The following is a 115,343-nucleotide window of genomic DNA, read 5'->3' as shown; positions in this document are numbered from 1 at the left end:
GCAGCATCTGATCCAGCGTCGAAAGGTCCACGATTTTATTGGTGGCCGTCTCGGTAGCACCCACGGTGCGGCCGTCTGCCACCCGCCCCTCGAAGATGGTGCCAGCCATAGCCTTAGCGCGCAGTTGCGACAGCGCCGATGAACTGTCCATACGTGCCACGAGGTTCTTGTTCTTCTTTGAACCGCGGCCGTTGCGGTCAGCGAAGCTTTGCCCCGCGGCGACCGGCGTCACGTTGAGTTCGATTTCAAGGGTCGTACCGAACTTATCGAGAGCCTCCTCCTTCTCGGCCAACCCCGTGGCCGCGGCCTGGAACAGCGCCGCGGTCTGGGTCTGGCCATCGGACTGCATCACTGGCTTCTTGGGTAGGTACAGCATCCCATACAGCGCCATCGGGTTGGACTCGTCGACGGCCACGAAGATGGTGTCGCCGAACACCTCCGACGACTGCCAGCCACTGACGGTGGGCAAATACGCCGTACGGTCGCCGCGAATCGACTCGACGAGGTATTGCTTGAAATGACCGAGGTTCTCCTTCTTGGTGCCCTTGAAGTCGCTCTGCGTCTGCTCATGCGCTTCCTTCATCCCGATGGCCTCCCAGTTCTCGAGTGGCGGCGCCGACGGATCGTAGCGGACGATGTCGATGAACTGGCGCAGCGTCGGGTGGATGGTCGCAGTGATGCGGTAGCGGCCAGGTGAACCCTTCAGGCTCAGCGTGACACCGTTGATGATGTGGCGCTTGGCCGCTTCGTGCTGGAATTCGAACTCATTGTTGATGTAGGCCTTCTGGGCGTCGGTATCGGTCTGGTAGCGGACGATTTTTAGTCCGCCGTGGCCCAGATCCGGCTTGATGGCGGAGTTCTGGATCATCTTCCTCTGGGGGATGGCGGGCAGGCTCATTTGGGCTCCTAGTTGGCGGTCGTGGTCGGTGAGATAAGGGCGGTCGGGATGTCAGGCAGGGTGGGGGCGCGCCCTGCGCTTATGGGGATGTCACCGGCTCGGCGAAGCTGCGACGGGATCTCCACGAACTCGAGGCCGAGGTTGAGCACCTCGTTAGCCGTGCGGATCTCGTCGGGAATGACGAAAGCCGCGAGGACACCCTTGACGGGAACCTTGAAGTCCTTCTCCAGCCGGGTCAGCGCGAGGTAGGTCAAGGCCTGCCCGAGTCCGCTGTAGTCGGCCACAATCTTGAACTCCCAGATGCGGAGCATGTCGGAGCGGTCGATCGTGCGCATGTCAGCGCGGGCGCGGGCGTTAGCGAAGGCCCACTCGGTCTTCAGCAACTTCTCGTCCGGCCGAAAATCGGCCAGGCGCTTGGCGTACTCGTTGCGAATGGCGCACTCATGAGCGAGAGTCTCTTGCGTCAGCCATGTCATATCTGCCATAGATATCTCCTTCTCTTGAAGAGAAGATACCACAGCGTGACGATATCTACATCGATCCGCAAGATTCCGAATGGGCGGGGATCCGGTTTTCGAAGCGGAAAACATGCATCTGAGGCGACGACCCGGCCGACCCGAACAGAATCCCGCACGCAATCCGACGTCCCGAGAAAGGGCCTATCAACGAGAAGTGATCCGGGGGGATCCCTGGTTCCTGATTGAAGGCAGGAGTTGGATGACTCGCACACACGGTCGATAAGGTGACTGGAAAAGTGACCGCGACACCGATGGGTACCACGCCAGGTCGCGCGAGGCGCCGACAACTCCCTGAAATACACCTGGGCGCCCGTGAGACCGGCCGACTGGCGGTCGGCCGTTGCGTCTGCCGGGGTCGGGCCTCCCAGTAACCTTGTCTCCGATCACCGTTCCGTGACCGTGGCCGGTAAGCCCCCGCTCGACAAGCTGGCCGAACTGGCCGCTGGAGATCCTGCGCGCAGGATCATCGCCGAGCAACAGATCGCCCGCGCCCGATGCCTGGTTGACCACGCGACATCGGGCGATCTCACCACTGACCTCGACCCGACAACAACCACCAGGTTCCGTGGCTGCGCAAGTTCGACCACGGCCTGCCCGCGCCCGAGCATGCATGGCAAGACCAACTCCTCGACTGCGTAATGAAGATGGAGCCCGCCGCATTCGAGTGACTCTCACCGCGGCTGCTCCGAGAAGCCGGATTCATCAACACACGGGTGACCGGGAAGACCTGCGACGGCGACATCAATGGCGTCGGCGTCTACCGACTCTCGCTGGTGTCGTTCCCTTTGTTCTTCCAGTGCAAGCGGTACGTCGGATCAGTCGGAGCTGGAACTGTGCGCGACTTTCGCGGCGCGATGATGGGCCGAGGAGACAAGGATCTACTCATCACGACCGGGACGGTTACAGCAGAGGCCAAGGCCGAGACCACGCGTGACGGCGCCCCGTCGCTCGACCTCATCGACTCTGCACACTGCTGAAGGACTTCGATATGGGAGTCATCAAGAAGATCCGACAGGTCGAGGACATCACAGTGGACCCCACGTTTTTCGCTGAGATCTGACCCGGACACCGAACCGCCGAGGAGTGCTAAGCCACGTTCCGGTAGGACTTCGCCAAGTTCCAGCCATATGTCCCGAACAACAAGAAACCCGCAAGTCAGACACATACTCTAACTTGCGGGTTTACTGTGGAGCTAAGGGGACTCGAACCCCTGACCCCCACACTGCCAGTGTGGTGCGCTACCAGCTGCGCCATAGCCCCGTGTTCAGTTGTTTCAGCGGCTCTCGCTGCTGCCTGAATGAAGTTACACCATGCGTCTGAGAGAGAACAAATCGGCTGGTAGACGGCGAAAATGTGGGGTTACGGGCGGGGGTGCAGTGGCCGGTGGGGCGGGAAGGATCGGCTGGTCAGGGGTAGAATGTGCCGAACCTCACGCGGGGGCTCAGGGGGCCAGGTTCACTACCCAGTTCTCGTCCTGCCAGTCGATCTTGGTGGTGCCGTCGTAGATCGCGGGGGTGGCGGCCTTGTTGCCGGTGCGGGCGTCGAGGTCGGCGAGGTTCTTCGCGGCGGCGGTCTTGGCTGCGTCGGACTGGGTGCCGTTGTTGATGCAGGCGGCGACGGATTCGGGGGCGCCGGATTCGGTGGCGATGGTGGCCAGGGCGGGGTTGCTCAGGTCGGAGCCGCCTTCGGAGGGCTGCTTGTTCGTGAACAGGGTTTCGTGGAACTTGCTGTAGATGGGCCCTGAACCCGTTTGGGCGACACAGAGATTCGCGGCCGTCGCGCGAGTGGAGTAGTCCTTGCTCTTGGACTGGGGGTCGAGGAAGGTGACGAGGTGGTAGTTCACCGCGAGCTTTCCTTCGTCGATCTTCTGGGCCAGTTCCTGGCCGTAGGCGGTTTCCATCGCGCCGCAGGCGGGGCAGATGGGGTCTTCGAAGATGTCGATGGTCTCGGTGGCGTCGGGGCGGCCGAGTCGGATGACGCCCTCGGGGCTGGTGGTGACCTGCACGGCGGCCTCGCGGACGGGGCCGTAGCCCTCGTTGCGGACGGCGGGCGGCGGTTCCGCGCTCCACTTGTAGGCAGCGAACACGATCAACCCGATGACGACGACCGCCACCGCGGCCAGCGCGTAGGTGGTGTTGCTGGAAACGGGGCGCGGATTGTGCGAAGAACCGGCTGTGCTCACCCGTCCACTCTGCCTCGAGTCGCCGGCGGCGCGCCGCGCGGGCACAACGAAATGGCGCTGACCTGCTATTGCGGCTTGTGGTAATCGCTGGGTCGACCGGCGGGAACCATGCCGTCACGCACCACCGGCTTACCCTCGGGGCTGCCGTCGCAGGCGCATTGCGGGTCGATGCGGTCGCCCGCGTGGTCGGGGTGCTCCGGATCTTCGGGGTGCGTGATCTGTGCGGGCTCGGGAGTGAATACCCACACGGCCGCCGACACCGCCAGCACCGCACCGGTCACGGCCATACCCACCCCGAACGACGTGCGTTCGGCCAACCAGCCGATCACGATCGGACCGAGCACGGTGCCCAGATCGGCCGACATCTGGAACGCGGCCAGCACCGGACCGCCGCGGGCCCGCGACCCGATCACATCGGCCAGCGCGGCTTGCTGCACCGGGCTGAACATCCCCGAACCCAGACCCGCGATGAACGACGCCGCGAAGAACCACGGCAGTGTCGGCGCGAAACCGAGCGCACCGGTGCCGAGCGCGCAGATGACGGACCCGGCGATCAGGAACGGTTTCCGGCCGAGCCGGTCGGAGAGCCTGCCCGACGCGAACAACACGGCCGCGTTGCCCGCGGCGAACACCGTCAGCGCGACACCCGCCATGCCGACTTCCTGATGCAGCGTTTCCACGACGAGCAACGGAACGAATGCCATCCGCACACCGAACACCGCGATACCACCGGCGAAACTCGACAGCAGCACCGCCCGATAAGCAGGCTCGGCCCACCCTTGACGGAAGGTGAATTCGACCGGCTTCGCGCCGTTTTCGGGCGCGAGCACCGGCGATTCGCGCAGCCCGGCGAACACGATCACACACACCACGAGCAGCGCGGCCATGTAGATGACGAACGGCGCGCGCAGCCCGAATCCGGCCAGACTGCTGCCGACCAGCGGCCCGAGCAACGACCCGATCAGAAAACTGGTCGAGTAGACCCCCGAAACCCGGCCGCGCGCGGCGGGCGGTGACACCCGGATGATCAGCGCCATCGACGACACCGTGAACATCGTGGACCCGATGCCACCGAGCGAACGCAGCACCAGCAGTTGCCAATACGTCTGCGCGAGCGCACATGCCCCGGTCGACAGCGCCACGATCACGATGCCCGCCAGATACACCCGTCGCTCGCCCAGCTTCTGCACGAGCCGACCGCTGGCGGGCGCGAAGAGCAACCGCATCAACGCGAACGCGCTCACGATCGCCGACGCCGCCGCGATACCCACCCCGAATTCGCGGGCGTACTGCGGCAGCACGGGCGCGACGAGACCGAACCCGAGCGCGATCACGAAGGCTGCCGCGATCAGTACCCAGATCTCGGCGGGTAGCCGGACTTTGGCCGGAGCGCTCACTCGGTCAGCGCCTGGTTCACCATCTCCTCGGCCGCGGCCTGTACCTGGGTGAGATGCTCGGGGCCGAGGAAGGACTCGGCGTAGATCTTGTATTTGTCCTCGGTGCCCGAGGGACGTGCGGCGAACCAGGCGTTCTCCGTGGTCACCTTCAGTCCGCCCAGCGGCGCTCCGTTGCCGCGCGCGGTGGTGAGGATGCCGGTGATCTCCTCGCCCGCGATCTCGGTGCCGGTGACGGCCTCGGGAGTCAGGCGCGCGAGCTTGGTCTTCTGCGCGCTGGTGGCGGCGGCATCGATCCGCGCGTAGGCGGGGCTGCCGTATTGGCGTTCCAGTTCGCCGTACCTGGCAGAGGGAGTCTGGCCGGTGACGGCGGCGATCTCGGCGGCGAGCAGGGCCAGCAGGATGCCGTCCTTGTCGGTGGTCCAGACGGTGCCGTCCATCCGCAGGAACGACGCGCCCGCGCTCTCCTCACCACCGAATGCCAAACTGCCACTGAACAATCCGGGCACGAACCACTTGAACCCGACCGGGACCTCGTACACGTCCCGCCCGAGCACGCCGACCACGCGGTCGACCATGGAGGAGGTGACGACGGTCTTGCCGATCTTGGTGAGCGCGTCCCACCACATCCGGTTCGCGACCAGGTATTCGATCGCGACGGCCAGGAAATGGTTGGGGTTCATCAGGCCACCGTCAGGGGTGACGATACCGTGCCGGTCGGCGTCGGCGTCGTTGCCGGTGGAGATGTCGTAGTCGTCCTTGATGCCGACCAGGGCCGCCATGGCATGGCGTGAGGACGGGTCCATCCGGATCTGGCCGTCGCTGTCGAGGGTCATGAAACGCCAGGTGGGGTCGACGAACGGGTTGACCACTTCGAGCTCGAGGTCGAAACGCTGGCCGATCTCCTCCCAGTAGTCCACGCTCGCGCCGCCCATCGGGTCGGCGCCCATCCGGATGCCCGCGCCCCGAATCGCGTCCAGGTTCAACGCGTTCGGCAGGTCGCCGACGTACTGGTCGAGGTAGTCGTAGCGCTGGACGTGGGTGTTCATCGCCTGATCGAGCGAGACTCGTTTGACCCCGGCCAGACCGCCGCGCAGCAGTTCGTTGGCGCGGGCGGCGATGGCGTCGGTGGCTTTGGTGTCGGCGGGGCCGCCGTGCGGTGGGTTGTATTTGAAGCCGCCGTCGCGCGGTGGATTGTGCGAGGGGGTGACCACGATGCCGTCGGCCTGATGCTTGGTACCGCCACGATTGTGGTTCAGGACAGCGTGGCTCAGCGCGGGCGTGGGTGTGTAGCGGCCGCGGGCGTCGATCACCGCTGTGACGTCGTTGCCCGCCAGGACCTCGAGCGCGGTGGTCCAGGCGGGTTCGGACAGGGCATGGGTGTCGCGCGCGAGGTAGACCGGGCCGGTGATGTCACGGGTGGCGCGGTATTCGACGATCGCCTGCGTCATCGCCATGATGTGGGCCTCGTTGAACGCGCCGTCCTCGCTGGACCCACGGTGACCCGAGGTGCCGAACACCACCTGCTGGCTCGGCTCGTCCGGATCGGGGACGAGGCTGTAGTACGCGGTGACCAGGTGAGCGATATCCACCAGGTCGGTCGGGCGGGCGGGCCGTCCGGCGCGATCGTGGGCCATGGTGGGTGTTCCCTTCCGTGTCGGCTGCGCGCGGCTGGTCATGAGAATCATGCGCACAACCACTGGGTCAGGGACGCGGCGGCATACACCGCGGCCAGGCTCGCCGCGACGCTGATCGCGACATTGCCCACGGCGTACACGTAAGCGCCCTCGGTTACCAGACGGACCGTCTCGTAGCCGAACGTGCTGAACGTGGTCAGCGCACCACAGAAGCCGGTTGCCGCGAATGCCAGCAGCGCACTGCCCACACTCGCGCCGATCAGACCCCCGAGCAACGCCGAACCGACAATGTTAACGGTTAGCGTCCCCCAGGGCAGCCCAGTCGGAAACCACGCCGACATCTGCCGGTCGATCAGGTACCGGGCGGGTGCCCCGAGCATGCCACCGACCATCACCAGCGCCACCGTCATGCCGCGCCTCCCCCTGTGGGAGCCCACATCTCGACCATCGGATGGCCCCCTTCCGTCGTCGAATTCATGTGAACCCCCGCCGCGCGACCCAGCGGGTCGCGCTCATGGCGACTGCCACGGCACCGAGCGCCGCGAGCACCGACAGGCCGAGATAGGCGACCGCCGTGCCCGTCGCACCGGTGCCGATGAGTCTACGAATCTCGAGGCTATAGGTGGAGAAAGTCGTGAAGCCCCCCAGCACACCGATTCCCAGGAACGGCCGCACGAGTTTCGGTGCTTCCCACAGTTCGGTGACCACGACCATCAGCACCCCGATCGCGAAGCAGCCGAGCACATTCACCGTGAACGTCGACCACGGGAACCGGCCCGGGAGCACCGGCCACCAGTACGCGACGCCGAAACGGGCGGTGGCACCGAGCCCGCCACCCACCGAGATCGCCGCGAGGACGGCCGGATCGAGCGCCGGGGGCCGCGATGCCATGCGTTGCCCTCCCGTCGGCCGATCCGTGTGGTGGTCGTCGCTCATGGTATCGAGACCCACCGACATCCGGGCGAGCGGTGCGCTCGTGGCAAACTTTCAGCAGCCCGTACCGGCGAACGACGATGGCCCGAACCGATTGTCGGTTCGGGCCATCGCCGTTCAGTTCTGCGGGATCAGTGCGCCAGCACCGGTTCACCTTCGGCCGGGGCGGGCACCGTGTTCGGCATGATCGCCGCGATCACGATCGCGCCGAGCACGAAAGTGGCCGTCGCCCACCAGAAGCTGGTGGTGTAGCTCTCGATCGCGCCCTGCGCCATCGTGAGCGGGCCCGGCTGGTGCGAGGAAACGTAGTCGGTCATCGCCGAGGCCGCGATGGTGCTGAGCAGCGCGGTACCGATGGACCCACCGACCTGCTGGCTGGTGTTGACCATCGCCGAGGCGACGCCGGCGTCCTCGTGCTGCACGCCCGCCGTCGCACCCTGGAACGCGACCGACATCGCACCACCGAGGCCGAGGCCGAGCAGCACCAGCGCGGGCAGGATATGGGTGGCGTAGCCCGAGTCCAGACCGATCCGGGTGAGCCACAGCATGCCCGCGGCGGCGACCAGGAATCCACCGCTGATGACGATCTTGGGTCCGACCTTGGGCAGCAGCAGCGACGGCGCGGTGGTCGAGGAGACCACCATGCCCGCCACCATCGGCAGGAAGGCCAGGCCGGTCACGATCGGCGTGTACGCCAGGGTCAGCTGCATGTAGAAGGTGAGGAACAAGAAGATCGCGAACATGCCGATGCCCATGACGAACACGGTCAGGTACGACGCGCCACGGGTGCGGTCGGCGACGATGCGCAGCGGCAGCAACGGATGCGCGACCTTGGTCTCGATCCAGACGAAGGCCGCCAGCAGCACGGCGCCACCGATCAGGAAGGCCAGCGTGGTCGGGTCGCTCCAGCCGTTGGACTCGGCGTGCGAGAAGCCGTACACGATGCCGAACAGCGCGGCGGTGACGGTGACCGTGCCGTACCAGTCGAGCTTGGGACGCGAGGTCGACGTGTGCTTGGCCAGCAACAGCACGGCGCCGACGAGCGCGACAGCGGCGAAGATCAGGTTGACGTACATCGCCCAGCGCCACGACGCCCATTCGGTGAGCACGCCACCGAGCAGCAGGCCGATCGCACCACCGGCACCGGCGACGGCGCCGAAGATGCCGAACGCCTTGGACCGCTCACCGGGTTCGGAGAAGGTGACCGTGAGCAGTGAGAGCGCGGCGGGCGCGAGCAGCGCACCGAACACACCCTGGCCGACGCGGGCCGCGACGAGCATCTCGAAGCTGGAGGCCGCACCGCCGATGGCCGAGGCCACCGCGAAGCCGACGAGGCCGACGATGAAGGTGTTGCGGCGGCCGAACAGGTCGCTGAGCCTGCCGCCGAGCAGCAGGAGGCTGCCGAAGGCGAGGGCGTAGCCGGTGATGACCCACTGCCGGTCACCGTCGCCGAAGCCGAGGTCGGCCTGGGCCGCGGGCAGCGCGATATTGACGATCGTCGCATCGAGCACGACCATCAGCTGGGCGATGCCGAGTACGGCAAGCACCCACCAGCGCAGGGCGTGCGAGCCGCGGCGACCGGTATCCGCGGGGCTCTGCGGCCCCTTGTCGAGTGTGGTGGTCATAACTCCCCTAGTAGGTCTGCGGATGGTTTCAGGTGGCATAATCGGAGACACCGCCTCCGCTTCAATCGAAGCTACCAGAGTAACGGAGAAACAACCTCCACTTAATCCCCGGATTGATAGGATGTACTTGTGAATCACGCCACGACGACTGCCACACCACCCCGCAGATTGCGCGCCGACGCCGCACGCAATCAGCAACGCATCGTCGCGGCCGCCCGTGAGCTATTCGCCGACCACGGCCTCGAGATCACCCTCGACGACGTCGCCGAACGCGCGGGAGTCGGCGTCGGCACGGTGTACCGGCGCTTCGCGAACAAGAAGGAACTGATCGCCGAGGTCTTCGACCAGCACGTGAAGGACTTCGCCGACGCGGCCGACGCGGCCATGAGCAACCCGGACGCCTGGCTTGCGCTCGTCGAGTTCTTCGAGAGTGCGTGCAAACACCTGGCGACCAACCGCGGCTTCGGCGAGGTGATGCTCGAACTCGAGGAAGATCCGGCCCGTTTCGCCGAGTTGCGCGACCGGATCCAACCGGCGGTCGCGGGCATCATCGATCGTGCGCGCGCGGCGGGCGCGGTGGACCCCGATATCGCGACCACCGACTTCTTCGCGCTGATCCACATGGTCAATTCCCTCGCGGAGTTCGCGGCGCCGATCAATCCCGAAGTATGGCAACGGTATATGGCCATCGCACTCAACGGCGTCCGCACCGACGCGGTGCCGCGCAGGCCACTGCTGGTCGCGCCGATGACCAACGAGGAAGTCGAGCAGGCCAAGGCCGCCGGCTGCCTCGGACGTCGTCGCTGAGCCGAAACCTGCCCATCCAGTAGCGCGCGTCACAGTGCATCCTCTACTGTTGGACACATGACCAAGAGCACCTGGGTGAACTGGGCAGGCCAGCAGAGCTGCACACCCGCCGTCGTCGCCGCGCCGCGCGACGTCGAGGAACTGGCCGCGATCGTGACCGAATCGGCCGCCGCGGGGCGGACCGTGCGCGTCGCCGGGTCGGGACACTCGTTCACCGACGCCGTGCTCACCGACGGCACGCTGATCGAACTCAGCGGTCTGGACAAGGTTCTCGACGTCGACTCCGCCACCGGACGCGTGCGGGTGGAGGCCGGGATCTCGCTGCACGCGGCGAGCCCGCTGCTGCACGGACACGGCCTGGCCTTCCCCAATCTCGGCGACATCGATACACAGAGCCTCGCGGGCGCGACCGCCACCGCCACCCACGGCACCGGCGCCCGGCTGCGCAATATCTCGGCGGCACTGCACTCGGTGGAGGTGCTGCGCGCGGACGGCACCCGGGTGGAGCTCAACGAGCAGACCGACGCCGACGGCTGGAAGGCGGCGCGGGTCAGCGTCGGCGCGCTCGGCGTCGTCACCGCGGCCACCCTGCAACTCGAGCCGTCGTTCGTGCTGGAGTGCGTCGAGCGACCGGTACCGCTGGACGAGGTGCTCGCCGATATCGACGAATTCGCCGACGGCAGTGATCATTTCGAGTTCTTCGCGTTCCCGCACAGCGCCACGGCGATGACCAAGGCCATCGATCGCACGCAGGCACCGGCGCAGCCGCGCGGCACGATGCGCGAGTGGATCAACGACATCCTGATCGCCAACCATGTCTACGACGGCATGTGCAAGCTCGGTCGGCGAATTCCCGCCGCCATCCCCCTGATTCACCGCGCGGCCACGCTCGCCGGGAGCAACAACCGGCAGGTCGACCGTTCTTATCGCGTGTTCTCCACCCCGCGGCTGGTGAAGTTCAACGAGATGGAATACGCGATCCCGCGCGCGCACGCGGCCGAGGCGATTCGCGAGATCCTCGCGCTGGGAAGGCAATTCGGCACCCCGATGCCGATCGAGGTGCGCTGGGTCGCGCCCGACGACGCCTTCCTGTCCCCCGCGGGCGGACGCGACACCTGCTACATCGCGGTGCACCAGTATCAGGGCATGGTGTGGGAACCGTACTTCCGCGCGTGCGAGGCGGTCTTCGACGCCTACGACGGCAGGCCGCACTGGGGCAAACGCCACTTCCAGACCGCCGAGACACTGCGGCCGCGCTACCCCGACTGGGACCGGTTCACCGCGGTGCGACGCAGCTTCGACCCCACCGGTGTATTCGCCAACGACTACGTGCACCGGGTACTGGGCTCACTCGACTGACGTCCTCGCCGCGCGGACACTGCTCGGACAACCTGGTCGCCGGTTCGTCCACACCCACCCCCGCCGCAGCGCGCTGATGGAATGATGACGGGTGATATCCGAAGCGCCACAAGCACTTCGCCCCTGCGCCGAAAGGGCGACCATGGCCCACACTCCCAGCGTGTTGTTCGTCTGCGTCCACAACGCGGGCCGATCACAGATGGCGGCGGGTCTCCTGCGCGCCATGGCCGGTGACCGGATCGAGGTGCGCACCGCGGGCAGCGAACCGGCCGCCGCGCTGAACCCCGCCGCGGTGGTGGCCATGGCCGAGATCGGGATCGATATCGCGGGCGCACGGCCTGCCGCGCTCACCGACGATGTCGTCGGGCTCTCGGATGTGGTGGTCACGATGGGATGCGGCGAGGTGTGCCCGTATTTTCCGGGGATCAGCTATCGCGACTGGGTGCTGTCGGATCCGGCGGGTCAGCCCATCGAGGTGGTGCGCGGCATTCGCGACCACCTGCAGATCCTGATCGGCAATCTGATCGCCGAACTGCTGCCGGTACCCGCCCGCTGACACGTCCGATTCGTTCAAGACGCACCCACGATCGAGTGTTTACGCTGCGAATATGACTCCACAGCTTGATGTCGTGTCCGTTGTAGTTTCCGATATGGCCGCTTCGGTGGCCTTCTACCGCAGGCTGGGACTGGTCTTCCCGGACGGCGCCGAAGCCGAGGGCCATGCCGAGGCCGTGATCGGCGGTGGCCTTCGGCTGGCACTGGACACCGAGGCGACGATTGCCTCCTTCGCGCCCGATTGGCAGCCGCCGACCGGTCCCGGCCGCAGCAGTCTCGCGTTCCGATGCGCCGATCCGGCCGAGGTCGACAAGCTCTACGCCGAGCTCGTCGACGCCGGCCATCACGGCGAACTCCCACCGTGGGATGCCTTCTGGGGTCAGCGCTACGCCTCGCTCGCCGACCCCGACGGGCACGGAATCGACCTCTACGCGCCGTTGCCCGCCGAATAGGACGACCAGTCGTGGGGGTCGCGCTGACGCTGCTGATAGCGGCCGAGCATCTCGCGGACCTCGTCGCTGACCGGGGGTTCTCCGGTGAGCCTGGTCCACAGGTGCGCGTCGTGGTCGGTGAGCGTCACCGGTCCCGACGCGGCCACGTCGACGACGAAGGTGAACTGCCTGGTGCGGGCGCCCGCACCGGTCAGGTAGTCGAAATCGCCGAGGTAGTCGCTGACTCCGGTGACCTGCAGCCCGGTTTCCTCCGCGACTTCGCGGGCCAGCGCTTCGTCGAGTGCCTCACCCGGCTCGACGACGCCGCTGGGCAACTCCCACCGGCCACCCAGGAAATCCGATCGTCGGCGGCGCAGAATGAGCACTCGCTGATGGCGGACGACGACCGCGCCGACGACAAGCCGGCGGATTTCGTCTCGTTCTGCCTCGATACGGAGCGTGGAGTACACGGATTCGTCGATCATCAGGTCACATCCTCTCGTCGGTGTTCGGACTGGACTGAGCACTTGCGACGGGGCGTGCACTAGTGAGCCTAAACCTTCCGTCACGCTGTGCCGAATGAGACTTTCCGGGCGGTGAGACGCCCGGTCAGCGGGTTTGCAGAGTACTTACCGAGCATCCAGCCAGGTCACGGACCTCTCGGGACAGGTGCGCCTGGTCGGCGAAGCCGGTCACGGCGGCGATGTGTGCCGCCGGAATTCCGGTGCGAAGCGCGGCGAGCGCTCGTTGAAATCGCAGAATACGAGCCAACATCTTGGGTCCGTAACCGAAGGCGAACAGGGAACGCCGGTGCAGCATCCGGGCCGACATGCTCGTCCGAGCGGCGGTTTCGGCGACCGTCGCGCCCGCCGAGAGAGCATCGACGACAGCGGTGAGCGCCGGATCGGCAGGGCCGTTGTCGGCGGCGAATCGTAATGCGATCGCTTCCAGGGCAGCAACGCGGTCGGGCGCGTTGTCGAGGCGATCGACGAGTTCGCGGGTGGTGCGCGACGGTGCGATCTCGGCCAGATCGACCCGCTGGTTCAGCAGTTCTACCGCCGGAACCCCGAGCAACGTGGGCGCGCTGCCCGGCGCGAATCTGACGCCGACGAATTCTCGCGCCCGCGCGGTCGGTGCGAGAAACGCGCGGCTGTCCGGACCCGCCACCATCAGCGTGCCCTCGGTCCAGATCAGATCCATGCAACCGTCGGGGAACACCGTGACGGGACCGGTGGCGGCGGGCATGGTTCGCGACCAGACCACCGCTCGGTCCAGCCGTGATTCGCGTTCCCGGTATTCGGCCACACTTCGACGGTAGTCCCGCCCACCGACAGGTAGCTGCCGCACCATGATCACCCGGTCCGTAAGATCTGACGGCACGACGTTCGGCTCGGCAGAGGGGTGCCAATGCAACCGACAGCATCAGTGCGGGGTGGACGGCCGCGGGTGGCGGGATTTCCCGGTGCGGACATAGATATCGAGCCGGACATCTGGTCGGGGGCGTTCGTCGACGACGACCGGATCAGGGCGCTGGCTGTCGGTGCGTATTACGGGCGCAGCTGGGGCGCGCAATGCGACGGCGTCGCGTTCCTCCCGGAGGAGCCCGACAGCGCGTCGACGCGGCGGGAGACCGCGATCGAAGGACTGCACGAGTCGTGGGGCGTCGACAACGCCGAGGACGCCCACGACACCGTGCGGCGGCTGCTGGCCGGGATGCACGCGCCGCTGTTCGAACTCGTTCATCCGCTCGCCGTCATGGCCGCGACCGACACCGGCCGGGTCGATCGGTCGGGATTGGCCGACGAGCATCGCGAATTCCTGCACACCCTTTCGGGTTTCCGTGGCTATCGCGGGCCCGCCGGGATCGATCGCGACTACGACGCCTGGCTACAGGCCATCAAACTCGGCATCACCGACAGCCTGCCGACGCCGCTGCAGATCGACGCCACCGCATGGGATCTGGCACGGCTGGTGTTCATCGCCCGCGCCGCGTGCACGGCCGGATACCTGACCGAGGACGAGGCGTGGGAACACATGCTGACCGGGCTGGATCGGGCGCGTCAGCACTATCGCAACTGGCGCCAGTTCGGCGACGGGTTCCTCACCGGTGCGATCTTCTGGGCGGCCACGCAAGATCTGTCGGCCGCGAAAAGCCAAGTGGCCGAACGTAGGCGGATGATCGCGGGGCTGCACCTTCGACCGTCGAGTCCGTGGCGGCGGGTGTCGCTGCATCCGGGTGCGCCGGTGTTCAGCCCGGCATCGTCAGCATGATGCCGACGGCTTGACGGCGGAACGGATCGTCGTCGACCATGCCCAGTTTGCGGCGTTCCACCAGCAGTTGCCATTCGCCGAAGAGGTCGGCCGAGCAGGGCATCGACTGGGTGATGGATCCGTCGACGTGCTCGATCTCGCAGGCCAGACGCACGGCCTCGGTGATGCGCGTGAAGTCGGCGGGTTCCCAGTCGACGAAATCGAGGTCGGCGCCCGCTCCCGAGATCCGCAGCGTCGCGACCTGTCCGGGGGCGGTGAGCACTTCGGCGCCGGTGAGGACCGAGACCGGAAATTCGTAGACCGCCCACGCGGACACGAACAGCAGGCGCAGCGTGGTGATCGCGACCAGGCCGGGAGCGCCCTCGTGGCCCGCCTGGGCCAGTTCGAGAACGTACTCGTCGGGCCGGGCGCAGCCGTGCAGGATGTCGATCTCGCGTAAGGAGTTGCCCGCGTGCCGCATTCGGCGTGCGGCCGCCGTGACATCGGGGCGCTGCGGGCCGTTCGAACCCGGCACCGAGTGCGGTGGAACGAGATTCGGGCGGGGCGGGAACACCCTGCGTAGGCTGACCAGGTCGCGTTCGACCGCCCTGATCAGCGCCTGCGCCTGTTCGCGTAGGCCGGTTTCGAGGAACACCGGCACCGGATGACGATCGGTCGGCGCACCGTTCACCACGAACTGCGCCGACCGGAAGAACAGCAGCAACGCCATCTGCCCGTCGTCGGTGTTCGCGAGCGCGATCCTGCCCAGTTCGGCCACCCCGACGTCGAGCGCGATCTCGTTGTCGGCGCGCAGCGGCGTCGTCACCAACCGCCCGTCCGCATACCGGACCGCGACTCGCGCACCCCATACTTCGATCAAAGCCACGTCCCTCCTGGCCTGCCCCGCATCGGTGGATCCTACCGAGGGGCCGTCGCGGGCGGGGCGATGGTCCTGCCGATGGTGTTCGAAGCCGCGCCGAGGTGGCAGGCTGTACGCATGCCCGATGAACAGGAAGTCTCCGCCGAACAGTCCGCGGACGCGATCGAAACCCCGGCGGAGGCGACGAAGCGGAGGTTCCGCGAGGCGCTCGAGCGGAAGAACGGCCACTCCTCCGCGGGTGGAGCCGCCCAGAATTCCGCCAAAGTGCGTGGGACGCATGCGCAGGCGGGCGGGAAGCGCACCTTCCGCCGTCGCGCCGGCGGATAGTTTTCGCTCCGGGACGCGACTGTCCTTCCGTGATCAGCCCTGCTCCGCTGGCAATAATTCTGCGGCGCAGGGCTTTTCAGTGGAGTGGGAGCTACTGCAAGCGGGAGGTATCTGCGTCAGCTTCGGTTCGGACAGCGTTCTCGAAGACGGCGCCGCTGTCGGCTTCGCTGAAAACCAGCCAGCAGCCCCGGATGGCGCCCAGTAGGTCCTCGAGCAGATCGATGGCGGGGCGAGTGGGGTCGAGGCGGCAGATGCGGTAGCCGTCGGTCCAGTCGTCGAGATCGTCGTCCTCGTCGTCACGTTCCTCGATTTCCTGCGCGGCTTCGATGATGCCGTCCAGGTCGCGGACCTTGCCCTCGGAGACGGCGATGGCATCGGCGATGAGGTCGACCACCACCTGGGTGGGCGTCTCCCCCGCGCCGAGGCGTTCCAGGACCACGGTCGGCGTCTCGACCTGGAGTGCTTCGATGTCGTCCGCCTCGGCGACCACGTCCACCGGCTCGAGGCCCGTGACCTCGCCTGCCACCGTCGCCGCGGCCCGCAGCCAGTGCGCCGCGGCGACCGAGGCGGCGGCGGGGTCCAGTTCGGTGAACAGGTCGATCGTGCCCAAGGGATTGGCCCGGAGCAGGGTGTCCGCCGCGTGCACCTGCACCGGGGAGATCTCCGGGCGGGTGAGTTCGACGGCCTGCCTGGCTCGACCTGCCAGATCGCCCAGTTCCGCGGCCGTGATCGCCGCCTGCTCGGTGAGCACCTCGTTCACCACCCGGTCGACCAGGCTCGCGTCACCGATCGCATGGAGCACACGGCCCACATGGTGCGCGGATTCCTCGATGGGGCTGTAGAAGACCAGCATGCATCCGTCGTCGTCGGGCAGATTGGGGGTGCGCAGCGCGGCTTCGACCTTCGCGAAGCGATTGCGCTCCTCCGCCCGCCGCCACGCTTCCCCGTTCACGACATCGGGATCACCGGCGGCGGTCGCCGGATGGGTGTAGGTCCGCCACTGGAACCGCGCCAGACTCGCCAACGCCGCGGCCAGCTCCACGCCGTGCTCGGCGCCTGGCACCTCGGCGATCGTCTCGGCGACGTCACCGCGACCGGTCCCCCAGGTGGCGACCAGCGTTCCCGCCCCCGAGTCGTATGCATACCGCGTCATTCGCTCAGTTCTACGTGGCCCACCCGCACCACCCGTCACCAGGGTCTACCGGATCAGAGTGGAGCCCGTCCGAGGCCGGGGACGAACCGTCCCGTCGCCGCGAGGTAGGCACGGTAGTTCGCGCCGTGGACCCGCGTCAGATAGGGCTCTTCGACCGCCCGTACCTGCAGCTCGATCGTCACCAGCAACAGTGCGAACGCGACGATCGCGACAGCGTTCGGGATGATCAGCGTGACGCCGCCCGCGAAGACGAGCATCGCGGTGAAGATCGGGTTGCGAACCAGACCGAACACCCCGGTGTCGACCAACCTCGTCGTCTCACCGGGATCGACTCCGATGCGCCACGATTCGCCCATCTCGATCTGCGCGTACAGCGTTGCCGCGATACCCGCGACGGCGAGCACGAATCCGGCCGTCTGAATCGGCATCGCGGACAGCGCCGCGATCGGGGCTACGACACCGGCCAGCTGCAGCACCGACGATGCCGTGCCGACCACGATCGCGGCGACGAAACCGACGCCGGCGAGCCATTCGATCGAGCCGGGCCGTCCGCTGATGCCGTGGAAACCGGTCGAACCCGTGGCCTGATACTGACGCCAACTGCGCCAGCCGAAGCCGAGCAGGCCGAAAACCAGGTACAGAACCAGTGCGCAGATCGCCATCATCATGGGTTCCCTCGATCGTCGTTGTCACAGCAGCCGCGGTGACCGACATCGGTGGACATCGTCGCGCAGCAGGTTTCGCCCTTCCAGGCGTTGATTCCTTCGTTGACCGCGATCACCGCGATCACCAGCGCCGCGAGCGGATCAGCCCACGACCAGCCGAACAGGCTGTTGAGCAGCAGGCCGACCAGCAACACGGCCGAGAGATAGGTGCACAGCAGGGTTTGCTTGGAATCGGCCACGGCGGAGGCGGACCCGAGCTCGCGCCCCGCCCTCCGCTGCGCGGCGGACAACACCGGCATGATCACCAGACTCGCGGCCGCCAGCCCGATCCCGACCGTCGAATGCCGTGCCTCACCGACCCCGAGCAGCGAACGGACGGCGTCGACAGCGACATAGCCGGCCAAGGCGAAGAACGAGAACGCGATGACCCGCAGCGCCACCTTCTCCCGCGCCTGCGGATCGCGCCCGGCGAACTGCCACGCCACCGCGGCCGCTGAGGACACCTCGATCACCGAGTCGAGACCGAACCCGATCAGCGCGGACGAGGACACCCGCGCGCCTTCGCTCAGCGCGACGATCGCCTCGACCACGTTGTAGCTGATAGTCGCCGCGACCAACCACCGAATCCGCGTCGTCAGCACCGCCTCGCGCACCGAACTCGGCGCGATCAGCGCGGGCATCCCGATCGACTCCATCAGCAGCAGCCCTCCGATTCCGCCGCCGGGCAGCAGGCTGGATCAACGGCGAGCACCAGGCCGACCAGATCGTCCAACGCCCGCCCGATCCGCGGATCCGCCAGCTCATACCGGCTGCGCCGCCCCTCGGGAACCGCGACGACCAAACCACATCCACGCAGGCAGGCCAAGTGATTGGACAGAATCTGCCGCGAGACACCGATCGCTTCGGCCAGCTCCGACGGGTAGCCGGGTTCCTTCCGCAGACTCAGCAGGATCTTGGTTCTGGTCGAGTCCGAGAGGGCGTAGCCGAATCGGGACAGCGCGTCGGTCTGCACCGTGGATTCCATACCTCAGACGATACATCAGAATCTGTATTCAGAATAGGATGTACTGATGGTCCCGCTGAGCGGACACGAAAAGGACCCCCACCTGTTGTCAGGTGGGGGCCTCTAGTGGAGCTACCGGAAATCAAACCCGGGCCCCTTCGCCGCGTCACACATCCGCCAACTTTCTGACCTGCGGTTGCTTTCCGATCGGGGTGGCTTCACAGCCGTGCTTCCATCGCCCGGCGGATGAGCAACCGGGCATGGTCCCCCGTGGCGGCCTGGCGGGCGAGCGCGTCGAACGCGCGAAGGTAGATCAGGATCTCGCGGGGCTGGGTCACCCGCAGTTCCGCCGTGATCGCTTCGACCGTGGCGAGTCGCTGATCGAACAGGACGAAGTTCGTTGCCTGGATCGGCATCTCGGCTGTCGCGGGGATGATGCCCAGCAGAACCCTGGACAAGCCCGCGACAGCAAGCAGGCGGTCCAGTTGTCCGACCATGACCGCGTCGTCGCCGACCGTGGTGTGCAGCGCCTGTTCGGCGATGAGGATGTGGAACTTCCGCCGACCCGAGTACAAGAGCTGTTGGCGTTCGATCCGTGCGGCGACACCCTGGTCTACGTCGTCGGGAGTCCGATGAAACTCGACGTAGCGGCGAAGAACGGCGGTCGCGTAATCCGCTGTTTGCAAAATGCCGGGGATGATCTGCGGTTGGAAGATCCGGATCATCTCGGTCGACTCGGCTAGGCGGATGTTCGCCTTCTGCTGCCGGTGGGTGCCGGTGCCCAGGACCTTGCGCCACTCGGTGTACGCGGTCTCGAGGTTGTGCAGGGTCGCCAGCAGATCGGCGAGTTGGTCGAGGGTGCCGGTGTGGGCGCAATAGGCGCGTAGGTCGTCGGATGACGGTGTCTGTCGGCCGTTCTCGATCTTCGAGACCTTCGCCTCGCCCCAACCGGCGAGGTCAGCCAGGGCGCGGCCAGTAATGCCTGCTGTACGGCGAAGCTCCCGGAGCCTGGCCCCGAGAGCTTCCCGCGCGTCTGCGGGATTGGTCACCCGGCGAACTCTCCGAACGGAACAGCCACGTTCCACAGCCGGTCACGAGTCGCGACGAAATGATCGACTACGGCCGAGTCGGTGGTGACCGCCAAGCCTGCCGGGGCTCCGCGTTCGTCGGTCAGGTTGTAGACGACCCGCTCGTCATCGAACAGCCACGCATCATCCGGCGGGATCTCTCCGGCGTCGTGACGTGGCACGTACCGGATGTTTTCGCCCGCTTCGACGTTGTGGCCGGTGACCGACAGCAACCATCGCTGATAGTCCGACAGCGGTGTGGTGACCACCCGGACACGGCTCACGCTCACGCCGCGTTCGGTCGTTTCCCGCATAAGCGCCTGCCACGGTGTCGCGGTGTAGGGCGCTGGCTCACCAGCGAGGAACGCACGCAGACGTTCGTCCTCGTCGGCGACGAAATAGGTGTCTCGGCACTCGAAATGGAACGCTGACCGCTTGGTTTCCCGGAACAGTCCGGGCCACAGGTCAGGCTCGTCGTTGGGCCGATAGCGCACCGTAAAAGGTCCTTTCGAGCTTGGGGACCTCGATAGCCGACTCGTCGGCGGCGAGGTTCATCTGTGCGAGCGTTTCCGGGTCGGTAATCGGTCGGCCGGTCAGGGTGAACGTGCCCCTACCGCTGTCGGCCATCGGTACCCCGACGTAGGTATCTGGTTGGGCGAAACCTAGGAGCAAGTGCGGGATTTCGACGGTTTCCGGTGAGTCCGTCTGCCATCCCTGCACCGCGTAGGTGCCGCTGTCGGTGGCGAACAGTGTCGGGCAGCCGCCCGAGTCGCTGCCGCCGTTGCCGAGGAACGTTAGGCGCATATCGCTACCCCCTGGTGAGAACTTGCGCGAGCTTTCCCGTACTCCCACATCGTCCCACCGTGTCACACAGGTTGTCGCCTGTTCAGACCAGTTGGAGCAAGTTCAAGAAAGTTCCTGTCCAGGCGGTTGTACAAACCCATACCGTCAGCTCCAACGCTCCCGGCGGGTTTGAACTAAGAGTCCCGCCGGGAGTGAATCCCGAAGCGCACCAGGAGGCCGCGATGCTCCCGCAGTGGACACCCAGAACCGAACGCCCGCACCCGATCAACGTTGCGCCACCGAGCGTGATCGGGCGACTGCTCGCAGCGCTCGAGGCGTGGCCGACGAACAAGCAGCCCTCATGACCAGCCAGACGAAGGCCCAGCTTGCCGACCTGACCGAACGCGCCGCACGCCGGTCGATGACCATCACATCCACCCCGGAAGGCTGGCAACTCGCCTCGGCTTGGAGAGTGGTTGTTGTGGGTGACGTGGACGCCGTCGCCGCATGGTTGAGCGCCGCAGAAACCTACGACCGCCGCCCCCGGCAGTACTTCCCGGCCGGATGCCAGGCGGACACGTGATCGTGATCGGGTGGGCGATCGTGATCGGCCTACCAGCCATCGTGTTCGTCGCAGCCGTGTGGCCAAAGCGCGACCAGTGAACATAGGTCTTGTTCGGCCACCCGAAGCGTGTGTGCGCCGATACCCTGAGCACTCAGTATCAGGGGCGTCATCGTCACCGTGGATAACAGCCGTTGTCCTACCGATCCTTAACGTTCTACTTCGATGAGCTGATCCAGACAGCCGAGTGCGTGATTCTCGCCGTGGTACTGGGGAGACTTGCTGCCGCAGGATGTGGGCAAACTGTGGGCAGCAGGCTGAATCTGCCCGTACTCAGCGCATAAAAAAAGTCCCTGACCTGCGTTACAGGCCAGAGACTCTTTGGTGGAGCTGCCGGGAATCGAACCCGGGTCCTCCGCCGCGTCTTCAGGGCTTCTCCGTGTGCAGTTCGCTGTGTCTCTGCTCGGATCTCCAAGTCTCGCGAACAAGCCTGGATGACGATCCCAGTCGCTGTTAGATGTCCCATCCGACTCCGCGACCGAGCCGAACGGTAATTCCCTCTAGCTGATGCCAGTACCCGGGTCGAGGGACGAACCCGGACTGACAGAGACGACCTGGCTACTTAGGCAGCGAGGGCGTACTCGCGCTGATTGGAATCGGCGCTTAATTGGTTGCAGCGACGCTTACGGTGGTCTCTTGCCTGCACCGACACGCTTCCCCTGAATCAACGTACGCAGTCGAAACCGTTCAGCCCCGTACGTGCCCGCACCGTGCGGGCTAGTCATATTAACACCGGCGCGACGTGAGATCTTCCCATTATTTCTGCCAGCTCGCGGTGTCGCCGGAGTGATCTTGTAGCGAACCCCACCAGATGGCCTCGGCGAATCCGGGTGGGGCTGCCGGTGGTGACGGGTACTGTTCTCGTTCGGCCGCCCCGGAACGGTCAAATGTCCTGGGCGACTGGAGCAAGGAGTTATCTCATGGCATTCACCAGTCACCGTGGACTGCGCCGATTCGCGGCGATCCCGGCTGTTGCGAGTCTCGTGCTGGCCGCGGCCTGCTCGTCGGGCGAGTCCACCGCCGCGCCGGGCGTCACCAGCACGCCCTGTCCCGGTTCGCCGAACACCGATAACGGCTGCATCTATCTCGGGGTGCTCTCGGATCTGGCGAACGGGCCGTTCACCCCGCTCGGTGCCTCGATGAACGACGGTCAGATGGCGTTCTGGAAGCAGGTGAACGCGGCGGGCGGCATCGGCGGCTACGACATCGACATCAGCACCTACACCCGCAACACCTCCTACGATCCGCGCACCCATCGCAGCGCGTACGAGGAGATCGAGCCGAACGTGCTCGCGTTGTCGATGAGTTTCGGGACCGCGCAAACCGTCGCGATGCTGAACCAGATGGACGCCGACGACATGGTGAGCACCGCGGCCACCCAGTGGTCGGGCTGGAACTATCGCAGCGCCGACCGCAATCTGGTGCTCAGCGCGGGCTACTCCTACTGCACCGAAGCGGTGACCGGCCTCGACTGGTTCGCCGAAACCCATTACGCGCCGCGCAATATCGCCGTGGTCGCCTATCGCGGCAACTACGGCGGCGACTACGCCAGCGGCGCGCTGAAGTGGGCGCTGGCCAACGACGCCACCATCGCCGATCGCATCGACACCGGACCCAATGCCGAGGTCGGCAACCAGGACGGTCCCGTGGCGGAGATCCTGGCCGCCGCGCCGGACCTGGTGATGCTGGCCACCGGACCCGCCGAGACCGCGGAGATCGTGGGCAAGCTGGTGAAGTCGGGTTTCACCGGGCGATTCCTCGGCTCGCTACCCACCTGGAACGCGGCACTGCTGCAATCGGCGGCCGCGCCGGCGCTGACCGCGCTCTACAACTACACGACCCCGGTCGACAGCTGGGCCGGCGACAGCGTGGGCGCCAAGCACGCCCGCGACGCGATCACCGGCGAACCGGCCAACTTCGGCTATTCGCTGGGCTGGGCGATCACCTATCCACTCAAAGCCCTGCTCACCGCCGCGGCGGCGAACGGCGAACTCACCCGCGCCGGCCTGCGCCGCAGCGTCGGCGCGATGAAACCCGACGGTGAGGGCATGGTCGTGATCCATCCGGCGGGGGCGGCCGAACCGGATCTGGAGACGGAGTGGTCGGCGGTGTTCGAACCGGACCGGGAGGCGCCGATGGGCGCCAGAGCGGTGAGTGTCGGCTACCAGGGCAAGACGCTGGGTCGACTCAACCTGCACGAGCCCTGCACCCGGTTGTAGGGAATCAGCTCGCGGCGATCATGGCGACCGCCGTGAGCGCGAGCACCATACCGACCTTCTGGGTGGCGCTGATGCGCTCGCCGAGCAGGACCATCGCCAGCAACACGGTCGCCGCCGGATACAGCGAGCCGATCACGCTCACCACCGACAGCATCGCGCCGTGGAAGGCGTAGAGCAGCGCGGCATTGGCGATCACATCGAGCACGCCGACCGCCAGTGCCAGGCGCAGTGGTTCACCGTGCAGTCCGCGGAATTCGCCTGCCGCCAGCGCCGATGTCCACACGACCGCGGTTGCCGCCACCCGCTGGGCGAGCAGGGGCCACAGTCCCGCGCTCGCACTGGTTTCGTGCAGGAAGTAGAACGCGAAACCGAACGCGGCACCCGACCCGATCGTGAGGAGCGCGACCCGGCGGGTGAAACGCAGTTGCCTGCCGCCGGTGATCTCCTCGGTGGTTTCGTCGGGTGCCTCCCGGCTCACGAGCACCACCGCGACCAGGGCGACGGCGATGCCCGCGATCGCGATCGCGCCGGGCCGTTCGCCGAGAAAGAACCCGGCGATCACCGGGATGCCCGCGACCAGCACCGCGGTCAGCGGCGACACCACCGACATGGGACCGTCGGCGAGCGCGGCGTAGAACCACCACACCGCCAGGCCACTGGCCACACCGGCGGCCAGGCCCCACAGCACGGACGCGGTGTCGGCATGCCCGCCCACCAGTGGCGCGATCAGCAAGACCAGCAGCACGGAAAACGGATACGACACCACAACCACACGCAGCGCCGTGACCCTGCGCGCGGCGATCCCGCCGAAGAAGTCGCTGACTCCGTAGCCCGCCGCCGCGACGAGGGCGAGCACCACGGAGATCAACGCATGCCTTTGACCCGCCGACCTATTTCACGGGTGACCTCACGCTCGGCCTGCTTGCGGGCCAGATCCTGACGCTTGTCGTAGTCCTGCTTGCCCTTGGCGAGGGCGAGCTCCACCTTCACCTTGCCGTCGGAGAAGTACATCGACAGCGGCACCAGCGTCTGGTTGCCCTCGCGCGACTTGCCGACCAGGTGCTCGATCTCACGCTTGTGCAGCAGCAGCTTGCGGGTGCGGCGCGGGGAATGATTGGTCCAGGTGCCGTGGCTGAACTCCGGGATGTGCAGCCCGCGCAACCAGACCTCGCCGTGGTCGACGGTCGCGAAGGCGTCGACCAGCGAAGCCTTGCCCTCACGCAGGCTCTTCACCTCGGTGCCGACCAGCGCGATCCCCGCCTCATAGACGTCGAGGATCGTGTAGTTGTGCCGCGCCCGGCGGTTGGTCGCGATGACCTTGCGCCCCTTTTCCTTCATAACGGTCAACTGTAAGTGACGGCGCCAGCCCTTTATTCCATGGCCGACTCAGACCCTGGCGGCTGCCCTGGCCAGTGCGCGGTCGCGCTGCTCCTCGAAACGAGCCGCCTTGACCTCGAGGTCGAGCAGGTAGGTGTGCAGCTCGTCGCGGGCGATCTCGCCTTCGGGGCCGAAATCGGTGCGCTCGAAGATTCGCCAGATCCGCAGGGTCGGGCGCAGGACGACATCGAGGTGCTGGCGCAGGTCGTACACGCCGTGCTTGGCGAGCAGCACCGCGTTGCGGCGGAAGTTGGGCTGGTTGAGGCCGGGCATCTGGAAACGCAGGATCACGTCGGTGATGGCCCGCATGGCCTCGTCGGGGGTGAGGTCGAGAGCCGCCGCGCAGAGCTTGCGGTAGAAGATCATGTGCAGGTTCTCGTCGGCGGCGATCCGGGCCAGCATGCGATCGGCGACCGGGTCGTCGCACAGGGCGCCGGTGTTGCGATGGCTGATTCTGGTCGCGAGCTCCTGCAACGTGACGTAGGCGACGCCCTTGAGGAACTGCGAACCCTTCTCCGGCTTGGCGATGCCCGCGGTCATGTGCGACATCCTGGCCTCTTCGAGCGCGACCGGGTCGACCGCACGGGTCACGACGAGGTAGTCACGCAGGACGATGCCGTGGCGGTTCTCCTCGGCGGTCCACCGGCCGACCCAGGTGCCCCAGGCGTTGTCGAAGCCGAAGGTGTCGGCGAGTTCGCGGTGGTAGGAGGGCAGGTTGTCCTCGGTGAGCAGGTTGGTGATCATCGCCGCCTTGGCGACCTCGCTCAGCCGCGACTGCTCGGGGTCCCAGTCGTCGCCGCCCATGGCCGCGAAGTTGCGGCCCTCGTCCCACGGCACGTAGTCGTGGGGGTGCCACATCTTGGCCTTGGACAGGTGGTCGTTGAGATTGGCTTCGGCCGTCGGCTCGAGCTCGGCGAGGATGTCGCTGTCGGACAGGTGGAGCGTCATGGGTCGACGCTACGAGGCGAGGAGTGGGTTCTCGGGGTTATTGCCGAGATTTCCGCGACTACTCATCACACTGCCGACGTGCGGCGATGATCGGTCACAGCGGTGCGGGGCCGAAGCTGCCGACGTGCAGTGGCACCGAATCCCACTGAGCGCGGTCGGGCGTGAGGTCGCCGACAACCAGCACGCCCGCGTCAGCGAAAGCGCCTCTGGCCCGGGCGATGTGGTCCTCGGAGGTGACGAGAACGACCGAGCGCAAGCCCCTGTCGGCGAGCATGGCCGCGGTGTTGCGAGCGTTGGCCACCGTCGAGTCGGCCTCGGATTCGCGCAGGACCCGGCTCTCGTCGATGCCGGCGCCGACCAGCCACTCGGCCATGGCGTCGGCTTCGGACAGACCGGCTTGCGGGTTGCCGCCGGTGACGATGATCGGCGACCACGGCGCGAAGACGGCTTGGGCCAGGCCCGCGCGCAGTCGTCGCACGAGTTCCTCGCGCATCGTCCCCTCCGGGGTCAGGCCGTAACCGAGGACCACGACGGCGGTGTCGGGGCCGTAGATGCCGGGCAGGGTCGGTGTGCCCAGCGCCCGCGCGAAGTCGAGACCGGGCGGGGCCGGAAAGTCGGCACCGGCGGGTACCGGCACACAGGCCAATCCCGTGACCGCTATCGCCGCGCACACCACACGCTTGCCCCAAGTCCACCGCACCATTGCCGTCGCCTCCTCGAGCTCGGGCCGATCTCCGTGATCGGTCCCGCTCGGCAACGGTGCGCCGGGTCGTCGACGTCAGGTATCCCTTTGACCTGCGCCTACGACAACTCACATGCGCATGTCGGCCACCGCTGGTGCGTGGCATCGCAAAATTTCCGGAATCGGACGTCGGGGCATACGACGAATTGGCGAGCACGCGATCGATCGGCGGGCAGCGAGGGCGATCGCCGGAACACGACCGTCTGTGACACAGCACCGGATCCGACAGCGGCGTGTGGGAAATTGTCGAACGCGGCCGATCGGGCGGTGCGGACGGAACGTCAGCCTGGGCTCAGTACGAGGTAGAGGACCAAGGCAGCGGTGAAGATGGCGATCAGCGCGAGGGTCGACCAGCGTGGCCTGCCGCGGTGGATCACGCCGTGGTGAACGCCGAGCAGGGACGGCGCGACGACCGGATCGATGTGGCGGTGCGGCATCGGGGGTGTCGGGGTATCGGCTCCCGCACTCGGGCTGCTGCCCGACGTATCGTCGTCCGAGCCTTCACCGTTCGCCATGACTCGACAGTAACTCGGTGTCGTCCGATTCGGTGCGGGTTCCTCGCCGCCGCGCGTGTATGCCCTGCTGGGCGAGGAGCCGCGGGTGCACCGCTACTCCCCGGCCAGCGTGGTCAGCACCCCCTCGCCATAGCGAGCCAATTTGTTCTCGCCGACGCCGGCGACGGTGCCGAGGGCGGCGAGGTCGGCGGGTTTGCGCGCGGCGATCTCGCGCAGGGTGGCGTCGTGGAACACCACGTAGGCGGGCACGCCCTGTTCCTTCGCCGTCGCGGCACGCCAGGCCCGCAGGCGCTCGAACACTCCGACGTCGGCGGCGGGCAGGTCGGCGGTCGCCTTGGCCGATTTCGCGCTGCGCGCGGGGCGGGCGGCGCGTTCGGGCTCGCGCCGCATCGGCACCTTCCTGCCCTCGAACAGCACCTCGTTGCTCTCGTCGGTCAGTGCCAGGACACCGTATTCACCCTGTACCGCCAGCAGGCCGCCCGCGAGCAGCTGCCGCACCACCCCGCGCCATTCGGTATCGCGCAGATCGGTGCCGATGCCGAACACCGAGAGCTCGTTGTGCCGATGCTGGGTGATCTTCTGGTTGGTCTTGCCGAGCAGGATGTCGACGAGGTGGCCCGCGCCGAACGATTGTCCGCGTTCGCGTTTGAGCCGCAGCACCGTGGACAGCAGCTTCTGCGCGGGCACCGTGCCGTCCCAGGTTTCGGGCGGATTCAGGCACACATCGCAGTTGCCGCAGGCGCCACCGGTCTGACCGAAATAGTTGAGCAGCCGCGCGCGACGGCAGCCGACGGTCTCGCACAGGGCGAGCATGGCGTCGAGGTGCAGTTGCAGCTGTCGGCGATGGGCCGCGTCACCCTCGCTGGAGTCGATCATCTTGCGTTGCTGCACAACATCATTGAGGCCGTAGACCATCCAGGCCGTAGACGGCAGGCCGTCGCGGCCCGCGCGGCCGGTCTCCTGGTAGTAGCCCTCGACCGATTTCGGCAGGTCGAGGTGAGCCACGAATCGCACGTCGGGTTTGTCGATACCCATACCGAAAGCGATGGTGGCGACGACGATCAGGCCGTCCTCGCGCAGGAATCTGGACTGGTTCTCGGCACGGGTCCGGAAATCCAGGCCCGCGTGATAGGGCACCGCGCGAATGCCGTTCTCGTTGAGCATGGCCGCGGTCTTCTCCACCGAATTGCGCGAGAGGGTGTAGACGATGCCCGCGTCGCCGGGGTGCTCGGCGCGGATGAAGTCGAGCAGCTGACGGTCGGCGCGGTTCTTCGATTCGATCCGGTATTGGATGTTGGGCCGGTCGAAGCTGGAGATGAACTGTTTCGCGGCGCCGAGATCCAGGCGTTCGACGATCTCGGCGGCGGTCTTCTCGGTGGCGGTCGCGGTGAGCGCGATGCGCGGGACATCGGGCCAGCGTTCGTGCACCAGCGACAGCGCGAGGTAGTCGGGCCGGAAGTCGTGGCCCCACTGGGAGACGCAGTGCGCCTCGTCGATGGCGAACAGGGCGATCTTGCCGCGGTCGAGCAGGCGCAGCGTGGCTTCCAGCCGTAGGCGTTCCGGCGCCAGATAGAGCAGGTCCAGATCGCCCGAGACGAACTGTGCCTCCACCGTCCGCCGCTGATCCGGCGACTGGGTGGAGTTGAGGAATCCGGCCCGCACGCCGAGGGCGCTCAGCGCGTCGACCTGGTCCTGCATGAGGGCGATCAGCGGTGAGACCACAACGCCGACACCCTCGCGGACCAGCGAGGGCACCTGGTAGCAGAGGGATTTGCCGCCACCGGTCGGCATCAGTACCAGCGCGTCGCCACCGCCGACGACCTGTTCGACGATGGCCGCCTGGTCACCGCGGAAGCTGTCGTAGCCGAAGACGCGGCGTAATACCTCGTCGGCTGTCTCAGCGCGATCGGGAGCCGCGACCCGGCCCGGGGTGGCCGGGGCGAGATCGTCGAAGTGGAAGTCGCCGGTGTCGGCGAAATCGTGTTCGGAGACGTACCCGCCGTCGGACGGGTACGCGTCGTCGGGTGGGAAGTCCTCGGGCGGGAAGTCGTCGACATCGGGGGCTGTGGCGCCGGAATTGCTCACCGGGCCATCCTACGAGCGAGCGCCGGTCGCGCAGCCCGTCGACCGGAGCCGACGGCGGCGGATGCCGAAGTTGCGCACCTGTGGATAACTTCGATTCACCCGCGCAAACGGCCGAGGACCTCGTCGTGGAGCAGGCCGTTGGAAGCCACAGCGTCGCCGCCGTGCGGACCGGAGCGTCCGTCCAGGGAGGTGAACGCGCCACCCGCCTCGCGGACCAGGATGTCGAGAGCGGCCAGGTCCCACAGGGAGACCTCCGGCTCGGCGGCGATATCGACCGCACCCTCCGCGACCAGGCAATAGTTGAAGAAGTCGCCGTAACCGCGGACTCGCCAGACGGCGTCGGTGAGGTCGATGAACTTCTCGCGCAGACCGCGCTCGTGCCAGCCGGACAGACTGGAGAAGGCCAGGCTCGCGGCGTCGAGGTCGGCGACCGCGGATACCGAGATCGGCTTGGGCGCTCCGGGGTGGACCTGCACCCATGCGCCCGAACCGGCGGCGGCCCACCAGCGCCTGCCCAGCGCGGGCGCGCTCACCACGCCGACCACCGGGACACCGTCCTCCAGCAGGGAGATCAGGCTGGCCCACACCGGTACGCCCCGGACGAAGTTCTTGGTGCCGTCGATCGGGTCGACCACCCACTGCCTGCCGCTGAACTCGGCGTCGCCGCCGAACTCCTCGCCGAGCACGGCGTCGGCGGGGCGTTCGTCGGCGAGTACGCGCCGGATCAGCTGTTCTACCGCGAGATCGGCGTCCGAGACCGGGGTGAGGTCCGGTTTCGAGTCGACTTTGAGGTCGACAGCGCCGAAGCGCTCGTGGGAGATGGCGTCGGCCTGGTCGGCCAGTCGCAGGGCAAGGTCCAGGTCAGCGGAGTAGGCAGCCACGGTGGGAGTGTATTCGCCGAGCCGGCGCGCTCGAGTTCGCGGCGCGGTGAACATCGCTGCCGTTCCCCGCCCCGGCTCAGCGGCTCCGGCCGGGTGTCCGAGAACGCGCGAAAGCCGCCTGGTCAGGCCACGACCTGGGCTGTTTTCGCTGCGACCAGAGCACTTGTCCACCAGTGCAACTGGTCGAGGAGGGCCGTGGCGGCGGCTTCTGGTTCCTGCGGGTCGTGGAGTTGGCCGGTCTCGTCGAAGAGCATGTAGTAGCGCGGGAACGAGACGTAGTTGCGCACGGTGTGGGCGTTGAGTTCGTTGAACACTTGGCGCAGGTGTTCGATGGCCAGGAGTCCGCCGGAGCCGCCGCTGTAACCGACGAAGCCGATCGCCTTGGCGTCCCACTGGGTGAAGTGCCAGTCGATGGCGGCTTTGAGGGCGGCCGGGTAGCTGCGGTTGTAGTCGGGGGTGACGATGACGTAGGCGTCGGCCGCGGCCAAGCGGCCGGTGAGGTCGCGCATGCCGGCGGGGCGGACCGGGTCGGGGTCGAGGGCGGGCGGCACGGCGGGCAGGGCGGGCAGGGTGGTGTCGGCGAGGTCGATGATGTCGACCTCGAAGCGGTCGTCGACCTGCTGGGCGAACCAGTTCGCGACAACGGGGCCGAATCGTCCGTCACGGACACTGCCGATGATGATCGCGAGCTTCAGCGTGGACACGATGTTCTCCTGTTCGTCGTACCGGCTCGATCAGCCGGTACGACCAAATCTCGCGGACCGCGAGCGTCGCAGGGAGACCACGCTGAGAGTGGTAGTGGCACGGCCACTCTCCGATGCGCCGAGCTGGGTACCGTCGACGAGGTGAGCGACAACGAACTCGGGCTGTTCCTGCGGACCCGCCGCGAAGCGGTCTCCCCCGCCGAGGTCGGGCTGCCCGCCGGACAACGCAGGCGCACGCCGGGTCTGCGTCGCGCCGAGGTCGCGCTGCTGGCGGGCGTCAGTGTGGAATATCTGATCCGGCTCGAGCAGGGCCGCGACAGCCATCCCTCCGCCCAGGTGTTGTCCGCGCTGGCCGAGACGTTGCGGCTGAGTCCTCGCGAACGCGTCCACCTGCATCAACTCAGCAAAGGCGCGTCCGGGTTCAGTTGCGGCGCTGCCGAGAACGGTCCCAATCGCACGGTGCGTCCGACGATCCTGGCGATTCTCGCCCAGCTGGAACCCGCTCCCGCCGCGATCACCAACCGCTTCACCGAGATCCTGGCCTGCACCGAGGGCTACCGGAAGTTGATGGCGCCCGCGGGGCTGTTCGAGCAGGGCGAGCCCGCCAACGTCGCCCGTTTCGTGTTCACCCACCCCGGCGCCCGCGAGCTGTACCCGGAGTGGGACTCGGCTGCCGACAAGCTGGTCGCTTCGCTCAAGCAGGGCCCGTTCCGCGCCGATCCGATGGTCGCCGCCCTGGTCGACGAACTCACCGTGACGGCGGGCGGCGTCTTCACCGATCGCCTCGCGACGCTGCCCGGATTGCCGCCGTCCGGCGGGATCAACCGCCTCGATCATCCCGAAGCGGGCACGCTGCGGCTGGCCTACGAATCGCTGGATCTGTCCATCGACGACGACCAGTCGCTCTACGTCCTGCTCCCGGCCGACGAGGCCAGCGCGAACGCCCTCGACCAGCTGGTCGGACGCCGCCCAGGGGGCTTGCGGTCCATCGCAAGCTGACCGAATAGGCACTGTGTCGGACGGGACCGGTAGCCTAGGACATCGTGCATCCTGACGTTATCGCCGACCTCGCAGAACTCGACACCACGCTCAAGACGGTCGAGTCGGTCCTCGATGTCGAGGAACTACGCCGCCGTATCGATGAACTCGAGCACCAGGCCGCCGATCCCGAGCTGTGGAACAACCAGGAGCACGCCCAGCAGGTGACCAGTGAGCTCTCGCACGCGCAGAGCGAATTGCGCCGGGTCGAGGATCTGCGCCAGCGGCTCGAGGACCTGCCGGTGCTCTACGAACTGGCCGAGGCCGAAGAAGACGCGGCCGCCGCCGAAGCCACCGCCGACGCCGATGCCGAGCGCGCCGCACTGCGCGTGGACGTCGAGGCGATGGAAGTGCGCACCCTGCTCTCGGGCGAGTACGACAAGCGTGACGCGCTGGTCAACATCCGTTCCGGCGCCGGCGGCGTCGACGCCGCCGACTGGGCGATGATGCTGATGCGCATGTACATCCGCTGGGCCGAGCGGCACAAGTTCCCCGTCGAGGTCTACGACACCTCCTACGCCGAAGAGGCCGGCCTCAAGAGCGCCACCTTCGCGGTGAAGGCGCCCTACGCCTACGGCACGCTGTCGGTGGAGATGGGCACGCATCGCCTGGTCCGGATCAGCCCGTTCGACAACCAGGGCCGTCGCCAGACCTCCTTCGCCGAGGTCGAGGTCCTGCCCGTGGTGGAGACGACCGACCACATCGAGATTCCCGAGGGCGAGATCCGGGTCGACGTGTACCGCTCGTCGGGCCCCGGCGGCCAGTCGGTCAACACCACCGACTCCGCGGTGCGCCTGACCCACATCCCCACCGGCATCGTCGTGACCTGCCAGAACGAGAAGTCGCAGCTGCAGAACAAGATCTCGGCCATGCGCGTGCTGCAGGCCAAGCTGCTCGAGCGCAAGCGCCAGGAGGAGCGCGCCACGATGGACGCGCTCAAGACCAACGAGGGCGCCTCGTGGGGCAACCAGATGCGTTCCTACGTGCTGCACCCGTACCAGATGGTCAAGGACCTGCGCACCAACCACGAAGTCAACAATCCGACCGCGGTCCTCGACGGCGACATCGACGGTTTCATCGAGTCCGGAATCCGTTGGCGTATGCGCGATCAGGACGACGCGTAGCCAGCTGTTCGCTCACAAACCGTGCGCTTCAGCACGTTTGACCGCACGCCGTGACCGACCTGTAACCTTTCTGGTGTGCGTTCGACCGAACCGAAACTGTGCCTGTGCAGGTCCATGAAGGAGACGCGATGACCGACGTCCTCGCGGCCAACAGCGGACCCGAGATCAGCGACTGGATGCGTTCCAGTGGGCTGGAAATCGTCCTGCTGATCGTCGGCGCGATGCTGTTCGGCCGGTTCGCCGCGTTCCTGCGCGACCGGGTGACCACCAAGATCGACTCGGGTTTCCAGACCAGTGACGCCCTGGTCCGCACCGAGGCGGCCAAGCACCGTCACGCGCTGGCGCAGGTGGTCACGTGGGTGGTGCTGACCATCGTGTACGTGCTGGTCGGCATGGAGGTGTTGCGCAGGCTGGGCTTCGCGGTGACGGGACTGGTCGCGCCCGCGGCGGTGCTCGGTGCCGCGCTCGGTTTCGGCGCGCAGCGCATCGTCCAGGACATTCTGGCCGGGTTCTTCCTGATCACCGAGCGCCAATACGGCTTCGGTGACGTGGTGCAGATCTCGGTCACCGGTTCCGCCGACCCGGCCGAGGGCACCGTCGAGGACGTGACGCTGCGCATCACCACGCTGCGCAACTCCGACGGCGAGGTGATCATCGTCCCCAACGGGCAGATCGTGAAAGTCACCAATCTGTCCAAGGATTGGGCGCGCGCCGCGATCGACGTCCCGGTCTCCGCGCAGGCCGATATCACCAAGATCAACGAGATCCTGCACGCGGTGTGCACCAAGGCCTACGAGGATCGCCGCCTCAAACCGCTGCTGCTCGACGAGCCGTCGGTGATGGGTGTCGAAGATCTCTCGCTCGACGTGATGAACATCCGGATGGTTGCCCGCACATTGCCAGGCAAACAATTCGAAGTGGGTCGCGAACTGCGCGTGCGCGTCGCCGCGGCCCTGCGTAAGGAGGGAATCAGTGAAACCACGTAAGTCCACAGCGATCCTGATGGCGGCGTGGCTGTCGACGTTTGTCGTGTACCTGTTCGTCAAACCCACCGATACCGCCGCCGAGGGCCCGACGACGTTCCTCAACGCCGTACCGACCTGGGTGAATGCCGACCCCCAACCCTGATCGACGCGCCGCGTCCCGCTGAGGCGGTTGGTTCGCTGGTTACACTGGCTCCCCGTGATCACCATGCGCAACGTGACCAAGTCGTACGAGACCTCGACGCGACCGGCGCTGGACAACGTTTCCGTCGATGTGGAAAAAGGCGAGTTCGTCTTCATCATCGGCCCGTCCGGTTCGGGCAAGTCGACCTTCATGCGACTCCTGCTCAAGGAAGAGGCGCCGACATCGGGCGAGATCCGGGTCGCGGATTTCCGCGTCGACCGCTTGCCCGGCCGGAAGGTGCCCAAGTTGCGGCAGCGGATCGGCTGCGTGTTCCAGGACTTCCGGCTGTTGCAGCAGAAGACCGTGGAACAGAACGTCGCGTTCGCGCTGGAGGTGATCGGCAAGCGGCGCCAGTTCATCGACCGGACGGTGCCCGAGGTGCTCGACATGGTCGGTCTCGGCGGCAAGGGGCAGCGGTTGCCGTCGGAGCTGTCCGGTGGTGAGCAGCAGCGGGTCGCGATCGCGCGCGCGTTCGTCAACCGGCCGCTGGTCCTGCTCGCCGACGAGCCGACCGGCAACCTCGACCCCGACACCAGCGCCGACATCATGGCGCTGCTGGAACGGATCAATCGCGTCGGCACCACGGTGCTGATGGCCACCCACGACAATCACATCGTCGACGCCATGCGAAGGCGGGTGGTGGAACTCGACCACGGCAGACTCGTGCGCGACGAAGCGACCGGCGTCTACGGGGTGGGTCGATAATGCGACTGAGTTTCCTGTTCACCGAGGTCGTCGACGGCCTGCGCCGCAATCTCACGATGACCATCGCGATGATCCTGACCACGGCCGTGTCACTGATGATGCTCGGCGGCGGCATGCTGTCGGTGCGGATGGCCGACAAGACCGAGAACTTCTTCATCGGCCGCCTCGAGGTGCGCTTCTATCTCGACGACGCGGTCTCCGACACCGATCCCGACTGCGCCGCCGACCCGTGCAAGTCGCTGCTGGCCGACCTCAAGCAGACCTCGGGTGTGGAGAGCGTGCAGTTCCTCAACCGCGCCGACGCGCTGGAGGAGGCGAAGAAGCTGTTCGCTGATCAGCCGGAAATGGTGCAGTACATCTCCGACTCGCCGCTGCCTGCCTCGTTGCGGGTGAAGATGACCGACGCCGACCAGTATCAGCACATCTACGACGGCTTCGCGACGCGGCCGGGTGTGCGGATCGTGGCCAACGACAAGGAGTTCGTCGACCGGCTGACCAGCCTGTTCGACGGACTACGCAACGCCGCGTTCGGTTTGGCGCTGGTGATGGCGCTGGCCGCGATGCTGCTGGTGCTGAACATGGTGCAGATCGCCGCGTTCACGCGGCGCACGGAAGTCGGCATCATGCGCCTGGTGGGAGCGACCCGCTGGTACACCCAGCTACCGTTCCTGCTCGAAGCGGTCGCGGCCGCCTTCGTCGGTTCGGTACTCGCGATCCTCGGCCTGGTGATCGCCCGGCCGCTGGTGATCGACCGGGCGCTGGGGCCGCTGTTCGACAGCAATGTGTTCCCGCGCATCACCGGCGACGACATCGCGGTGGTTGCCCTGACGATCGCGCCTGTCGGCATCGTCTTCGCCGCCGTCACCGCCTACCTGACCCTGCGCTACTACGTGCGCGAATAAGGTTTGTGCGCGGCGGGGCCGGCTCGATCGGTCCCGCCGCGTCGACGGCAGCCGACGCCGAGCGTGCTGGTTACTCCAGGCCCGTCGACGGCCGCTGCCCGGCGTGGGCGAGGCTGGCGCCGAGTTGAGCGGCGAGTTGGGATCGCTGGCGGTCGAGGTCTGCGATGCGCCGGTCCAGTTCGGCGGTTCTGTCGGCCATGATTCGCACCGACATCTCGCAGGCTTGGACCGGTCCCGCGTCCTCGGCGCACGGCATCAGCAGGGCGATGTCATCGGTGTTCAGTCCTGCAGCCAGCAGTTCCCTGATCCGGGCGACCGTCGCTGCCGCCGATGCGGGATAACTGCGGTAACCGTTGCTGTCGCGGTGTGGATGCAGCAGACCCTGCTCCTCGTAGTAGCGCAGCAGCCGGGTGGCGACCCCGGTGCGTCGTGCCAATTCGCCGATCAGCATGTGACCACCGGCACCGTCGGCTTGACCTTCACACCCATGTCAATCCCTAACGTCGCCGCCATGACCACGATTCCCCTGCACACCACCGTCCATGGCACCGGCCCCGGCATCGTCCTCGCGCACGGCGCGGGCGGCGGGATCGAGAGCAACTTCGGCACCGTGATTCCGGCGCTCGCCGAGGGTCACACCGTGGTTGCCTCGGACTACCCGGGCGACGACACCCCCTTGAACCTCGACGACCTCGCCGACGCGCTCGTGTCGGCCGCCGTCGACGCGGGCGTCGAGACCTTCACCATCATCGGATTCTCCCTCGGCACCGCGGTGGCCGTGCGCGCCGCCACCCGCCACCCCGACCGCGTCACCGGCCTCCTGCTGACGGCCGGCCTGGCCTCCCCCGACAATCGCGCCCAACTCATCGTGCGGTTCTGGCAGGACCTCCTGGATCGAGGCGACCATGAATCCTTCGCCCGTCTCGTCGTGCTCACCGGTTTCTCCACCGGGTTCGTCAACACGCTGCCCGTGGCCGCGATCGATGACATCGTTCGCCAGACGGCCGCCTCGATTCCCGGCGGCACCCGGCAACAGGCGGCGCTGGTCGAGTCGGTCGACACCAGCCCCGACCTGGCCGCCGTCGCGGTGCCCACCCTGGTCGTGGCCACCACCGCCGACCTGCTGGTCGATCCCGCGAACTCGCGGGCACTGGCCGCGGCGATTCCCGGCGCCGACTACACCGAGATCGAGGCAGGCCACGTGGTGATGGTCGAGCGCCCCGACGAGTGGCGCAAACTGCTGACCGAATTCCTCGACCGCCACGGGCTGTAGCACTCCCCTGCCATCACCCGGGCCCACCACGACGAAACGTAGCCGCGGCGATGGCGGGCAGTCTCATGACACATAACGAATCAGGATCGACCGCAGCCATGAGTCTGGCCAGAAACGGCGACAACGGCGGCTGATCGGGGTAAGACCAGTCCAGTCGCCGACCAGCGTCGCAGAGGTCGGCAATCCCACTTTGGGTCGGCACACATCTTACTCTGGAGTAAGATAGACTTACCGAAGAGTAAGATGGTGGGGTCGAAGGCACCCCGACAGCCGAGGAAATCAGGTGATGATGAGCACTCGAGACAGCGCGACGAAGCGACGTCCGAACGACACGTCCGCGGTCGGCCTCAGCCAGCCCAAACGGGACTGGATGGGCGCCGCGATGCGCGCTTTGACGACCATTACCGGGTCGGAGCTCGCGGGCAAGTACAACCTGCGCAAGCCGATCGAGCGCGTCACCTACGAGGGCACCAAGACCGGGTTCCGCACCCTGGGCGCGGCCACTCGTACGTTCGCCAAGGTCGCGGGCGGCGGTGAGCCCAAGCGTCTGGTCGACAACGAGTCCAAGACCAAGGACTACTTCGATCTCACCCCGTCCGACGAACAGCAGATGATCGTCGAGACGGTGCGTGATTTCGCGGGCGAGATCCTGCGTCCCGCGGCCTACGACGCCGACAATGCCGCCAAGGCCCCGCGCGACCTGCTCGAGCGCGCCGCCGAACTCGGCATCACCCTGATCAACGTGCCCGAGGAGCTGGAAGGCGCGGCCTCCGAGCGCGGCGCCGTCACCAACTCCCTGGTCGCCGAGGCGCTGGCGCACGGCGACATGGGCCTGGCGCTGCCGATCCTGGCGCCGAGCGGTGTCACCGTCGCGCTGTCGCAGTGGGGCACCGACGCCCAGCAGCAGACCTACCTGCCCGCCTTCACCGGCGAGAGTGTGCCGCAGGCGTCCGTGGTGATCAACGAGCCGCGCGCCCTGTTCGACCCGTTCGCGCTGCAGACCAAAGCCGTCCGCTCCCCCAGCGGCTACAAGCTCAACGGTGTGAAGAGCCTGGTCCCGGCCGCGGCCGACGCGGAACTGTTCGTCGTGGCCGCCGAGCTCGACGGGCGCCCCGCGCTGTTCATCGTCGAGTCCGACACCGCCGGGCTGTCGGTGGAAGCCGACCCGAGCATGGGTCTGCGCGCCGCGGGCCTGGGTCGGCTGATCCTGGACAACGTGGCCGTCGGCGCCGACGCCGTCCTCGGCGACAGCGACGCCAAGACCCGTGCCGCCGAGTACGGCGACGCGGTGCAGCTCGCCCGCCTGGGTTGGGCCTCGCTGGCCATCGGCACCGGCCAGGCCGTGCTCGACTACGTGATCCCGTACGTGAACGAGCGTGAGGCGTTCGGCGAGCCGATCTCGCACCGCCAGGCGGTGGCCTTCATGGTCGCCAACATGGCGATCGAGCTCGACGGCCTGCGCCTGGTCACCCTGCGTGGTGCTTCGCGCGCCGAGCAGGGTCTGTCGTTCGCCCGTGAGGCGGCGCTGGCGCGCAAGCTGGCCACCGACAAGGGCATGCAGATCGGCCTGGACGGCGTGCAGCTGCTCGGCGGCCACGGCTTCACCAAGGAACACCCGGTCGAGCGGTGGTACCGCGACCTTCGTTCCGTCGGTGTCGCCGAAGGCATCGTGCTGGTCTAGGCCCGTTTCTCACCTTCCAGGAGCCCCCTCATGATCAATCTCGAACTCCCCAAGAAGCTGAAGGCGAGCGCCAACCAGGCCCACCAGGTCGCCTCGCAGATCTTCCGTCCCATTTCCCGCAAGTACGACCTCGCCGAGCACGAGTACCCGGTCGAGCTCGACACGATGGCCGCCATGATCGAAGGGCTCGCCGACTCCGGCACCCAGAAGATCGGTGGCGCCGCGGGCGGCCGTAACGACGAGGCCGCCGCGGACCTGACCGCGAATGCCAACGGCGGCAACATGTCCGCGCTGCTCAACGCCCTCGAGACCTCGTGGGGCGATGTCGGCCTGATGCTCACCATCCCCTACCAGGGACTGGGCAACGCCGCGATCGCCGCCGTCGCGACCGACGAGCAGCTCTCGCGTTTCGGCAAGGTGTGGGCCGCGATGGCGATCACCGAGCCGTCCTTCGGTTCCGACTCCGCCGCCGTCACCACCACCGCCACCCTCGACGGTGACGAGTGGGTCCTCAACGGCGAGAAGATCTTCGTCACCTGCGGTGAGCGCGCCACCCACATCGTGGTGTGGGCCTCGGTCGACAAGAGCCTGGGTCGCGCCGCCATCAAGTCCTTCGTCGTCCCCCGCGACGCTCCGGGTCTGTCGGTGGCGCGGCTCGAGCACAAGCTCGGCATCAAGGCCTCCGACACCGCGGTGCTGCTGCTGCAGGACTGCCGCATCCCCGCCGACAACATCCTCGGTTCGCCGGAAGTCAACGTGGAGAAGGGCTTTGCCGGGGTCATGCAGACCTTCGACAACACCCGCCCCCTTGTGGCGGCCATGGCCGTGGGCGTCACCCGCGCCGCGCTCGAGGAACTGCGTACCGTCCTCACCGAGGCGGGTGTCGAGATCTCCTACGACACCCCCGCGATGAACCAGTCCGCGGCGGCCGCCGAGTTCCTGCGCATGGAAGCCGACTACGAATCGGCCTACCTGCTCTCCCTGCGCGCCGCCTGGATGGCCGACAACAAGAAGCCGAACTCCCTCGAGGCCTCGATGTCCAAGGCCAAGGCGGGCCGCACCGGCACCGACGTCACCCTCAAGGCGGTGGAGCTGGCCGGCACCATCGGCTACTCCCAGCGCACTCTGCTCGAGAAGTGGGCCCGCGACTCGAAGATCTTGGACATCTTCGAAGGCACCCAGCAGATCCAGCAGCTGATCGTGGCTCGCCGCGTGCTCGGAAAGACCAGCTCCGAACTGAAGTGAGCTGGTAGACAACGAAATCCGGTGCGAGTCGTTCCGACTCGCATCGGTTTTTCGTTTCCCGGAGCAGGCCGGCGTTTGCCGGATCGGCCCGGATGGGTTCTGCGCGGCGTTACGGTGATGGTCGAATTGTTCCGCGCTGTCACGAACATCGCTGGACTGCACACGACGGTGATGGGACGCGCGTCTTGAAGATCGACACCACGCTGACCGGCGGGCTCGCCACGATGGGCAAGGATGCCGCCGCCGCGGAGGCCGCGGGGTACGCGGGCATCTGGACGTTCGAAGGCGCGCACGACCCGTTTCTGCCGCTGTTGCTCGCCGCCGAGCACACCGAGCGGGTCGAGCTCGGTACCTCGATCGCGGTGGCGTTCGCCCGCAATCCGCTGTTGCTCGCCACCATCGCCTGGGATCTGCAGGCCTTCTCCCGTGGCCGGTTCGTACTCGGTCTCGGGAGCCAGATCCGCGCGCACATCACCCGGCGCTACTCGATGCCGTGGAGCCGACCGGCCGACCGGATGCGCGACATGGTGCTGGCGGTGCGTGCCATCTGGGCGAGCTGGGAGCAGGGCGGGCGGCTCGATTACCAGGGCGAGTTCTATCAGCACACCCTGATGCCGCCACTGTTTCGCCCCGCGGCCGACGAGGTGGCCGGGTTCGGACCGCCGCCGATCTATCTCGCGGGGGTGGGCCCGGGCATGACCGCGGTGGCGGGCGAGGTCGCCGACGGATTCATGTCGCACCCGTTCTGCACGCCGAGGTTTCTGCGCGAGGTGACCCTGCCCGCCCTGGCGCACGGCGCGGCGCGCGCACGGAAACCCGTGGACGACATCGTGATCCACCATTCGGCGATGGTCGCGACAGGCAGATCCGCGAGCGAGCTCGCCGCGGCCAGGCAGGCCGTCCGAAAGCAGCTGGCGTTCTACGGATCGACACCGGCCTACTGGCCGATTCTCCAGTTGCACGATCGGGCCGAACTCGGACCCCGCCTGAAAGCGATGTCCAAGAACGGGGAATGGGATCGGATGGCCGACCTCGTCGACGACGATTTCCTCGATGCCGTCGCGATCACAGCCACCGACCCCGCCCGCGCGGCGGCGCAACTGCACGAGCGCTACGACGGAATCGTCGAACGGCTCGGGTTCAACACGCCCTATCGGGTCGACCCCGCGCTGCTGACAGAGCTGTTGCGGGAGATGTGATGTCGTGCGGGATGCCGACGGGTCAGAGCGCCGTCGTGTCGTCGACGTGGAGTCGGCGGTCGAGGCGGTGGGGATCGACGTCGAGCAGCGGTCGATCCCAGTGGGCCAGGTCGGCCGCGGAAGCGTAGGTGGTGTCGAGGAAGTGCAGGAGGGTGGCGTCGGGGTCGGGGGAATTGCGGACCATGTCGTACGGGAGGACGAATTCGCCGAGGGTGGTGTCCCACTGGGCGCCGTCGGGGCCCGCGGGACGAGCGGAGTAACCGTCCGGAGCCGGGTAGGAATAGGCGTAGAAGGTGCCTTCGGTGCCACCGGGCCAGAAGCCCGCGCTCGCGCATTCGCGGGAGTAGGCCTCCTCCATCACCCAATCGGCGCAGTTGGGGGCACCGCCGGGGTGCAGGGGCGCGGGGCGGCCGGAGAAGCGGGTGCAGGCCAGGTCGAAGGAACCCCAGAAGAATTGCACCGGACTGGATTTCCCGGCGAAACCGGCGCGCCAGAGCTGGAATACTCGCTCGATCTGGACGAGCTGTTGCCAGAACAGGTGGACGGCGTCGGCGTCATAGGAGTGGTGGGTGGTGTCCTCGGCGAAGGGGATGGCCGGGTCGACCTCATTGGGTGAGGCTTCGATATCGACCACGATGTCCAGCCGGCCGAGCACATGGCCGAGTTCGGCGTAGAAGTCGGCGACCGTGCGCGGTCGCAGGGCGATCGTGGCGCGGCGGGCGTCGCTGCTGCGCAGGACGAGTTCGTGGTCGACGAAGTCGAATTCGATGTCGAGCAGGCGGCCGTCGACGGAAATCGCACCGGTCGTCATCCCGCGCGCGCTGACCGCGAACGTGATATTCCACCAGTGGTTCACCAGCGGAGTGCCCGCCATTGTCAGCTTGCCGATGATCTGTGACCACATGTGCAGGGTGTCGCGCGTGTCGGACCAGGAGTCGACGCGTAGGGCCGGCCATACGGCCTTGGCGGGAGTCGAACGTGCCATCGGGATCCTCGCTCTCTCGGTGCGCGACCCCGTGGGCCCCGCCCGTTCACAGCCAGGTGCGCTGGCTGATTGGTCAACCGTTCGGCGTGTCCTGCGACGTTTCATCGTACGTCGGCGCTGGTAGATCGCGCCGCAAGGACGAATCCGACCATCAGAGGGGTTGTGTGGGACTCTGAGTCTCATATAACGTAGGAGTCGCGCCACACCGAAGGAGACACCGCTGATGCTGTCGACAATCAAGAACACCGCCACCGATCCCGAGTACCACGAGATCCTGCGCAACCTGTCCGAAGGTTCGGTCAACCGGCACTTCGACCCCTACGTCGACATCGACTGGGAATCCCCCGAGTTCGCCGTGCACAGCGACGACCCGCGCTGGATCATGCCCGAAGAGGACCCGCTGGGCCGTCACCCCTGGTACAAGGCCCAGCCGATCGAGAAGCAGATCGCCATCGGCATGTGGCGCCAGGCCGGCATCGCCAAGGTGGGCCTGGATTTCGAGCAGCTGCTGATCCGCGGGCTGATGCAGTACCTGGTGTCGGTCCCCAACGGCGACCCGGAATTCCGGTACATCACCCACGAGGCTGCCGAAGAGTGCAACCACACGATGATGTTCCAGGAGATGATCAACCGCATCGGCTACCGCGATGTGATCGGCATGGGCACCATCGATCGCAAGCTGACGATGGCCATCTGGCCCGCGGTGAAGTACTTCCCCGAACTGTTCTTCACGATGATCCTCGGCGGCGAGGAGCCGATCGATCACCTGCAGAAGTCGCTGCTGCGCGCCGGCGTCGATCTGCATCCGATGGTGCAGCGGGTGATGCAGATCCACGTGGCCGAGGAAGCCCGGCACATCTCCTTCGCCCACGAATACCTGCGCCGCAACGTGCCCGGCATGAACCCGATCACGAAATCGGTGCTCTCCGTGGCCTTCCCGATCGCCATGCGGGTGATGCTCGACATGATCATGACCCCGCCCAAGGAATTCGTCGAGAAGTTCGACATTCCGGCGGAGGTCATGCGCGACGCCTACTGGGGCAGCGAGGAATCGCAGACCACGATGCGCAATATCTTCGGCGATGTGCGTGCCCTCGCCACCAACAGCGGCCTGATGAACCCGGTCGCCAAGCTGACCTGGCGCCTACTCGGCATCGACGGCCCGGTGACCCGCTACCGCAGCGAACCGGCCCGCAAGGTCGCCTGAGCGATCAGGTGAGCACGACGTCCCACCGGAACACCGTTCGGCCATAGTCAACTGTACACAGCGATGTACAGTTGACTATGGCCGATTACGACAGTGTGCCGCTGACCGAGTTACGTGGTCAGCTGGGTAGTGTTTTCGACGGGGTGTCCGCGAGCGGACGGCCCGTGATCGTGACGCGGGAGGGGAAAGAATTGGTCGCGGTGGTACCCGCTGAGGTGTTGCGGCACGGGGCACTGCCCCCCGCGTACTTCAACGATGACCTGCGGGAGCAGATCCTGGGCAAGCTCGACGCCAGGATCACCCAGCATTCGGCGGAAGACATCGCCGAGGCGGAAGCCAAACTGAGCAAGCTGATGGGCGCGCTGGACAGCCGCCAGTGAGCGTCGCCGACCACACCGCGCTCACCTCGCTTGCCCTGTCACCGCTGTTCGGGCAGGTGATCATGCGCCAGTTCACCCAGCAGCGCCGAATCCTGGTGGTGCCCACCGTGAGTCTGATGGCCGCGATGCGCGCCGTGGACAACATCGATGAACTCGGGCGCCTGCTCGACAATCGCGTCGCCGTGCGCTGGGCCGAACTCGACGCCCCGACCGCGATCCGCATCGGCACCACGGTGCCGATCGTCGACGACCATCTCGACTGGCCACTGATCGCGCCCGTGGTGTTCACCGCGCAGAATCTGGACATGCCGGTCCTCACCGCCAAACCCGAGCTCTATCGCGGCTACAAAGTGGAGATCGCGAACATGCCGTAACCAACCCTCGAGGTCCTGAACTCGGCTTTCCCCGGGGTAGTGACAGATCCCACATCGGCTGTCGGTACCGTGCACAGGTGGTCGGCGGCTGATAGCCCGACCGACCCGCACAGCGGACGAATTACCAGGGAAAGCAGTACCAGGAACACTCGAGGAGAGCTGGTTATGCATCATCTGAGTTTCATGCGTCGCTTCACCACCGCGGTAGCCGCCACCTCGGCCGCCGTCGCCATCGTCTTCGCGGGCCCCGCGGTCGCGGAACCGACGACACAGACTGTCGATGTGGCCGCGGCCGTTTCGCAGCTGCGCACGTCGGTGGCGAACAATCCGGGCGCACTCGCCGCCCTCGACAAGCTCGCCGCCGACGGCACGGTCGATGTCGCGCTGCCTGCACAGCCGTTCCAGATCCCGGCGACCTCCGATATCGGCCAGAACGGCGGCGGGTCCGGGGTGTACGGCTCCGGCATCGCCCTCGATATCGACGGCTTCCGCCTCGGCTTCTTCGGCGGGCCCGGCACCATCTCGCCCAACCAGGGCAACGCCAAGCTCGAGGTCATGTGGCTGAATCTGTCCAGCGGGCAGAGCGGCACCGCGGTCCTGAACGAACACCAGGACGTGCCGGTCGACACCACCATCCGCACCGCGGCGCTGAACACCGGCGCCGGGCTGGTCGTGGCGGCGGTGTACGGCAACCTGTGGCACCGCTGGCCGGTGCCGGTCGACGAGGCGCACCCGGACGGGTTCGCTTACCAGCTCGGCACCATCCAGCAGCCCTCGTTCGGTGCTGTCACGCGCTGACGTTCGTCCACTGCGCACCCCGGGTCCACCGGATCCGGGGTGTGCTGTCGTTTCGATGAAGCAGCGCAACAGCTTCGGTGTGGCGTAGGTTGACCGGCGTGGAGGATCTGGTCGACCGACTCGAAGAACTGGAACGCCGTGTTGCCGCGCTGGAGAGCGCGCAGCCCGAGCACGCGCAGCTGCCGTGGGCGGTGGCGCGCCTGCGGCAGGAATTCGCCGATGCCGGGAAACGCACAGGCGGGGTGCTGCTGGCGGGCGCGTTGCAACTGCCCACCGGTGAGCGCTTCGATTGGCAGGCCCAGTACCCCACCGATGCCATCGTCGGTGATGTCTGGACCATCGAAGCCGCCAATTGCCTTGCCGCGCTGGCCGATCCGGTCCGGCTGCGACTACTTCAGGAAATCGTCTACGGGCGCAGAACCGCCGCCGATCTCGCCGCCATCGCGGAACTGGGCACCTCACCCGAGATCTACCAGCACTTGCGCCAGCTGGCCGCCGTCGGCTGGTTGCAGACCGCGGGATTGGGCCGTTTCGAGGTGCCGGAAGGCAGGCTTGTCCCGCTCCTCGCGGTGCTGGCGGCGGCCCAGCGCTGATCTTGTGGAGATGTCCCAAATGCCCGGTTAGACTACTGTGATGCACAGCACATCGACTGCTACGGTGAGCGTCGAGTGATCCAAGCTGCGGAGGTAGTCGAGTGAACCTGTCACATCTGCTCGAAAGCGTGAAGGCGATCGGTGTACTGCGCGCGCGCGGAGTCTCCGATCCCAAAACACCGCTCGAGACCCTGCGGACGATGAAGGAATCCAAGATCTACGGCCCGCAGGCCACCCTCGTGCGCCATTCGGCCCGCGTCGCCCCCGCCCAGGTGGCCCTCGTGGACGAGCGCGGTGAGCTGACCTATCGCGAGCTCGACGAGCAGTCCACCGCCATCGCCCGCGGGTTACGCGAAGCGGGCATCGGCGAGGGCACGGTCATCGCCGTGCTGGCCCGCGATCACCGCGGCCTGATCATGTCGATGATCGCGGCGGGCAAGCTGGGCGCGCGCATCGCGCTGATGAACACCGGCTTCGCCAAACCACAGTTCGCGGAGGTCTGCGAACGCGAGAACGTGCGCGCGGTGCTGCACGACAGCGAGTTCCTCGGCCTGCTCGACGCACTGCCCGCCGACCTGCCGCGCTACCTCACCTGGGTCGACGAAGGCACCGAACTCCCGGCGGGCGCCACGACATTCGACGACCTCATCGCGAACAACTCCACCGAGGATCTGCCCGCGCCGAGCAAGCCGGGCGGCTTCATCATCCTCACCAGTGGCACCACCGGCCTGCCCAAGGGCGCACCGCGCACCAAGGTCACGCCGATGGCGACTGCGCAGTTCGTCGACCGCGTACCGTTCCCGAAGCGCGGTACAGCGATGATCGTGTCGCCGATCTTCCACAGCACGGGCCTGGGCACCTGGCTGGTCAACACGATCCTGTCGAACAAGATCGTCATGCGCCGCCGATTCGATGCCGAGGCCACCCTCGCCGCGATCGCCGAGCACAAGGTCGAGATGCTGGTGTGCGTGCCGACGATGCTGCACCGGATGACCGAGCTGCCCGCCGACGTCCGCGCGAAATACGACCTGTCCTCACTGAAGGTCATCCTCTTCGCCGGCTCCGCGCTCACCCCGGAGCTGTGCATCAAGGCCACCGAGGCCTTCGGACCGGTGCTCTACAACCTCTACGGGTCGACCGAGGTCGCCATCGCGACCATCGCGAACCCGGCCGAGCTGGCGGAAGCGCCGGGCACGGTCGGCCGTTCGCCGATCACCTGCGAGGTCCGCCTCTACGACGACGAGGATCAGCAGGTCAAGACGCCGGGCGCGCGTGGCCGGATCTTCGTGCGCAGTGGCGCGCCGTTCGAGGGCTACACCGACGGCAGGCACAAGCAGATCATCGACGGCTTCATGTCCAGCGGCGACATGGGCCATTTCACCGACACCGGGCTGCTCATGGTCGACGGCCGCGATGACGACATGATCGTCTCCGGCGGCGAGAACGTGTACCCGCAGGAAGTCGAGAACCTGCTGGTCGAGCGGCCCGAGATCTTCGACGTGGCGGTGATCGGCGTCGACGATCCGGAGTTCGGAAAACGCCTGCGCGCCTTCGTCGTCCTGGAAGAAGGTCACACCCTCGACGCCGCCGAACTCCAGGCGCACGTCAAGGCGAATCTGGCCAGGTTCAAGGTGCCGCGCGAGGTGATCTTCCTCGACGAACTGCCCCGCAACGCCACCGGCAAGATCGTGCGCCGCACCCTCATCGACTATGAGGTCTCACAGGGATAGGCCCTGGCTACTACGGAGTAGACAGCGCGGCCGGATCGCTTGCTAGTGTTAGCGACAGCACTGGATCTCGAAGACGCGGTCCGGCCTGCGGTTCTGCGTGGGCTCGGTCTGCCGGAAGGCTGTTCGATGTCTCTGTCTCTGCCCGCGCTAGGTACTACCGCCCGACGTGCCGGTGACTTCGCGCTCGGCGTCAAGGTCATGGTCGATCGCAAGCTGTTCAATCCGCTGCGCCTCGACCACGCTGCCCGTTCGTTCCGCAATGTCTCGAAGTTCGGCCCGTTCGCCGGCGTCGTCATGCACGCCGCGCAGAGCAGGCCGCAGGCGGGCGCGATCGTCGACGAGCTGGGCGAGATCACCTTCGGCGAACTCGACGCACAGTCCAACGCCTTCGCCCGCGGCCTGCGCGCCAGTGGGATCAGCGAGGGCGACGTGATCGCGGTGCTGGCCCGTGACCATCGCGGCATGGTGTTGAGCCTGCTCGCGGCGGGCAAGCTCGGTGTGCGCGCGGTGCTCATGAACACCGGGTTCGCCAAGCCGCAGTTCGCTGATGTCGCCGCCCGCGAGAAGGTCAAGGCGGTGCTGCACGACAGCGAGTTCCTCGACCTGATGAGCGCCATCCCCACCGAGATCCCGCGGGTGCTCACCTGGGTCGACGAAGCGCACGGGGCCGACCCGTCGATCCCGACCGTGGCCTCGCTGTCGGCAGACCGTTCGACCGCCGCGATCACCGCACCGAGCAAGCCCGGCGGCATGGTGATCCTGACCAGCGGCACCACCGGCACCCCCAAGGGCGCACCGCGCGACAAGGTGAGCCCGTTCGCGTCGGCGCAGTTCGTGGATCGGGTGCCGCTGCCCAACAACGGCACCATGATCATGGCGGCGCCGATCTTCCACGGCACCGGCCTGTCGCAGTTCACCCTCGGGCTCGCCCTGGGAAACCGGGTCATCTTCCAGCAGCGCCGGTTCGACCCGGAGCAGACGCTCGCCAATGTGGTGAAGTACCAGGCGGATTCGCTGGTCGTGGTGCCGACGATGCTGCAGCGCATCCTCGATCTGGACGAGCAGGTGCTGGCGAAGTACGACCCGTCGACGATGAAGGTCATCTTCGCCGCGGGCTCGGCGATCGCCCCCGACGTGGTGACCCGCACCCTCGACTACTTCGGCGACTCGCTCTACAACCTCTACGGCTCCACCGAATGCGCGGTGATGACCGTGGCCACCCCGGAGGATCTGCGCAAGGCGCCGACCACGGCGGGCAAGGCACCGGTCGGCATCCGGATCGTGCTGCTCGACGAGAACCGCAAGCCGATCACCGCGCCGAATGTCACCGGAACGATCTTCGTGGACAACGGGTTCGCGTTCACCGGTTACACCGACGGCCGGACCAAGGAAATGGTCGACGGCATGATGTCGAGCGGTGACGTCGGCCATTTCGATGCCGACGGTCTGCTCTACATCGACGGCCGCGACGACGACATGATCGTCTCCGGCGGCGAGAACGTCTTCCCGCTGGAGGTGGAGAACCTCATCGCGGGCCGCGCCGATGTGTTCGAGGCCGCGGTGGTCGGCGTCGACGACCACGACTACGGCAAACGGCTGCGCGCGATCGTGGTGCCCGGCCCGGAGTCCAAGCGCGACGCCAAGGAGATCAAGGAATACGTCCGCGAGAACCTGGCCCGCTACAAGGTGCCGCGCGAGGTGATCTTCGTCGACGAGCTGCCGCGCAACGCGACGGGCAAGCTGCTGCGCAAGCCGCTGATCGAGATGCCGGTCGAGTCGGACTGAGAACGGCTGGACGTAGCCCGCTCTATCGCCGCCGAGCGGGCCTCGTCCGTCGACTATCATCAGCGCGTGATCATCGGGTTCGAGCAGGCGTCCGCGCCGTCGCGTGCGGTCGGCGCGCGGCTGCGTGGCGCCTGCGCGAGCTCGATGTCGGGCGCGCTGTCGTTGGCCGCGCACGGGCTGGCCGCCGGTGGGGCGCTGCCGGGCAGCACCGCGATCGTGTTGCTGGCGGCGGCCTCGGCGGTTGTCGGCGCACTGGTCGCCGGGATCGGACCACTGCGTCACGGTGCGCTGGGTTTGGCGGCGGTGCTGCTGGGTGGTCAGCTGGTCGGCCACACCACGATGAGCTGGTCGGGGCACTCGCACTCGGCTGACGATTCGCTCGGACTCGGCATGCTCACCGCCCACACCGTCGCCGCGCTGCTCGCGGCCGTCGTCATCGTCGGCGCCGAGGCCGCCTACCGGGTCGGCGGCGCTGTGCTGGCGCGCATCCTGCCGCTGCGCTACCGCACTCCCCGCATCCCCGACCCGGCGCCGTTGCGCCTGGCCCACCGCGACCGCGTCATCCTGCGAATCTTCGCCACGTCGTCGCTGCGAACCCGCGCTCCCCCGCTCGCTGTTCCTTTCTGACCTTTCCCTCACCCGGTGCACGGGCTCGTCGTGCGCTGTCCCCGTGTCGAACACGCGCCTCGTTGTCGCCTCCCGACGCTGACGTCACCCGTTCTCTCGACGTGAGCGTGGTGCTCGACGTACGCCGCCGGTCGGCCGTGTTCGTCCGGCTCCGCTCGGACGAAGACCGCGCCTGACGATCGGCAGGCTCCACGCCGCACCAGGTCGACGGCCTTCGCGCGCCGTCGTCGATGCGGGTGCCGAGCCGTGCCTTGTCCGCGCGCACCGGGTTCCAGTACTCCAGAAATGAATCAGCATGAGCATCACGGACACTCGTCCGGCCGAGGAGAACTCCCCCTCGGCACCACCGATCCCCGGTGACAGTCCACGTTCCGGCGCACGCCGGGGCTTACGCCTGTCTCCGCTGGCCCTGCGCCTGCACTTCTACGCGGGGTTCTTCGTCGCCCCGTTCATCCTGATCGCCGCGCTCACCGGCGCGCTGTACGCGATCGCGCCGACGATCGAAGGGTTCGTCTCGCGCGATCTGCTGCAGGTCGACACCACCGGGCCCGACCAGGCCCTGTCCGCCCAGGTCGGCGCGGCGGTCGCGGCGCGCCCCGACCTGGCTCTGGTCGCGGTCGCCCCCGCCCCGAACGAGGGCGACACCACGCGCGTGCTGTTCAACGATCCGGCGCTCGGCGATTCCGAGCGGCTGTCGGTGTTCGTCGACCCGCACACCGCCCAGCCGGTCGGCGAGTCCGTGGTCTACGGAAGTGGTGGCGCGCTGCCACTGCGCACCTGGCTCAGTGAGTTCCATCGCAGCCTGCACCTGGGCGAGCCCGGCAGGCTCTACAGCGAGCTGGCCGCGTCGTGGCTGTGGGTGATCGCGCTGTTCGGGCTGGTGCTGTGGGTGCACCGGGTGCGCAAGCGGCGCGACCGCAGGTCGGCGCAGTGGCTGCTCAAGCCGGATCTGTCCCAGACCAGGCGTCGAAAGATGAACTGGCACGGTGCGATCGGCGTCTGGATCCTGCCCGTGGTGCTGCTGCTCTCGGCCACCGGCATGACGTGGTCCACCTATGCCGGTGAGAACGTCACGACGCTGCGCGAAGAACTCAGCTGGACCACCCCCGCGGTGAGTGTGAAACTGCCGGGCACCGCCGGTCCCGCCCAGTCCTCGGGCGGCGACCACCACAGCGGGGGGCAGACCGGCCCGGCCCCGGTCGACCCCTCGGCGCGGATCGCGCAACTCGATCGCGTCTACGAGGTCGCTCGTGCCGAGGGCATCACCCAGGGCGCCGAAATCGCCATCCCGGCGACACCGGAGAAGGCGTTCGGCATCAAGGAACTGCGCCTGCCCGGCACCTACACCGTCGACTCGCTCGCCGTCGACGGCGCGACCGGCACGGTCACCGACCGGCTGGCGTTCGCCGACTGGCCGCTGATGGCCAAGCTCACCAACTGGGGCATCGCCTTCCACATGGGTCTGCTGTTCGGCCTGGTCAACCAGCTGCTGCTGCTCGCGATCATGGTCGGCCTCGTCACCGTGATCGTGCTCGGTTACCGCATGTGGTGGCAGCGTCGACCCACCCGCAGGACCGCTCTGCCCGTCCCGCCACGGCGTGGGGTGCTGCGCCGCACGTCGCCGTGGATCACCGTTCCGCTGGTCGGCGCGGCGGTCGCCGTCGGCTGGTTCCTCCCGCTCATCGGCGTGAGCTTGATCGTTTTCCTGCTCATCGATGTCGCATTGGGCCTGGCCGCTCGCGCGGACACGGTGTAACGCATGGCTAACTATCGAGGAAACATCCCATGTAACCCATGACCCTCGATGATCGGAGCTTGCCCATGAGAACCTCAGCTCGCGCAGTAGCGATGTGCTTGGCCGCTCCGGCCATCGCGGTCGCCTTGACCGGTGTCGCCGCGGGGACGGCCGCCGCTGATCCCGGCTGTCAGGGGTCGATGAACGGCCCGTGGGCGTTCAATGGTGGGTGTTACGGCGGCGAGGGCACCTACCGGCTCGAGGTCGACTGCATCGGCTACAACATCGCACCCTTCGCCGTCGGGCCGTACACGATCCGCCAGGACCTGCCGGTCGGCCAGGCGGGCACCGTGGCGTGCTTCGGTCCGAACTGGTCCAGCGCGGGGTGGGCCGTCGGCTCGCGGATCTTCCGGCTCTGACACCCGCATCGCGACGCCGAACCCGACACGATCGGTGGCTGGTTCGGATCCGCGGTGAAAGGATCAGCGGATGACGCTGTCTCGCCGACAACTCCTGCACGGCGGCATCGGCGGTTCGATCGCCGCTGTCGTGGGGGTATCCGCGGTGAGCAGTGCGCGGTTCGCCGCGCCACGGCGGCTCGGCGAACCGTTCTCGCTCGGGGTCGCGTCCGGCGAACCGACCCCGGACGGAGTGGTGCTGTGGACGCGACTCGCCCCCGATCCGCTCGCACCCGACGGGTACGGCGGGATGACGGTCGCCCCGGTGACCGTCGACTACGAGGTCGCCGAGGACGAACGATTCACGAAAGTCGTGGTCACCGGCTCAGCGGTGGCGACCCGCGAGCTCGGGCACAGTGTGCATCCCGAGGTCGCCGGGCTGGCGCCGGATCGGTGGTACTACTACCGGTTCCGGGCCGGTTCGGCGATCTCGCCGGTCGGGCGCACCCGCACCGCGCCCGCGCTCGACAGCCCGACCGCGCGGCTCCGGTTCGCCTTCGCGTCGTGCCAGTCGTGGAGTTCGGGGTACTACACCGCCTACGAACACCTCAGCGCCGAAGATCTCGACCTCGTCGTGCATCTCGGCGACTACATCTACGAATCCTCCTGGGTGCTGGCCCGCCACGGTGCGCACCTGCCGCCGCAACTCGCCGGCGAGGCAGTGGATCTGGCGGGCTACCGACTGCGCTATGCCCAGGCCAAAGGCGAAGCGCCGCTCCAGGCCGCGCACGCGGCGTTCCCCTGGCTGGTCACCCTCGACGATCACGAGCTCGACAACAACTGGGCCGGTGACAGTCCCGGCCTCGGCTTCGACGTGTACCGCCTCGCACCGCTGTTCCGCCGCCGCAAGGCCGCTGCGTTCCAGGCCATGTACGAGCATCAGCCGATGCGCTTGGCGCAGCTGCCCGCAGGCCCGTCGATGCACCTGCACCGCCGCTACCGGTTCGGCGATCTCGCCGAATTCACCATGATCGACACCAGGCAGTACCGCACCCAGCAGGCATGCGGTGACGGCTCGGCGGTCGTCGGATGCGCCGACCGTTTCGCCACCGACCGCACGATTCTCGGTGCGGCCCAACGTGACTGGCTCGTCGACGGCTTCGCCACCTCGCCCGCCCGCTGGCAGGTGCTCGGCAATCAGGTCGCCATGGCCCAGTCCGATTACGACCCCGGCCCCGACCTGCTGCTCGGCACGGATGCCTGGGACGGCTATGTCGCAGACCGCAATACGGTGCTGGCCGCAGCCACCGACCACGCGGTCGACAACCTGGTCGTGATCACCGGCGACCGCCACGAGAACTACGTCGCCGACCTACGCCGCGACTACGCCGATCCCGAATCACCGGTCGTGGCAACAGAATTCACCGGCACATCGATCAGCACCGGCAGCGACGGCGCGGATCTCACCGACGCGGGTCGTACGCTGCTGGCCGCCAACCCGGACCTGAAGTTCTACAACCGGCAACGCGGCTATGTTCGCGTCGACCTGGACCATCGCCAGTGGCGCAACGACTTCCGCGTGGTCCCCTACGTGAGCCGTCCGGGTGCCCCGATCAGCACGCGAGCGAGTTTCGTTGTCGAGGACGGGATCCCCGGCGCGGTCAGGTCAGCCTGAGGTTAGCTGCCCTTCGGCGGCACCGGTCAGCAACGCGCGCATCGTGTCGCCATAGCCTCGACGCTACCCGCGCCCCCGCACACCGACCCGGGCGCGCACGCGTCACGGATCCGGGGTGAATTCCTCCATCGTCATCGCCGCACCCTCGGGGACCTGGACCGGGCGTAGCAGCGCCCAGCCGATGAACACGACGGCGAACCCGATCATGCCGAGCCCCGCCCAGAGATTCACATCGATCCCGCCGGTCTTGACCTCCTGGGCCGCGCTGTCCTGCACCAGCGAGGTGATCACCAGGACGACGCCGTAGCTGCCGAGCAGCGCACCGACAATGGTGCGGATATCGAAAAGCATGGTGCTGACTCCTTATCCGACGATGATGTTGAGGGCGATCACCAGCACGAGGGCGATCCCGGCGAGCAGGGTCGGCCGCTGGTACCAGGGCAGCGAGTCGGCATCGGCGTCGGTGCGCATCGCCTTCGGTGTCTCGGAATACACCAAGCCGACCAGTTCGGCGGGCGGCTTCGGCCTCGTCACCAGGGTGACCGCGACGCTGACGGCGATGTCGACCACGAACGCGGCGCCCGCGGCGACGAAGCTGGCGCCCTGCCCGGACAGGTTCGTCACCCCGGTCTCGTTGAGCAGGAACACGAACACGGCGGCGAGCGTGCCACTGACCAGGCCGACCCAGCCCGCGGTCGGCGACATCCGCTTCCACAGCATGCCGAGGATGAACGTCGCGAACAGCGGTGCGTTGAAGAAACTGAACAGGGTCTGCAGGTAGTCCATCATGTTGCTGAACCCGCCCGCGATGAACGCGGTGAAGATCGCCGCCACCGTCGCACCGACCGTGGCCAACCTGCCGACCTTCAGGTAGTACCCGTCGGGACGACCCTTACGGACGTACTGCTGCCACAGATCGAAGCTGAACACGGTGTTGAACGCCGAGACATTGGCCGCCATTCCGGCCATGAACGCCGCCAGCAGACCCGCGAGCCCGACACCGAGAAGGCCGTTCGGCAGCACCTCTTTCATCAAGAACAACAGCGCCTGGTTGTAGGTGACATCGCCCTCGAAATCGGGATTCGCGGTGACCTGCTGCTTGTACTCGATCATCTGTGGCACCAGGACCGCGCTGATCATGCCGGGGATCACCACGATCAGCGGGATGAACATCTTCGGATAGGCGCCGATGATGGGGGTGCGCTGCGCGGCCGAGATCGAGTGAGTGGCCAAGGCACGCTGCACTTCTACGAAGTTGGTTGTCCAATACCCGAAGGAGAGAACGAATCCCAGACCGAACACGATGCCCATGATCGAGGCGAAGTTGTCGGTGAATCCGCTCATCGCGTTGCCCGGCCAGGTCTGCAACTGGTCGGCGCCACCCGGTGAGCCGGACACCTTGTCCTGCAAGCCGTCCCAGCCGCCGACACGGTGCAGGCCGACCAGGGTCAGCGGCAGCAGTGCGGCCACGATCACGAAGAACTGCAGCACCTCGTTGTAGATCGCGGCCGAGAGCCCGCCGAGGGTGACGTAGGACAGCACGATCACCGCGGCCACGACCACCGAGATCCACAGCGGCCAGCCCAGCAGCACATTCACGATGGTGCCGAGCAGATAGAGGTTCACCCCCGCGATCAGCACCTGGGCCACCGCGAAGCTCAACGCGTTCACCAGGTGCGCGCCGGTACCGAAGCGCCTGCGCATGAATTCCGGCACCGACCGCACCTTGGAGCCGTAGTAGAACGGCATCATCACCACACCGAGGAACAGCATCGCGGGCACGGCGCCGATCCAGAAGTAGTTGAAGGTGGGGAAGCCGTATTGGGCACCGTTGGCCGACATGCCCATGATCTCCACCGCGCCGAGATTGGCGGAGATGAACGCGAGACCGGTGACCCACGCGGGCAGCGAGCGCCCCGACAGGAAGAAGTCGATACTCGACGACACCCGGCGCCGGGCAATGAGGCCGATGCCGAGGACGAAGACGAAGTACAGGGCGACCAGCGCGTAGTCGACGGGGGCGGCGTCGAGCCGCAGTGTCGACGAGGCTTCTAGGGTGGCGGGCGAAAAGGCAAGCGGCACAGCGTGTCCCTCCTGACCTGGAGCCGGACGGCACACGAGCGTCGTTCACACGGCGCGGGTCGCGTCGTCCGTCGAACTGTTTCGGGTGCTTCCCACTGTGCGCGCCCGTCCTGCGCCGCACAGCGAAATCGCACAGAACAAAATGGACAACTGTTCACTCCAGTCTGCGCGCACCCGCGGCAGGCTCGACGGCGAAGACGCGGGGCGGGGCGAACCCAGTGGTAGCGAACCGGTTCATGATGTTCTCGGCCACCCGGTCGGCGTGCTCGACCAGGGCGATGATGCTGCCGCCGAAGCCACCGCCGACCATGCGCGCACCGTGTGCGCCCGCGTCGAGTGCCGCGTCGACCGCGAGATCCAGCGCGGGTGCGGAAACCTCGAAGTCCTCGCGCAGCGAGTGGTGCGAGGCCGTGAGCAGCGCACCGATCGACCGCGGGTCCGCACCGGCGCGCAGCCGGTCGACGACCGCGAGCACCCGCGCGTTCTCGGTGACCACGTGCCGCGCGCGACGCCGCAGCACTCGATCCCGTAAGCGTGGCAGGTCTTCGGAGGTGGCATCGCGCAGGGCGGACAGCTTCAGCGCGGCGGCGGCGGCTTCGCACTGGGCTCTCCGCTCGGCATATCCGCCGTCTGCCAGATCGTGCGGGTGGCCGGTGTCGGCGACGATCAACGCCAGCCCGGCAGCGGCGAGATCGAACGGAATCTGCTCGGCGGCAGCCGATTCCGAGGCGGTGAAGGCGCGGATGTCGAGGAACAGGGCGTGGCCCTCGGTACACAGGATCGAGGCGGACTGGTCGAGCAGGCCCGTCGGCACTCCGGCGAAGCTGTTCTCCGCCGCCCTGGCGATCTCGACCATGCGCCGATCGGTGAGCGCGGGCGCGAACAGGTCGCGCAGCGCGATCGTCACCGCGCAGCACAGGGCCGCCGACGAGGACAGGCCCGCGCCGATCGGCACCGCACCGTCGAGTTCGAGGTCCACCCCGCTGACGCGATGACCGCCGCGGATGAATTCGTTGACGACGCCGAGCGGATAGCGGGCCCAACCGGGCAGCCGATCCCGTTGTGCCGCAAGAGCATCTACGCCCACCTCGACGACCTCACCGGGCCGCTGCGCCGAGGTGAGCCGTACCAGCCCGTCACCGCGCGGTCCGGCCGCGCAGACGACGCCGAGCGGCAGGGCGATCGGCAAGACGAACCCGTCGTTGTAGTCGGTGTGCTCGCCGATGAGGTTCACCCGGCCCGGCGCGATCCACTTCTCCACCCGTACTTCCCTTCCGCTTCCTGCGACGATGTCATCACCGAACACCGCGGCGGGCAACTGTCGAGCACCGGGTGCCGAATCGGTATGCGGCAATGCTCTCAACGCATCGACAGCAGGGCCGTGGACGTGTCATGATCGACTGAGTTGTAAAGGTTTTGAGCGTCGGCACTGCCGGCTGGGGATCGTGCTCGGACAACAACACTCGGTGCTCTCGGCCGATACTTCGAGTGATTCACCGGCCTCACATTCGAATCGACGCTCGTCGCGTGCGCAGCAAGATCGAGGGGGGCTGATGACCATCAGCGAGACACGCTACGGGAGCCTGCGACGGTGCGCGGTATCGCTCGGCGCGGCGGGGGCCGTGCTGATCGCGCCGCTGGCGGGCGGCCGGGCGCTGCCGTTTCTGCTGCTCATCGTGATCGTCGCGGGATCGCTGGCGATGATCGGGTACGGCATGTACCGCCATCGGCCCGCGCACCGGCTGCCCTGGTACCTGCTGGCCGCGTCGGTGCCGCTGTTCGCCACGGGCACCGCGATACGCGCGCTCGGACTGCACCCGAGCTGGCACCCGGTCGACGATCTGTGTACGTTGGCGGCCTCGCTGTGCCTCGGCGTGGCCGCCGTCGGCTGGTTGCAGCCGCACCGACTGCGCAATGCCCGCGACCTCTGGCTGGACTCGACGCTCATCGGGCTCAGCGCGCTGCTGGCCTCGTGGACATTCCTGATCTCGCCGATCCTGCGGCACAGCACCGGGTTCGTCGATACCGCACTGGCCGCGAGCTATCCGCTGATCCACGCGCTGCTGGCTACCGTGCTCGCGCATTCGCTGGCGACGGTGGTCCGCTCGGAGACATCGCTGCGGTTGTTGCAGGCCGCATTGATCGCCGTACTCATCGGTGGGTTGATCGAAAGCCTCACTGCCGCAGGCACGATCGCGGTCGATCCCGAAGTCGCGCTGGTGCCGCAGCAGTGGGCGTACCTGCTGGCCGGGCTGGCCGCGGTGCAGCCGACGATGGGCGGGTTGCGCGACGCCGAGAGTGTGGGACCGCATCGATCGCGGCAACGGGCCGGGATGATCGCGGTGGCACTGGTGGCGGCCTCGCTGGTGAGTGTGGTCGGCGCCGACCTCGGCGTGGTCGACCGCGTGGTGATCTGCGCGCTGCTCACGTTGCTGTTGGCCGGTGTCCTGGTGCGCAGCGAACGCGCCATCGCGCGCAGCACACGCAGCGAACGCCGCGCCCAGTACCAGGCCGACCACGACCTGCTCACCGGGCTGTTCAACCGGGCCGCGCTGCTGCGCGCACCACACCGCTATCGCGATCAGTGGGCCGGAAAACCACTGTGTCTGCTGTTCATCGACCTCGACGGCTTCAAAATGGTGAACGACAGCTACGGTCACGCCGTCGGCGACGAACTCATCGCCAACGCCGCGTCCCGCATCCGCCGCACCACCGCCAGCGCCGACCTCACGGCCCGCTACGGCGGCGACGAATTCGTGGTCCTGGCACCACGCAGCCGCACCGAAGCCGCCGTGCTGGCCGAACACATCCTCGGCGCCTTCATCCGCCCCTTCGAACTGAGCTGCGGTGAAATCCCCATCACCGCCAGCATCGGCGTCGCCTGCCTGACCACCCGCCCCACCGAAACAACCATCTACGACCTGATCCGCACCGCCGACGCCGCCATGTATCACGCCAAGGAATACCGCCTCGGTCTCAGCTTCCACGACGAACTGAGAAAGCCGTCGACGCGGCGGCGCATCTCCGCCTCCCCGCGGATTCAGCGGGTGGCCCAGTAGGTCAGTCCCCCAACTCCTCCAACAGCTTCCGAGCCGCCTCCAGCTCGGCCTGCAACTGCGCGACCTTCGCCTGCTGAGCCCCCCGAGCAGCCTCCAGAATTCCGGCCACCACTTCCTCTACCTCGGGGTGCAGGATCTTCGCGGCCTGAGCGACGGCCGCACTGCTGACCGCCAACCCCTTCACACTGCGCTTCTTACCGTTGATCACATCGACAGTCCACTCACCGTCGGCGGTTCCGGTGAGGGTCACGGTCACCTCGGCCACCTTGGCCTTGCGCACCGCGGGAGCCTTCGCCGGCCGCGGCGCTGCCGGGGCGGGCTTGGGATCATCGGCTACCGGGGCGAGCGACCTCGGCGCGGGCGTAGCAGCGCTCGGCAGGGTCGACGGCTGGGTCACAGTGTTGTCCTTTCGGTTGCTCGGCGCGGGGGCACTGTCCGGGCGGGTCCGTGCGGATCCGCCCGGCGCTACGGTAGTCCCGCGGGCCGGCTTGGTCAGCGTCACCTCGCTCGGGCCGAACGAGAGCACATCTTTGGAACCGGTGGGCCGCACCTGCAGGAAGTCGCCCGCGGACGGATCGTCGAGCGCGACAACCTTGCCCGACTTCCCCTCGGCGACACCGACAGCGGCGGCGGTGAACCACACCATCGGCGGTTTGCCCTCGGCGAGCTCGCCTGCGATACGCGCGAGCTCGGCGTCGGATAGTACCGGCGGTGCTGATCGGCGGGATGCGGACTTGGTGCTCGGCGAGGACATCGTGGACTCCGGGGGTTGGTGCTACAGCGTGGTCTTCGCACCGATGATGCCGCACTGCACCGACAAGTTCTCCCCCGAGCCGCCCACACGGCCCGAAAGACCCTCCTGCGCGGGGTTTCCGGGCCGCGCCGGCATCAGCCGAGTGTGGCGTTGCCGCGCGTCGTCGGTCGGATGTTCTCGCGCACCGCGGCCACATCGCGATAGCCGTTGACCGCCATCAGCAGGTCCGCTTCGGCCGCGTAGCTGCGCAGCAGATGCACCAGGCCGCGCACTCCACCCAGTGCGAGCGCGTACACATACGGCCTGCCGAGCCCGACCATCGTCGCGCCGAGTCCGAGCGCCTTCACCACATCGGCGCCCGAGCGCACCCCGGAGTCGAACAGCACCGGCACCCGGTCGTCACAGGCGGCCACGACCGCGGGCAAGGTCTCCAGCGCACTCAGCCCGCCGTTGGCCTGGCGCCCACCGTGATTGGAGCAGTAGATGCCGTCGGCGCCGAAGTCGATCGCCTTGCGCGCGTCCTCGGGATGGGAGATGCCTTTGAGGATCAGCGGCAGATCGGTGATCGACCGCAGCCAGCCGAGGTCATCCCAGGTCAGCGAATTGCCGAAAGTCGCGATCCAGTGCAGGACAATCAGTTTGGGATCGTCGGAGCCGACCATCTGCTGGAAGACCGGGTCGCTGGTGTAGTTCTTCAGCACGTGTCCACGCAGCTGCGGGAAGTTCCCACTGGCCAGGTCGCGCGGACGCCAACCGGGCACCCAGGTGTCGAGGGTGACCGTGATCCCCGCGTACCCCGCGGCCTCGGCGCGGTGCACCAGGCTCTCGGCGAGCTCACGGTTCTTCGGCGTGTACAGCTGGAAGAACGAGGGCGTGTCGCCCGCGTGCGGGCGGACGTCCTCGAGCGGATCCTCCATCAGCGTCGAATACATCGCGGGCACACCGGTCTGCGCCGACGCCTCGGCCACCGCGATGTCACCGTGGCCCTTCTCTCCGACCAGACCGATCACCCCGACCGGGGCGAGGAACAGCGGGTTGGCGAAGGTGTGGCCGAAGGCGGTGACGGCGAGGTCGCGCTCGGTGGCGCCGACCAGCATTCGCGGCACCAGACCCCAATCGGCGAACGCTTCGGCGTTGCGCCGCTGCGTGAGCTCGTCGCCCGCCCCGCCTGCGATATAGTTCAGCAACGAATCCGGCAGTGCCGCAGTGGCTTTGCGCTCGAGTGTCGCGTAATCCATGGGAAATTCGGGCTGGATCCCACCGAGCGCGGCCAGGTAGATCTCGTTCTGATAGTCGGCGAACTGACTCATTGCTGCACTTTCGCACGCCGACCGGGGTTCACGGACCGCAGGGTGGATGTAAGGTGCGTCATACTCGAAAATACGAGATTGTGAGTGCCCCTGCCGTGACCGTCGTCGAACACTCGGCCGCGCCCGCCGACCCGGACGCTCTACTCGCCGACCTCTTCCATTGCGATGCCATCCGTCACCTGACCCGCCTCGCGCTCGGGCTGTCCCAGGATTCGATGGATCTGCTGACCTCGGTCACCGATCGTCTGCGGGCCGCCGAGGGCGCCCTACGCGATCCGCTCACCAGCGACCTCGGCTTCGACTGAACGTCACTGTCGCCGCGCGGTGAGCACCGCCAGATCGGCGAGCCGATGCGCGCGGGCGATCTCCGCGGGGGTGAACGGTTCGTCGGGGCGTACGAAACCCCAGCGACGATCGTCACGGTCCAGTTCCAGCAGCGTGCCCTCGCCCGGTTCGCTCACCTGGGGCGTACCGGGCGCGAGGTAGCGCGCGCCCAGCAGTTCGGCGACGGCCAAGGGTAATTCGTCCGGATCGCCGACGATGCGGGCGGCGATGGCCAGCGCCTTGGTCTGACCATCGATCAGCGACAGCACGGTCGCGGGCCAGACCCGCACTCCGGACCCTCCCGCGTATTCCGCGGCGGAGGTGATCGCGTGCGCGGTGACCTCGGCGGGCGCGGCGACGACGAGTTCGTCGAGGACGGCGTCCTCCAGCTGGTGCACGTGCACGGTGAGAATGTTGGCGTCGCGGTGGGCGAGATGTTTGGCCAGCGTCTCGAGCGCGCCGGGACGGTCGGCCAGGCGCACCCGGATCCGCCAGAGCGCGGGCGCGGAGTCGATGCGGTCGCGGTGCCGTAGTTCCGGGCTGTGCAGCCAGCCGCCGAGCATGCGCATCGCCGACGGCTCCACCACCCAGATCACCAGGATCGTGGTGGTGACCGTGAGCAGGGCGACGGTCAGCAGGTACGGCGGGTGCACATGGACGACCAACGCGTGCAGCGCCAGCTCCACCGGGAACACCGCCGCGAGTTTGGCCAGCGTGAGCCTGGTCCGGCCGGGATGCGGCAGTCTGCCGCATACCTCGCAGGCCAGGACCGTGACACGGGGTCGCACTGCGAATCGCCACATGGGGTCAGCGTCTCCGGCCTTCGTGTCGATCTTGGACGAGGTGCGTAACAGCGACGTGAAAGCGCGCGCCAAAGCTGTTGACCTGCACCGATTTCCGCAGTGATGTCGAGCACCCGCGCTGTTCGGGTGTGACTGCCGGCACCATTGCGTCGATAGCCGGAGGGCAACGGTTGTGACTCGGCTCACCAAAATCCATTGACAAACCCACATAAATGGGCATAAAACAACATAAATAAAGATTCACCGAGACCGGAGGAACTCCATGTACGCCGAGGAACGGCAGCAGGCGATCGCGACCCTGATCGGGCATCGCGGGCGCGTCTCCGTCGCCGAACTCGCCGACCAGTACGGGGTCACCACCGAAACCGTGCGCCGCGATCTGGCGGTGCTCGACCGACTCGGGGTGATCCGGCGGGTACACGGGGGCGCGGTCGGTTCCGGCGCGCTCACGACCTTCGAACCGGGCACCGCCGAGCGCGACAGCACGCGCGCCGCGGAGAAGGACCGGATCGCCGAACTCGCGCAGCGGTACCTGCCGCGAGCGGGCGGCAGCGTGCTGTTCGACGCGGGCACGACGACCGTGCGGGTGGCCGCGGCCATGCCGGCCGACCTCGACCTGGTCACCGTCACCAACTCGCTGCCGGTCGCCGCGCGCCTCACCGGCTTCACGGGTGTGCGGTTGCATCTGCTCGGTGGGCGGGTTCGCGGCGTCACCCAGGCCGCCGTCGGCGCCGAGACCTTGCGACTGCTCGGCGAACTGCGGGTCGACGTCGCATTTCTGGGCACCAACGCGCTGACCGTGCGACACGGGCTGTCCACCCCCGATCCGGAGGAAGCCGCCGTGAAACGCGCGATGATCGCCGCCGCCGACCGGGTCGTCGTGGTCGCCGACGCGAGCAAGATCGGGCGCGAGGACTTCGTGCGCTTCGGCAGTGCCGCCGAGGTCGACGTCCTGGTCACCGATACCGACATCCCGGCCACCGCACACGCGGAACTGGTCGCCGAAGGAATCGAGGTGGTGCTCGCATGATCGTCACGCTGACCGCGAACCCGAGTGTCGACCGCACGATCACCCTCACCGAGCCGTTGCGGCGCGGGCAGGTGCATCGCGCGGCGAGTGTCACGTCGCACCCCGGCGGCAAGGGAGTCAATGTCGCGCGGGTGGTGTCCGGGGGCGGGGCGGCGGTCACGGCGGTGCTGCCGGGGGCCGACGACGACCCCGTGCTGCACGGATTACGCACGGCGGGAATCGAATTCCGCGCGGTGCAGGTGACCGGTGGGCCGAGGGTGAATCTGACCATCGCCGAATCCGACGGCACCACGACCAAGATCAACGAGCCCGGCCGTCCCTTGACTGCGCGCGATCTGGCCGAGCTCACGGCGCTGCTCGTGGAGGTGGCCACGGGAGCCGAGTGGATCGTGCTGTCCGGATCACTACCGCCGGGCGTGCCCGTCGACTGGTACGCGCAGCTCGTCGCGACGTTGTCCACACCGTGCCCGTCGCCGAACAGAACGCGTGGCCCCCGCGTCGCCGTCGATACCTCCGATGCTCCGCTGCTCGCCCTGTTCGCCGAATCAGTCGGCGCCACACCGGATCTCATCAAACCCAACTCGGAAGAGCTGGCTCAGCTCACCGGTCTCGACGCCGTCGACCTCGAAAACCCCACAGCCGCGGCCGAAGCCGCCGTGAAACTGATCGACCGTGGCGTCGGCGCGGTGCTGGCAACCCTGGGCGCGGCGGGCGCAGTCCTGGTCACCGCCGAGGACGCGTGGTTCGCCGCCGCCCCGCCGATCGTCGCGCGCAGCACTGTCGGCGCGGGCGACTCGGCCCTGGCCGGCTACCTGCTCGCCGACCTCGCGGGCGAATCCCCCGCCGACCGCCTGCGCACCGCCGTCGCCTACGGCAGTGCCGCCACCGCGCTCCCCGGCACCGGACTACCCGGCCCCGCTGACATCGTCCTCGAAGCCGTCACCGCGCACCCACTCACCGCCGACCGACCATCGGCCCCGGCATGAACGTCCCCACGATCGGCGCCCGGCGCCTTCGCCCATCGCCGCACTCGAACCGCTGCGACTTGCGCGTTCGTCCGCCGCTGATCCGAGATCCGGCCGCAGACGGCGAACACCACCGCCACACGTCCATCACCCAGCGCTACCCCACCGGCCGACGCCGATAACCGCGCGGATCGACACCGCTGGACCCGACAAGCTCCTGCTCCACCCCCACTCCGGAAAGACACGACGATGGCCGATTCGATCATCACCCCAGACCTGATCGCGCTCGACGCCGATCTCGGCGCCGACAAGAGCACCGTGATCACCGCGCTCGCGGACAAGCTCGCCATCACGGGCCGCGCGACCGACGTCGCCGCGGTGGCCGAAGCCGCCCTCGCCAGGGAGTCGCAATCGGCCACCGGGCTACCCGGCGGCATCGCGATCCCGCACTGCCGATCGGCCGCCGTCACCACCGCCTCGCTGGTTTTCGCCCGACTCGCACCCGCCGTCGATTTCGGCGCTCCCGACGGGCCCGCCGATCTGGTCTTCCTGATCGCCGCTCCGGAAGGCGCGGGCGCGGAGCACATGAAATTGTTGTCGTCGTTGGCTCGCGCACTGGTCCGGCCTGCCTTCGTCGCCGACCTACGCGCCGCCGCGACACCGGCAGACGTGGTCGCCTTGGTCGACGGCGTCATCAATCCCCCACCGGCCGCGACCACACCTTCCCCCGGTGGCACAGCGGCGACGGGATCGGTTGGTGCGGCCGGGTCCGGTTCGCCCGCCGACGGCGGAACGGGGACCTCCTCCGCTGCGGGCGAGAGGGACGCGACTCCCGTCTCCGAGTCATCGGCCGCCGGAGTCGGCGCGGCGGCAGCCGGTACCGCCGCAGTGGGCGTGGCTGGTTCCGGCGCGACAACCGATGGCGCGACGACGGCCCCCACCGGACACCCGGGCGACAACCCAGCGTCAACTGGAGGCGATGCACCGGCCGTCGGCACGGCGAAGTCCGGTGCGCCGAAGAGGATCGTCGCGGTCACCGCCTGCCCGACCGGCATCGCCCACACCTACATGGCCGCTGACGCCCTGGTCGCCGCGGGCGAACGCGCCGGCGTCGACGTGGCGGTGGAAACCCAGGGCTCGAGCGGGGGCGACACGCTCGACCCGGCCAGGATCGCCGACGCCGACGCCGTCATCTTCGCCACTGATGTCGGGGTGAAGGACCGAAGCCGGTTCGCGGGCAAGCCGGTGGTCGAGTCCGGCGTCAAACGCGCCATCAACGAGCCCGACACGATGATCGCGGAGGCCGTCGCGGCGAGTACCACCGCGAGTGCCGCCACCGTCGGCGGTACCGCGCCCGCGCCCTCGCAGGCGGCGGCCAAGGGCATCGGCTGGGGCACCCGCCTGCGCCAGATCCTGCTCACCGGCGTCAGTTACATGATCCCGTTCGTCGCCGCGGGTGGTCTGCTGATCGCCCTGAGCTTCCTGCTCGGCGGCTACGAGATCTCCGACAGCGCGAAGACGATCGTGCTCGACAACTCGATCACCGACCTGCCCGACGGCGGTCTGGCCACCTATGTCGGCGCCGTGCTCTTCCAGATCGGCTCGCTCGCCTTCAGCTTCCTGGTCCCGGCGCTGGCCGGGTACATCGCCTTCGCGATCGCCGACCGTCCCGGCCTGGCGCCGGGTTTCACCGCGGGCGCGATCGCGGTCTTCGTCGGCGCGGGATTCCTCGGCGGTCTGGTCGGCGGTCTGGTGGCCGGATTCGCGGCGCTGTGGGTGAGCAAGCTGGCGGTGCCCACGTGGGCGCGCGGGCTCATGCCGGTGGTGGTCATCCCGCTGCTGGCGTCGGCGATCGTCGGCATCTTGATGTTCGTCCTGCTCGGCAAGCCCCTGGCCGCCGTGACCAACGGGCTCACCGACTGGCTCAACGGCCTGACCGGTACCTCCGCCATCGCGCTCGGCGTCATCCTGGGCGTGATGATGTGCTTCGACCTGGGTGGTCCGGTCAACAAGGCCGCCTACTCGTTCGCCGCCGCCGGACTCTCGGTCACCGATACCGCGACCCTGCGGATCATGGCCGCGGTGATGGCCGCGGGCATGGTGCCGCCGCTGGCGATGGCCTTGTCGACCGTGCTGCGCCCGCACCTCTACACCGAGGCCGAACGCGAGAACGGCAAGGCGGCCTGGCTGCTCGGCGCCTCGTTCATCTCCGAGGGCGCGATCCCGTTCGCCGCCGCCGACCCGCTGCGGGTGCTGCCGTCGATGATGGTCGGCGGCGCGGTGACCGGCGGACTGATCATGGCCACCGACGTCACCTCGAGCGCACCGCACGGCGGCATCTTCGTGTTCTTCGCGATCGGGCACCTCGGCTGGTTCCTGGTGTCGCTGGTCGCCGGCACGCTCGTCGCCGCGGCCTGCGTCACCCTCGCCAAGGAACTCACCGGTAAGCAGTCCGTCGCCCCCGTTCTCACCACCGCGTAATCCATTCGCACACAAGGAGATATCCCATGGCAAGCACCACCGTCACCGTCGGCTCCTCGGTCGGCCTGCACGCCCGCCCCGCGGCCCTCATCGCCGAAGCGGTCGGCGCGGCAGGCGTTCCCGTCACCATCGCGGTCACGGGCGGCGACCCGGTAGACGCGGGCTCCGCGCTGATGATCATGACCCTCGGCGCGGGCCAGGGCGCCGAGGTGGTGATCACCAGCGACGATCAGCCGACTCTGGACAAGATCGCCGAGCTCGTCGCCAGCGACCTCGACGCCTGAACCGACCCAGAGAACGGAAAAGGCCCGGAACCAGCGGTTCCGGGCCTTTTCTTTGTAGCGGGGACAGGATTTGAACCTGCGACCTCTGGGTTATGAGCCCAGCGAGCTACCGAGCTGCTCCACCCCGCGTCGGTGTGAACACAACATTACACACAGGTTCACGCAGGCGCCAAATCGCGAGGTCAACACAGGTTTTATCACCAAAAAGCCCAATCATCGACGGGCAACACCGCATATCGAACCCCGCGACTGTGGCAGCCATCACACGTTCCGGCAATCGCCCGCGGCGAGGCCGAGTTTCAGTGAGTGGCGTCACTATCACCTCGTGATCCCGAACACATAACGACCCAATAACAGACTGACCGGAATCTAGGTATTCCCACTGGTTATGCACCGTAAACATCGAAAAGACGACTATTCCATTCATAGAATCCGCCCGTTATCAAGATGTGATCGGCGTCGATTCTTTGGTTAGCGTCTCCCCCATGACTGAGACCCGGAAATTCAGCACCCGCGCCCTTGGCGTCGCCGCCATCGCCGGCGCCCTTGTTGCCGTTCCGTTCGGCCTCGCCACCGGCACCGCCTCCGCCGCCGCCTACAACTGGGACGGCGTCGCCCAGTGCGAGAGCGGTGGCAACTGGGGCATCAACACCGGCAACGGTTACTACGGCGGCCTGCAGTTCTCGCAGAGCACCTGGGCGGCCAACGGCGGCCAGGGTTCGGCGCACAACGCCAGCAAGGAAGAGCAGATCCGCGTCGCGGAGAACGTGCTCGCCAGCCAGGGCGTCGGCGCCTGGCCGCACTGCGGCCAGTTCCTCCAGTCGGGCGCATCCGAGCCCGAGGTGGTCGAGGAGCCCGCCGTCGAACTGCCGGTCGAACTGCCCGCCGAGGCCAAGACCGACGTCCAGGCTGCCGTCGACCAGGCCAAGGCCACGGGCAAGGCGCTGGCCGACCAGTACGGTGTCGCGGGTCAGTACCAGGCCCTGCTCGACGCCAACGCTCCGCTGATCGCCTCGATCGGCGGCTGATCCACCGTTCCCCCTGCACAAGAAAGGCCCCGTCGACCAGACGGGGCCTTTCTTGCTGCTACGCGGCGGTCGGCTACCGGCCGCCTGCGTCCTGATACGCCTTCACCGCGGCGTCCAGCTCTTCCAGCGCCTTACCGAAATCGGTGAAGTTGCCCGTCCGCATCGCCGTGCGCACCGCCTCGATCTTGCGGCTCAGCTCGGCGGCCGCGGCCTCCTGCGTCGATCCAGCGGGCGGCGTAGTCCCCGGCTGCGGCGTGGTGCCGTTACCGGGCGGAGTGACCGTGCCCTGGTCGACCGGCGGGATCGCCCCCGGTTTCGGCTTCACCGACGGATCGCCACCGAACGGCGTCGCCAGCGAACCCGCACCCGGCATCACCTGGTTCAGCGCCTCGGCCAGCGTCGGCGCGTAGCCCACCTTCACGCTGCCCGCCGCGTCGCGATAGCTCACCAGCACGCGAAGCAGCTGCGGGAAGGTCGACGAACCGGTGTTGCGCTCGTTGTAGAACGGCTCCACGTAGAGGATGCCGCCGTCGGCCACCGGCAGCGTGAGCAAGTTGCCGTAGCGGATCTTGTTCGAGTTCGACAGCAGGGTTTTCTCTCGGGAGACCGCGTCGGCGGTGGTCATCGAGTTCTGTGTCTGCTGCGGGCCCTGCGTCTGCGTTTCCACCGGCAGCTGCAACACGGTGAACTTGCCGTACCCGTCGGGGTCCGACCGCACCGAGATGTAGGCCGAGAGGAACTGCCGGTTGTAGCCGACCATCGCCGAGGTCAGGTTGAACACCGGCTTGTTGGTCTTCGGGTCACCCAGCAACACGTAATACGGGGGCTGGTTGAACGTGCCGCCCTCGATGGTCGGATCACTGGGCACCGACCAGAACGCGTTGTTGGTGAAGAACTCACGCGGGTTGTCCACGTGGTACTTCGTGAGCATGTCGCGCTGGACCTTGAACAGGTCCTCCGGGTAGCGGAAGTGCGCGCGCAGCTCGGGCGAGATCTCGCTCTGCGGCTTCACCGCATCGGGGAACACGCCGCGCCAGGCCTTGAGCACCGGGTCGGTGGTGTCGGTCTCGTACAGGGTGACGGTGCCGTCGTACGCGTCGACGGTGGCCTTCACCGAGTTGCGGATGTAGCTGACCTCCTTGCGCGGGATGACCCGCCCGGTCTTCTTGTCGATGCTGTCCTCGACCGCGCCGTCGAGCGACGTCGGCTGGGCGTAGGGGTACTTGTCCAGCGTGGTGTAGGCGTCGACGATCCAGACCACGCGCTCGCCGACGACCGCGGGGTAGGCGTTGCCGTCGGTGGTCAACCACGGCGCGACCTTCTGCACCCGGTCGCGCGGACCGCGGTTGAACAGGATCTTGGAGTCCTCGCTGATCGCCGACGAGAACAAGATGTTGCGCTCGGCGTACTTGGCCGCGAAGGCCAACCGGTTGAACCAGTTCCCGATCGGCACGCCACCGCTGCCGTCATAGGTGAACTGCGCCTGATCGGAGTCGTACTCCCGCGGCGCCTGGCCCTCCGCGGTGCCGACGATGGCGTAGTCGGGATCGGTCTGGGCGATCAGCTCGCCGTAGTAGATCCGCGGCTGCTCGACCTTGATCTGCTGGTCTTCGACCTTGGTGAACAGGTCGCTCACCATGAACAGCGGATAGCCCGAATCACTGCCGCCCGTGGCACTCTGGGCCTCGGACTGCGGCTTGTTGACCCGGTTGGCGGGCGCGGCGACGAAGCCGTTGCCGTGGGTGTAGACGGTGTGCTGGTTGATCCAGTCCTTCTGGTTGCCCGACAGCGCGGCCGGGTGCAGCTCGCGCGCGGCCACGATGTAGTCCTGGACGTCGCCGTTGAGGCTGTAGCGGTCGATGTCGAGCGACTCGGGGAAGCCGTAGAAGTTCTTGCGCTGCTGGAGCTGGGTGAAGGTCGGCGAGAGGATATTCGGGTCGAGCAGTCGGGCGTTGCCGATGGTGGCCGCGTCGGCAGGCACCTCGAGCGGGCTCTTCCTGCTCTCACCCTGGTAGTTCTGATACTCGACCTTGTCGTCGGTGATCCCGTACGCCTCGCGAGTCGCCTGGATATTGCGCTCGATATACGGACTTTCCTTCTCCGCGGCGTTGGGGCGCACCGAGAACTGCTCGACCACCATCGGCCACACCGCACCGACCAGGATCGACGACAGCACCAGCAGCGCGGCCGCCATCGCGGGAACCCGCAGATCGCGCAGCACGATCCCGGCGAAGAACGCCATCGCGCAGATCACCGCGATCGACAGCAGGATCAGCTTGGCGGGCAGCACCGCGTTGATATCGGTGAACGACGGACCGCCGAACGTCGGCTCCTTACGCGTACTCGACAACAGGTCGTACCGGTCGAACCAGTACGCCACCGCCTTGAGCAGCACGAAGATTCCCGCGATCACCGCGAGCTGCACGCGCGCGGCCCTGGTGAGGGTGCCTTCACGCCCGGCCAGCCGCAGGCCGCCGAACACATAGTGGGTCACCAGGTTCGCGAAGAACGCGATCACCACGGCGACGAACAGCCAGTTCAGCACCATCCGGTAGAACGGCAGATCGAAGGTGTAGAAGCCGATGTCGAGATGGAACTGCGGGTCCTGCTGACCGAACTCGCCACCGTGCAGGAACAGCTGCACCGTCGCCCAGTTCGACTGCGCGACCAGACCCGACAGTACGCCGAGCAGCACCGGGATACCGACGCCGAACAGCCGCAGCTTGCTCATCACGGTCGTGCGGTAGCGCGCGATCGGATCGTTGGGCCCCGCGACCGGCACGAAGACCGGACGTGACCGATAGGCCAGCAGCAGCGCCGCCCAGACCACCAGGCCGACGAGCAACGCGACGACCACGAACAGCATCAGCCTCGTGCGCAACACGCCGAGATACACACTGCGATAACCGACCTCACCGAACCACAACCAATTGGTATAGGCATCGGTGAAGCGGGGCCCGAGCAGCAGCAGCGCCGCGAGGACGACTGCTGTCACCAGCAGCACACGGCTGCGTCGGGACAACGAAGGTAAGCCGGTGGGGGGCCGCATGCCCACGGTGCCACTCTCCATGCTCCGGCGGTTCCACACCGTGATCGGCGCAGTCACCGCAGTCCGAATATTGCGGGTGATCCGTTGCCGGACCGTTTGCGCCCACTCTACGGAAATCGGACACCGTGCAAGCGTCTGGGCCGAAAATGATTGGATGTGCGGGTGACCGAAGACGAGCACGCCGAAGTTCTCCTCGCCCGCTGTGTGCGCGAGGTCGTCGAGTTCGCCGACGCCGAGGGCTGGGGAAACCCGCCGCAGATGTTCGCGTTGGTGCCGACCGCCGATCTGGCCGCGGCCGAACCGGACCTGCAAGACCAGCTCGACGACGGCAGCGAGCTGACCCCCGTGGCCCAGGAAGCCTTCCCCGACGACATCACCGGCGGGTCGATGGCGCTGGACGAGTTCCTGGCCACCACCACCTGGCCGCCCGCGGTCGAAGGCTGCGTGCTGGTGCAGGAGATCGTGGTGCTGCCGCCCGACGCCGAGAGCGATCTCGACGACGCGCTGGTTCCGCTACTCGCCGATGACGAGGCCGCCGACGCGGCCGGGCGCGCCGCCGCGCACGCGCACCCAGGTCGGCGCGACGCCCGGCTCATCGCGGGTGTGCTGCGCCAGGGCGCCACCCTGTGCCTGCTGCAGATCCGTCCCGAGGACGACGACGGCTTCGGCGACCTCGACCTGCGCACCTACCCCAACCTGGCACCGGGCCTGGTCGAGGCCCTGCATCACACGCTGGAGTGACTACTTGCAGCCGATCGGCTCGCGACCCGCGTTGATCTCGGCCAGTCCGGCGATCGCGCTGTCGAGGGTGTCGACCTTCACCAAGCGCAGGCCCTCCGGAGCACGCTGACCGGCCTCGTTGCAGTTGTCGGCGGGGACCAGGAAGGTTTCCGCGCCTGCCTCGCGCGCCGCGATCATCTTGTACTGGATGCCACCGATCGGACCGACCTTGCCGTCCTGGTCGATGGTGCCGGTGCCCGCGACGAACTTGCCGCCGTTGAGTTCGCCCGGCGAGAGCTTGTCGATCAGCGAGAGGCTGAACATCAGGCCGGCCGACGGTCCGCCGATATCGGCGAGGTTGAACTCGACCTGCAACGGCGGACGTCCGCCTTCACCCGGGGTGATGCCGAGGTAGCCCTTCGCCTCGTCGCCGGGACGAGCCGCCAGGGTGATCGGACTGGTCAGCTCGAGATCGCCGCGACGGTGGACGACGGTGATGGTGGCGCCGGGCGCCTTGGTGCCGACGATGTCGATCACGTCCTTGGGCGCGGTGATCAGGGCGCCGTCGATGCTGATCAGCTCGTCACCGACCTCGAGCACGCCGTTGGCCGGGCCTTGCTCGCCGAGTCCGCGGACCAGCACGACCGTCGGCATCTTCAGGTAGTGCAGCGCGGCGACCTCGGCATCGCTCTCGGAATCCTTGAAGTCCTGCTGGTTGGACTTGTCGACCTCCTCGCGTGACACGCCGGGCGGGTACACCTCGGCGCGTGGGACAAGGCCGTGCTCACCGCTGGCCCAGAACCCGAACGCCTCGAACAGGTTCAGCCCGTCGCGCACCGACACGGTCGTCATGTTCAGGTGCCCGCTCGTGGGATCCAGTGGCGCGCCGGTGACATCGACCACCTGCTTGCCCTCGACCTGGCCGAGGGTGTCGAAGGTGGGGCCGGGGCCCAGCGCGACGAACGGCACGGTGACCACGCTGCCTGCCACACCGAGCACGAGGACAGGGACGAGGGCGACGATCAGGGTGAGGATCCGACGATTCACTCGGACCACAGTAGTGATCAACGCCCGTGACCGACGGCAGTGGCACGCTTTACGGCGTGGGCGTCGTCGCGCGATTTCGCGATGCGCGAACACCGTGGGCCCGGGGGTCCCGCGTAACGTAAGAGGTATGAGCGATCTCCCCTTCGGCTTCTCGACCGGCGACGACGACGATTCCGGCAAGCGTCGCGACGAGGGCAACGGACCCGGCGGAAACGATCCGTTCGGGTTCGGAGCGGGCGGCGCCGGCGGTGCGGGCGGCTTCGATCCGTCGCAGCTGGGCCAGATGCTGAGCCAGCTCGGGCAGATGATCAGCGGCATGGGCCAGGGCATGGGTCCCGGCGGCGCGCAGTCCGGCCCGGTCAACTACGACGTCGCCAAGCGACTGGCCCGCCAGCAGCTCGGCTCCACCATCGCCCCGATCGCGTCGGGGACCACGACCGCGGTGACCGACGCGGCGCACCTGGCCGAACTGTGGCTCGACGGCGCCACGGTGCTGCCCGCGGGCGCCACCAAGACGGTCGCGTGGACCCCGAACGACTGGATCGAGGAGACGCTGCCCACCTGGAAGCGCCTGTGCGATCCGGTGGCCGAGCAGATCTCGGGCATGTGGACGGCGCAGTTACCCGAGGAGGCCAAGCAGTTCGCCGGGCCGATGGTCGGCATGCTCGGCCAGATGGGCGGGCTGGCGTTCGGCTCCCAGCTCGGTCAGGCGCTCGGCCAGCTGGCCAAGGAGGTGCTGACCTCCACCGATATCGGTCTGCCGCTGGGCCCGGCCGGTACCGCCGCGCTACTGCCGACCGCGATCTCGGCGTTCAGCGAGGGGCTCGAGCAGCCCGAGAGCGAGATCATGGTCTTCCTTGCTGCCCGCGAGGCCGCCCACCAGCGGCTCTTCGCGCACGTGCCGTGGCTGCGTCAGCAGGTGCTCGGCGCCGTGGAGGACTACGCGCGCGGCATCAAGATGGACTTCTCCGCGATCGAGGAAGCCGCGCAGGGCATCGACCCGATGTCGCTGAGCGACCCCTCCAAGCTGGAGGAACTGCTCTCCCAGGGCACGTTCGAACCGCAGACCACGCCGGAGCAGAAGCAGGCGCTCGAGCGTCTGGAGACCCTGCTGGCGCTGATCGAGGGCTGGGTCGATGTCGTGGTCAGCGACGCGGTGGGTGAGCGTCTGCCGGGCGCGAACGCGCTGTCGGAGACACTGCGTCGCCGCCGGGCGACGGGCGGACCCGCCGAGCAGACATTCGCCACGCTCGTCGGCTTGGAGTTGCGGCCGCGCAAGGTGCGTGAGGCCTCGGCGCTGTGGCGGCGGCTCACCACCGACGCGGGGATGGAGCGGCGCGACAAGGTGTGGGAACACCCCGATCTGCTGCCCGATTCCACCGATCTCGACTCGCCCGCCGGGTTCATCGACTCCATCATCGGTGGCAGCACCGGCGCTTTCGACGACCCGCTGGCCCAGCTGGCCGCGACCGAGGCGCGGGAGCGCGACGCGGCCGGTCGCGGCAAAGCCGAGGCCGAAGAGTCCGATTCCGACGAAACCCCGCGCGACGAGGGTGATTCCGACTCGGATTCCGGCAAGGCCTGATCCACCTCGCCGCCGAGGTCGGTGAGAAACTTCCGATCTCGGTGGCGCAACACGGTTCCGAGGCTAACGTTCGTCGCGAAACGCGGCGACGACTCGCGGTACAGCGGTTGTTCACACTGCGGAATCCGTCGGCCGACACGCCGAAAGCCTGTGGATAACTGCACTTTCGGCGCACCTCGCGCCGCTGTCGGATGCCGATACTTCTGGCATGACGACCACTTCCCCACTGCGCGGGCCGATGCTCAACCCGCGAGTGACCACCCTGGTTCGCCCGTCCGGCACGGTCCAGCTCGGCTGGGACCCCGAACGCGCGCTGCTGCTGGAAACCACCGATCACGACACCGGTACCGTGCTCGCCTTCCTCCGCCTGCTCGACGGCTTGCAATCGCGGCCCCAGATCATCTGGCGGGCAGGTGAATTCGGCATCAGCCCCGATCGCACCATGGGCATGCTCACCGCGATCGAGCGTGCGGGCCTGCTGCTCGAGCCCGAACCCGCGCTGGGCAAGATCCGCGGTATCACCGTGCACGGCCTCGGTCCGCTCTCGGACGCCGTAGCGATCGGATTGCGGCGCATGGGTTTTCGCCCCACCCGCTCGCGCGCGTACCGACCCGACAGTCCGCCCGGTACCGCCACGAGCGATCTGGTGGTACTCACCGACGCGTTGATGATCGACCCCGGACTGTCGGTGGATCTGGTGTTGCGACGGGTGCCGCACCTGCAGGTCCGAGTTCGCGACGGGGTCGGCGTGGTCGGCCCGCTCGTGCTGCCCGGCGAGACCAGCTGCCTGCGCTGTGCCGACCTGACCCGGGCCGGATTCGATCACGACTGGCCGCATCTGGCCGCCCAGCTACTGGGCCGCACCGGGCACGCATCCCCGGCGGGCATCGCGGCGACGACCGCGCTGGCGCTCGGCGAACTGGAGGCGATCGTCGCCTGTTCACCGCGGCGCCCACCGCGCACTCTCGACGCCACCGTGGAATTGAACCTCGACACCCACGAGATCCAGCGCCGGCCGTGGCTGCCACATCAGGAATGCGGGTGCCGGAACATGACCTCCCGCGCGCCGGAAACCGCCCGGTGACGGGCGTCGCATCAGCCGGTGTGAGCATTCTTATGGCACACACCCCGCGAGTTCGGCCATGATGGGTACCGTGTCCGAGATCGTGCGCCGCAGTTCCAGCCGCAATGCCAAGTTGGCCAAGATTCCGCTCGGCATCGCCGGACGAGCCGCTGTCGGGTTCGGCAAGAAGCTCGTCGGTGGTGACAAGAAGCAGATCAACGCGAACCTGAACCAGAAAGCAGCCGAGCAGCTGTTCACCGTGCTCGGTGAGCTCAAGGGCGGCGCGATGAAGTTCGGGCAGGCGCTGAGCGTGATGGAGGCCGCGGTCCCGGAGGAGTTCGGCGAGCACTATCGCGAGGCGCTGACCAAGCTCCAGGCCGCCGCACCGCCCATGCCCGCCGAGACGGTGCACCGCGTGCTCGACCAGCAGCTGGGCACCAAGTGGCGGGAACGCTTCGCGTCCTTCGACGACACCCCGGCCGCCTCGGCCAGCATCGGCCAGGTGCATCGCGCGGTCTGGTCCGACGGCCGCGCGGTGGCGGTGAAGGTGCAGTATCCGGGCGCCGACGACGCGCTGCGCGCCGACCTGAAGACGCTGTCGCGGATGACCGGGCTGCTCTCGTCGGTGATCCCCGGCGCCGATGTGAAGCCGCTGCTCGCCGAGATCACCGAACGCACCGAGGAAGAACTCGACTACCGCATCGAGGCCGCCAACCAGCGCCGCTTCGCCGCCGCGTTCGATGGCCACCCCACCATCGCGATCCCGAAGGTGGTGGCGGGCGCCCCGAAGGTGATCGTCACCGAATGGCTCGACGGCACCCCGGTGTCGGCGCTGATCAAGGCAGGCGCGGAGGATCCCGAGGGCACCCGGGCGCAGCGCAACCGGATCGCCGAGCTGATGGGAACCTTCCACTTCAGCTCGCCCGAACTGGTCGGCCTGCTGCACGGCGACCCGCACCCCGGCAATTTCCTGGTGCGGGCCGACGGCACCTTGGCCGTGCTCGACTTCGGCGCGTGTGCGCCGATGCCGGACGGCTTCCCGGAGATCCTGGGCCGCATGCTGGCCCTCGCTGTCGCCGACGAGCACGCGGCCCTCACCGAGTTGCTCTACGAGCACGGCTGGGTCATTCCCGGCCGGGTGGTGACCCACGAGGAGATCGAGGCGTACCTGCGCCCGTTCAGCGACCCGATTCGCACCGACACGTTCCACTTCACCCGCTCGTGGATGCAGCGGGTGGCGGGCAAGGCCTCCGAGTTCTCCAGCCCGGAGATGAAAACCGCTCGCGCCCTGCAACTTCCGGCCGAGTACCTCACTGTCTTCCGGGTGCTCGGTGGCTCGGTCGGCATCCTGGCCCAGCTCGACGCGGAACTCGGATTCATGAACCTGGTCCGCACCTGGGTGCCGGGCTTCCGCGCCGAACAGGCGTCGTAGGCGCCCCTCACCCGGGGCGTCTCAGTCGACGGAAGCCCTGGACGAGCGTCGGCCCACCGTGCACAGCACGTGCACCGCGATGCCGACCACGGCGGCCATGGTGACTCCGCTGCCGAGTAGTAGCTTCAGATCGGCGGGGAAGCCGCGATAGAGGGCGGGAACCAGTATCGGCAGCAGGCCCGCGGTGAGGGCCGCGGTGGTGGTGAGCAGGGCCGCGTCGTCGTTCAGGTCGACGTCGCGGAACAGGCCGATCGCGGAAGCGATGATCGTGGCGAACACGATGGCCGCCGTCGCGCCGACGACAGGGCCGGGTAGCGAATTCACGATCCGGCCGACCGGCGCGACGAACGCGGCCAGGATCAGCATCAGGCCGGTCAGCGCGGTGACGTAGCGACTGCGAACACCGGTGAGCCGGATCAGCCCGATGTTCTCACCGCTGGTCACCATGGTCGGTCCACCGAACAGCCCGGAGAACAGGGAGGTGACAGCGTCACCGCGGATCGTGCGCCCGACCGTCGGCGCGGTGTCGATCTGCTTGCCGACGACCTGCGCGTTGAGCACCGTTTGCCCGGTGGCCTCGGCCATCGAGCCGATGCTGAACACCAGCAGCGGCACGGCCGCCAGCAGGTCGAAATGCGGTGCGCCGAACAGCAGCGGCTCCGGCAGTTGCACCAGCGCGTCACCCGGGGCGAGCGTGAATCGGCCGAGCGCGGCCGCCACCGCGGTCCCGACCCCCATCCCGATCAGCACCGACACGCGTCGCCAACCGGGAGGCAGGAAACGGTGTGCCAGCACTGTCGCCGCGATCGTCACCCCGGCGATGGTCACCGACCTGACCGGGGTGGGGTCGTCGGCGGAGGTGATCAGATTCGCGCCGACCTTCACCAGGTTCACCCCGATCACCAGGATCATGCTCGCGATCACGACCATCGGCAGGAACCGCACCAGCTTGCGCGCGATCGGCACCAGCGCGATGCCCGCGACCGCGGTGATCAGTACCGCGCCGGTGGCGGTGGCGGGGTCGTAGGTCTGCGCGGTCTGGATGAACAGCACCACCGCCGCGCCACCGGGCAACATGACGAACGGCAGCCCGGCTCCGAGACCGTATCGGCCCCCGGACTGCAGGATGGTGCCGATACCGCTGAAAAGCAGTGCGCCACAGAGCAGGGCGCGGGCCGCCTCGTCGTCCAGGTGCAGGCTGCGGCTGATCAGCAGCACCGAGGTGAGCGGCATCGCGATCATCACCACCAGGTGCTGTAGCGCACCGGCGAAAGCCCGGCCCGCGGGCGGAATCTCGTCGACCGGCGCCACCATCGGTTCGGTCACCGCAGCCATGGGAGTTCCTCGGCGCGGTAACGGTAGGCACGGAAGATCGCGTTGGAGATGCCCGGAAACACCTGGGCGGTATCGGGATCGGGGTATTCGGTGAACGAGGGCACCACGTACTCCCAGCAGATCTCCCGTTCCGGGGTCACCTCGAAGATCCGGCCGAACGCCGCCTCGGTGATCAGCGTGTTGCCGTTGGGCAGCCGCTGCGCGCCACCCATGAAGGGAGTGAAGAACGCCTCACGCGGGGAGTCCTGATAGGTCCACCCGACTTCGCCGGTAGCAGCGTCTATTTCGATGACGCGGCTGTAGGTGACCGACTCTCCGGTGCGGAAGGTGCCGTTGTCGAACACCAGGATCTGGCCGTCGCCGAGCGGGGTGGCGTGATGCTGTTGGGCGACGGTGTCGCGGTCGGCGAGCTCGGTGACCGCGCCGGTGCGCCGATCGATCAGGATCACCGCGGAGACACTGCGCAGACTGGCCACCACCGTGTGCTCGTCGAGCGGGTACACGCTGTTGATCAGCGGCCAGTGCTCACGCCAATAGTGCGGCTGCAGCGCGAATTTCGCGGGATCGAGATGCTCGACCGCGCGCCACTCCCAGATCGGCGCGCCGTCGGGGCCGACCTCGCGGATCACATCGGACCAGACGATCCCGTCGGCTTCGGTGCCGGGCACACCGCCCTGGATCCGTGCCGCGTCGGCGCCGGTGAGCGGCTGCACTGCGGCGTAGAGCACGCGCCCGTCGTCGTAGTGGTGCGCGTCGTGGTGGGCCAGATCGTCGCGGATCTCGGACAGTTGGGCACCGGTGTGGTCGTAGCGGGCCATCGAACCGCCGGAGTACTTGCGCCACATGGCGAACAGGGGTGCACGGGCCAGGGTCGCACCGTTGTAGGCGAGGGAGCCGTCGGCGAGGATGCGGGCGTGTCTGCCCGGGCGGTAGGGCAGGTGCCACTGGTGGACGATCTCGCCGTCGAGGTCGACCAGGTCGACTCGGCCGTTGCCCGCCAGCGGCGCGTAGAGCGTGAAGCCGGGCGAGGCCAGCTCGGCATCGCTGCCGATCAGCCCGATGCCCCGGCGCTTGAGGGTGTTCTGTTCCATGCCGCCTCTTCCTGAATATTCGACCCCACTGAATATTCAGTAGAATCGCGTGCACGGGAACCGTTCCGATCATGGTGCGCGAAACCGGCTCACCCCCTGGTCGGACACCGAAACCGCGGACCAGCACCGGTTGCGGGCACTGAAGATTCACTACAGTCACAGGCACAGCCAGGACCGAGGACACGGAGGCGATCAGTGGCCAGTGAGCACATCCGGAATCGGCAACTCGGCACCGTGATCCGCGATCGGCGCCTCGCCGCCGAATACACCCTCGCCCGCCTTGCCACCGAAACCGGTCTGTCCCAGTCATTTCTGAGCCAACTCGAGAACGGCCGGACCAACACCAGCCTGCGCTCGCTCCAGCTGATCGCCGACGCCCTCTCGACCACCGCGACTGCCCTGCTGGCCGCGGCCGACGACACCGCGCCCGCGGCCGTGGTCCGCGCCGCCGACGACACCGCCCTGCCCCAAACCGAGCCCGGTGCGGGCACCGTCCGGTCCCTCGTCCACGGTGACCGCGACCTGCGCGCCCTGGAATTCACCGGCGGCACCGATCGCGGTGACCGCGATTTCGTCCACCGATCCGACGAGATCATCCACGTGATCCGCGGCCGGATCTCCCTGATCGCCGACGGCACCGAACACGACCTCGGCGCCGGTGACACCTATTACTGCCGCGCGGGTGAGAAGCACAGGTGGTGGGCGCACTCCCCGGACACCACCACATTGGTCCTCGCCGTCGCCGACGGTCGCACCGTCAAACGCGCATCCCGCATATAGCAAAACGAACCGCTCACCATGACGAGGTGAGCGGTTCGTTTGCGGTACAACCCTTTTCCCGGGTTCATGCCACGATCGCGACCTTGCGCGGGCGACCGCGGGGGCGCTTGCGGGCGATCACGACACCCTGGTCGAAGATCTCACCGCCCCACACGCCCCACGGCTCGGCACGATCGATGGCCGCGGTCAGGCAGCCCTTGCGGATCGGGCAGGCCGCGCACAGTTCCTTGGCCTGCTCGAGATCGGTGGGGCTCTCGGCGAACCACAGATCGGGGTTTCCGCCCCTACAGGGCAGAGTCTTGGTGACCTCACGGACGCGAGGGGTCTGCGCCACGGTTCGGCATGTCACGTCAGTAGTGGCCGTCGGCCAGTCCTGGGCGGTGAACACGTCGTTCTCCTTCAGCTCGTTTGCAGCGGTCGAATGTTCGGTGTGCGAACCCGGTGCCAACGGCTGAGGAGCCGAAATAAAGATGGCCACGGTTTTCGCTTCTCGCGATCCGTGGCCAGGAGGTCTGGGAGGTGTTCCCTACCTAGTTCGACATCTCTGTCGAGACCTGATCACGGTCGCTGGGTGGACGCGGAGGCGGATTGCGCCGGTGAACTCCGGTGCGTAACCGGCTTCCTCGGCGATTGCTGCCGGTGCCGCGACGGCGGTCGGCTGCCAACCCACGTTGGGCTTGTCCTGGAGACGAATCGGAGTGTGCTGATGAACGACAGTCATCGGCACAGCTTTGGCATCGACGCCGGACAGGCCGGTCCCCTGCAGAGCGAGGACCCCCCGGGAGGCGGACATGACAAATCCGTTCACCAGGACGCGATTGCTCATCGCATCGAACGTGGTGTTCGTGTTCGTGTTCATGTGTCTGCCTCCCTCCTGAACTCGTGTGTGAACAATTACCGCGCACCGGGATCACTCTCGGTGCGTGTTCTCCACCATAGGCAATGATCGAGAACCGAACAACTTATTTTCTACCTGGGGTTTTGTGCTGTTGCCCGCAAACGTGACGCAACGATGGCGAGCACATCGGCACCGTACTGTTCGATCTTCTTCGCGCCGATGCCGGCGATGGCCGCCAGCGCGGCGTCGTCGGCGGGCAGCTGTTCGGCGATGGCGGTGAGGGTGGTGTCGGTGAACACCACGAAGTCGCGCCGCTGCAACGCTTCGGCCTTCTCGGCTCGCCATTCCTTCAGTGCCTCGAGCAGCTGCGGGTCGACCTCGCCCGGGCAGCGCCTGCACCGGCCGAGCATGGTGGCATAGGTGCCGATCAGCGGCTTGAGGCACACCCGGCACAGTGGACGCGGGGTGTCGGCCTTGACCGGGACTTCCACGGCGATCCGCGAGGCCGCCGAACTGTCCGGAATCAACCCGTTGAGGAACCGCGACCGGGTCACCGGCCGATAGTCACCGCTCGCTTGCAGCCGCCTTTGGGTCCACGACAGGCTCAGATGTTCGCGTGCCCGCGTGACGCCGACATAGAGCAGCCGGCGCTCCTCCTCCAGCCCCGCTTCGTCGACGGGCGCGTTCTTCCGGCCGAGCACATGGAAGATCGGCAGCGTGCCGTCGGTGAGCCCGGCCAGGAACACCGCGTCCCATTCCAGGCCCTTCGCCGCGTGCAGCGAAGCCAGAGTGACACCGTCGACGATCGGCGGATGCTTGGCCTCGGCGCGGGTCGCGAGCTCGCGCAGCAGCGCGGTGAGATCCATGTCGTCGTCGTGGCTGACCAGTTCCTCGGTGAGCTGCACCAGCGCCAGCAGCGCCGACCAGCGTTCCTTCGCCTGCGCACCGGCCGGTTCCTCCGCGGTCAGCCCGACCGGCGCCAGCGCGGCCCGCACCAGCGTGATCAGCGACGACCCACTGCGCGCCGCGTCGGGCAGATCGTCGCGAGCGTCGACCTGGCGCAGCGCCGACACCGCCTGCCGCACTTCCTGACGCTGGAAGAACCCCTCGCCGCCGCGCACCTGGAACGGGATCTCCCGCGCCCCGAGCACCTGTTCGAACGGTTCCGACAGCGCGTTGGTCCGGTACAGCACCGCGATCTCGGACGCCGGTGTTCCGGCGGCGATCAGCTTCTCGATCCGCCCGGCGACCGCGACGGCCTCGGCCTGCGCGTCGGCGTACTCGGCGAATTCCGGCTCGGGCCCGTCGGATCGCTGACCGATCAGGGCAAGGCGGGTGCCCGCGATGCGTCCGCGCGCCGCACCGATGACCTGGTTGGCCAGCGACACCACCTGGGGTGTCGACCGGTAGTCGCGTTCGAGCCGCACCACGGTGGCGTCGGGGAAGCGCCGGGAGAAATCGAGCAGGTAGGACGGGGTGGCCCCGGTGAACGAGTAGATGGTCTGGTTCGCGTCGCCGACCACGGTCAGGTCGTCGCGCTCGCCCAGCCACGCGTCGAGCACTCGCTGCTGTAGCGGCGTCACGTCCTGGTATTCGTCGACGACGAAACTGCGATAGCGACCGCGGAATTCGTCGGCGACGGCCGGATAGTCCTCGAGTGCGGCCGCGGTGTGCAGGAGCAGGTCGTCGAAGTCGAGCAGCAGGCCGTCGGCGGAGGCTTTCGCGGATTCGTAGCCCTGGTACACCTCGGCGACCTTGGCGACGTCGACCGGCGCGTCACGATGATGTCTGGCGGCAGCGGCCGGATAGTCCTCCGGGGCGATCAGCGACGCCTTGGCCCATTCGATCTCGCTGAGCAGGTCGCGCACCATTTCGGTGGAGGCACGCAGCCCCGCCCGCTGCGCGGCCTGCGAGACGATGGGGAACTTGCTGTCGATCAACCGCCACGGCACATCCCCCACCACCTGCGGCCAGAAATACCGCAACTGCCGCAGCGCCGCGGCGTGGAAGGTACGCGCCTGCACCTGCCCGGCATCGCCCCCGAGTCCCATCGTGCGCAGCCGATTGCGCATCTCTCCCGCCGCGCGTGCGGTGAACGTCACCGCCAGCACCTGGTCGGCCTTCACATGCCCGCCCGCGATCAGGTGCGCGATCCGATGCGTGATCGTCCTGGTCTTACCGGTCCCCGCACCCGCGAGAACACAGACCGGCCCCCTCGGTGCCCGCACCGCGGCGGCCTGTTCCGGGTCGAGGGCGGTGAGATCGAGTGCTGGCACGCGCACCATCATGACAGCGCCCACCGACAACGTGCCGCGACGCCCGCGGATGCAGGGGCAAGGAACACAGCGCCACCTCGCGACGTTGCACATCGCGTGACTGAAGCAAACCCAGATCTGACGATGTACTCGACCACCTGGTGCGGCTACTGCCGGCGCCTGCGGACCCAGCTCGACGAGGCGGGCATCACCTACTCGGTGATCGATATCGAGGACGATCCCGCTTCGGCCGAGTTCGTCGGCAGCGTCAACAACGGCAACCACGTCGTGCCGACGATCAAGTACCGCGACGGCTCCACCGCGACCAACCCGTCGCTGGCCGCGGTCAAGCAGGCATTGGCCGCCCAGCAGGCCTGATTCGCCGCGTCAGTCCGCCCAGGACTCGATGATCGAGCGCGCGATCGAGATGGACCCGGGGACGAGCAGCCGGGCGCCGGGTTCGCGCGCCGACCAGTCGCCGAGCCGCAGTGCCGCGCGCACCTCCTCGCGGGTGAACCAGTGCGCCTCGGCGATCTCGCCATCGGAGAACACGAGTTCCTGGGCGGGGTCGCCGACCGCGGCGAAGCCGACCATCAGCGAGCGCGGGAACGGCCACGGCTGGCTGCCGAGATACTCGATCTCGCGCAGGTCGACACCGACCTCCTCGCGGACCTCGCGTTCCACGCAGTGCTCCAGCGATTCACCGGCTTCGACGAAGCCTGCCAGCAGTGAGAACATCGTCTCCGGCCAGCTCTGCTGACGGGCCAGCAGCACCCGATCGGCGCCGTCGTGGACCAGGCAGATCACGGCGGGGTCGATCCGTGGGAACTCTTCCTCGCCTGCCGCGGTCAGCCGCGACCAACCGCCGCGCGCCGTCGTGGTCGCCGTGCCGTCGCCGCCGTAATACCCGGCCCGATCGTGCCAGTTGAGCAGCGCGTACGCGGTGGACAGCAGTTCCGCGGTGAAATCGTCGACAGCGCCGAGGGTTCGCAGATCCTTCAGGGTGCCGTCCAGATCGTTCGCTCGCACCGCCCACAGGTGGCTGCCATCGGCGGCACCGAGGAACACCGCGCCCTCACCGGGCTCCTGCGCCACCGAGACGGCAGCGTCGAGGACGATCTTGCCGTCCTCGACCCGCACTTTCCCCCGCGCGTCGATACGCAGAATCTTCGCTTTCCCCCACCCTTCGCGCAGGGCGCCGGGATCGAGCCGGGCGTGCTCGGCCCGGTCGATGGTGGAACGTGACAGCAGCGGAACGTTTTTCAGCCGGAACGACACGATCCGAGCATAGAGCGAAGGCGCGGGTGCGGGTGCGCCCGGGCGGCCGACTACTTTCCGGCGCGACGGATGTAGAGCAGTTTGTCGCCGGTGTCGAGGGCATCGACCTCGGGTTCGCCGACCCTGATCAGCGCGCCGTTGCGCACCACACCGAGCACGATATCGCTGAGATGGCGCGGCGATCCGCCCACTTCGGTCGTCTCCACCTCGCGTTCGGCGACGGCGAAGCCCTGCTCGGGTGTGAGCAGGTCCTCCATCATCTCCACGACCGTCGGCGTGGTGGTGGCGATACCGAGCAGCCTGCCCGCGGTCTCCGAGGACACCACCACCGAGTCGGCGCCGGACTGGCGGACCAGGTGGGTGTTCTCCGCTTCGCGGATGGCCACCGAGATCTTGGCCGTCTTGTTCAGTTCGCGCGCGGTGAGCGTCACCAGCACGGCGGTGTCGTCGCGATTGGTGGCGACGACGACCGCGGCGGCACGCTGCACACCGGTCAGTCGCAGCACATCGGACTTGGTCGCCGAACCGTGCACGGTCACCAGGCCCGCCGCGGCAGCGGCCTCGAGCGCGATGGGATCGGTGTCGACCACCACAATGTCGGACACCTGGATCCCGTCACCGACCATCGCATCGATCGCGGTCCGGCCCTTGGTGCCGTAGCCGACGACGACGGTGTGATTACGCACGGTGTGCCTCCATCGCTGAATCTTGAATGCCTGCCGCGACCGTTCGGTCAGCACGCCGAGAGTGGTACCGACCAACACGATGAGGAACAGGACGCGCAGGGGGGTGATGACGATGATGTTCACCAACCGCGCCGACGGGGTCACCGGGGCGATATCGCCGTAGCCGGTGGTCGACAGCGACACCGTGGCGTAGTACATCGCGTCCAGGAACGACAGCTCGTCGCCGGTGTTGTCGCTGTAGCCGTGGCGGCCGACGTAGACCACTGTCGCGGCGGTGAACAGCAGTGCGATCGCGAACAACACGCGACGGGTGAGCGAAACCCACGGGCTGGACTGCGCCGCCGGGATCCGCAACAGACCGACCAGGGCGTAGTCGGGACTGCTGCTCAACCCGACCGGGTTGCGCGTGTCACCGAACATGCCTGCTCCTGTATTTCTGGCGGCTGGCGCCGCGGGTTTTCGGCCTGGGTACCTTGGTCTTCCCTCCCGCCGGGCACTCCTTCGTCGCACCCTCTGGTCAGTCCAGATCAAGGCGGCCGAAAACCCGGCGGCGACCGCAACACTATCGGCTCAGTGAACCTCGTGTGGATCGGTGTCGGCGTTTTCCGGTGCGGCGTCGCGGATGAGGCGCTCCAGCTCGGCGGGGCCCGCCAGTCGCGCGGGGGCGATGGTGCGGCCGGAGCGGATGTAATGGAATGCGGCGCCGACACGTTGGAGCATCCGGTCCTCGGTCTCGCCGGTGCGCGCGGCCATCAGGCGGGCCCAGGCGAGGCGGTAGACAGCCAGCTGCACGGCGACGGCGGGCTCGTCGGCGGGGCCGGGTTCGGCGCCGGTCTTCCAGTCGACCACGATCCAGCGGCCGCCGGGTTCGGCGAAGACGGCATCCATGCGACCGCGAATCACCGTGCCCGCGATGCTGGTTTCGAAGGGCACTTCCACGTCGACCGGATTGCGGTGCGCCCACGGTGAGCGGCGGAAGGCGGACTGCATGGCGGCGAGTTCCTGGTCGGCGCGTCCCATTTCGGTGGTGCTGTCGGCGGCGCCGGGCAGTTCGTCGAGGCCGAGCAGCTGTTCGGTGCCGAACCAGGATTGCACCCAGGCGTGAAAGGCGGTGCCGCGCCGGGCCATCGGGTTCGGGGGGTACGGGAGCGGGCGGCGCAGACGGGCGGCCAGGCGGGTCGGGTCGGCGCGGAGTTCGACGAGGGCGGTGGCGGGGAGTTGGCCGGGAAGTTCCACCTGCTGTTCGGCGAGTTCGGCGGCGGTGAATTCGGCGAGGAGGGCGTCGACATCGTTGACCCAGCCCTCGGGGTCGTCGATCTCGGCCTGATCGTCGGCGGTGCTGTGGGCCACCGATGTGCCGCTGCGCAATTCGTCGAGTGCTTCGCGGACGAGGGCGGCGCCCTGTTCGATGGGATCGCGACGGTTGCCCAGTGGGTCGCGTGGCCACGGGGCGGTCGGCGGGTTGTCGGCGAACGGGTTCACCGCGTCCGGTGGTGGCTTGTCGTCCCAGCGGGCGACGGTGGCGACGCCGTAGGCCTCGCTGCCCGGGTTCTCGTTCGCCTCCTTGAGCTCGAGCAGGAAATCCGACGGACCCTTCTGCGAGGTCCCCGTCTCGGGCCAGTAGTAGGCCGAAACCAGCAGCACCCGTTCCGTTCTGGTGAGCGCCACATAGAACAGGCGCCGTTCCTCGTCGAGCCGGCGGCTCTTGAGCGCGTCCTTGTGGTCGGCGATCGCGTGTTCGAGTTCGGAGCGGTCACCCACGGCGCTCAAGTCCAGGACGGGCACGCCCTCGGACGCGTCCGGCTGGGCGCGGTCGCCGCGCAGCGTGGTGGGGAGTTCGGTGAGCGCGCCGAGCCAGGTGCTCAGTGCGGTGGTCGACGGGAACACCGTGGCGCTCACGTGCGGCACGGCGACGACTTCCCATTCCAGGCCCTTGGCGGCGTGCACGGTGAGCACCTGCACCCGGTCGCGCGCGACCTCGACTTCGCCTGGCTCCAAACCGTTTTCGACCGATTCCGCCGCGGTGAAGAAGGCGAGCAGGCCGCTCAGCGATGCCCGGGAATCGGCCGCGTACCCGGCGACCACCTCGGCGAAGGCATCGAGGTGCTCGCGTCCGGCGCCACCACCGGCGATCGCCCGCCTGGCCTGGGTCTCCACCCCGACGCCGATCGTCCGTTCGACATCGGCGACGAGTTCCACCAGCGGCTGCCCACTGCGTTCGCGCAGTGCGGCCAGCTCCTCGCTCAGGGCAGCGATCCGCGCGAACCCGGCCTCCGAATACTGGTCCGCCGCACCGGGGTCGGCGATGGCGTCGGCGAGACCGGCTTTCTCGGTCGGTTCGGGCGCGACCTCGCGCAACGCCGTCGCGAGTCCGGCCGCGTCGGTGATGGCGTCGGTGGCACCCGACCCGCTGCTGATGGACAGCATCTGCGCTCGCCGCGCCAGTGCGGCCAGGTCCGCCACCCCGATCCGCCACCGGGCCCCGGTGAGAATGCGGACCGCCGCGCTTCCGGTCCCCGGCTCGGCGATCAAGCGCAGAGTGGCGACGATATCGGCGACCTCCGGCGTCGCCAGCAACCCACCCAGCCCGACGATCTCCACCGGCAATCCCTGCTCGCGCAGTGCCTCTGCCAGCGGCGCCGCATCGGCATTGCGCCGGATGAGCACCGCCGAGGTGGGCGGCGGACCCTCGTTCTCCCGCGCCGTCGCCCACTCGCGCGCGATCCGCTCGGCGATCCAGTCCCGCTCCTGCGCGATGGTTTCGGTGAGCGCGAACTCGACGACCCCCGCCTGCGATTGCGGTTTGGCCCGCAACGCGTCCACGGTCGCCCCACCGGCCGCCCGCGCCACCGCCCGCAGCGGATCGGCCACCAGGTTCGCCAGCGCCAGCGCTTCGGGCGGGTTCCGCCAGCTGGTCAGCAGCGGCAACACCGGCGCGGGCACCCCTGGCGCAGCGGGGAAGTCCGTGGCGAATCGCGGCAGGTTGGCCGCCGAGGCGCCACGCCACCCGTAGATGGATTGCATCGGGTCACCCACCGCCGTCACCGCGAGCGCACGCGAGAGCGGGGCGGATTCCCCCGGCACGGTGCGACTGCTGCCATCGCGAGCAGGCGGCTCGCCTCGCGACCGTTCGCCGCCACGCGCACCAGCGCTAGACATCCGCGCGCCAGGGTGATCGGCCGGCGACCGGGTGCCCGCGATGGCATCTTCGCGCTCATCCATCGCGAACAACGTGTCGGCTTCGCGTGTTCGAGCCGGGTGCTCCTCACCCCGGATCCGCACCGGCTCTCGCTGCCGATCTCGTTGTACCGCTTCGGCATTGCCGAACAGCGCCGACAACAGCACCCGTTGCGCGTGTCCGGTGTCCTGGTATTCGTCGAGCAGGACCAGTTTGAACCGCGCGCGTTCGGCGGCGGCGACTTCCGGATGGTCGACCGCCAATTGCGCGGCCAGCGACATCTGGGAGCCGAAATCCAGTGCGCCACGGCGGTTCAGCGCGTCGGCGAGCTGGCGAACCAGCGGGAGCAGGGCCACGCGCTCACGTTGCGCGGTCACCACGCCGACCAGTGCCTGGCTCGGTCCGCCGCGTTGCCGGGGGCCCGCGGGCAGCGTGTAGACGAGTTTCTCCAGCTCCGCGTGTGCCTCGGCCAACTGCTCCGGTTCCACCAGATGTTCGGCGAGCTGCCCGGACAGGGCGAGCACCGCCTCGGTCACCGAGACCGGCGTGCGATCGGTGTCGAGATCGCCGTCCCAGGAACGCACCACCTCGTGCGCGAGCTGCCACAACTGGGTCTGGGTGAGCAGCGCCGCCGAGGGCTCCACCGGCAACAACAGTCCGTGCGCGGTGAGCAGCCTGCCCGCGTACGAGTGGTAGGTGCTGATCTCGGGCTCGGCACCGGCGACGATCGTGCGCAACGCGCCACTGGGATCGATCTCACGCAGCAGCGGCGCACCCGCCAACCGGGCGAGCCGGGTCCGGATCCGGGAGGTCAACTGCTGGGCGGCTTTTCGGGTGAAGGTCAACCCGAGTACTTCGTCCGGAGCAACCAGTTGGTTGGCCACCATCCACACCACGCGCGCGGCCATCGTCTCGGTCTTGCCCGCGCCCGCGCCCGCGACGACCAGCGTCGGCTCCGGCGGCGCGGCGATGACCGCCGACTGCTCATCGGTCGGGGGCGGCAGGCCGAGCGCGTCGGCCAACCGTTGCGGGGTGACGCGCACACCGCTCACTCGTCGGTCACCTGCCGTCCGGTGTCCTGCACCGGGCAACTGCCCGCGACCGGGCAGTGCCTGCACCCGTCGTTGCGCACCGCCAGATAGCCGGGCCCGCGCGTCGCGTCGGCCGCGTCGTGAATGGTGGTGCGCCACTGCTCGAGGCCGTCGCCGTCGAGCGCGCTCTGTGTCCGTTCGGCCGCGCCGGTCTTGCGGTTCGGCTTGGCGACATAGACCAACCGCGCGCCACCGGGGTCGGCCACGGGGGCAGGTTCGTCGGACTCGTCCTCGTCCAGCGCCCCGTGCGCGGCGGCCACCTGGTAGGTCGCCAGCTGCGCGTGATCGGCCACCGCCTTCTCGCTGACCGGCGTCTTGCCCGTCTTCACATCGACGATGACGAAGCGTCCCTGCGCATCTCGTTCGAGCCGATCGATGCGCCCCCGAATGCGTACGGCCCGTGCGCCTTCCGTGCGCGCGGGCAGCACACAGTCCACCGGCACCTCCACCCCGGCCTGGGTGAGCTCGCCGCGCGTGGTGCGCACCCAGGCGAGGAAGGTCTCCAGCATCGTCTCGGTGCGACGTAGTTCCTGGCGCGAATGCCAGCCGTCGGCCGGGTCGACCGTTTTCCACGCCTGATCCAGCGCCGCCCGCACCTGCGCCTCGGGGACATCGCCCGCCAGCGCCTGCACGAGCGTGTGCACGAGATTGCCCTTCACGGCGTGCGGATTGTCACCGTCGGTGCCACCGTGGCGTTCCAGCGCCCATCGCAGCGGGCAGGTGCGCAGCAGTTCGACCGTCGACGGTGACAACCCGATCGGGGAATCGTCGTCGTCCCAGAGTTCGCGCTGCGAACTGAGTTCGGCGGTGCCGTACCAGTCGCCGGGGTCGGTACCGGGCACGCCCGCGTCGGCCAGCCGCGCCAACTGCCGTGCGGCGCGGTCACGCCGTTCGGGGTCGGCACCCAAATCACACACCACCCCGCGCAGTTCGGCGACGAGCGCGTGCATCACCAGCGCCCGTCCGGGATCGGCGACCGGCAGCGCGCCGGGTTCGCCGCTGTCGTCGTCGCCGACGAGTTCGGTGAGAAACCGCGAGGGCACCAGATCCTGGTCTCCCGCAGCGGATTCGACGGCGGTCACCAGCAACGACCGTCGCGCGCGGCTGCACGCCACCAGCAGCAGCCTGCGTTCCTCGGCCAGGATCGGCGCGGCGCGGCTCACGGTCGCGCTCGGATCGACCCCGGCGACCAGGTCGACGAGATCCTCGGTGTGCAGCAGCGTGCCCCGCGAGCGCGGGTTGGGCCAGATGCCCTCCTGCACGGCCGCGACCGCCACCACGTCCCATTCCCGGCCCGCCGCGGCGTGCGCGCTGAGCAGGGTCACCGCCTCACCCTCGGCGGTCAGCGGCCTACCCTGTTGCGCGAGTTGCTGGTGCAGCAGATATTCGACGAAGCCGTCGATACTCGCCTTGGGCAACCGGTCGACGTAAGCGGCTGCGGCATCGAACAATTCGACAGCCGCGTCGAGGTCGCGGTCGGCCTGCATGCCCGGTGCCCCGCCACGTCGCGACTGCCGGAACCAGCGTCGCTCCAGCCTCGAATTCGTCCACAACGTCCACAGCACGTCTTCTAGCCCCTGCCCCCTGGCCTGGGTCTGTTTCGCCTTCGCCACCGCGCGCAACACGCGACGCAGTGGCGCCGCCTCGACCTCGGTGAGCCCGTCGAGCAGCCGTTCCTCGCCGATACCGACGATCAGGTCTCGCAGCACCTCGGCCGAGGACTGATCGACCAGCGGCACCGCGGGCGACTCCGGGCGCACGGTTTCCACGACGGTGTGCGCGGCGGGCGGGTTTTCGGCATCGAGGAGGTCGATATCGTCGGGCAGCCGTTCGGCGATGTCCCAGTCCGGTTCGGGTTCCGGGCGCAGCGGATCCTCGGGGTCCGGGGGCGGCAACCATTCGTCGTCGATCGGATCCGGTTCGGGTTCAGCGATTTCCGGCGCGGGCACGGCTTCGTCCCAGAGCAGGAACTGGTCGGCTCCATCGACCAAGGGCTCGGCGAGCGCACCCGTGCGTTCCAGGTCGAGCACGCTGCGCCGCACACCGCGCCGCAACCGACGCAGGGCGATCTGGTCGGCCCCGCCGAGCGGCCCGGACAGCAGATCCATCGCGTCGTCCGACGAGAACATCGCATCGATCGCCCGGCGCGACCCCGGCCGCGACGCGTCCCCCGCCAGCAACACCCGCAGCGCCAGCACCATCCACGCCGCCCCGCGCCGGCGTGCCAACGGCTCGGCCACCGCGGGCCTGCGCACCGGTACCCCCGCCGCCAGCAGAGCCCGCCGTAACGGCGCCAGCGACAACGGCACCGACCGCACGATCACCGCCATCGCCGACCACGGCACACCATCGGTGAGGTGCGCGCGGCGCAGATGGTCGGCGATCAGCGCCGCCTCCTTCGCCGGCGTCGACAACACCCGCACCCGCACACTCGACTCGTCGGCGGGAGGCAGATCGGCCGGGGGCGTCCACGCGTCCTCGGGCGGCGGTTCGTCCTCGGGCGGCAGGTCCTGCGGCACCGGCCACAGATCTGGTTCGGCGCTCGGACCGGCGTGGGCGAACAGATCGACGGCGCCCTCGAGTGCCGGGTCCTGGCCGACGACGGGCTGCCCCATGGGCTCGGGTGGTTCGTTCTCCTGTCCCGGCAGTACCCGGTGCCGCGCGCTCCCCGGCAACCTCGCCGCGATGCGCGCATTCGCCAAGCGGATCGGCGCGCCACTGCGATGGTTGTGACGCAGGATGATTCGCCGCTGCGCGACGGTGTCGAGGTCGGTGAGGAAGTGCGAATCCGCGCCGCGGAAGGTGAAGACGGCCTGGTCCGGGTCGCCGGTGACAACGGTGCTCGCGCTGCCGCTGCCGATGGCGCGCACGAGTGTCGCGGCCTGCGGGTCGAGGTGCTGGGCGTCGTCGACGAGCAGGTAGCGGATCCGATCCCGTTCGGCGGCGAGCAGATTCCGGTCGCCGGCCAGGGCATCGAGCGCCGCGCCGACCAGTTCCGCGGCGTCGAGCGCGGGCGCGGTGGCCTCCGGCGCGGCGACACCGACCGACCACCGCAGCATCGAGGCCTGTTCGTACCGCTGGAAGAAGCGCCCGGCCGCCACCCACGCGTCGTTGTCGTGCTCGCGACCGAGCGCCATCAGGTCTTCCGGGCCGAGCCCGCGCTCGGTCGCGCGCAGCATCAGGTCACGCAGTTGCTCGGCGAACCCGCCCAGTGCCAGTGCGGGCTGTAATCGCGGCGGCCACAAACCGCCCGCCCCGGCTTCGATGTCGGCGAGATCGCCGCGCAGCATCTCCCGCAGCACCGCGTCCTGTTCGGCGCCGGTGAGCAGCCGCGGCGGCGGATTGCCGTGCAGATCCGCGTGCCGGCGCAGCACCGAGAACGCGTAGGAGTGCAGTGTGCGCACCATCGGTTCCCGGCTCGCGCCCGGAATACCACCCGCGGCGGGCCCCAGCTGGTGGGTGATCGCATCCCGCAACGCCGCGGCCGCGTGCTTGGTGTGTGTGAGGACCAGCACCGACGCCGGGTCGGCACCGTCGGCGATCCGCGCGGTCACCAGGTCGACCAGCAGCGCGGTCTTGCCCGTCCCCGGCCCGCCCATCACCTGCCAGGGCCGCCACCCGGGGCGCGGCGGCGCGGGCTGGGCCTGCTCGGCGAACAGCGCGCGAACGGACGCGCCCCAGGCCCGCGGCCGGGGCGCCCGCGTTGTCCGGCGCACGAGTCGCACCGAGCTATCCGATCGCACCACATCGGCTATTGCAACAGACCAGTCCGACACACCGGCGCACCCCTACCGCGAGGGCCGTACTGCGAGACCGCGCGCGACCGGCCAGAATGGCAGTCGTGTCGTCGCTTCATGTGCACCGATTCGGCCCCGCCGACGGTCCCGCCGTCCTCGCCCTGCACGGTCTCACCGGCCATGGCAACCGGTGGGAAACCCTCGCCACCGAGCATCTGCCCCAGGCCAGGATCATCGCCCCCGACCTGCGCGGACACGGCCGCTCCACCTCGCTGCCGCCCTGGGATCTGGAAACGATCGTCGCCGATCTCGCGCAGCTGCTGCGCGCCGAGACCGACGGCCCGGTCGTCGTGGTCGGCCACTCCTTCGGCGGCGCCGCCGGTATCTATCTGGCCCGGCAGCACCCCGACCTCGTGCGGGCGCTCGTCCTGCTCGATCCCGCCATCGGCATCGACGCGAAGCTGATCGAGCAGGTCGCCCTCGCCAACCTGGCCTCCCCCGATTACACCGATCTCGCCGAAGCCCGCTCCGACAAGCAGGTCAGCGCGTGGGGAGCCGACGAGGTCGATCCCGAGGTGCTGGAACGGGAGTTGGCCGAGCACCTCGTGCCGACCGAGGGCGGCCGGGTCGGCTGGCGCATCTTCCAACCGGCGATCACCTCGTACTGGGGTCAGCTGGCGCGACCGTTCGTGTTGCCGCCCGCCGACCTGCCGACGGTGCTGGTGCGCGCCGCCAAGGTGCAGCCGCCGTATGTCACCGCGGAGTTCCTCGACGCCCTCGCCACCCACCTCGACACGTTCACCGCCGAGGTCTGGGACTGCGACCACATGGTCGCCCAGGCCCGCCCCGCCGACACGGCCGCGCTGATCGCCGCGGTGCTGTAGCCCGATGGCCGTCACGACGGAGGAACAGGTGGAGAAGGTCCGCGAACTGGTCGCCGCGATTCCGCCCGGCCGGGTCGCCACCTACGGCGATATCGCCGCCGCGGCCGGGCTGTCCTCGGCCCGCACGGTCGGCTGGATCATGCGCACCGATTCCGCCGACCTCCCGTGGCACCGTGTCATCGGCGCGTCCGGACGTCCCGCCGCCCACCTGGCCGCTCGTCAGCTCCGGCTTCTCGGCGAGGAGGGCGTGCCGATCGTCGACGGCCGGGTCGTTCTGCGGACGGCGCGTCTCTGAGCACGCCGATCGTTGCTCCGCATCCGCCACGGACTTCCCGGCGGGAGCGGCCCGCTCAGCTGCGGGGTCTCGAGCATCGGGGCCGCGCCTACTAGCATGACTTTCGTGCCGATCACCCGATTCCGAGTCAGCCGATGACCGCCGATGCGATCGTGCTCGCCGGTGGGCGAGCCAGTCGGATGGGTGGGGTCGACAAACCGGCGATCATGATCGGTGGGCGGTCGATGCTCGATGCCGCGCTGGATGCCGTGCGCGACTGCGCCGAGGTCGTCGTGGTCGGTCCGCATCGCCCCGAACTCGATGCGCGGTTCGGGCAGGTTCGTGAGGTGCCACCGGGTTCCGGCCCGGTCGCGGCGATCGGCACCGGCCTCACCGCACTCGGCTCCACCGCGCCCTTGGTCGTCGTGCTCGCGGCCGACATGCCCTTCCTGACCGATGCGACCGTCCACGAACTGCTGCGCAGCGCAACCGAGTCCACCGCTGACGCCGTTTTCGCAATCGATGCTTCCGGTCGCCCGCAATACCTCGTCGGTGTCTGGCGACGCAGTGCGCTGGTGGCGGCACTGGCCGGACTGGATTCACTGGTGAACCAGCCCATGAAGGCCATCGTGCCCGCCGAGACCGTCCTGGTCGAGCTGCCCGACATCGCCGACTGCGATACCGAGGAAGAGGTCCGGCGCGCGCGCGAATCCTTGGCCACCGACCGCGCGTCGGACCGCCTCGATCTCACCGAAGCGCGCGAGCGTATCGGTTCCGGCCTGACACCCCTGGTCACCTACGAGGCCGCGCTGGACGAAGTCTCCGGTGCCGCGCTGGCCGCCGCGATCACCGCCGCGGGACCACTTCCCCGCTTCGATGTCTCGGCGATGGACGGTTACGCCGTGTGTGGCGACGGCCCGTGGCAGCTGCGCCGCGACGTCGGATTCGCGGGTGGGGCGCGGCCGGCGGGCCTGCTCCCCGGCGAGGCGGTGCGCATCGCCACCGGCGCCCATGTTCCGGACGGCACCACGTCGGTGGTGCGCGACGAATTCGCCGCGATCACCGGCGACGAGCTGGCCCGCCTGCCCGACAGCCCGATCCGCGGCGATGTTCGAAAAAGCGGTGAGGACAGGAAGATCGGCGACCTCGTGGCACCGGCGGGCACCCGGGTCACCGCCGCCCTGCGCTCGGCAGCGGCCTCGGTGGAGGTCACCACGGGCACGGTTCGCGGACCGGTGCGTGCGCGAATTGTCATGACCGGCGACGAGATTCGCAGCACCGGCCCGCTCCAGACCGGCCAGACCCGCGACTCGATCGGGCCCGTCCTGCCGGATCTGCTCGCGGGCTGCGGCGTTCGCGTCACCGACCGAGTCCATCTGCGCGACACCGCCCATGGCTTCGACGACATGCTCACCGGCACCTCGGATTTCGATCTGCTGGTCGTGGTCGGCGCCACCGGCGGCGGCGCGGCCGATCAACTCCGTACCGCCATCGCCCGAGCCGAAGCCCGCGTCCTGGTTCCCCGACTCGCCCTGCGCCCAGGCGGTTCCACCGTCGTCGCCGAACTCCCCACCGGCCAGACCGTCCTCGGCCTTCCCGGCAACCCTTTCGCCGCCATCGCCGTCCTCCTCGCCCTCACCCCCGCGATCGTCGCCGCCCGCACCGGCTCCCCCCTCCCCCGAAGAATCCTCGGCTCGCTCCACAACGCCGCCGACATCACCGCCCCGGTCCAGCGCATCACCCCCGCCCGCTACGCCCCCGACGGCGGCTGGCTCGGCGACCCCACGGTCCGCACCGCCCACCTCGCCGGCCTGATCGACCGCGACGGCCTGGTCATCGTCCCCCCCAATGCCACCGACGGCTCGATCGTCGAATTCATCCCGCTCCCCTCCTGACCGCGACTCCTGACAATGGCCGAGGTCGAATCTCGCGCACTCGCCGCAATTCTCGCATTGTCACAGAACGGCGAAGTCCGGATTAATTGGCCGGAGCACGCCCGCACATGCTTGACACGCCGAATTCACACAGGTCAGAAACCTATTTTTGCCGCAGGTCTATCCTCGCGCCGTAATGGTGCTTATTGTTGGACGGGTCAGGCGTGGGACGCCCCGCACGCGAGGTGGATTGCGTCGGACAGTGCGTTGAAGGCTTAATCACTTATCCCTCGGAAAGGACCGTGTGGAGATGGCTGACAAGTCTAAAAAAGCACCGAAGAAAATGCCCAAGCAGATGCCGCGCCAGCAGCAGGAGCAGCGGCAGGAGCAGGGGCAGGACTCGCAAGGGATGACGCGAGCAGGCCAGGACGATCGGCGTGAACAGCGCCGCCCCGGCCATCACTGAAATACGTGAGTCGACGAGCCGCTGGTATCGCTACCGGCGGCTCGTCCACGTCATGCCCCGATGCTCAGTAGCGCGCCTGCCCCGGATCCGTCCCGCCCACGCCGAGCCGTCGACGGATCGGGAACGGGTACCGCGTCGACCAGGCGGCGGGTGTACTCCTGAGCCGGTGCGGCGAATACCGCGCGCGCCTCGCCGGTTTCGACGATCCGGCCCTGCCGCAGCACCACAACCCGGTCGGCGACCTGGTGCACCACGGCCAGATCGTGACTGATGAACAAGCTGGCGAAGCCGTACTCGGCACGGAGGTCGGCGAAGAGGTCGAGCACCTGCGCCTGCACCGACACATCGAGCGCGCTGGTCGGCTCATCGGCCACCAGCAGGCGCGGCGCCAAGGCCAGCGCGCGAGCCAGCGCCACCCGCTGACGCTGCCCGCCGGACAACTCCCCCGGCCTGCGCTGCGCGTAATCCCTCGGTAGTCGCACCGATTCGAGCAGGTTCTCGACCTTGGCCTGCAACAGAGTCCCCGATGCCGCCCGATGCACCTGCAACGGTTCGCCGATCGAGTCGGCGACAGTGCGTCGCGGATCGAGGGAGGCACTCACATCCTGATGCACCAGCGCGACATGCTTGCGCAGTCCACGCAGTTCGCGCCGCGACAATCCGGCCAACGGAACACCCTGCAGCTCAACCCGTCCCGAGGTCGCAGGGACGAGCCCGAGCGCAGTGCGGCCCAGCGTGCTCTTGCCCGACCCGGACTCACCGACCAGTCCGAGGACTTCACGGGGCCCGAGAGTGATCGAAATATCCTGTAGCGCGGGGAAAGACGCACCGCCGTGGCGGCCCGGGTACACCACCGACAGGTCGTCGACCCGGAGCACGTCGCGGTATTCGGATTCCCCTCGCCCGCCACCCTTTTCCGCGACGACGGCAGGCCCACGCACGACGACCCGCCGCAGGATCCGGCGAACACCGCGTTCCGACGGTTCTGCCGTGGCGTTGTCATCCGGTTCGTCCGCGAGAGCCTCCGTCTCGGGGTCGACGCGATCGGACGCGTCGACCACATCGGCAACCTCACCAGCTTCGCCGTTGTCCGCGGCCGCACGCCGAACCGTCGACCGACCGTCACCCGTCGCACCGGCACCGGCACCGGCACCGGCATCGGCATCGGCATCGGCATCGGCATCGCTGACCTCAGCATTCCCTGCGGCAACCCGATTCTCACCATCCGCATCGGCTGCAGGTTCCGGATCTCCCTCCCGCGACGACACCGCGGGCAACCGCGGCACCGCCGCCAGCAGCGTCCGCGTGTAGTCCTCGCCCGGTTCGGCGAACAACCCGAACACCGTCTGCTCTTCGACCACCCGCCCCTCGCGCATCACCACGACCCGGTCGGCGATCTCCGCGACGACTCCGAGGTTGTGGGTGATGAACAGGATCGCCGTCCCGCGCTGACGTTGCAGGGTGCGCAGCAGTGCGAGGATCTCGGCCTGCACGGTGACATCGAGTGCGGTGGTCGGTTCGTCGGCGATGAGCAGTGCGGGCTCCCCGGACAGGGCGAGCGCGATGACCACGCGCTGTTTCTGCCCGCCGGAGAGCTGATGCGGGTACCAGTCGAGGCGCTTGTCCGGCTCCGGAATGTCCACGGCCGTCAGCAGTTCGATCGCGCGGGTTCGCGCGGCGACCTTGTCGGTCACGCCGTGCGCGCGCAGCGCCTGCGCGATCTGGGTGCCGATCTTCTGCACCGGGTTCAGCGCGGTCTGCGGTTCCTGAAAGACCATGGCGGCCTTGGTTCCCCGCAGGTCCCGCAACACCGATTCGGCGGCCCCGACGACCTGTGTGCCCGCGAGCCGGATCGACCCGCCTGCGCGCGCGGTCTCCGGCAGCAGCCCGAGCACCGAACGCGCGGTGAGCGACTTGCCCGAGCCGGACTCCCCGACGAGGGCGACGACTTCACCCCGGCGAACCCGCAAGCTCACCCGGTCGACAACTGTCCGGTCGCCGAAACTCACCGTCAACTCGTCGATGTCGAGCACGGGGTCGAGCTGGTCGGATGGTGTGCTCATGCCAATCTCCTTGCCCGGCCCAATGCTTGGGCGATCAACAGGAATCCCAGGGTCAACGCGGCCACCACGATCAGCGGTCCGATCGCGATCCACGGGTTGGCGTCGAGGTTGGCGATCGAGCCTGCGATCAGCGAACCCAGCGACGGCTGCGGCGGCAGCACACCGATCCCGATGAAACTCATCGCGCCTTCGATGAACACCGCCACCGACAGCGACAGCGCGAACTGGACGCCGAGCGGTTCGATCACATTGGGCAGCACATGCTTTCGCAGGGTCCACCAGGTGTCGGCGCCGATCACCTCCGAGGCTTCCACGAACGGTTGTTCGCGCACGGCCAGTACCGCCGTGCGGATCTGCCTGCCGAAGATCGGGATCTCGGCGGCGATGATCACGATGACCACCGCGTGCCAGCCGGGCCCGGTGATCGCGGCGAGCGTGATCCCCAAGATCAGGGTGGGGAAGGCCAGGATCAGATCGAACACCCGCTGGACGGTCACGTCCGCGATCGGGTGGACGGTGGCGGCCAGCCCGACCAGCGCACCGACCAGGGCGCCGATCGGCACGGCGAGCAGCGCGATCAGCAGGTCGATCCGGATACCGGCCAGCACCCTGGCGGCCACGTCACGGTTGAGGTGGTCGGTGCCGAGCCAGTGCTGCGCGCTGGGGCCGAGCAGGTTGGCGCCGGGGATCTGGGTGAGTGGATCGTAGGAGCTGAGCAGCCCGGCGAACACCCCGGCCAGTGCCACCACGGCGACCAGCAGTACCCCGGCCAGTCCCTGCCCACGGCGCAGCGCGCGCAAGGGTCCCTCGTGCCGTGGTGATTCGTCCACAGTCACAGTGGTTTTGGTGACGGTCACGAGCGTCCTCCGATGCGAATCCGCGGGTCCAGCCACGCGTGCGCGACATCGGTGATCAGCTGGATCACCACGAACACCGCCACCGACAGCAGCAACAGCACCTGCACGAGCGGATAGTCGCGACGACTGATCCCCTGCTCGATGAGCTGCCCGATCCCCGGCCACACGAAGGCCGCCTCCACCAGCACCGCACCGCCGAGCAGCTGCCCGGTCTGGATGCCGAGCACGGTGAGCATGGTCGGCAGCGCGTTGCGCAGTGCGCCACGGGTGACGATCTCGCGATATCCGACCCCGAGTGAACGTGCCGTCAGCACATACTGTTTCGCGAGTTCGGTGCGCAGCGCTTCGGTGAGGAAGCGGGTGAGCGCCGCCGAGACCGGCAACGCCAGGCAGATCGCGGGTAGCAGCAGGTACTGCACGGCGATATCGGGCCGGGCGATGAAGCCGTCCGGTGGCACCCCGCCGGCGGGCAACACCGGAATCGCGACGGCGAACACCAGCACCAGCAGCGGCCCCACCACGAACGTCGGCAGCGCCACCGCGATCGTATTGGCCGCGGCGACAACAGTATTGAGCCAGCGGCTCGGCCACAGCACCGACGCCACCGACACGACCAGACTCACCAGCACGGCCAGCAGCAGTGCGGTCACCGTGAGCACCAGCGTGTTGGTGAGCCCGCGGCCGACCAGGTCGGTGATCTCGCCGCCGATGATGTAGGAGCGACCGAGATCGAGGGTGAACACGTCGCCGAGCCACTGCAGATACTGCACCGGGATCGATCGGTCGAGGCCGAGCTGGTGGCGGATCACCTCGATGGTCTGCGGTGTCGCGTCGTTGCCCGCCAGGATGGTGGCGGGGTCACCCGGAACCAGCCGCAGCAGCAGGAAGATCAGCACCGAGGCCCCGAACAGCACCAGCAGCGCCGAGGGGAGCCGGTGCAGCAGGTAGCGCGTCATGACAGGAAGGTGTCGGTGAGGACGGGCTCGCGCCGCTTGGTCCAGGCGAACCCGTGCACCTTGTTGACGGTGGAGTACTGCTGGAAACGCACGCCGATCTCGATCAGGAACAGCCCTTCGAGCAGCTGGTCGGTGACGGCCTGGTAGGCGCGGACCGCTTCGGGCCCGGTGCCCTGTGCCAGCTGCCAGGCGGTGTCGGCGGCCGCGGTGTAGGCGGGCGATTCGTAGCGTGAGGCATTGCGGCGGGCGTTGAACGGGTAGGCGCTCACCGTGAGAGTCGACGGAACGAACTGGGCCCACGAATGGTCGGTGACCCACAGACCACGGAACTGCTGGCCGGTGAGCTGCTTGACGAAGGTGGCGGCGTCGACCGGGTCGAGGTCGACCTCGATGCCCACGTCGGCGAGGTTGGCCTGCACGATTTGAGCGACCTCGCCGTAACCGGGGGCGAAGGTCAGCGGCAGCTTCGGCGGCCTCGCCGACTGGTCGAGGAGCTGTTTGGCCTTGCCGATGTCACGGTTGTACTTGGTGTTGCGGGATTCGTCGAAGGCGGGCGAGTTCTTGGGCCACGGCACGTTCAGCGGATATCCCGCGCCCCGGAACACCTCGTTGATGATCCGTTCGCGGTCGAGGGAGTAGGCGATGGCCTGGCGCACCCGGACATCGGCCAGCGCGGGTTCGGTCACATTGACGCCGACATAGGCTTGCAGCTCGGCGCCTTCGAGGTCGTGCACCGTGAATCCGCCGCTCTTGCCCAGGTTTTCGGCATCGCGGTAGCCGAGTTCGCGCGCCGCGGCGATCTGACCGGACTTCAACGCGTTCAGCAGCGCGTTCGGGTCGGGGATGATCGAGACCTCGACCCGGTCGAGGTACGGGCGCTCGGGCACCCAGTAGTTCGGGTTCTTCTCGAAGATCAACTGCGAGTTCGGCACGCGCTGGACATATTTGAAGGGACCGGTGCCGATATAGGTGTCGCCGGTGCCGAGCTTGTCGGCGGTTTCGCTGTCCAGGATCGGCACGGTGTCGAGCAGGTCGTAGATGTTGCTCAGTGGATGGGCGAGCTGCAACACGATCCGCGTCGGCGAGACGATGTCGAACCCGGTGACGGCGGCGGCCGAACTACGCAGCTGCGCCGACCATTTGGCGTCGGCGTAGGTGCGCAGCGAGAACTCCACGTCCTTGGCGGTGAAGGGACGCCCGGAATGGAACTTCACGTCGTCGCGCAGGTCCAGGCTCAGCGAACGGCCGTCGGCGGCGAGCTGCCACGACGTGGCCAGTAATGGTTGCGGTTCCAGCTTGTCGTTCGGGTAGCGGATCAGCGACTCGTACACCAGGCCGATCACGACCGGGGTCGCGGCGGTGTTGGTGAGCAGGTTCGCCGGCACCAGGTCCTCACGGATGCCGACCTTCAGGGTGCCGCCACGCACCGGTGTCGCGCCGTCCCCGCCCGCTTTCTGTTCCGAGACCGCCGAGGTGCAGGCCGCCAGCGCGGCACCGCCGAAGATGGCCGCGGCGGCGATGCCGCTGGTGCGCAGAAAGTTTCGGCGGCCGAAGCCACTGGGCGTTGAACTCATCGTGAAGATCCTCGAAGACGCATCGACCCGCGCGGCGGGCCGAGGAGGGTGCACAGCGCACCGCGGGAAAGGGAACACATCGGATCGGCCGCGAACGTCGTGGGCGTTCGTCAGCCGCGCAGGACGCGACACGAACAGCAGCAGGGTGGCTGATTCGTGGGCACGGCAGTGACGCTAACAAGTTGCGGCGGACCGGTCACCGATTCCACGCACACTGCACATAACCCTGGTGACCAGCGGATACGTCGCCTTTACTGCCAGAATGCCTGTTCCACCCCATGCTCGCGGTTACGCATCCTTCGGCGGCTCGGCCGGTCGCACGTCCGCGGAGTCGACCCCCGATTGGACGTATCCCCCCACCGCGCCCGCCGGCGCGCCGAACATCATCGTCGTGCTCGTGGACGACATGGGTTACAGCGATATCGGCCCGTTCGGTTCCGAGATCGAGACGCCGACCCTGGACCGGCTCGCGGCCCGGGGTGTTCGACTCTCGAACTACCACACCACGCCACTGTGCTCGCCCTCACGCGCGGCGCTGCTGACCGGAATCAACAGCCACCGAGCGGGTTTCGGCTTCGTGGCCAACGCCGACCCCGGCTACCCCGGCCTGCGCCTGGAACTGGCCGACGATGTGCTCACACTCCCGGAGATCCTGCGCGGCAACGGCTACGCCACCTACGCGGTGGGCAAATGGCATCTGGTGCGCGACGCCACGATGAACCCGTCGGCGCATCGGGACTCCTGGCCGACCCAGCGCGGATTCGACCGCTACTACGGGTCTTTGGAGGGTCTGAACTCCTTCTACTATCCCAACCAGCTGGTCTCGGACAGCTCGGTGGTCGACGTGGAGGAGTACCCGGAGGGTTATTACCTCACCGACGATCTCACCGACAAGGCGCTGTCCTACATCAAGGATCTGCGCGCGCACGATGCGGAGAAACCGTTCTTTCTGTACTTCGCGCACGTGGCGATGCACGGGCCGTTGCAGGCCAAGGCCGAGGATCAGGCCAAGTATCGGGGTCGCTACGACCAGGGCTGGGACGAACTGCGCAGGCGACGCTTCGCCGAACAGCTGGCCCAGGGCTTGTTCCCGCCGGGCACCGAGCAGAAGCCGCGCAACACCGAGCCGGGTTACGAAGCGGCGGAGTGGGATTCGCTGTCGGCCGACGAGCAGCGGCGCTACGCCAAGTACATGGAGGTGTACGCGGGCATGGTCGACAGCATCGACCAGAGCCTGGGTCGGATCGTCGACCTGCTCGACGATCTCGGCGAACTGGACAACACCATCATCGTGTTCACCTCCGACAACGGCGGCACCGCCGAGGGCGGACCGGAGGGCACGCGCTCCTATTTCGCCGAGTTCGCCCACGTCGACGATCCCGACTGGGTGGGCGATGTCCCGCACGACGAGGACCTGATCGGCACCGCGAAGCTGGGCGTGCACTACCCGCGCGGCTGGGGTCAGGCGTCCAACACGCCGTTCCGGTTCTACAAGGGCCAGACCTTCGCCGGTGGCGTGCGAGTGCCACTGGTGGTGTCGTGGCCGAAGGGGTTGCCGCGCACCGGCACCGATTCCGGTATCCGCCACGAATACGCCTACGTCACCGATCTCGCGCCGACCCTGCTCGACCTGGCGGGCCTGGACCGCCCTACTGTGCGTAACGGGCTGCCCGCCAAGGACTTCGACGGAATCTCCGCGGCCGAGCTGCTGCGCGATCCGGCAGCCCCGGCGCGCCACACCGAGCAGTACTCGGAGATGACCGGTCATCGTGGCTTCTATCGCGACGGCTGGAAGCTGCTGTCGCTGCACGAGGCCGACGCCGACATCGACGCGCCGAACTGGCAACTGTTCGACGTGCGCGCCGATCCCACAGAGCTGCACGATCTTTCGGCAAAGTACCCGGACAAGGCCGCCGAACTCGCCACCGCATGGGACGAGTCGGCCTGGGCCAACACAGTCTTTCCACTGCTGACGCGCGCCGACCTGTTCCGCCGCCGCCCCGAGGAAGCCCGATTCGCCGCGCCGGTCCGCCTCCTCCCTGGCACCCCCACCCTCGAGCGCTACCGCTCCCAGCGCCTCATCGCCTACCGCGACTTCACCATCACCGCCGACCTGACGGGGGCCCGACCGCCCGCCGCCGCGACGGCGCCCACGACATCGCGGGCTTCGGACGCGGCGCCCGATGTCGCGGAGCGGGCCGAGGTGGCCGGATTCCGGATCGGTGACGAGGGCGTGCTCGTGGCGCACGGTGACCCGCTCGGCGGGTACCTGCTCTACATCGAGGACGGCGAAGTAGTGCTCGGCGTGAACAGCTATGGGCGGTACGCGTCGGTGGGCGTGCCGCTACCCATCGGGACTCGCGAGATCACCGTACGAGCCACCATCGAGCCGCGTCTGCGCTGGGACTTCACCATCCAGGTCGACGGCACGCCGCTCGCGGAACTCACCGATCAGGTGCAACTGGTCGGCATGGCACCGTGGACCGGGATCTCCGTCGGCGTCGACGCGCGCGGTCCGGTCTCGTGGGATCTGCGCGAGCGCCGCGGACCGTTCCGCTATACCGGGAGCCTGCGCGCGATCACCTACACGCCCGGCCCCGTGCAGGTCCCGCAGCGCACGATCGACGCGGTGGAGCGCGAGGCCGAGTACGCCGCGGAGTAACGGACCGCCGCCCATTCGACGGGCACCGCTGCGCGCGGGCCCCGAGGATCGAGTCGCGACCAGGTCGGATACCGTTTATCAGCCAGAATCGCCACGCAGACAGGACGCCGGAGATGGACGACAGTTCCCTGATCTGGGACGACGGTGCGCTCGTCACCGTCGACCAGCGCGGACTGCCGCACGAGGTGCGGCAACTGCGCCTGCGCACCGTCGACGAGATCATCGAGGCGATCACCACCCTCGCCATTCGCGGCGCTCCGGCGATCGGGATCGCGGGCGCGTTCGGCGTGGTCATCGCCACCAGGGCGCACACTCACGGCGGCTCGGTGGACTCGCCGAGTCACTCGCCCGGCGAGGCAGGTGGTCGCGCCGGTGACGTGGTCGACGTGGCGGCTGTGCAGGCCGAGGCCGATCGGATCGCCGCGGCCCGGCCGACCGCTGTCAACCTGGCATGGGCGGTCGACCGGGTGCGAGCCCGGATCGCCGAGGGCGCCGACGCGGTGCTGGCCGAGACTCTCGACATGCTCGCCGAGGACGGGCGGGTCAACCTGGCCGCCGCCACCCACGCCGCCGATCTGGTGCAACGCCTGTGCGGTGGGCAGCCGCTGCGCTTGCTCACCCACTGCAATACCGGGCGCCTGGCCACCAGCGCGGTGGGGACCGCGATCGGCGCCTTGCGGGTGCTGCACGAGCGCGGCGCCGTCGCGGACGTGATCGTCGACGAGACCCGCCCGCTGCTGCAAGGCGCGCGGCTCACCGCGTGGGAACTGGCCGAGGCGGGCATTCCACATCGCCTGACCATCGACTCCGCCGCCGCCTGGGCGATGGCGACCGGTCAGGTCGACGCCGTGCTGGTCGGCGCGGACCGGATCACCGCCAACGGCGACGTCGCCAACAAGATCGGCACCTTCACTCTGGCGCTGGCCGCCCGCCACCACGGCATTCCGTTCATCGTGGTCGCGCCGGAGTCCACCCGCGACACCGCGATGGCGACCGGCGCGCAGATCGTGGTGGAACAGCGGGCCGCGGCCGAGGTCACCGGATTCGGTGGCGTCGCCACCGCACCGACGGACACCGCGGTATTCAACCCCGCCTTCGATGTGACACCCACTGACCTCGTCACCGCCGTGGTCACGGAAAACGGTGTGGTCTACCGCAATTCGGATTCCTTCGATGCGCAGGGCCGGGCGACCGCCACGGACGGACCCGGCAGCGGATCGCGGATCGCCGGACGCGACGATCCGCCGGACGGCGGGAGCACCGTGGCTTTCGCCGAACAAGGCCGGGCGATCGCCGGCACCGCGCGTCAGCTCTATGGCCGGGGGTGGATGCCGGGTACGGCCGGCAACATCTCGGTGCGGATCGAGGCGCCCGCGTCACCATCGGGGACCGTGACGGCCGGCGCTGCCCTCGACAGCCTCGGCACATGGCCCGCGTTGCTCATCACCGCCAGCGGATTGTCCAAAGGTGAACTGAGCGCCGACGATTGCGTGCTCGTCGGGATCTCGGACACCACCGCGCATTCGGGCCAGAGCCGGAAACCGTCCGCGGAGACCAGCATTCACACCGCCGTGTACCGCACCCGCCCCGCAGGCGCGGTCGTGCACGTGCATTCCCCTTTCGCCACCGCGCTGGCAACCACTGCCGCGCGACCCGGCGAGACGGTGACCCCGTTGCGGATCAGCGGTTTCGAGCTGCTCAAGGGGTTCGGCCTCGCGGACCCGTCGACTGTGGTGGTCCCGGTGTTCGCGAACTGGCCCGATGTAGCACGGATCGGCGCCGACATCGAGCTCCACCTCCGCGAAAACCCCTCTGCGCCACCGATTCTGTTCATCACCGGGCACGGGATCACCACCTGGGGTGACACTCTTGCCCAGGCGCGCGATCGCGCCGAATGCCTGGAAGCCCTGTGCGAGTTGATCGCCCGCACCGGACGAACCGACGCCACGCCCCTCGAGATCGGACCGACATGACCCTGCTGCAAGTGATGGCCGCCGACAACGCCGCCGACGTCCGGGTGCGCACCACCGACCCCACCGAGATCGGCGCCGAGCTGGCTCAGCACGGCATCGCGTACTCGCACTGGGAGGTGCTCGCCGACGCCGCCGCCACGGACTCCGACACCCTGCTCGCCCACTACGGCCCGCAGATCGCCGAACTCAACGCCTCGGGCCGCTACCAGCACATCGATGTCGCCCGCATCCACCCGGACGCCGACAACCCGGAGTGGCCTGCCACGGCCGCCGGTGCGCGCGCGAAGTTCCTCGACGAGCACCGCCACGCCGAGGACGAGGTGCGCTTCTTCGCCGCGGGCCGTGGCTGCTTCTACCTGCACGTGGGCGACGCGGTGCTCGCGACCGTCTGCGAAGCGGGCGACCTGCTCTCGGTCCCCGCGGGCACGCTGCACTGGTTCGACATGGGCACCACCCCCGACTTCATCGCGCTGCGCTTCTTCGAGGAGGCCGACGGCTGGGTGGGCGACTTCACCGGCGACAAGATCAGCGCGGGCTTCCCGACGCTCGACGAACTGCTCGCGTGACCCGCGCGATCGTCCTCGACATCGAGGGCACCACCAGCCCCACCGACGCGGTCCGCACCGACCTCTACGGCTACACCTCCGCTCACCTGCCCGCCTGGCTGTCCGAGAACACCGATGGCACAGCCGAATCGGTGCTCACCGCGACCCGCGAGCTCGCCGGTGAACCCGATGCGGGGCCCGACCGCGTCGCCGAGATCCTGCGCGGCTGGCTGGAATCCGACGTCAAAGCCGAGCCGCTCAAGACAGCACAGGGCGCGATCTGCGCCCAGGGCTTCCGCGCGGGCGCACTGCGCGGCCGCTTCTTCGGCGATGTGGCACCCGCCTTGAAAGCGTGGCACGCCAGCGGCTGCCAGCTCTTCGTCTACTCCTCGGGATCCGAACGCAACCAACGCGATTGGTTCACCTTCGCCGACGCGGGCGATCTGTCCGGCCTCATCACCGACCACTTCGACCTGGTGACCGCGGGCCCCAAACGCGCACCCGCCTCCTACGAATCCATCGCCGACCGCATCGGGGTCCCCCCACAGGACATTCTGTTCCTCTCCGACCACCCGGACGAACTCGACGCCGCCGTCGCCGCGGGCTGGCAAGTCGTCGGCGTACACCGCCCCGACGAGCCCAACCCCGCACGCCCACCCCACCGCTGGGTGAGTTCCTTCGCTGACATAGATCCACAGCTACCGACCGACTAGTCGGCATACACGGTGCGCTGCCGGCATTTGTTCCCGCCGGAAATCTGGCACCGCCTACGCGAGCTCGGCGTCACCGTCGTCGAGCGCTGACTCAGCCGACCTGAGCTCGAAGCGCCCCTAACGACCCCCGCTGCACCGCCCCGAACACCCGTCGCGCGTGGACCGCGACCGGACTGGTCGACCATGGTGCCAGCGTGGTGGTGAACATCAGTTCGCACCAGGACAGGGCGGGGATCTCGCCGGCGGCGAGGGTGGCGATGAGGGAGAGTTCGGTGTCGTGGCCGAGCCAGGCCGCGACCAGCCAGGAGGCGTCGAGGCGGCCGAGGAATTCCTCGGCGTCCTCGGGCGGGCCATGGGGGGTGTCGACGGCGAGGTGGACGACGGCGGCGATGGCGTGGCGCATCTTGGCATCCATGCCGATAGCGTCGTGCAGCAGCAGACTTTCCAGTGCCGAGCGCAGTTCCATCGAGGGATCGAGTGCTAGTTCGTGCATGACGAGCCTTTCCTGTGGTTCGGTCTGCTGGTCGAGGCCGCCGGTGATCGCCCGAAGTGCCGGAATCGTCTGTGGCGTTTCCGGATCGACCAGACCGGTCAACGGCCCCGACGACCAGTCGAGCCTGCCGAACGCCTGGCACCAGTCCAGTGCCGGATTGTCGTCGGTGACAACCAGATCCAGTGCGAGCCCGGCCATCGACGCGGTGCAGGCCAGGGTGATGGCGTCGAGCCCCTCTTCGCTGACCGCCAGGTGCAACGTCACCTTCTCGACCCCGGTGTCCTCGCGTGCTCGCCCCGCGAGCCAGATCGCGCGGCCCGCGGCCCCCATCGTGGCCGCTAGTTGGTCGCCGCGCGGATGGTCGGCGTCGGCGTCGATGAACGGGCCGTACCAGATCGCCCTGCCCTCCGCATCGCAGACCGCGAATGTCGCCGAGACAATGTCGCCCGCGGCGGCCAGACTTATATGAGCGTCCAGCCCCTGCTCCGTCACCCTCATCAAAATCCCCATTTTCCGATTCGAGCCGAATATCGGTACGCCCCCTATCCAATCGGCCATGAACACACATGTCCACAGGGCGCGCACAAATATTTGTCCCCGGTGAGGTACATACACTCGCCAGTGAATTCACAGGACCGGCGCTACCCCGGACGGGAGTACCGCATTCAGTCCGCAACCAGGCGAAAACGACCGGCTGGCTTGTATGTTTCGACAATGCCCTTCGTACACTCCGATTCTGTGAACGTCCATTTCCGCACCGATGCCGTCCACGGGCCGACGCTGCTGCTGGCCCATGGATTCCTCATGGACGAATCGATGTTCGATGCGATCCGGAAAGTCTTGGCGCACACCGATATCAATGTCGTGGCCTGGGATGCCCGGGGTCACGGCCGCACCGGATACGGCGACGACCCGCGCTTCGACTACTGGGATCTGGCCACCGACGGCCTGCGGGTTCTCGACGCGCTGGGCATCGAGCGCGCGATTGTCGGCGGCATGAGCCAGGGCGGATACACCGCATTGCGAATGGCTTTGCTGGCTCCCGAACGCGTGACCGGACTGGCGCTGCTCGATACCGAGGCCGACGCGTGCACCAGGGACGAGGAAACCTATTACGAGAACTTCTTCGACGAATGGTGCGGCGCGGGCGCATTGCGGCCGCTGGCCGAAGACCTCGCACCACGATTGATCGGCGGCACCGACCCGCAGATCTGGCAGACCTGGATCACCCGCTGGCTGGCCGGCGATCGCAGCGCCATTCGCCCGGCGGCCGACTGCCTGATCGGCCGCGATTCGGTCCATGGGCGGCTCGGGGAGATCACCGTGCCCGCGCTCGTGCTGCGCGGCGAACACGACCACAACAGCACCGCGGACAAGTGCGCGCGGTTGGCGGCCGGGCTGTCGGGGGCGGGCGAGGTACGCACGGTGGCAGGCGCGGGACACGGCTGCGCGCTGACCCATCCCGAGCAGGTCGCCGCGGCGCTGGCAGGACTGGTCACGGCCTGCACCCCGTACGCCGTCGAGTCGGTGGCGGCCGCCGGGATCTAACGGTCGGGACCGCGAACACCCAGGTAGTACTGAATGCGGCCGGGGTAGGCGACGGAGTCGAGCCGGAACAGCTGGACGTCGACGGTGTAGTTCTCGCCGGTGTGCAGATCGCACAGCCGCATGGCGGTGTGCTCGCGGCCGTAGACGGTGTCGCCATCGTCCCAGATGCGGCGGAAGTCTCGATACTGCGCCAATTCGTCGAGCAATTCGGTGGCCCAGTCGCCGCCGCCCTGCTGGCCGATCAGACCGCGCAGCCAGTGCACGGTGAGCGTGGACTCCGTCTCCCATTCGACCATTACTTTGCGCGACAACGGGTTGCCGAAGAACCAGCGCAGAATATTGACGTCCTCGACCAGTCCGGGAAACGCGCGATCATAGGATTCGTTGACCGCCAGCACGTTCCAGCGGGTGTCGACGTACGCCGCGAGATCGGGTTCCTGGAGCGCCAATGTTCGGCGCATCTCGGTGCTGATCTCGGCTCGCAGATCCTCGACGGTCGGGTTGTCGACCGGGGCGAGCCCGGCAAGATCGAAAAGATGCCTGCGCTCGATATCGGTCACCGGCGCGATCCGGTCGAGGTAGCGCACGAGCGCCTCGATCACCGCGTGCGTGGGCCGGTCCCGGTCCCCACTCTCCAAATGGGTGATGTAACTGGAGCTGACTCCCGCCGCGAAGGCGAGCTTTTCCCTCGAAATCCGCCGATCGTCGCGAAGTCGCCGCAGCAACCCGCCGAGCGTCGGCGGTTTCGGCGGCCCGTCAGGCCCGTCGAACGATGGCTTCGGTATCACCCCAACCCTCCCTGTCTGCACGGGCTCATCCTGGATGACTATTCAACCTCGAGCCAACCGCCGACCGGAAAAGATGCCGTTTCTTTATATTGGCGCCCCGTCATTTGGGTAGTTACCGGCGGGCAACTGTGTGCGTGGTCACGAAATACGGTGTGCCGAACCGAATTAAAAGGATTCTGATTCGTTCCGTTCAGCAGTGCTATAAGATTCCGCACCGCTCGACCACGACCGTCACGATCCCCACCCCGCCTCCGACCGGACGGCCCCGGTCACCGCGGATCGCCCCGGAAACGCCTCCCGCCGAGCGCGGCGCCCGTAGGGCACCGGTGGATTCAGCCGCCACCGTCGACCGTCCCGAGCACCGCGTGGCGGTGGGCCCGACCCGGCCATAGTTGTGTGTGGCGTCACATCAGCGCTGTTCAGCGGGCACACCGGGTGTGTAAACAAATGTAAACCGCGGGAGAACCAGTCGTTTCCGAAGCATCACCGCTCGCCTGTCGACGCACCCCCCGATCACCGCGTTCGGCCAGCTCGCGGCCCGTTCACCCTGGTGAGCCCTCGATCGCGGGCGTCGTCGCGAACCTCCCCCGTGACCACGACATTGCGCCGACCTCACAGCTCACCGCGGCCCGAATCCGGATGTGAAAAGTTCGTTTTGCCGAAGGAGCCTGCCTCCTTACAGTTTTCCCCAACAGCCCGATTTCACAGCTCGAAGGGGGCGTCGTGGTTAATTCGCGCACGCAAGGTCCGTCGCCCGCCGATTTCGGCGACACATTGCTGAACCTCGGTAAGTATTTCCAGCGGGGCGAGGTATCGCCCGACAACCGGTCCGTCTACAAGGTCGGTGGTCGCGATGCCGACGAGTTCTACCGCGACCGCTGGTCGCACGACAAGGTGGTGCGCTCCACCCACGGCGTGAACTGCACCGGCTCGTGCTCCTGGAAGATCTACGTCAAGGACGGCGTGATCACCTGGGAGTCCCAGCAGACCGACTACCCGTCGGTGGGTTCGGACAAGCCCGAGTACGAGCCGCGCGGCTGCCCCCGTGGCGCGTCTTTCTCCTGGTACACCTACTCCCCGGCCCGCGTGCGCTACCCGTATGTGCGTGGCACGCTGCTCGACCTGTACCGCAAGGCCAAGGCCGAGCTCAAGGACCCGGTGCTGGCGTGGGAGTCCATCGTCGAGGACCCGGCCAAGGCCAAGGCCTACAAGACCGCGCGCGGCAAGGGTGGTTTCGTCCGCGCCGAATGGTGGGAAGCCGCCGAAATCGCGGCCGCCGCGCATGTTTACACGATCAAGCAGTACGGCCCCGACCGGGTGGCCGGCTTCTCGCCGATCCCGGCGATGTCGATGGTCAGCCACGCCACCGGCGCCCGCTTCGTCTCGCTGATCGGCGGCTACATGCTGTCGTTCTACGACTGGTACGCCGACCTGCCGGTGGCCTCGCCGCAGGTCTTCGGTGACCAGACCGACGTGCCGGAGTCGGCCGACTGGTTCGACGCGGGCTACCTCATCATGTGGGGCTCCAACGTCCCGGTGACCCGCACCCCCGACGCGCACTACATGACCGAGGCGCGCTACCGCGGCCAGAAGGTCGTGGTGGTCTCCCCCGACTACGCCGACAACACCAAGTTCGCCGACGAATGGGTGGCCGCGCGGCCCGGTACCGATGCCGCGCTGGCGATGTCGATGGGCCACGTGGTGCTCAAGGAGTTCTTCATCGAGAAGCAGACTCCGATGTTCACCGACTACATCAAGTCCTTCACCGATCTGCCGTACCTGATCTGCCTCGACGAGGCGGCAGATCAGGACGGCGCCCTTCCCGGCAAGTTCCTCACCGCCGCCGATCTCGGGCATACCGGCGAAGGCGTCGAACACAAGCCGGTCCTGCTCGACCAGGCGGGCAACCCGGTGGTGCCCAACGGCTCGCTGGGGCACCGCTTCGGCGAGGGCGACGCGGGCAAGTGGAACCTCGACCTCGAGGGTGTCGACCCGCTGCTCACGCTGCTCGGTCATTCCGACGACGCACCGGCCACGATCGCGCTGCCGCGTTTCGACACCGACGTCGCCGGGTCGATCATTCGTGGTGTTCCGACAAAGATCGTCGCGGGCAAGCGCGTCACCACGGTCTTCGACCTGCTGCTCGCCCAGTACGGTGTCGGCCGCGACGGTCTGCCGGGCGAGTGGGCGAAGGGTTATGACGACGCCGAGTCGCCGTACACCCCGGCCTGGCAGGAGGCCATCACCGGCGTTCCCGCCGTGCAGGCCGCTCGCATCGGACGCGAATTCGCCGACAACGCCGAACGTTCCGGCGGTCGCTCGATGATCCTGATGGGCGCGGGCACCAACCACTGGTTCCACTCCGATCAGATCTACCGTGCCTTCTTCACCCTCACGCTGCTCACCGGCTGTCAGGGTAAGAACGGTGGTGGCTGGGCCCACTACGTCGGCCAGGAGAAGTGCCGCCCCGTCACCGGTTGGGCCACACTGGCTTCGGCATCGGACTGGCAGCGCCCGCCGCGTCAGATGCAGGGCACCGTGTTCTGGTACCTCACCAACGACCAGTGGCGCTACGACCCCTTCACCTCGGACTCGTTCGCGTCGCCGCTGGGCAAGGGCAAGTTCGCCGGTCGCACCGCGGCCGACAACATCGCCCTGGCGAGTCGTCTCGGCTGGATGCCCAGCTACCCGACGTTCAACCGCAACCCCCTCGACCTCGCCGACGAGGCTGCCGAAGCGGGCAAGACCCCCGCCGAGCACGTCGTCGACGGTTTGAAATCCGGCGACCTGCGCTTCGCCTGTGAGGACCCCGACGCCCCCGAGAACTTCCCGCGCGTGCTCACCGTGTGGCGCGCGAACCTGCTCGGTTCCTCGGGCAAGGGCAACGAGTACTTCCAGAAGCATCTGCTCGGCTGCGGCTCCAACCTGCAGACCACCGACGCGACCGGGGTGCGCCCGCAGGAACTGGAATGGCGCGAGGAAGGCGCTGAGGGCAAGCTGGATCTGCTGCTCGCACTGGACTTCCGGATGACCAGCACCACGCTGTTCGCCGACATCGTGCTCCCCGCCGCCACCTGGTACGAGAAGCACGACCTGTCCTCGACCGACATGCACCCGTTCGTGCACGCGTTCTCCCCCGCCATCTCCCCGCCGTGGGAGGCCAAGACCGACTTCGAGGCGTTCCACCGGATCGCGCGTGGTTTCTCCTGGCTGGCCGAGAAGCACCTCGGCACCCGCAAGGACATCGTCGCGGTGCCGTTGCAGCACGACTCCCCCGATGCGCTCGCGCAGGCCGGCGGCAAGGTGCTGGACTGGAAAGCCGGTGAGTGCGAACCGATTCCGGGCAAGACCATGCCCAAGATCGTGGAGATCGAACGCGACTACACCAAGATCGCGGAGAAGCTGGCCGCGCTCGGGCCGCTGGTGGAGAAGCTCGGTCTGACGACCAAGGGCGTCACCACCTTCCCCGAGGAAGAAGTGGCGTACCTGGCCGGACAGAACGGCACCATCGTCTCCGGCATCGCCGCGGGCAGGCCGTCGCTGGCCAAGGACACCCACGCCGCCGAGGCCATCCTGTCGCTGTCGGGCACCACCAACGGCCGCCTGGCCGTCGAAGGGTTCGAGGCGCTCGAGCGGCGTACCGGCACCGAACTGGTCGACCTCGCGAAAGAGGCCGAGGGCAAGCGGATCACCTTCGCCGACACCCAGGCTCGCCCGGTGCCGGTGATCACCTCGGCGGAATGGTCGGGCTCGGAATCCGGGGGACGCCGGTACTCGCCGTTCACCATCAACGTCGAGCGGCACAAGCCGTGGCACACCCTCACCGGTCGCCAGCACTTCTACCTCGACCACGACTGGATGATCGAACTCGGCGAGCAACTGCCGATCTTCCGTCCACCGCTCGACATGTCGGCGCTGTTCGCGGAGCCGAGCATCGGCAACGTGAGCGGCAACGGACTGACGGTGCGGTACCTGACCCCGCACTCCAAGTGGTCGATCCACTCCGCCTACCAGGACAACCTGCACATGCTGACGCTCTCGCGCGGCGGTCAGACGATCTGGATGTCGGACGTCGACGCCAAGAAGATCGGGGTGGCCGACAACGATTGGATCGAGGCGATCAACCGCAACGGCGTGGTCGTGGCCCGCGCGATCGTCTCGCACCGCATGCCCGAGGGCACGGTCTTCATGTACCACGCCCAGGACCGCGCGGTCGACGTGCCGCGCATCGAAGGCGCCGAGGACACCACCAAGGAGGCCAAGGGCAAGCGCGGCGGTATCCACAACGCGCTCACCCGGGTGCTGATCAAGCCCTCGCACCTGATCGGCGGCTACGCCCAGCAGTCCTTCGCCCTGAACTACCACGGCCCCACCGGAAACCAGCGTGACGAAGTAACCACGATCCGTCGCCGCAACCAGAACGTGGAGTACTGACATGCGCGTAATGGCACAGCTCGCCATGGTCATGAACCTGGACAAGTGCATCGGCTGCCACACCTGCTCGGTCACCTGCAAGCAGGCGTGGACCAACCGTGGCGGTACCGAGTACGTCTGGTTCAACAATGTGGAAACCCGGCCGGGACAGGGTTATCCGCGCCAGTACGAGGACCAGGAGAAGTGGAAGGGTGGCTGGACGCTCAACAAGCGCGGCAAGCTGACCCTGAAGTCGGGCTCGCGGTTCAAGCGCCTGATGAACATCTTCGCCAACCCGGATCTGCCCACGGTCGCCGACTACTACGAGCCGTGGAGCTACGACTACGACAACCTGCTGTCGTCGCCGCCCATGGACACCACCCCGGTGGCGCGGCCCAAGTCGCTGATCACCGGTGAGGACACCAAGGTCACCTGGGGCGCGAACTGGGACGACGATCTGGGTTCGGGTCCGGAGCAGGTCGCCAAGGACCCCTTGCTCGGCAAGCTCGAGACCAAGGTGAAACTGGAGTTCGAAGAGACCTTCATGTTCTACCTGCCGCGCATCTGCGAGCACTGCCTCAACCCCTCGTGCGCCGCGTCGTGCCCCTCCGGCGCGATCTACAAGCGCGAGGAAGACGGCATTGTGCTCGTCGACCAGGACAAGTGCCGTGGTTGGCGCCAGTGCATCACCGGCTGCCCGTACAAGAAGATCTACTTCAACCACAAGACGGGCAAGGCGGAGAAGTGCACCTTCTGCTACCCGCGCGTGGAGGTCGGCATCCCGACCGTGTGCT

106 protein-coding genes, 2 tRNA genes and 1 other RNA gene (2 of these 109 cut by a window edge) are annotated in these 115,343 nt (G+C 67.9%); 55 read left to right on the top strand and 54 right to left on the bottom strand.

The features are described 5' to 3' along the window. Positions 1-898: the 5' portion of a hypothetical protein gene (locus ACFVVI_RS25175; protein ID WP_387447141.1), read on the bottom strand. Its footprint begins 629 nt before the window's first position; only the first 898 of its 1,527 coding nucleotides appear in the window; it begins with the start codon at positions 896-898; the stop codon falls past the left edge of the window. Positions 899-906: 8 nt separating this feature from the next. Next, on the bottom strand, positions 907-1,383 hold the full coding sequence (locus ACFVVI_RS25170) for a hypothetical protein (protein ID WP_387447139.1): 477 nt from the start codon (positions 1,381-1,383) through the stop codon (positions 907-909). Positions 1,384-1,809: 426 nt separating this feature from the next. On the opposite strand from ACFVVI_RS25170, the gene ACFVVI_RS25165 reads away from it, so the two are divergent. After that, positions 1,810-2,055, top strand: a complete 246-nt coding sequence (locus tag ACFVVI_RS25165) for a hypothetical protein (RefSeq protein ID WP_387447137.1) — start codon at positions 1,810-1,812, stop codon at positions 2,053-2,055. A 74-nt stretch (positions 2,056-2,129) separates the two neighbouring features. Next, complete coding sequence (locus tag ACFVVI_RS25160) at positions 2,130-2,393, top strand: restriction endonuclease (protein WP_387447135.1); 264 nt, start codon at positions 2,130-2,132, stop codon at positions 2,391-2,393. 210 nt (positions 2,394-2,603) lie between these two features. Here ACFVVI_RS25160 and ACFVVI_RS25155 read toward each other — a convergent pair. The 7 genes from ACFVVI_RS25155 to ACFVVI_RS25125 all read right to left on the bottom strand — a co-directional run bounded on the left by ACFVVI_RS25155 (position 2,604) and on the right by ACFVVI_RS25125 (position 9,187). Next, positions 2,604-2,676: transfer RNA gene (locus ACFVVI_RS25155), tRNA-Ala, on the bottom strand. Positions 2,677-2,857: 181 nt separating this feature from the next. Then, positions 2,858-3,598 carry a DsbA family protein gene (locus tag ACFVVI_RS25150; protein ID WP_378991413.1) on the bottom strand — a complete coding sequence of 247 codons (741 nt, stop codon included), beginning with the start codon at positions 3,596-3,598 and terminating at the stop codon, positions 2,858-2,860. Between the two features lie 65 nt (positions 3,599-3,663). Beyond that, entirely contained in the window at positions 3,664-4,995 is a 1,332-nt protein-coding gene (locus ACFVVI_RS25145; RefSeq protein ID WP_387447133.1) for an MFS transporter, read from the bottom strand. Further along, positions 4,992-6,629 carry a phosphoglucomutase (alpha-D-glucose-1,6-bisphosphate-dependent) gene (pgm, locus tag ACFVVI_RS25140; protein WP_387447131.1) on the bottom strand — a complete coding sequence of 546 codons (1,638 nt, stop codon included), beginning with the start codon at positions 6,627-6,629 and terminating at the stop codon, positions 4,992-4,994. Before pgm ends, ACFVVI_RS25145 begins: the two co-directional genes overlap by 4 nt. Positions 6,630-6,676: 47 nt before the next feature. After that, a complete protein-coding gene (gene crcB / locus ACFVVI_RS25135) occupies positions 6,677-7,039 on the bottom strand; it encodes a fluoride efflux transporter CrcB (RefSeq protein ID WP_378991409.1) in 363 nt (120 codons plus the stop codon). 64 nt (positions 7,040-7,103) lie between these two features. Beyond that, the gene (locus ACFVVI_RS25130; RefSeq protein WP_378991407.1) at positions 7,104-7,520 is read right to left on the bottom strand and encodes a fluoride efflux transporter FluC; all 417 of its coding nucleotides are present in this window, start codon (positions 7,518-7,520) and stop codon (positions 7,104-7,106) included. Between the two features lie 173 nt (positions 7,521-7,693). Continuing rightward, complete coding sequence (locus ACFVVI_RS25125; protein WP_387447129.1) at positions 7,694-9,187, bottom strand: MFS transporter; 1,494 nt, start codon at positions 9,185-9,187, stop codon at positions 7,694-7,696. A gap of 129 nt (positions 9,188-9,316) precedes the next feature. On the opposite strand from ACFVVI_RS25125, the gene ACFVVI_RS25120 reads away from it, so the two are divergent. From ACFVVI_RS25120 to ACFVVI_RS25105, 4 genes are all read left to right on the top strand, one after another. Then, on the top strand, positions 9,317-9,994 hold the full coding sequence (locus ACFVVI_RS25120) for a TetR/AcrR family transcriptional regulator (RefSeq protein WP_378991403.1): 678 nt from the start codon (positions 9,317-9,319) through the stop codon (positions 9,992-9,994). Between the two features lie 57 nt (positions 9,995-10,051). After that, positions 10,052-11,353, top strand: a complete 1,302-nt coding sequence (locus ACFVVI_RS25115; protein WP_387447128.1) for a D-arabinono-1,4-lactone oxidase — start codon at positions 10,052-10,054, stop codon at positions 11,351-11,353. A gap of 142 nt (positions 11,354-11,495) precedes the next feature. Further along, positions 11,496-11,909, top strand: a complete 414-nt coding sequence (locus ACFVVI_RS25110) for an arsenate reductase ArsC (protein ID WP_378991400.1) — start codon at positions 11,496-11,498, stop codon at positions 11,907-11,909. Between the two features lie 52 nt (positions 11,910-11,961). Further along, positions 11,962-12,360, top strand: a complete 399-nt coding sequence (locus tag ACFVVI_RS25105; RefSeq protein ID WP_378633010.1) for a VOC family protein — start codon at positions 11,962-11,964, stop codon at positions 12,358-12,360. Here the strand turns inward: ACFVVI_RS25105 and ACFVVI_RS25100 are convergent. After that, positions 12,336-12,824, bottom strand: coding sequence for an NUDIX hydrolase (locus ACFVVI_RS25100; RefSeq protein WP_378991399.1), 489 nt, complete (start codon positions 12,822-12,824; stop codon positions 12,336-12,338). The two genes, ACFVVI_RS25105 and ACFVVI_RS25100, sit on opposite strands and share 25 nt — an antisense overlap. A 124-nt stretch (positions 12,825-12,948) precedes the next feature. After that, a complete protein-coding gene (locus tag ACFVVI_RS25095) occupies positions 12,949-13,644 on the bottom strand; it encodes a helix-turn-helix domain-containing protein (RefSeq protein WP_387447126.1) in 696 nt (231 codons plus the stop codon). 102 nt (positions 13,645-13,746) lie between these two features. Here ACFVVI_RS25095 and ACFVVI_RS25090 point away from each other — a divergent pair, with 102 nt between their 5' ends. Continuing rightward, complete coding sequence (locus ACFVVI_RS25090) at positions 13,747-14,610, top strand: DUF1266 domain-containing protein (RefSeq protein WP_387447125.1); 864 nt, start codon at positions 13,747-13,749, stop codon at positions 14,608-14,610. On the opposite strand, the gene ACFVVI_RS25085 is transcribed toward ACFVVI_RS25090, so the two are convergent. Next, entirely contained in the window at positions 14,588-15,475 is an 888-nt protein-coding gene (locus ACFVVI_RS25085) for a hypothetical protein (RefSeq protein ID WP_378991396.1), read from the bottom strand. The genes ACFVVI_RS25090 and ACFVVI_RS25085 overlap by 23 nt on opposite strands. A gap of 72 nt (positions 15,476-15,547) precedes the next feature. Here ACFVVI_RS25085 and ACFVVI_RS25080 point away from each other — a divergent pair, with 72 nt between their 5' ends. After that, positions 15,548-15,796, top strand: a complete 249-nt coding sequence (locus tag ACFVVI_RS25080) for a DUF5302 domain-containing protein (protein ID WP_378991395.1) — start codon at positions 15,548-15,550, stop codon at positions 15,794-15,796. Between the two features lie 91 nt (positions 15,797-15,887). Here ACFVVI_RS25080 and ACFVVI_RS25075 read toward each other — a convergent pair whose 3' ends face one another. The 7 genes from ACFVVI_RS25075 to ACFVVI_RS25045 form a co-directional block, all read right to left on the bottom strand. After that, a complete protein-coding gene (locus ACFVVI_RS25075; RefSeq protein ID WP_387447123.1) occupies positions 15,888-16,949 on the bottom strand; it encodes a hypothetical protein in 1,062 nt (353 codons plus the stop codon). Positions 16,950-17,002: 53 nt separating this feature from the next. Further along, positions 17,003-17,611, bottom strand: coding sequence for a methyltransferase family protein (locus ACFVVI_RS25070; protein WP_387447121.1), 609 nt, complete (start codon positions 17,609-17,611; stop codon positions 17,003-17,005). Positions 17,612-17,613: 2 nt separating this feature from the next. Next, positions 17,614-18,309, bottom strand: a complete 696-nt coding sequence (locus ACFVVI_RS25065) for a cation transporter (protein WP_387447119.1) — start codon at positions 18,307-18,309, stop codon at positions 17,614-17,616. Next, on the bottom strand, positions 18,309-18,638 hold the full coding sequence (locus ACFVVI_RS25060; RefSeq protein WP_378991392.1) for an ArsR/SmtB family transcription factor: 330 nt from the start codon (positions 18,636-18,638) through the stop codon (positions 18,309-18,311). Before ACFVVI_RS25060 ends, ACFVVI_RS25065 begins: the two co-directional genes overlap by 1 nt. A 197-nt stretch (positions 18,639-18,835) precedes the next feature. Next, a complete protein-coding gene (locus ACFVVI_RS25055) occupies positions 18,836-19,666 on the bottom strand; it encodes a helix-turn-helix domain-containing protein (RefSeq protein WP_387447117.1) in 831 nt (276 codons plus the stop codon). Continuing rightward, positions 19,663-20,178, bottom strand: coding sequence for a DUF6879 family protein (locus ACFVVI_RS25050; protein WP_387447116.1), 516 nt, complete (start codon positions 20,176-20,178; stop codon positions 19,663-19,665). Before ACFVVI_RS25050 ends, ACFVVI_RS25055 begins: the two co-directional genes overlap by 4 nt. Then, a complete protein-coding gene (locus tag ACFVVI_RS25045; protein WP_378632983.1) occupies positions 20,150-20,488 on the bottom strand; it encodes a hypothetical protein in 339 nt (112 codons plus the stop codon). Before ACFVVI_RS25045 ends, ACFVVI_RS25050 begins: the two co-directional genes overlap by 29 nt. 340 nt (positions 20,489-20,828) lie before the next feature. On the opposite strand from ACFVVI_RS25045, the gene ACFVVI_RS25040 reads away from it, so the two are divergent. Beyond that, on the top strand, positions 20,829-21,050 hold the full coding sequence (locus ACFVVI_RS25040) for a hypothetical protein (protein ID WP_387447114.1): 222 nt from the start codon (positions 20,829-20,831) through the stop codon (positions 21,048-21,050). Positions 21,051-21,411: 361 nt separating this feature from the next. On the opposite strand, the gene ssrA is transcribed toward ACFVVI_RS25040, so the two are convergent. Then, positions 21,412-21,784, bottom strand: a transfer-messenger RNA (tmRNA) gene (ssrA, locus tag ACFVVI_RS25035). Positions 21,785-22,009: 225 nt separating this feature from the next. Between ssrA and ACFVVI_RS25030 the strand changes: the two genes are divergently transcribed. After that, a complete protein-coding gene (locus tag ACFVVI_RS25030; protein WP_378991390.1) occupies positions 22,010-23,308 on the top strand; it encodes an ABC transporter substrate-binding protein in 1,299 nt (432 codons plus the stop codon). Positions 23,309-23,312: 4 nt separating this feature from the next. On the opposite strand, the gene ACFVVI_RS25025 is transcribed toward ACFVVI_RS25030, so the two are convergent. From ACFVVI_RS25025 to ACFVVI_RS24990, 8 genes are all read right to left on the bottom strand, one after another. After that, complete coding sequence (locus ACFVVI_RS25025; protein ID WP_378991389.1) at positions 23,313-24,176, bottom strand: EamA family transporter; 864 nt, start codon at positions 24,174-24,176, stop codon at positions 23,313-23,315. Further along, entirely contained in the window at positions 24,173-24,646 is a 474-nt protein-coding gene (smpB, locus tag ACFVVI_RS25020; RefSeq protein WP_378920812.1) for an SsrA-binding protein SmpB, read from the bottom strand. The genes ACFVVI_RS25025 and smpB overlap by 4 nt, the downstream gene beginning before the upstream one ends. 48 nt (positions 24,647-24,694) lie before the next feature. After that, positions 24,695-25,633: an acyl-ACP desaturase gene (locus tag ACFVVI_RS25015; RefSeq protein WP_378651804.1), complete on the bottom strand. Its 939-nt coding sequence runs from the start codon at positions 25,631-25,633 to the stop codon at positions 24,695-24,697. A gap of 94 nt (positions 25,634-25,727) precedes the next feature. Next, positions 25,728-26,336 carry a YdcF family protein gene (locus tag ACFVVI_RS25010; RefSeq protein WP_378991387.1) on the bottom strand — a complete coding sequence of 203 codons (609 nt, stop codon included), beginning with the start codon at positions 26,334-26,336 and terminating at the stop codon, positions 25,728-25,730. A gap of 320 nt (positions 26,337-26,656) precedes the next feature. Next, positions 26,657-26,890, bottom strand: a complete 234-nt coding sequence (locus tag ACFVVI_RS25005; protein ID WP_378991385.1) for a hypothetical protein — start codon at positions 26,888-26,890, stop codon at positions 26,657-26,659. Between the two features lie 93 nt (positions 26,891-26,983). Next, positions 26,984-28,975: a DNA helicase RecQ gene (gene recQ, locus ACFVVI_RS25000; protein ID WP_378991383.1), complete on the bottom strand. Its 1,992-nt coding sequence runs from the start codon at positions 28,973-28,975 to the stop codon at positions 26,984-26,986. A 95-nt stretch (positions 28,976-29,070) separates the two neighbouring features. After that, positions 29,071-29,856, bottom strand: a complete 786-nt coding sequence (gene hisN / locus ACFVVI_RS24995) for a histidinol-phosphatase (RefSeq protein ID WP_378991382.1) — start codon at positions 29,854-29,856, stop codon at positions 29,071-29,073. A gap of 122 nt (positions 29,857-29,978) precedes the next feature. Then, positions 29,979-30,560 (bottom strand): NADPH-dependent FMN reductase, encoded by a 582-nt coding sequence (locus tag ACFVVI_RS24990; protein WP_387447111.1) that lies wholly within the window; start codon positions 30,558-30,560, stop codon positions 29,979-29,981. 141 nt (positions 30,561-30,701) lie between these two features. On the opposite strand from ACFVVI_RS24990, the gene ACFVVI_RS24985 reads away from it, so the two are divergent. The 6 genes from ACFVVI_RS24985 to ftsX all read left to right on the top strand — a co-directional run bounded on the left by ACFVVI_RS24985 (position 30,702) and on the right by ftsX (position 35,496). Next, positions 30,702-31,559, top strand: a complete 858-nt coding sequence (locus ACFVVI_RS24985) for a helix-turn-helix transcriptional regulator (protein ID WP_387447110.1) — start codon at positions 30,702-30,704, stop codon at positions 31,557-31,559. A gap of 44 nt (positions 31,560-31,603) precedes the next feature. Continuing rightward, positions 31,604-32,722, top strand: a complete 1,119-nt coding sequence (gene prfB / locus ACFVVI_RS24980) for a peptide chain release factor 2 (protein WP_056812604.1) — start codon at positions 31,604-31,606, stop codon at positions 32,720-32,722. A 128-nt stretch (positions 32,723-32,850) separates the two neighbouring features. After that, positions 32,851-33,708, top strand: coding sequence for a mechanosensitive ion channel family protein (locus ACFVVI_RS24975; RefSeq protein WP_378991378.1), 858 nt, complete (start codon positions 32,851-32,853; stop codon positions 33,706-33,708). After that, a complete protein-coding gene (locus tag ACFVVI_RS24970; protein WP_378632946.1) occupies positions 33,695-33,850 on the top strand; it encodes a hypothetical protein in 156 nt (51 codons plus the stop codon). The genes ACFVVI_RS24975 and ACFVVI_RS24970 overlap by 14 nt, the downstream gene beginning before the upstream one ends. A 54-nt stretch (positions 33,851-33,904) precedes the next feature. Further along, positions 33,905-34,594 carry a cell division ATP-binding protein FtsE gene (gene ftsE, locus ACFVVI_RS24965; protein WP_378632943.1) on the top strand — a complete coding sequence of 230 codons (690 nt, stop codon included), beginning with the start codon at positions 33,905-33,907 and terminating at the stop codon, positions 34,592-34,594. Then, a complete protein-coding gene (ftsX, locus tag ACFVVI_RS24960; protein WP_378991377.1) occupies positions 34,594-35,496 on the top strand; it encodes a permease-like cell division protein FtsX in 903 nt (300 codons plus the stop codon). The genes ftsE and ftsX overlap by 1 nt, the downstream gene beginning before the upstream one ends. 70 nt (positions 35,497-35,566) lie before the next feature. Here ftsX and ACFVVI_RS24955 read toward each other — a convergent pair whose 3' ends face one another. Next, positions 35,567-35,947, bottom strand: a complete 381-nt coding sequence (locus ACFVVI_RS24955) for a MerR family transcriptional regulator (protein ID WP_379312850.1) — start codon at positions 35,945-35,947, stop codon at positions 35,567-35,569. 60 nt (positions 35,948-36,007) lie between these two features. Between ACFVVI_RS24955 and ACFVVI_RS24950 the strand changes: the two genes are divergently transcribed. The 4 genes from ACFVVI_RS24950 to ACFVVI_RS24935 all read left to right on the top strand — a co-directional run bounded on the left by ACFVVI_RS24950 (position 36,008) and on the right by ACFVVI_RS24935 (position 40,894). Then, positions 36,008-36,769 carry an alpha/beta fold hydrolase gene (locus ACFVVI_RS24950; protein WP_387447106.1) on the top strand — a complete coding sequence of 254 codons (762 nt, stop codon included), beginning with the start codon at positions 36,008-36,010 and terminating at the stop codon, positions 36,767-36,769. 283 nt (positions 36,770-37,052) lie between these two features. Then, a complete protein-coding gene (locus ACFVVI_RS24945) occupies positions 37,053-38,450 on the top strand; it encodes an acyl-CoA dehydrogenase family protein (RefSeq protein WP_378632930.1) in 1,398 nt (465 codons plus the stop codon). A 30-nt stretch (positions 38,451-38,480) separates the two neighbouring features. Further along, entirely contained in the window at positions 38,481-39,695 is a 1,215-nt protein-coding gene (locus ACFVVI_RS24940) for an acyl-CoA dehydrogenase family protein (protein WP_378651825.1), read from the top strand. Positions 39,696-39,880: 185 nt separating this feature from the next. Continuing rightward, positions 39,881-40,894: a TIGR03617 family F420-dependent LLM class oxidoreductase gene (locus tag ACFVVI_RS24935; protein WP_378991373.1), complete on the top strand. Its 1,014-nt coding sequence runs from the start codon at positions 39,881-39,883 to the stop codon at positions 40,892-40,894. 22 nt (positions 40,895-40,916) lie between these two features. Here ACFVVI_RS24935 and ACFVVI_RS24930 read toward each other — a convergent pair whose 3' ends face one another. Beyond that, positions 40,917-41,879 (bottom strand): DUF5996 family protein, encoded by a 963-nt coding sequence (locus ACFVVI_RS24930; RefSeq protein WP_387447105.1) that lies wholly within the window; start codon positions 41,877-41,879, stop codon positions 40,917-40,919. Positions 41,880-42,102: 223 nt separating this feature from the next. Here ACFVVI_RS24930 and ACFVVI_RS24925 point away from each other — a divergent pair, with 223 nt between their 5' ends. The 11 genes from ACFVVI_RS24925 to ACFVVI_RS24875 all read left to right on the top strand — a co-directional run bounded on the left by ACFVVI_RS24925 (position 42,103) and on the right by ACFVVI_RS24875 (position 53,181). Beyond that, positions 42,103-43,086 (top strand): diiron oxygenase, encoded by a 984-nt coding sequence (locus ACFVVI_RS24925; RefSeq protein ID WP_378991371.1) that lies wholly within the window; start codon positions 42,103-42,105, stop codon positions 43,084-43,086. Between the two features lie 77 nt (positions 43,087-43,163). Then, on the top strand, positions 43,164-43,466 hold the full coding sequence (locus tag ACFVVI_RS24920) for a type II toxin-antitoxin system prevent-host-death family antitoxin (protein WP_266292300.1): 303 nt from the start codon (positions 43,164-43,166) through the stop codon (positions 43,464-43,466). Further along, positions 43,463-43,840 (top strand): hypothetical protein, encoded by a 378-nt coding sequence (locus tag ACFVVI_RS24915; protein ID WP_378632914.1) that lies wholly within the window; start codon positions 43,463-43,465, stop codon positions 43,838-43,840. The genes ACFVVI_RS24920 and ACFVVI_RS24915 overlap by 4 nt, the downstream gene beginning before the upstream one ends. Positions 43,841-44,005: 165 nt before the next feature. Then, a complete protein-coding gene (locus tag ACFVVI_RS24910) occupies positions 44,006-44,638 on the top strand; it encodes a hypothetical protein (protein WP_387447104.1) in 633 nt (210 codons plus the stop codon). A gap of 98 nt (positions 44,639-44,736) precedes the next feature. Then, complete coding sequence (locus ACFVVI_RS24905; protein WP_101468527.1) at positions 44,737-45,231, top strand: helix-turn-helix transcriptional regulator; 495 nt, start codon at positions 44,737-44,739, stop codon at positions 45,229-45,231. 101 nt (positions 45,232-45,332) lie between these two features. Continuing rightward, on the top strand, positions 45,333-46,961 hold the full coding sequence (locus ACFVVI_RS24900; protein WP_387447103.1) for an acyl-CoA synthetase: 1,629 nt from the start codon (positions 45,333-45,335) through the stop codon (positions 46,959-46,961). 126 nt (positions 46,962-47,087) lie between these two features. Next, complete coding sequence (locus ACFVVI_RS24895; RefSeq protein ID WP_378991368.1) at positions 47,088-48,746, top strand: acyl-CoA synthetase; 1,659 nt, start codon at positions 47,088-47,090, stop codon at positions 48,744-48,746. Positions 48,747-48,812: 66 nt separating this feature from the next. Next, positions 48,813-49,373 carry a hypothetical protein gene (locus ACFVVI_RS24890; protein WP_387447101.1) on the top strand — a complete coding sequence of 187 codons (561 nt, stop codon included), beginning with the start codon at positions 48,813-48,815 and terminating at the stop codon, positions 49,371-49,373. A gap of 295 nt (positions 49,374-49,668) precedes the next feature. Continuing rightward, entirely contained in the window at positions 49,669-51,129 is a 1,461-nt protein-coding gene (locus ACFVVI_RS24885) for a PepSY-associated TM helix domain-containing protein (protein ID WP_378991366.1), read from the top strand. Positions 51,130-51,194: 65 nt separating this feature from the next. Beyond that, a complete protein-coding gene (locus tag ACFVVI_RS24880; protein ID WP_378632903.1) occupies positions 51,195-51,527 on the top strand; it encodes a hypothetical protein in 333 nt (110 codons plus the stop codon). Between the two features lie 70 nt (positions 51,528-51,597). Further along, positions 51,598-53,181: an alkaline phosphatase D family protein gene (locus ACFVVI_RS24875; RefSeq protein WP_387447099.1), complete on the top strand. Its 1,584-nt coding sequence runs from the start codon at positions 51,598-51,600 to the stop codon at positions 53,179-53,181. Between the two features lie 102 nt (positions 53,182-53,283). Here ACFVVI_RS24875 and ACFVVI_RS24870 read toward each other — a convergent pair whose 3' ends face one another. The 3 genes from ACFVVI_RS24870 to galK all read right to left on the bottom strand — a co-directional run bounded on the left by ACFVVI_RS24870 (position 53,284) and on the right by galK (position 56,524). Beyond that, a complete protein-coding gene (locus ACFVVI_RS24870) occupies positions 53,284-53,532 on the bottom strand; it encodes a hypothetical protein (RefSeq protein ID WP_378991363.1) in 249 nt (82 codons plus the stop codon). 12 nt (positions 53,533-53,544) lie between these two features. Next, positions 53,545-55,263, bottom strand: a complete 1,719-nt coding sequence (locus ACFVVI_RS24865) for a sodium:solute symporter family protein (RefSeq protein WP_378991362.1) — start codon at positions 55,261-55,263, stop codon at positions 53,545-53,547. Positions 55,264-55,417: 154 nt separating this feature from the next. Further along, positions 55,418-56,524, bottom strand: a complete 1,107-nt coding sequence (gene galK / locus ACFVVI_RS24860) for a galactokinase (RefSeq protein ID WP_387447098.1) — start codon at positions 56,522-56,524, stop codon at positions 55,418-55,420. Positions 56,525-56,816: 292 nt separating this feature from the next. Here galK and ACFVVI_RS24855 point away from each other — a divergent pair, with 292 nt between their 5' ends. Next, the gene (locus ACFVVI_RS24855; protein WP_387447097.1) at positions 56,817-58,322 is read left to right on the top strand and encodes a diguanylate cyclase; all 1,506 of its coding nucleotides are present in this window, start codon (positions 56,817-56,819) and stop codon (positions 58,320-58,322) included. 1 nt (position 58,323) lies between these two features. On the opposite strand, the gene ACFVVI_RS24850 is transcribed toward ACFVVI_RS24855, so the two are convergent. Both ACFVVI_RS24850 and ACFVVI_RS24845 read right to left on the bottom strand, forming a co-directional pair. Next, positions 58,324-59,076, bottom strand: coding sequence for a DUF6319 family protein (locus tag ACFVVI_RS24850; RefSeq protein WP_378991358.1), 753 nt, complete (start codon positions 59,074-59,076; stop codon positions 58,324-58,326). 134 nt (positions 59,077-59,210) lie between these two features. Beyond that, complete coding sequence (locus tag ACFVVI_RS24845; RefSeq protein WP_378991357.1) at positions 59,211-60,386, bottom strand: alpha-hydroxy-acid oxidizing protein; 1,176 nt, start codon at positions 60,384-60,386, stop codon at positions 59,211-59,213. Between the two features lie 80 nt (positions 60,387-60,466). On the opposite strand from ACFVVI_RS24845, the gene ACFVVI_RS24840 reads away from it, so the two are divergent. After that, on the top strand, positions 60,467-60,691 hold the full coding sequence (locus tag ACFVVI_RS24840; protein WP_378632882.1) for a hypothetical protein: 225 nt from the start codon (positions 60,467-60,469) through the stop codon (positions 60,689-60,691). 3 nt (positions 60,692-60,694) lie between these two features. On the opposite strand, the gene ACFVVI_RS24835 is transcribed toward ACFVVI_RS24840, so the two are convergent. Further along, positions 60,695-61,513 (bottom strand): amino acid-binding protein, encoded by an 819-nt coding sequence (locus ACFVVI_RS24835; protein WP_387447095.1) that lies wholly within the window; start codon positions 61,511-61,513, stop codon positions 60,695-60,697. A 262-nt stretch (positions 61,514-61,775) separates the two neighbouring features. Here ACFVVI_RS24835 and ACFVVI_RS24830 point away from each other — a divergent pair, with 262 nt between their 5' ends. From ACFVVI_RS24830 to ACFVVI_RS24815, 4 genes are all read left to right on the top strand, one after another. Next, a complete protein-coding gene (locus tag ACFVVI_RS24830; RefSeq protein ID WP_387447094.1) occupies positions 61,776-62,543 on the top strand; it encodes a DeoR/GlpR family DNA-binding transcription regulator in 768 nt (255 codons plus the stop codon). Continuing rightward, the gene (locus ACFVVI_RS24825; RefSeq protein WP_387447092.1) at positions 62,540-63,529 is read left to right on the top strand and encodes a 1-phosphofructokinase family hexose kinase; all 990 of its coding nucleotides are present in this window, start codon (positions 62,540-62,542) and stop codon (positions 63,527-63,529) included. The genes ACFVVI_RS24830 and ACFVVI_RS24825 overlap by 4 nt, the downstream gene beginning before the upstream one ends. A gap of 228 nt (positions 63,530-63,757) precedes the next feature. After that, positions 63,758-65,989, top strand: a complete 2,232-nt coding sequence (locus ACFVVI_RS24820) for a fructose-specific PTS transporter subunit EIIC (protein ID WP_387447090.1) — start codon at positions 63,758-63,760, stop codon at positions 65,987-65,989. Positions 65,990-66,015: 26 nt separating this feature from the next. Next, the gene (locus ACFVVI_RS24815) at positions 66,016-66,273 is read left to right on the top strand and encodes an HPr family phosphocarrier protein (RefSeq protein WP_101466146.1); all 258 of its coding nucleotides are present in this window, start codon (positions 66,016-66,018) and stop codon (positions 66,271-66,273) included. Positions 66,274-66,328: 55 nt separating this feature from the next. Here ACFVVI_RS24815 and ACFVVI_RS24810 read toward each other — a convergent pair. Continuing rightward, positions 66,329-66,402, bottom strand: a tRNA-Met gene (locus ACFVVI_RS24810). A 356-nt stretch (positions 66,403-66,758) separates the two neighbouring features. On the opposite strand from ACFVVI_RS24810, the gene ACFVVI_RS24805 reads away from it, so the two are divergent. Further along, positions 66,759-67,301: a transglycosylase family protein gene (locus ACFVVI_RS24805; RefSeq protein ID WP_387447089.1), complete on the top strand. Its 543-nt coding sequence runs from the start codon at positions 66,759-66,761 to the stop codon at positions 67,299-67,301. 73 nt (positions 67,302-67,374) lie between these two features. On the opposite strand, the gene ACFVVI_RS24800 is transcribed toward ACFVVI_RS24805, so the two are convergent. Then, complete coding sequence (locus ACFVVI_RS24800; protein WP_378652411.1) at positions 67,375-70,356, bottom strand: UPF0182 family protein; 2,982 nt, start codon at positions 70,354-70,356, stop codon at positions 67,375-67,377. Positions 70,357-70,512: 156 nt separating this feature from the next. Here ACFVVI_RS24800 and ACFVVI_RS24795 point away from each other — a divergent pair, with 156 nt between their 5' ends. Continuing rightward, on the top strand, positions 70,513-71,091 hold the full coding sequence (locus ACFVVI_RS24795; RefSeq protein WP_378991343.1) for a PPA1309 family protein: 579 nt from the start codon (positions 70,513-70,515) through the stop codon (positions 71,089-71,091). Here ACFVVI_RS24795 and ACFVVI_RS24790 read toward each other — a convergent pair whose 3' ends face one another. Continuing rightward, positions 71,092-72,117 carry a PDZ domain-containing protein gene (locus tag ACFVVI_RS24790; RefSeq protein ID WP_387447088.1) on the bottom strand — a complete coding sequence of 342 codons (1,026 nt, stop codon included), beginning with the start codon at positions 72,115-72,117 and terminating at the stop codon, positions 71,092-71,094. A gap of 127 nt (positions 72,118-72,244) precedes the next feature. Here ACFVVI_RS24790 and ACFVVI_RS24785 point away from each other — a divergent pair, with 127 nt between their 5' ends. The 3 genes from ACFVVI_RS24785 to ACFVVI_RS24775 all read left to right on the top strand — a co-directional run bounded on the left by ACFVVI_RS24785 (position 72,245) and on the right by ACFVVI_RS24775 (position 76,197). Then, positions 72,245-73,702: a zinc-dependent metalloprotease gene (locus ACFVVI_RS24785; RefSeq protein ID WP_387447087.1), complete on the top strand. Its 1,458-nt coding sequence runs from the start codon at positions 72,245-72,247 to the stop codon at positions 73,700-73,702. Positions 73,703-73,910: 208 nt separating this feature from the next. Beyond that, positions 73,911-74,786: a TOMM precursor leader peptide-binding protein gene (locus ACFVVI_RS24780; protein WP_387447086.1), complete on the top strand. Its 876-nt coding sequence runs from the start codon at positions 73,911-73,913 to the stop codon at positions 74,784-74,786. Positions 74,787-74,847: 61 nt separating this feature from the next. Next, positions 74,848-76,197: an ABC1 kinase family protein gene (locus ACFVVI_RS24775; RefSeq protein ID WP_378991626.1), complete on the top strand. Its 1,350-nt coding sequence runs from the start codon at positions 74,848-74,850 to the stop codon at positions 76,195-76,197. 21 nt (positions 76,198-76,218) lie between these two features. On the opposite strand, the gene ACFVVI_RS24770 is transcribed toward ACFVVI_RS24775, so the two are convergent. Both ACFVVI_RS24770 and ACFVVI_RS24765 read right to left on the bottom strand, forming a co-directional pair. Further along, positions 76,219-77,532: a uracil-xanthine permease family protein gene (locus tag ACFVVI_RS24770; protein WP_387447085.1), complete on the bottom strand. Its 1,314-nt coding sequence runs from the start codon at positions 77,530-77,532 to the stop codon at positions 76,219-76,221. Next, a complete protein-coding gene (locus ACFVVI_RS24765) occupies positions 77,520-78,623 on the bottom strand; it encodes an aryl-sulfate sulfotransferase (RefSeq protein ID WP_387447084.1) in 1,104 nt (367 codons plus the stop codon). The genes ACFVVI_RS24770 and ACFVVI_RS24765 overlap by 13 nt, the downstream gene beginning before the upstream one ends. Before the next feature lie 195 nt (positions 78,624-78,818). Between ACFVVI_RS24765 and ACFVVI_RS24760 the strand changes: the two genes are divergently transcribed. After that, positions 78,819-79,403 carry a helix-turn-helix domain-containing protein gene (locus tag ACFVVI_RS24760; protein ID WP_379314618.1) on the top strand — a complete coding sequence of 195 codons (585 nt, stop codon included), beginning with the start codon at positions 78,819-78,821 and terminating at the stop codon, positions 79,401-79,403. Between the two features lie 64 nt (positions 79,404-79,467). On the opposite strand, the gene ACFVVI_RS24755 is transcribed toward ACFVVI_RS24760, so the two are convergent. The 3 genes from ACFVVI_RS24755 to ACFVVI_RS24745 form a co-directional block, all read right to left on the bottom strand. Then, positions 79,468-79,791 carry a WhiB family transcriptional regulator gene (locus tag ACFVVI_RS24755; RefSeq protein ID WP_378632852.1) on the bottom strand — a complete coding sequence of 108 codons (324 nt, stop codon included), beginning with the start codon at positions 79,789-79,791 and terminating at the stop codon, positions 79,468-79,470. Positions 79,792-79,929: 138 nt separating this feature from the next. Beyond that, positions 79,930-80,262, bottom strand: coding sequence for a hypothetical protein (locus ACFVVI_RS24750; RefSeq protein WP_378991334.1), 333 nt, complete (start codon positions 80,260-80,262; stop codon positions 79,930-79,932). A gap of 110 nt (positions 80,263-80,372) precedes the next feature. Beyond that, positions 80,373-82,529 carry an ATP-dependent DNA helicase UvrD2 gene (locus tag ACFVVI_RS24745; RefSeq protein ID WP_378991332.1) on the bottom strand — a complete coding sequence of 719 codons (2,157 nt, stop codon included), beginning with the start codon at positions 82,527-82,529 and terminating at the stop codon, positions 80,373-80,375. A gap of 111 nt (positions 82,530-82,640) precedes the next feature. On the opposite strand from ACFVVI_RS24745, the gene ACFVVI_RS24740 reads away from it, so the two are divergent. After that, the gene (locus ACFVVI_RS24740) at positions 82,641-82,874 is read left to right on the top strand and encodes a mycoredoxin (RefSeq protein WP_143876199.1); all 234 of its coding nucleotides are present in this window, start codon (positions 82,641-82,643) and stop codon (positions 82,872-82,874) included. A gap of 9 nt (positions 82,875-82,883) precedes the next feature. Here ACFVVI_RS24740 and nudC read toward each other — a convergent pair whose 3' ends face one another. From nudC to ACFVVI_RS24720, 4 genes are all read right to left on the bottom strand, one after another. Further along, positions 82,884-83,777 carry an NAD(+) diphosphatase gene (gene nudC / locus ACFVVI_RS24735; protein WP_387447277.1) on the bottom strand — a complete coding sequence of 298 codons (894 nt, stop codon included), beginning with the start codon at positions 83,775-83,777 and terminating at the stop codon, positions 82,884-82,886. A gap of 47 nt (positions 83,778-83,824) precedes the next feature. Continuing rightward, positions 83,825-84,880, bottom strand: a complete 1,056-nt coding sequence (locus ACFVVI_RS24730; RefSeq protein WP_378991330.1) for a potassium channel family protein — start codon at positions 84,878-84,880, stop codon at positions 83,825-83,827. Positions 84,881-85,030: 150 nt separating this feature from the next. After that, on the bottom strand, positions 85,031-88,690 hold the full coding sequence (locus ACFVVI_RS24725) for an ATP-dependent helicase (RefSeq protein WP_387447083.1): 3,660 nt from the start codon (positions 88,688-88,690) through the stop codon (positions 85,031-85,033). Beyond that, positions 88,687-92,445 (bottom strand): ATP-dependent helicase, encoded by a 3,759-nt coding sequence (locus ACFVVI_RS24720; protein WP_387447082.1) that lies wholly within the window; start codon positions 92,443-92,445, stop codon positions 88,687-88,689. Before ACFVVI_RS24720 ends, ACFVVI_RS24725 begins: the two co-directional genes overlap by 4 nt. A gap of 116 nt (positions 92,446-92,561) precedes the next feature. Here ACFVVI_RS24720 and ACFVVI_RS24715 point away from each other — a divergent pair, with 116 nt between their 5' ends. From ACFVVI_RS24715 to ACFVVI_RS24700, 4 genes are all read left to right on the top strand, one after another. After that, positions 92,562-93,350, top strand: a complete 789-nt coding sequence (locus ACFVVI_RS24715; RefSeq protein ID WP_387447081.1) for an alpha/beta fold hydrolase — start codon at positions 92,562-92,564, stop codon at positions 93,348-93,350. Positions 93,351-93,354: 4 nt separating this feature from the next. After that, positions 93,355-93,645 (top strand): MGMT family protein, encoded by a 291-nt coding sequence (locus tag ACFVVI_RS24710; RefSeq protein ID WP_378632834.1) that lies wholly within the window; start codon positions 93,355-93,357, stop codon positions 93,643-93,645. Positions 93,646-93,779: 134 nt separating this feature from the next. Further along, the gene (locus ACFVVI_RS24705) at positions 93,780-95,519 is read left to right on the top strand and encodes an NTP transferase domain-containing protein (protein ID WP_378991323.1); all 1,740 of its coding nucleotides are present in this window, start codon (positions 93,780-93,782) and stop codon (positions 95,517-95,519) included. Between the two features lie 289 nt (positions 95,520-95,808). Further along, positions 95,809-95,964: a hypothetical protein gene (locus tag ACFVVI_RS24700; protein WP_156677410.1), complete on the top strand. Its 156-nt coding sequence runs from the start codon at positions 95,809-95,811 to the stop codon at positions 95,962-95,964. A gap of 50 nt (positions 95,965-96,014) precedes the next feature. Here the strand turns inward: ACFVVI_RS24700 and ACFVVI_RS24695 are convergent, their stop codons facing one another. From ACFVVI_RS24695 to ACFVVI_RS24680, 4 genes are read right to left on the bottom strand one after another with little or no spacing between them, the layout of a single operon-like run. Next, positions 96,015-98,027, bottom strand: coding sequence for a dipeptide ABC transporter ATP-binding protein (locus ACFVVI_RS24695; protein WP_387447080.1), 2,013 nt, complete (start codon positions 98,025-98,027; stop codon positions 96,015-96,017). Continuing rightward, positions 98,024-98,884 (bottom strand): ABC transporter permease, encoded by an 861-nt coding sequence (locus ACFVVI_RS24690; RefSeq protein ID WP_387447078.1) that lies wholly within the window; start codon positions 98,882-98,884, stop codon positions 98,024-98,026. The genes ACFVVI_RS24695 and ACFVVI_RS24690 overlap by 4 nt, the downstream gene beginning before the upstream one ends. After that, entirely contained in the window at positions 98,881-99,840 is a 960-nt protein-coding gene (locus tag ACFVVI_RS24685) for an ABC transporter permease (protein WP_378991318.1), read from the bottom strand. The genes ACFVVI_RS24690 and ACFVVI_RS24685 overlap by 4 nt, the downstream gene beginning before the upstream one ends. Then, positions 99,837-101,414 carry an ABC transporter substrate-binding protein gene (locus tag ACFVVI_RS24680; protein WP_387447077.1) on the bottom strand — a complete coding sequence of 526 codons (1,578 nt, stop codon included), beginning with the start codon at positions 101,412-101,414 and terminating at the stop codon, positions 99,837-99,839. The genes ACFVVI_RS24685 and ACFVVI_RS24680 overlap by 4 nt, the downstream gene beginning before the upstream one ends. A 262-nt stretch (positions 101,415-101,676) precedes the next feature. Between ACFVVI_RS24680 and ACFVVI_RS24675 the strand changes: the two genes are divergently transcribed. From ACFVVI_RS24675 to mtnC, 4 genes are all read left to right on the top strand, one after another. Then, positions 101,677-104,076, top strand: coding sequence for an arylsulfatase (locus ACFVVI_RS24675; protein ID WP_387447075.1), 2,400 nt, complete (start codon positions 101,677-101,679; stop codon positions 104,074-104,076). A 113-nt stretch (positions 104,077-104,189) separates the two neighbouring features. Further along, entirely contained in the window at positions 104,190-106,049 is a 1,860-nt protein-coding gene (gene mtnA / locus ACFVVI_RS24670; RefSeq protein ID WP_387447074.1) for an S-methyl-5-thioribose-1-phosphate isomerase, read from the top strand. Beyond that, positions 106,046-106,615 carry an acireductone dioxygenase gene (locus tag ACFVVI_RS24665; protein WP_387447073.1) on the top strand — a complete coding sequence of 190 codons (570 nt, stop codon included), beginning with the start codon at positions 106,046-106,048 and terminating at the stop codon, positions 106,613-106,615. Before mtnA ends, ACFVVI_RS24665 begins: the two co-directional genes overlap by 4 nt. Further along, positions 106,612-107,307 (top strand): acireductone synthase, encoded by a 696-nt coding sequence (mtnC, locus tag ACFVVI_RS24660; RefSeq protein ID WP_387447072.1) that lies wholly within the window; start codon positions 106,612-106,614, stop codon positions 107,305-107,307. Before ACFVVI_RS24665 ends, mtnC begins: the two co-directional genes overlap by 4 nt. Before the next feature lie 91 nt (positions 107,308-107,398). Here mtnC and ACFVVI_RS24655 read toward each other — a convergent pair whose 3' ends face one another. Continuing rightward, positions 107,399-108,298 (bottom strand): hypothetical protein, encoded by a 900-nt coding sequence (locus ACFVVI_RS24655; protein ID WP_387447071.1) that lies wholly within the window; start codon positions 108,296-108,298, stop codon positions 107,399-107,401. A gap of 240 nt (positions 108,299-108,538) precedes the next feature. Here ACFVVI_RS24655 and ACFVVI_RS24650 point away from each other — a divergent pair, with 240 nt between their 5' ends. Then, positions 108,539-109,348 (top strand): alpha/beta fold hydrolase, encoded by an 810-nt coding sequence (locus ACFVVI_RS24650; protein WP_387447069.1) that lies wholly within the window; start codon positions 108,539-108,541, stop codon positions 109,346-109,348. On the opposite strand, the gene ACFVVI_RS24645 is transcribed toward ACFVVI_RS24650, so the two are convergent. Further along, the gene (locus ACFVVI_RS24645) at positions 109,345-110,136 is read right to left on the bottom strand and encodes a helix-turn-helix transcriptional regulator (protein ID WP_378991307.1); all 792 of its coding nucleotides are present in this window, start codon (positions 110,134-110,136) and stop codon (positions 109,345-109,347) included. The genes ACFVVI_RS24650 and ACFVVI_RS24645 overlap by 4 nt on opposite strands. 723 nt (positions 110,137-110,859) lie before the next feature. Here ACFVVI_RS24645 and ACFVVI_RS24640 point away from each other — a divergent pair. Further along, the gene (locus tag ACFVVI_RS24640) at positions 110,860-114,570 is read left to right on the top strand and encodes a nitrate reductase subunit alpha (RefSeq protein WP_378991306.1); all 3,711 of its coding nucleotides are present in this window, start codon (positions 110,860-110,862) and stop codon (positions 114,568-114,570) included. Positions 114,571-114,580: 10 nt separating this feature from the next. Continuing rightward, a protein-coding gene (gene narH, locus ACFVVI_RS24635; RefSeq protein WP_378991622.1) for a nitrate reductase subunit beta crosses the window boundary here: on the top strand, positions 114,581-115,343 show its start. Its footprint extends 917 nt past the window's final position; 763 of the gene's 1,680 nt are visible here — the first part of the coding sequence; it begins with the start codon at positions 114,581-114,583; the stop codon falls past the right edge of the window.

This window comes from Nocardia sp. NPDC058114, assembly GCF_042884695.1.
Lineage (GTDB): Bacteria > Actinomycetota > Actinomycetes > Mycobacteriales > Mycobacteriaceae > Nocardia.
Note: the sequence above shows the minus strand (reverse complement) of the source record. Positions and strands in the feature narration are given on the sequence as shown.

Excerpts from the sequence above, each read along its gene's own strand:
- ACFVVI_RS25170 (WP_387447139.1), bottom strand. The coding sequence starts at position 1,383 with ATGGCAGATATGACATGGCTGACGCAAGAGACTCTCGCTCATGAGTGC.
- pgm (WP_387447131.1), bottom strand. The coding sequence starts at position 6,629 with ATGGCCCACGATCGCGCCGGACGGCCCGCCCGCCCGACCGACCTGGTG.
- crcB (WP_378991409.1), bottom strand. The coding sequence starts at position 7,039 with ATGACGGTGGCGCTGGTGATGGTCGGTGGCATGCTCGGGGCACCCGCC.
- ACFVVI_RS25130 (WP_378991407.1), bottom strand. The coding sequence starts at position 7,520 with ATGGCATCGCGGCCCCCGGCGCTCGATCCGGCCGTCCTCGCGGCGATC.
- ACFVVI_RS25125 (WP_387447129.1), bottom strand. The coding sequence starts at position 9,187 with ATGACCACCACACTCGACAAGGGGCCGCAGAGCCCCGCGGATACCGGT.
- ACFVVI_RS25115 (WP_387447128.1), top strand. The coding sequence starts at position 10,052 with ATGACCAAGAGCACCTGGGTGAACTGGGCAGGCCAGCAGAGCTGCACA.
- ACFVVI_RS25110 (WP_378991400.1), top strand. The coding sequence starts at position 11,496 with ATGGCCCACACTCCCAGCGTGTTGTTCGTCTGCGTCCACAACGCGGGC.
- ACFVVI_RS25105 (WP_378633010.1), top strand. The coding sequence starts at position 11,962 with ATGACTCCACAGCTTGATGTCGTGTCCGTTGTAGTTTCCGATATGGCC.
- ACFVVI_RS25100 (WP_378991399.1), bottom strand. The coding sequence starts at position 12,824 with ATGATCGACGAATCCGTGTACTCCACGCTCCGTATCGAGGCAGAACGA.
- ACFVVI_RS25090 (WP_387447125.1), top strand. The coding sequence starts at position 13,747 with ATGCAACCGACAGCATCAGTGCGGGGTGGACGGCCGCGGGTGGCGGGA.
- ACFVVI_RS25080 (WP_378991395.1), top strand. The coding sequence starts at position 15,548 with ATGGTGTTCGAAGCCGCGCCGAGGTGGCAGGCTGTACGCATGCCCGAT.
- ACFVVI_RS25075 (WP_387447123.1), bottom strand. The coding sequence starts at position 16,949 with ATGACGCGGTATGCATACGACTCGGGGGCGGGAACGCTGGTCGCCACC.
- ACFVVI_RS25070 (WP_387447121.1), bottom strand. The coding sequence starts at position 17,611 with ATGGCGATCTGCGCACTGGTTCTGTACCTGGTTTTCGGCCTGCTCGGC.
- ACFVVI_RS25065 (WP_387447119.1), bottom strand. The coding sequence starts at position 18,309 with ATGGAGTCGATCGGGATGCCCGCGCTGATCGCGCCGAGTTCGGTGCGC.
- ACFVVI_RS25060 (WP_378991392.1), bottom strand. The coding sequence starts at position 18,638 with ATGGAATCCACGGTGCAGACCGACGCGCTGTCCCGATTCGGCTACGCC.
- ACFVVI_RS25045 (WP_378632983.1), bottom strand. The coding sequence starts at position 20,488 with ATGCGCCTAACGTTCCTCGGCAACGGCGGCAGCGACTCGGGCGGCTGC.
- ACFVVI_RS25040 (WP_387447114.1), top strand. The coding sequence starts at position 20,829 with ATGACCAGCCAGACGAAGGCCCAGCTTGCCGACCTGACCGAACGCGCC.
- ACFVVI_RS25030 (WP_378991390.1), top strand. The coding sequence starts at position 22,010 with ATGGCATTCACCAGTCACCGTGGACTGCGCCGATTCGCGGCGATCCCG.
- smpB (WP_378920812.1), bottom strand. The coding sequence starts at position 24,646 with ATGAAGGAAAAGGGGCGCAAGGTCATCGCGACCAACCGCCGGGCGCGG.
- ACFVVI_RS25015 (WP_378651804.1), bottom strand. The coding sequence starts at position 25,633 with ATGACGCTCCACCTGTCCGACAGCGACATCCTCGCCGAGCTCGAGCCG.
- ACFVVI_RS25010 (WP_378991387.1), bottom strand. The coding sequence starts at position 26,336 with ATGGTGCGGTGGACTTGGGGCAAGCGTGTGGTGTGCGCGGCGATAGCG.
- ACFVVI_RS25005 (WP_378991385.1), bottom strand. The coding sequence starts at position 26,890 with ATGGCGAACGGTGAAGGCTCGGACGACGATACGTCGGGCAGCAGCCCG.
- ACFVVI_RS24975 (WP_378991378.1), top strand. The coding sequence starts at position 32,851 with ATGACCGACGTCCTCGCGGCCAACAGCGGACCCGAGATCAGCGACTGG.
- ftsX (WP_378991377.1), top strand. The coding sequence starts at position 34,594 with ATGCGACTGAGTTTCCTGTTCACCGAGGTCGTCGACGGCCTGCGCCGC.
- ACFVVI_RS24955 (WP_379312850.1), bottom strand. The coding sequence starts at position 35,947 with ATGCTGATCGGCGAATTGGCACGACGCACCGGGGTCGCCACCCGGCTG.
- ACFVVI_RS24950 (WP_387447106.1), top strand. The coding sequence starts at position 36,008 with ATGACCACGATTCCCCTGCACACCACCGTCCATGGCACCGGCCCCGGC.
- ACFVVI_RS24940 (WP_378651825.1), top strand. The coding sequence starts at position 38,481 with ATGATCAATCTCGAACTCCCCAAGAAGCTGAAGGCGAGCGCCAACCAG.
- ACFVVI_RS24930 (WP_387447105.1), bottom strand. The coding sequence starts at position 41,879 with ATGGCACGTTCGACTCCCGCCAAGGCCGTATGGCCGGCCCTACGCGTC.
- ACFVVI_RS24925 (WP_378991371.1), top strand. The coding sequence starts at position 42,103 with ATGCTGTCGACAATCAAGAACACCGCCACCGATCCCGAGTACCACGAG.
- ACFVVI_RS24920 (WP_266292300.1), top strand. The coding sequence starts at position 43,164 with ATGGCCGATTACGACAGTGTGCCGCTGACCGAGTTACGTGGTCAGCTG.
- ACFVVI_RS24910 (WP_387447104.1), top strand. The coding sequence starts at position 44,006 with ATGCATCATCTGAGTTTCATGCGTCGCTTCACCACCGCGGTAGCCGCC.
- ACFVVI_RS24895 (WP_378991368.1), top strand. The coding sequence starts at position 47,088 with ATGTCTCTGTCTCTGCCCGCGCTAGGTACTACCGCCCGACGTGCCGGT.
- ACFVVI_RS24885 (WP_378991366.1), top strand. The coding sequence starts at position 49,669 with ATGAGCATCACGGACACTCGTCCGGCCGAGGAGAACTCCCCCTCGGCA.
- ACFVVI_RS24880 (WP_378632903.1), top strand. The coding sequence starts at position 51,195 with ATGAGAACCTCAGCTCGCGCAGTAGCGATGTGCTTGGCCGCTCCGGCC.
- ACFVVI_RS24875 (WP_387447099.1), top strand. The coding sequence starts at position 51,598 with ATGACGCTGTCTCGCCGACAACTCCTGCACGGCGGCATCGGCGGTTCG.
- ACFVVI_RS24870 (WP_378991363.1), bottom strand. The coding sequence starts at position 53,532 with ATGCTTTTCGATATCCGCACCATTGTCGGTGCGCTGCTCGGCAGCTAC.
- ACFVVI_RS24855 (WP_387447097.1), top strand. The coding sequence starts at position 56,817 with ATGACCATCAGCGAGACACGCTACGGGAGCCTGCGACGGTGCGCGGTA.
- ACFVVI_RS24850 (WP_378991358.1), bottom strand. The coding sequence starts at position 59,076 with ATGTCCTCGCCGAGCACCAAGTCCGCATCCCGCCGATCAGCACCGCCG.
- ACFVVI_RS24845 (WP_378991357.1), bottom strand. The coding sequence starts at position 60,386 with ATGAGTCAGTTCGCCGACTATCAGAACGAGATCTACCTGGCCGCGCTC.
- ACFVVI_RS24835 (WP_387447095.1), bottom strand. The coding sequence starts at position 61,513 with ATGTGGCGATTCGCAGTGCGACCCCGTGTCACGGTCCTGGCCTGCGAG.
- ACFVVI_RS24830 (WP_387447094.1), top strand. The coding sequence starts at position 61,776 with ATGTACGCCGAGGAACGGCAGCAGGCGATCGCGACCCTGATCGGGCAT.
- ACFVVI_RS24825 (WP_387447092.1), top strand. The coding sequence starts at position 62,540 with ATGATCGTCACGCTGACCGCGAACCCGAGTGTCGACCGCACGATCACC.
- ACFVVI_RS24820 (WP_387447090.1), top strand. The coding sequence starts at position 63,758 with ATGGCCGATTCGATCATCACCCCAGACCTGATCGCGCTCGACGCCGAT.
- ACFVVI_RS24815 (WP_101466146.1), top strand. The coding sequence starts at position 66,016 with ATGGCAAGCACCACCGTCACCGTCGGCTCCTCGGTCGGCCTGCACGCC.
- ACFVVI_RS24805 (WP_387447089.1), top strand. The coding sequence starts at position 66,759 with ATGACTGAGACCCGGAAATTCAGCACCCGCGCCCTTGGCGTCGCCGCC.
- ACFVVI_RS24785 (WP_387447087.1), top strand. The coding sequence starts at position 72,245 with ATGAGCGATCTCCCCTTCGGCTTCTCGACCGGCGACGACGACGATTCC.
- ACFVVI_RS24780 (WP_387447086.1), top strand. The coding sequence starts at position 73,911 with ATGACGACCACTTCCCCACTGCGCGGGCCGATGCTCAACCCGCGAGTG.
- ACFVVI_RS24775 (WP_378991626.1), top strand. The coding sequence starts at position 74,848 with ATGGGTACCGTGTCCGAGATCGTGCGCCGCAGTTCCAGCCGCAATGCC.
- ACFVVI_RS24770 (WP_387447085.1), bottom strand. The coding sequence starts at position 77,532 with ATGGCTGCGGTGACCGAACCGATGGTGGCGCCGGTCGACGAGATTCCG.
- ACFVVI_RS24765 (WP_387447084.1), bottom strand. The coding sequence starts at position 78,623 with ATGGAACAGAACACCCTCAAGCGCCGGGGCATCGGGCTGATCGGCAGC.
- ACFVVI_RS24750 (WP_378991334.1), bottom strand. The coding sequence starts at position 80,262 with ATGAACACGAACACGAACACCACGTTCGATGCGATGAGCAATCGCGTC.
- ACFVVI_RS24745 (WP_378991332.1), bottom strand. The coding sequence starts at position 82,529 with ATGATGGTGCGCGTGCCAGCACTCGATCTCACCGCCCTCGACCCGGAA.
- ACFVVI_RS24740 (WP_143876199.1), top strand. The coding sequence starts at position 82,641 with ATGTACTCGACCACCTGGTGCGGCTACTGCCGGCGCCTGCGGACCCAG.
- ACFVVI_RS24730 (WP_378991330.1), bottom strand. The coding sequence starts at position 84,880 with ATGTTCGGTGACACGCGCAACCCGGTCGGGTTGAGCAGCAGTCCCGAC.
- ACFVVI_RS24715 (WP_387447081.1), top strand. The coding sequence starts at position 92,562 with ATGGCAGTCGTGTCGTCGCTTCATGTGCACCGATTCGGCCCCGCCGAC.
- ACFVVI_RS24710 (WP_378632834.1), top strand. The coding sequence starts at position 93,355 with ATGGCCGTCACGACGGAGGAACAGGTGGAGAAGGTCCGCGAACTGGTC.
- ACFVVI_RS24705 (WP_378991323.1), top strand. The coding sequence starts at position 93,780 with ATGACCGCCGATGCGATCGTGCTCGCCGGTGGGCGAGCCAGTCGGATG.
- ACFVVI_RS24700 (WP_156677410.1), top strand. The coding sequence starts at position 95,809 with ATGGCTGACAAGTCTAAAAAAGCACCGAAGAAAATGCCCAAGCAGATG.
- ACFVVI_RS24695 (WP_387447080.1), bottom strand. The coding sequence starts at position 98,027 with ATGAGCACACCATCCGACCAGCTCGACCCCGTGCTCGACATCGACGAG.
- ACFVVI_RS24685 (WP_378991318.1), bottom strand. The coding sequence starts at position 99,840 with ATGACGCGCTACCTGCTGCACCGGCTCCCCTCGGCGCTGCTGGTGCTG.
- ACFVVI_RS24680 (WP_387447077.1), bottom strand. The coding sequence starts at position 101,414 with ATGAGTTCAACGCCCAGTGGCTTCGGCCGCCGAAACTTTCTGCGCACC.
- ACFVVI_RS24675 (WP_387447075.1), top strand. The coding sequence starts at position 101,677 with ATGCCTGTTCCACCCCATGCTCGCGGTTACGCATCCTTCGGCGGCTCG.
- mtnA (WP_387447074.1), top strand. The coding sequence starts at position 104,190 with ATGGACGACAGTTCCCTGATCTGGGACGACGGTGCGCTCGTCACCGTC.
- ACFVVI_RS24665 (WP_387447073.1), top strand. The coding sequence starts at position 106,046 with ATGACCCTGCTGCAAGTGATGGCCGCCGACAACGCCGCCGACGTCCGG.
- ACFVVI_RS24655 (WP_387447071.1), bottom strand. The coding sequence starts at position 108,298 with ATGAGGGTGACGGAGCAGGGGCTGGACGCTCATATAAGTCTGGCCGCC.